The sequence below is a fragment of the Aeromonas sp. Y318-1 genome, from assembly GCF_027706125.1.
In the GTDB taxonomy this organism is placed as follows: domain Bacteria; phylum Pseudomonadota; class Gammaproteobacteria; order Enterobacterales; family Aeromonadaceae; genus Aeromonas; species Aeromonas hydrophila.
Genome location: NZ_JAPDCM010000018.1, coordinates 1 through 89,095 on the forward strand (window position 1 = coordinate 1; position 89,095 = coordinate 89,095).

General features: G+C 62.1%; 76 protein-coding genes and 2 tRNA genes. 55 read left to right on the forward strand and 23 right to left on the reverse strand.

The window, feature by feature from the left end; genetic code table 11:
* Nucleotide 1: 1 nt before the first annotated feature.
* Nucleotides 2-77, reverse strand: a tRNA-Gly gene (locus OKB87_RS20765).
* Between the two features lie 249 nt (nucleotides 78-326).
* Between OKB87_RS20765 and OKB87_RS20770 the strand changes: the two genes are divergently transcribed.
* The 11 genes from OKB87_RS20770 to OKB87_RS20820 all read left to right on the forward strand — a co-directional run bounded on the left by OKB87_RS20770 (nucleotide 327) and on the right by OKB87_RS20820 (nucleotide 16,792).
* Nucleotides 327-3,764, forward strand: a complete 3,438-nt coding sequence (locus tag OKB87_RS20770; RefSeq protein ID WP_270828428.1) for a hybrid sensor histidine kinase/response regulator — start codon at nucleotides 327-329, stop codon at nucleotides 3,762-3,764.
* A gap of 416 nt (nucleotides 3,765-4,180) precedes the next feature.
* Complete coding sequence (locus tag OKB87_RS20775) at nucleotides 4,181-5,866, forward strand: ABC transporter substrate-binding protein (RefSeq protein ID WP_005303255.1); 1,686 nt, start codon at nucleotides 4,181-4,183, stop codon at nucleotides 5,864-5,866.
* Between the two features lie 119 nt (nucleotides 5,867-5,985).
* Nucleotides 5,986-6,969 (forward strand): ABC transporter permease, encoded by a 984-nt coding sequence (locus OKB87_RS20780; RefSeq protein ID WP_005303257.1) that lies wholly within the window; start codon nucleotides 5,986-5,988, stop codon nucleotides 6,967-6,969.
* 1 nt (nucleotide 6,970) lies between these two features.
* Nucleotides 6,971-7,891 carry an ABC transporter permease gene (locus tag OKB87_RS20785; RefSeq protein ID WP_017778439.1) on the forward strand — a complete coding sequence of 307 codons (921 nt, stop codon included), beginning with the start codon at nucleotides 6,971-6,973 and terminating at the stop codon, nucleotides 7,889-7,891.
* A complete protein-coding gene (locus OKB87_RS20790) occupies nucleotides 7,888-8,910 on the forward strand; it encodes an ABC transporter ATP-binding protein (protein WP_139753096.1) in 1,023 nt (340 codons plus the stop codon). The genes OKB87_RS20785 and OKB87_RS20790 overlap by 4 nt, the downstream gene beginning before the upstream one ends.
* A gap of 11 nt (nucleotides 8,911-8,921) precedes the next feature.
* Nucleotides 8,922-9,914, forward strand: coding sequence for an ABC transporter ATP-binding protein (locus OKB87_RS20795; protein WP_024941853.1), 993 nt, complete (start codon nucleotides 8,922-8,924; stop codon nucleotides 9,912-9,914).
* 114 nt (nucleotides 9,915-10,028) lie between these two features.
* Entirely contained in the window at nucleotides 10,029-11,762 is a 1,734-nt protein-coding gene (locus tag OKB87_RS20800; RefSeq protein WP_270828429.1) for a glycoside hydrolase family 9 protein, read from the forward strand.
* Nucleotides 11,755-12,627, forward strand: a complete 873-nt coding sequence (locus OKB87_RS20805) for a BadF/BadG/BcrA/BcrD ATPase family protein (RefSeq protein ID WP_010633264.1) — start codon at nucleotides 11,755-11,757, stop codon at nucleotides 12,625-12,627. The genes OKB87_RS20800 and OKB87_RS20805 overlap by 8 nt, the downstream gene beginning before the upstream one ends.
* A 103-nt stretch (nucleotides 12,628-12,730) precedes the next feature.
* Nucleotides 12,731-14,599 carry a beta-N-acetylhexosaminidase gene (locus OKB87_RS20810; protein WP_010633263.1) on the forward strand — a complete coding sequence of 623 codons (1,869 nt, stop codon included), beginning with the start codon at nucleotides 12,731-12,733 and terminating at the stop codon, nucleotides 14,597-14,599.
* A 215-nt stretch (nucleotides 14,600-14,814) separates the two neighbouring features.
* Nucleotides 14,815-16,368, forward strand: a complete 1,554-nt coding sequence (locus OKB87_RS20815; protein WP_270828430.1) for a methyl-accepting chemotaxis protein — start codon at nucleotides 14,815-14,817, stop codon at nucleotides 16,366-16,368.
* A 67-nt stretch (nucleotides 16,369-16,435) separates the two neighbouring features.
* The gene (locus OKB87_RS20820) at nucleotides 16,436-16,792 is read left to right on the forward strand and encodes an MGMT family protein (RefSeq protein WP_187267738.1); all 357 of its coding nucleotides are present in this window, start codon (nucleotides 16,436-16,438) and stop codon (nucleotides 16,790-16,792) included.
* A gap of 15 nt (nucleotides 16,793-16,807) precedes the next feature.
* Here the strand turns inward: OKB87_RS20820 and OKB87_RS20825 are convergent, their stop codons facing one another.
* Nucleotides 16,808-16,975, reverse strand: a complete 168-nt coding sequence (locus tag OKB87_RS20825; protein ID WP_005303277.1) for a hypothetical protein — start codon at nucleotides 16,973-16,975, stop codon at nucleotides 16,808-16,810.
* A gap of 114 nt (nucleotides 16,976-17,089) precedes the next feature.
* A complete protein-coding gene (topA, locus tag OKB87_RS20830; RefSeq protein WP_270828431.1) occupies nucleotides 17,090-19,711 on the reverse strand; it encodes a type I DNA topoisomerase in 2,622 nt (873 codons plus the stop codon).
* 361 nt (nucleotides 19,712-20,072) lie between these two features.
* Here topA and astB point away from each other — a divergent pair, with 361 nt between their 5' ends.
* Nucleotides 20,073-21,410 carry an N-succinylarginine dihydrolase gene (gene astB / locus OKB87_RS20835; RefSeq protein ID WP_139707029.1) on the forward strand — a complete coding sequence of 446 codons (1,338 nt, stop codon included), beginning with the start codon at nucleotides 20,073-20,075 and terminating at the stop codon, nucleotides 21,408-21,410.
* Nucleotides 21,411-21,496: 86 nt separating this feature from the next.
* On the opposite strand, the gene sohB is transcribed toward astB, so the two are convergent.
* Complete coding sequence (gene sohB, locus OKB87_RS20840; RefSeq protein WP_130631927.1) at nucleotides 21,497-22,504, reverse strand: protease SohB; 1,008 nt, start codon at nucleotides 22,502-22,504, stop codon at nucleotides 21,497-21,499.
* Nucleotides 22,505-22,737: 233 nt separating this feature from the next.
* Here sohB and OKB87_RS20845 point away from each other — a divergent pair, with 233 nt between their 5' ends.
* Nucleotides 22,738-23,493 carry a YciK family oxidoreductase gene (locus tag OKB87_RS20845; protein ID WP_016351568.1) on the forward strand — a complete coding sequence of 252 codons (756 nt, stop codon included), beginning with the start codon at nucleotides 22,738-22,740 and terminating at the stop codon, nucleotides 23,491-23,493.
* 99 nt (nucleotides 23,494-23,592) lie between these two features.
* Entirely contained in the window at nucleotides 23,593-24,477 is an 885-nt protein-coding gene (locus tag OKB87_RS20850; RefSeq protein WP_011706897.1) for a LysR family transcriptional regulator, read from the forward strand.
* Nucleotides 24,478-24,541: 64 nt separating this feature from the next.
* On the opposite strand, the gene OKB87_RS20855 is transcribed toward OKB87_RS20850, so the two are convergent.
* Nucleotides 24,542-25,714, reverse strand: a complete 1,173-nt coding sequence (locus OKB87_RS20855; protein WP_039215608.1) for an MFS transporter — start codon at nucleotides 25,712-25,714, stop codon at nucleotides 24,542-24,544.
* Nucleotides 25,715-25,875: 161 nt separating this feature from the next.
* On the opposite strand from OKB87_RS20855, the gene OKB87_RS20860 reads away from it, so the two are divergent.
* Together OKB87_RS20860 and OKB87_RS20865 are read left to right on the forward strand one after the other, a co-directional pair.
* Nucleotides 25,876-27,012, forward strand: a complete 1,137-nt coding sequence (locus tag OKB87_RS20860; RefSeq protein ID WP_039215611.1) for a MalY/PatB family protein — start codon at nucleotides 25,876-25,878, stop codon at nucleotides 27,010-27,012.
* Nucleotides 27,013-27,275: 263 nt separating this feature from the next.
* Nucleotides 27,276-28,670: a TAXI family TRAP transporter solute-binding subunit gene (locus OKB87_RS20865; protein WP_270828432.1), complete on the forward strand. Its 1,395-nt coding sequence runs from the start codon at nucleotides 27,276-27,278 to the stop codon at nucleotides 28,668-28,670.
* 70 nt (nucleotides 28,671-28,740) lie between these two features.
* Here the strand turns inward: OKB87_RS20865 and OKB87_RS20870 are convergent, their stop codons facing one another.
* Nucleotides 28,741-29,649 (reverse strand): LysR family transcriptional regulator, encoded by a 909-nt coding sequence (locus OKB87_RS20870; RefSeq protein WP_011706900.1) that lies wholly within the window; start codon nucleotides 29,647-29,649, stop codon nucleotides 28,741-28,743.
* A gap of 187 nt (nucleotides 29,650-29,836) precedes the next feature.
* Here OKB87_RS20870 and OKB87_RS20875 point away from each other — a divergent pair, with 187 nt between their 5' ends.
* The 4 genes from OKB87_RS20875 to ygjK all read left to right on the forward strand — a co-directional run bounded on the left by OKB87_RS20875 (nucleotide 29,837) and on the right by ygjK (nucleotide 35,342).
* Nucleotides 29,837-31,093: an adenylosuccinate synthetase gene (locus OKB87_RS20875; protein WP_270828433.1), complete on the forward strand. Its 1,257-nt coding sequence runs from the start codon at nucleotides 29,837-29,839 to the stop codon at nucleotides 31,091-31,093.
* Between the two features lie 214 nt (nucleotides 31,094-31,307).
* Entirely contained in the window at nucleotides 31,308-31,844 is a 537-nt protein-coding gene (locus OKB87_RS20880) for a YbhB/YbcL family Raf kinase inhibitor-like protein (RefSeq protein ID WP_270828434.1), read from the forward strand.
* Between the two features lie 11 nt (nucleotides 31,845-31,855).
* Nucleotides 31,856-32,668 carry a helix-turn-helix transcriptional regulator gene (locus OKB87_RS20885; protein WP_270828435.1) on the forward strand — a complete coding sequence of 271 codons (813 nt, stop codon included), beginning with the start codon at nucleotides 31,856-31,858 and terminating at the stop codon, nucleotides 32,666-32,668.
* A 184-nt stretch (nucleotides 32,669-32,852) separates the two neighbouring features.
* On the forward strand, nucleotides 32,853-35,342 hold the full coding sequence (gene ygjK / locus OKB87_RS20890) for an alpha-glucosidase (protein ID WP_270828436.1): 2,490 nt from the start codon (nucleotides 32,853-32,855) through the stop codon (nucleotides 35,340-35,342).
* A 78-nt stretch (nucleotides 35,343-35,420) separates the two neighbouring features.
* Here the strand turns inward: ygjK and tyrS are convergent, their stop codons facing one another.
* Nucleotides 35,421-36,620, reverse strand: a complete 1,200-nt coding sequence (gene tyrS / locus OKB87_RS20895) for a tyrosine--tRNA ligase (RefSeq protein WP_005303305.1) — start codon at nucleotides 36,618-36,620, stop codon at nucleotides 35,421-35,423.
* Between the two features lie 114 nt (nucleotides 36,621-36,734).
* Here tyrS and OKB87_RS20900 point away from each other — a divergent pair, with 114 nt between their 5' ends.
* Nucleotides 36,735-38,045: a peptidoglycan DD-metalloendopeptidase family protein gene (locus OKB87_RS20900; RefSeq protein ID WP_041216401.1), complete on the forward strand. Its 1,311-nt coding sequence runs from the start codon at nucleotides 36,735-36,737 to the stop codon at nucleotides 38,043-38,045.
* Nucleotides 38,046-38,184: 139 nt separating this feature from the next.
* A complete protein-coding gene (locus OKB87_RS20905) occupies nucleotides 38,185-39,288 on the forward strand; it encodes an anhydro-N-acetylmuramic acid kinase (RefSeq protein ID WP_270828437.1) in 1,104 nt (367 codons plus the stop codon).
* Between the two features lie 131 nt (nucleotides 39,289-39,419).
* Here OKB87_RS20905 and hchA read toward each other — a convergent pair whose 3' ends face one another.
* The gene (hchA, locus tag OKB87_RS20910; RefSeq protein ID WP_270828438.1) at nucleotides 39,420-40,283 is read right to left on the reverse strand and encodes a glyoxalase III HchA; all 864 of its coding nucleotides are present in this window, start codon (nucleotides 40,281-40,283) and stop codon (nucleotides 39,420-39,422) included.
* 825 nt (nucleotides 40,284-41,108) lie between these two features.
* On the opposite strand from hchA, the gene OKB87_RS20915 reads away from it, so the two are divergent.
* On the forward strand, nucleotides 41,109-42,374 hold the full coding sequence (locus tag OKB87_RS20915) for a RidA family protein (protein ID WP_270828439.1): 1,266 nt from the start codon (nucleotides 41,109-41,111) through the stop codon (nucleotides 42,372-42,374).
* A 139-nt stretch (nucleotides 42,375-42,513) separates the two neighbouring features.
* Here OKB87_RS20915 and OKB87_RS20920 read toward each other — a convergent pair whose 3' ends face one another.
* Complete coding sequence (locus tag OKB87_RS20920) at nucleotides 42,514-42,915, reverse strand: hypothetical protein (RefSeq protein ID WP_024945982.1); 402 nt, start codon at nucleotides 42,913-42,915, stop codon at nucleotides 42,514-42,516.
* Nucleotides 42,916-43,324: 409 nt separating this feature from the next.
* On the reverse strand, nucleotides 43,325-45,316 hold the full coding sequence (gene tkt / locus OKB87_RS20925) for a transketolase (RefSeq protein ID WP_270828440.1): 1,992 nt from the start codon (nucleotides 45,314-45,316) through the stop codon (nucleotides 43,325-43,327).
* Nucleotides 45,317-45,658: 342 nt separating this feature from the next.
* Here tkt and metK point away from each other — a divergent pair, with 342 nt between their 5' ends.
* The 5 genes from metK (at nucleotide 45,659) to gshB (ending at nucleotide 50,037) form a co-directional block, all read left to right on the forward strand.
* The gene (metK, locus tag OKB87_RS20930) at nucleotides 45,659-46,810 is read left to right on the forward strand and encodes a methionine adenosyltransferase (RefSeq protein ID WP_201903417.1); all 1,152 of its coding nucleotides are present in this window, start codon (nucleotides 45,659-45,661) and stop codon (nucleotides 46,808-46,810) included.
* 69 nt (nucleotides 46,811-46,879) lie between these two features.
* Nucleotides 46,880-47,413, forward strand: a complete 534-nt coding sequence (locus OKB87_RS20935; RefSeq protein ID WP_270828441.1) for a SprT family zinc-dependent metalloprotease — start codon at nucleotides 46,880-46,882, stop codon at nucleotides 47,411-47,413.
* Between the two features lie 77 nt (nucleotides 47,414-47,490).
* The gene (locus OKB87_RS20940) at nucleotides 47,491-48,174 is read left to right on the forward strand and encodes an endonuclease (RefSeq protein ID WP_044800517.1); all 684 of its coding nucleotides are present in this window, start codon (nucleotides 47,491-47,493) and stop codon (nucleotides 48,172-48,174) included.
* A gap of 63 nt (nucleotides 48,175-48,237) precedes the next feature.
* Nucleotides 48,238-48,969, forward strand: coding sequence for a 16S rRNA (uracil(1498)-N(3))-methyltransferase (gene rsmE / locus OKB87_RS20945; protein WP_270828442.1), 732 nt, complete (start codon nucleotides 48,238-48,240; stop codon nucleotides 48,967-48,969).
* A 114-nt stretch (nucleotides 48,970-49,083) separates the two neighbouring features.
* Nucleotides 49,084-50,037: a glutathione synthase gene (gene gshB / locus OKB87_RS20950; RefSeq protein ID WP_016351589.1), complete on the forward strand. Its 954-nt coding sequence runs from the start codon at nucleotides 49,084-49,086 to the stop codon at nucleotides 50,035-50,037.
* Nucleotides 50,038-50,164: 127 nt separating this feature from the next.
* On the opposite strand, the gene OKB87_RS20955 is transcribed toward gshB, so the two are convergent.
* Nucleotides 50,165-51,790, reverse strand: coding sequence for a methyl-accepting chemotaxis protein (locus OKB87_RS20955; RefSeq protein WP_270828443.1), 1,626 nt, complete (start codon nucleotides 51,788-51,790; stop codon nucleotides 50,165-50,167).
* A gap of 118 nt (nucleotides 51,791-51,908) precedes the next feature.
* Between OKB87_RS20955 and OKB87_RS20960 the strand changes: the two genes are divergently transcribed.
* Together OKB87_RS20960 and ruvX are read left to right on the forward strand one after the other, a co-directional pair.
* Nucleotides 51,909-52,463, forward strand: a complete 555-nt coding sequence (locus OKB87_RS20960) for a YqgE/AlgH family protein (RefSeq protein ID WP_016351591.1) — start codon at nucleotides 51,909-51,911, stop codon at nucleotides 52,461-52,463.
* 46 nt (nucleotides 52,464-52,509) lie between these two features.
* On the forward strand, nucleotides 52,510-52,932 hold the full coding sequence (gene ruvX / locus OKB87_RS20965) for a Holliday junction resolvase RuvX (RefSeq protein ID WP_270828444.1): 423 nt from the start codon (nucleotides 52,510-52,512) through the stop codon (nucleotides 52,930-52,932).
* Nucleotides 52,933-52,979: 47 nt separating this feature from the next.
* On the opposite strand, the gene dtpB is transcribed toward ruvX, so the two are convergent.
* Nucleotides 52,980-54,485, reverse strand: a complete 1,506-nt coding sequence (gene dtpB / locus OKB87_RS20970; protein WP_270828445.1) for a dipeptide/tripeptide permease DtpB — start codon at nucleotides 54,483-54,485, stop codon at nucleotides 52,980-52,982.
* Between the two features lie 514 nt (nucleotides 54,486-54,999).
* On the reverse strand, nucleotides 55,000-56,148 hold the full coding sequence (gene ampC / locus OKB87_RS20975) for an FOX/MOX family class C beta-lactamase (protein ID WP_270828446.1): 1,149 nt from the start codon (nucleotides 56,146-56,148) through the stop codon (nucleotides 55,000-55,002).
* Nucleotides 56,149-56,338: 190 nt separating this feature from the next.
* Here ampC and OKB87_RS20980 point away from each other — a divergent pair, with 190 nt between their 5' ends.
* The 3 genes from OKB87_RS20980 to OKB87_RS20990 are packed head-to-tail and all read left to right on the forward strand — an operon-like array spanning nucleotide 56,339 to nucleotide 60,205.
* Nucleotides 56,339-57,259: an AAA family ATPase gene (locus OKB87_RS20980; RefSeq protein WP_270828447.1), complete on the forward strand. Its 921-nt coding sequence runs from the start codon at nucleotides 56,339-56,341 to the stop codon at nucleotides 57,257-57,259.
* Entirely contained in the window at nucleotides 57,259-58,245 is a 987-nt protein-coding gene (locus OKB87_RS20985) for a DUF58 domain-containing protein (protein WP_270828448.1), read from the forward strand. Before OKB87_RS20980 ends, OKB87_RS20985 begins: the two co-directional genes overlap by 1 nt.
* A complete protein-coding gene (locus tag OKB87_RS20990) occupies nucleotides 58,232-60,205 on the forward strand; it encodes a transglutaminase family protein (RefSeq protein WP_270828449.1) in 1,974 nt (657 codons plus the stop codon). Before OKB87_RS20985 ends, OKB87_RS20990 begins: the two co-directional genes overlap by 14 nt.
* Nucleotides 60,206-60,269: 64 nt before the next feature.
* On the opposite strand, the gene OKB87_RS20995 is transcribed toward OKB87_RS20990, so the two are convergent.
* A complete protein-coding gene (locus OKB87_RS20995; RefSeq protein ID WP_011706925.1) occupies nucleotides 60,270-61,712 on the reverse strand; it encodes an alanine/glycine:cation symporter family protein in 1,443 nt (480 codons plus the stop codon).
* A 744-nt stretch (nucleotides 61,713-62,456) separates the two neighbouring features.
* Here OKB87_RS20995 and tal point away from each other — a divergent pair.
* Together tal and OKB87_RS21005 are read left to right on the forward strand one after the other, a co-directional pair.
* Nucleotides 62,457-63,407: a transaldolase gene (gene tal, locus OKB87_RS21000; protein WP_016351598.1), complete on the forward strand. Its 951-nt coding sequence runs from the start codon at nucleotides 62,457-62,459 to the stop codon at nucleotides 63,405-63,407.
* A 160-nt stretch (nucleotides 63,408-63,567) separates the two neighbouring features.
* Nucleotides 63,568-63,750: a DUF3545 family protein gene (locus tag OKB87_RS21005; protein WP_016351599.1), complete on the forward strand. Its 183-nt coding sequence runs from the start codon at nucleotides 63,568-63,570 to the stop codon at nucleotides 63,748-63,750.
* Between the two features lie 51 nt (nucleotides 63,751-63,801).
* Here OKB87_RS21005 and OKB87_RS21010 read toward each other — a convergent pair whose 3' ends face one another.
* The gene (locus OKB87_RS21010; RefSeq protein ID WP_011706927.1) at nucleotides 63,802-64,350 is read right to left on the reverse strand and encodes a hemerythrin domain-containing protein; all 549 of its coding nucleotides are present in this window, start codon (nucleotides 64,348-64,350) and stop codon (nucleotides 63,802-63,804) included.
* A gap of 158 nt (nucleotides 64,351-64,508) precedes the next feature.
* Entirely contained in the window at nucleotides 64,509-65,177 is a 669-nt protein-coding gene (ung, locus tag OKB87_RS21015; RefSeq protein ID WP_016351600.1) for a uracil-DNA glycosylase, read from the reverse strand.
* 830 nt (nucleotides 65,178-66,007) lie between these two features.
* Here ung and grcA point away from each other — a divergent pair.
* Nucleotides 66,008-66,388 carry an autonomous glycyl radical cofactor GrcA gene (gene grcA, locus OKB87_RS21020; RefSeq protein ID WP_011706929.1) on the forward strand — a complete coding sequence of 127 codons (381 nt, stop codon included), beginning with the start codon at nucleotides 66,008-66,010 and terminating at the stop codon, nucleotides 66,386-66,388.
* Between the two features lie 114 nt (nucleotides 66,389-66,502).
* Here the strand turns inward: grcA and OKB87_RS21025 are convergent, their stop codons facing one another.
* The 7 genes from OKB87_RS21025 to hemA all read right to left on the reverse strand — a co-directional run bounded on the left by OKB87_RS21025 (nucleotide 66,503) and on the right by hemA (nucleotide 73,606).
* Complete coding sequence (locus tag OKB87_RS21025) at nucleotides 66,503-67,783, reverse strand: dicarboxylate/amino acid:cation symporter (RefSeq protein ID WP_270828450.1); 1,281 nt, start codon at nucleotides 67,781-67,783, stop codon at nucleotides 66,503-66,505.
* 306 nt (nucleotides 67,784-68,089) lie between these two features.
* Nucleotides 68,090-68,944, reverse strand: coding sequence for a 3-deoxy-8-phosphooctulonate synthase (kdsA, locus tag OKB87_RS21030; RefSeq protein ID WP_270828451.1), 855 nt, complete (start codon nucleotides 68,942-68,944; stop codon nucleotides 68,090-68,092).
* 175 nt (nucleotides 68,945-69,119) lie between these two features.
* Nucleotides 69,120-69,920, reverse strand: coding sequence for a SirB1 family protein (locus tag OKB87_RS21035; RefSeq protein WP_010633228.1), 801 nt, complete (start codon nucleotides 69,918-69,920; stop codon nucleotides 69,120-69,122).
* Nucleotides 69,921-69,931: 11 nt separating this feature from the next.
* Nucleotides 69,932-70,315, reverse strand: coding sequence for a SirB2 family protein (locus OKB87_RS21040; RefSeq protein ID WP_016351602.1), 384 nt, complete (start codon nucleotides 70,313-70,315; stop codon nucleotides 69,932-69,934).
* Nucleotides 70,316-70,358: 43 nt separating this feature from the next.
* On the reverse strand, nucleotides 70,359-71,207 hold the full coding sequence (prmC, locus tag OKB87_RS21045; protein ID WP_270828452.1) for a peptide chain release factor N(5)-glutamine methyltransferase: 849 nt from the start codon (nucleotides 71,205-71,207) through the stop codon (nucleotides 70,359-70,361).
* Complete coding sequence (prfA, locus tag OKB87_RS21050; RefSeq protein ID WP_011706935.1) at nucleotides 71,207-72,295, reverse strand: peptide chain release factor 1; 1,089 nt, start codon at nucleotides 72,293-72,295, stop codon at nucleotides 71,207-71,209. Before prfA ends, prmC begins: the two co-directional genes overlap by 1 nt.
* Before the next feature lie 51 nt (nucleotides 72,296-72,346).
* Nucleotides 72,347-73,606 (reverse strand): glutamyl-tRNA reductase, encoded by a 1,260-nt coding sequence (gene hemA / locus OKB87_RS21055; RefSeq protein WP_016351604.1) that lies wholly within the window; start codon nucleotides 73,604-73,606, stop codon nucleotides 72,347-72,349.
* 121 nt (nucleotides 73,607-73,727) lie between these two features.
* Here hemA and lolB point away from each other — a divergent pair, with 121 nt between their 5' ends.
* From lolB to OKB87_RS21150, 19 genes are all read left to right on the forward strand, one after another.
* The gene (gene lolB / locus OKB87_RS21060) at nucleotides 73,728-74,312 is read left to right on the forward strand and encodes a lipoprotein insertase outer membrane protein LolB (RefSeq protein ID WP_101614113.1); all 585 of its coding nucleotides are present in this window, start codon (nucleotides 73,728-73,730) and stop codon (nucleotides 74,310-74,312) included.
* Nucleotides 74,313-74,338: 26 nt separating this feature from the next.
* On the forward strand, nucleotides 74,339-75,208 hold the full coding sequence (gene ispE, locus OKB87_RS21065; RefSeq protein ID WP_024945933.1) for a 4-(cytidine 5'-diphospho)-2-C-methyl-D-erythritol kinase: 870 nt from the start codon (nucleotides 74,339-74,341) through the stop codon (nucleotides 75,206-75,208).
* Nucleotides 75,188-75,262: transfer RNA gene (locus OKB87_RS21070), tRNA-Gln, on the forward strand. The genes ispE and OKB87_RS21070 overlap by 21 nt, the downstream gene beginning before the upstream one ends.
* Before the next feature lie 309 nt (nucleotides 75,263-75,571).
* On the forward strand, nucleotides 75,572-76,519 hold the full coding sequence (locus OKB87_RS21075; RefSeq protein ID WP_005298464.1) for a ribose-phosphate pyrophosphokinase: 948 nt from the start codon (nucleotides 75,572-75,574) through the stop codon (nucleotides 76,517-76,519).
* 102 nt (nucleotides 76,520-76,621) lie between these two features.
* On the forward strand, nucleotides 76,622-78,613 hold the full coding sequence (locus tag OKB87_RS21080) for a bifunctional metallophosphatase/5'-nucleotidase (RefSeq protein ID WP_118880703.1): 1,992 nt from the start codon (nucleotides 76,622-76,624) through the stop codon (nucleotides 78,611-78,613).
* Between the two features lie 197 nt (nucleotides 78,614-78,810).
* Nucleotides 78,811-79,407: an aminoacyl-tRNA hydrolase gene (gene pth / locus OKB87_RS21085; protein ID WP_103826992.1), complete on the forward strand. Its 597-nt coding sequence runs from the start codon at nucleotides 78,811-78,813 to the stop codon at nucleotides 79,405-79,407.
* Nucleotides 79,408-79,640: 233 nt separating this feature from the next.
* Nucleotides 79,641-80,732, forward strand: coding sequence for a redox-regulated ATPase YchF (gene ychF / locus OKB87_RS21090; protein ID WP_016351608.1), 1,092 nt, complete (start codon nucleotides 79,641-79,643; stop codon nucleotides 80,730-80,732).
* Nucleotides 80,733-81,078: 346 nt separating this feature from the next.
* Complete coding sequence (locus OKB87_RS21095; RefSeq protein WP_123172554.1) at nucleotides 81,079-82,029, forward strand: DUF932 domain-containing protein; 951 nt, start codon at nucleotides 81,079-81,081, stop codon at nucleotides 82,027-82,029.
* 94 nt (nucleotides 82,030-82,123) lie between these two features.
* Entirely contained in the window at nucleotides 82,124-83,113 is a 990-nt protein-coding gene (locus OKB87_RS21100; protein WP_123172553.1) for a YqaJ viral recombinase family nuclease, read from the forward strand.
* Nucleotides 83,110-84,078, forward strand: a complete 969-nt coding sequence (locus OKB87_RS21105) for a recombination directionality factor (protein ID WP_068982363.1) — start codon at nucleotides 83,110-83,112, stop codon at nucleotides 84,076-84,078. The genes OKB87_RS21100 and OKB87_RS21105 overlap by 4 nt, the downstream gene beginning before the upstream one ends.
* A gap of 262 nt (nucleotides 84,079-84,340) precedes the next feature.
* A complete protein-coding gene (locus tag OKB87_RS21110; protein WP_043124758.1) occupies nucleotides 84,341-84,889 on the forward strand; it encodes a recombinase family protein in 549 nt (182 codons plus the stop codon).
* A 75-nt stretch (nucleotides 84,890-84,964) separates the two neighbouring features.
* A complete protein-coding gene (locus OKB87_RS21115; RefSeq protein ID WP_081326110.1) occupies nucleotides 84,965-85,408 on the forward strand; it encodes a hypothetical protein in 444 nt (147 codons plus the stop codon).
* Between the two features lie 40 nt (nucleotides 85,409-85,448).
* A complete protein-coding gene (locus OKB87_RS21120) occupies nucleotides 85,449-85,892 on the forward strand; it encodes an IrmA family protein (RefSeq protein ID WP_068982364.1) in 444 nt (147 codons plus the stop codon).
* An 87-nt stretch (nucleotides 85,893-85,979) separates the two neighbouring features.
* Nucleotides 85,980-86,558, forward strand: a complete 579-nt coding sequence (locus tag OKB87_RS21125) for a lecithin retinol acyltransferase family protein (protein WP_068982365.1) — start codon at nucleotides 85,980-85,982, stop codon at nucleotides 86,556-86,558.
* A 61-nt stretch (nucleotides 86,559-86,619) separates the two neighbouring features.
* Nucleotides 86,620-87,045 (forward strand): DUF2787 domain-containing protein, encoded by a 426-nt coding sequence (locus OKB87_RS21130; protein WP_068982366.1) that lies wholly within the window; start codon nucleotides 86,620-86,622, stop codon nucleotides 87,043-87,045.
* Nucleotides 87,046-87,054: 9 nt separating this feature from the next.
* Entirely contained in the window at nucleotides 87,055-87,465 is a 411-nt protein-coding gene (locus OKB87_RS21135; protein ID WP_068982367.1) for a hypothetical protein, read from the forward strand.
* Nucleotides 87,458-87,763, forward strand: a complete 306-nt coding sequence (locus tag OKB87_RS21140) for a hypothetical protein (RefSeq protein WP_068982368.1) — start codon at nucleotides 87,458-87,460, stop codon at nucleotides 87,761-87,763. The genes OKB87_RS21135 and OKB87_RS21140 overlap by 8 nt, the downstream gene beginning before the upstream one ends.
* Nucleotides 87,764-87,826: 63 nt before the next feature.
* Nucleotides 87,827-88,324, forward strand: coding sequence for a RadC family protein (gene radC, locus OKB87_RS21145; RefSeq protein WP_068982369.1), 498 nt, complete (start codon nucleotides 87,827-87,829; stop codon nucleotides 88,322-88,324).
* A gap of 91 nt (nucleotides 88,325-88,415) precedes the next feature.
* Complete coding sequence (locus OKB87_RS21150; protein WP_123172552.1) at nucleotides 88,416-88,760, forward strand: type IV toxin-antitoxin system YeeU family antitoxin; 345 nt, start codon at nucleotides 88,416-88,418, stop codon at nucleotides 88,758-88,760.
* Nucleotides 88,761-89,095 lie beyond the last annotated feature (335 nt).

Consider the following 89,095-nt stretch of genomic DNA (forward strand, 5'->3'; position numbering starts at 1 on the left):
TTGGAGCGGGAAACGAGACTCGAACTCGCGACCCCGACCTTGGCAAGGTCGTGCTCTACCAACTGAGCTATTCCCGCCTGTACTGCTTGCTGCCAGTTGCCTGACAACGAGGCGCATTATACGTACCCCGAGCGCGGGCACAACCCTTTTTTCGCACTTTGGCCCCTTTCCCGTGCTGTTTGCTCAGGGTTTAGACGGCTTGCCCAAAAAATCCGCACCAGGCTGTGACCCCACAGGCGAATTTGAGATAAAGTCATTGAAATGATTAGCCTTTAGTCAGAGACTTGCTGCGGTTAGTAACCGGATTCTCAATTGAAAATCACCCGATGAAATGGATCTTCAAGCCCCGTGGGCTCAGGCCGCAGCTGATGCTGGCATTTTTCATGCTAGCCATGGTGCCCTTCCTGGTCGTCACCCTGTTTTTCCTCTATAGCCACGGCAAGGATCTCACCACCCAGACTTCCAACCATCTGGTTTCCGTTCGCAACATCAAGAAGAACCAGCTGGAAGACTATTTCGGCAACCTCAAAGAGCAGATCATCAACTTCTCCCAGCAGGATTTTGCCGGCAACAGTATCGGTCGCTTCTACGGCTTCACCGGTGCCTTCGAGAAACTCGGCACCACACCGCAGGAGGCCCGCGCCCGTGCCCAGGCCCGCTATGTGCCGGGCTCCTGGGATCAGTTGCAAAAACCCGACAGCACCAGCGACATCGAACCCTCCATCAGCGCCCTGATCCTGGCGGACGAGATGTACGGCCGGGTGCACCAGCGCTTTCACCGCGGCTACGCCGACATGGTGCGCAAGTCCAACTACAGCGACATCTTTCTCATCGATCTCAACGGTGACGTGGTCTATTCGGTCACCAAGCACGCCAACTTCGCCACCAACCTGCTCTCCGGCCCCTACCAGTCGAGCGGACTTGGCAGCACCTTCGCCAAGATCAAGCGGCGCCTCGACGGTGGCCAGAAACCGCAGCAGATCTTCGAGTTCACCGATTTTGGCCGCAACGAGCTGACCGGCCAGGTGGTCGCCTACATGGCCGCCCCAGTTATGCAGTACGACTATGTACGCGGCGTGGTGATCTTCGAGCTGCTGCCTGACAAGCTCAACCAGATTATGGCGGAGCGGGAAGGGCTCGGCGAGACCGGCGAGACCATCCTCATCGGCCCGGACAAGCGGATGCGCGCCAACGCCTGGCTGGCACCTGAATTCAGCGTGGAGAATAGCTTCAGCCCCAACTTCCGGCCGCTGCAAACCCCGCTGGTGGTCAAGGCGCTTTCCGGCGAGCAGGGGGTCGGGCTGTTTCGCTCCTACCACGAGGACGAGGTGCTGGCCGCCTACACCCAGGTGAAGGTGTTCGACACCGAGTGGGCCTTCATCGCCGAGATCTCCACCAGCGAGGCCTATCGCCCCATCCGCCAGCTGGAAACCCTGGTGATCCTGCTGGGGGCCGGCTCATTGCTGCTGCTGATCCTCTTCTCCCGCTGGCTCTCCCACTCCATCACGGCGCCGCTGCGCTCTCTCACCGCAGCCGCCGAGCAGGTGGCCGACGGTGCCCTGGATCACCCCATCGCCATCGCTCGCACCGATGACGACATCGACCGGCTCGCCCAGGCGTTTCGCCACATGCAGCGCTCGGTGAAGGACAAGATCGAACTCATCGAACGGCAGACCCAGGAGCTGCAGCAGCAGGTCAAGCTGACCCACAAGCAGAACCTCAGCCTGCAGCAGGCGGACAAGCTCAAGGATGAACTGCTGGCCAACACCTCCCACGAGCTGCGCACCCCCATCCACGGCATCAAGGGGATGGCCGAATCCATGCTCGCCAGCCAGCAGGACTTGACCGAAGGGCAGCAGAAACAGCTGGGGCTCATCATCAAGAGTGCCGACGGCCTGGCGCGGCTGGTGGACGATCTGCTCGACTACCACCAGATGCGCTACGGCCAGCTGGAGATCCACCCCCAGCCGGTCTCCTCCAAGGGGGTCATCCGGCTGGTGCTGGATCTTTGCCAGCACCTGGTGCAGGCCAAACCCCTCACCCTGGTGGACAAAACCCCGGCCGAGCTGCCGCCTGTGCTGGCGGACGAGCAGCGGCTCGAACAGGTGCTCTACAACCTGGTGGGCAACGCCATCAAGTACACCCCACAGGGCAAGGTGGTGCTGAGCGCCCTGGTGGAGGGCAACTTCCTGCACATCCGGGTGACCGACACCGGCATCGGCATCGCCAGGGATCACCTGGAGCACATCTTCGAGCCGCTGGTGCAGATGAGCCCGGAGGTGAGCAAGCAGGGGGCCGGCCTCGGCCTCTCCATCACCCGCCAGCTGGTGCACCTGATGGGGGGCGAGCTGTTCGTGGAGAGCGAGCCGAGCGTCGGCTCCACCTTCGCCTTCACCCTGCCGCTCGCCAGCGGCAAGGCGGGCAGCCTGACCCTCGACAGCCGCCAGATAGAGCATCAGCTGGTGCGCCAGCAGCCGCTCGCCCTGCCGGAGTGGGAGAGCGATGACCTCCCCCCACCGCCCGAGGATGCCCCCCTCATCCTGGTGGTGGACGACGAGCCCATCAATTTGCACATACTGCGCCACCTGCTGCAGCCCTGCGGTTATCGCATCCTGCCCAGCAGCGACGGCCACGACGCGCTGGCCAAGCTGGCCCAGGAGCCGGTCGACCTCATCCTGCTGGACGTCATGATGCCCACCCTCTCCGGCTTCGACGTCTGCCGCCGGCTGCGCCAGCAGCACCCCAAGGAGAAGCTGCCGGTGCTGCTGCTCACCGCCCTCAACCAGCCCAAGGATATCGAGGAGGGCTTCAACGCCGGCGCCAACGACTATCTGGTGAAACCCTTCTGCAAGGAGGAGCTGTTCGCCCGGGTCAGGGCCCTGCTGGAGGCGAGCGCCGGGCGCGCCTCTCTGGTGGAGAACCGCTTGCTCAAACAGGAAATAGAGCACCGGCTGGTGCTGCAGGAGCAGTTGCATCAGGATCAGCAGCGGCTGCTGGCCCTGCTCGGCGAGGGGGCCGACCCCATGGTGTTCATCGATGATCAGGGCACGGTGCTGTTCGCCTCCCGGGTGCTGGCCCGCCTGCTGGGCCAGGAGCCGGAAGCCATGGAGGGGCAGCCGCTGGACGACTGGCTGGCCAGCCCGCTGGCCAGCCAGTGGCCCGGGCTGCAGGCCGGCCAGGAGCAGTCGCTGGCGTTTCTGGTGGCGGGTCAGCGGGACGAGCTCAACGCCCGCGCCCTGCCCATCAGTCTGGGGGGCCAGGCCGCCTATGCGCTGGCCCTCAGCACAGAGTCGCGGCCCGACGAAAACCGGGTGATGGCGCTGGAGAACGCCCTCAAGAGCCTGTCACGCCAGGCCATCATCGAGGATGGCCAGCTGCTGGGCGAGCTGAGCCGGCTGGGCGGGGAGTTCCGCTCGCTCGCCGACGATCTCATCCGCCAGCAGGATGACGAGCCATTGCGCCGCGCCCTGGTGGACACCATGCGGCTCACCCTGGATGCCTGGCAGCAGAGCACCGGCAAGGGCAAGATAGTGCTGGCCGAGAAAAGCAAGCTGTGGCGGGTCTACATGGACCGCTCCAGCCCGCAGACCCGCACCCTCGACAAGTACCTGAGCCTGGATACCCTGCCCAAGGCGCCGCGCTGGAAGACGGTGGTCGCCACCGCCGAGTACGTGCTCAGCCACGGCCCGCTCAACGAGGCCCAGCGCCAGCAGCTGCACCACAGCGCCCAGACCCTGCGCCAGCTCGCCAACCGCAAGAGCTAGCGTATCCCCACCCCGCCCCCATCTCCAATCTGGGCCCTGGCTCACACTTGGCGGGGCGGTTTTTTTTTGTGCAGAATTAAGCCCGCTCACCACGTCAAAACGAGAGCCGATCCAATTCACACAATTGTCATGAGGGGTCGATTGACGGGGACTTATTACGTCAAAGCAATTAACATAACTTCATGATTTAAATCGAGTTAAAAGCCATTTTGACGAAATTGACGTGATGGCGCCGATTTTTACGATATCGACGATCTGAACAGTTGTTGTTTTCCTGTTAACTCTGCTTTGCTAGGGACGTTGGATGACACAACTACAAGGGTGAAAAACCTGACCAACATTGAGGGCCGACCTCCCCAGCATGCGATGTCGGTGCTCAAATCCAAACAAGGAATATAAATAAGAAAGGAAATAATATGCTTGCCAAAGTATCCAAAATCTCTACTGCTGTAATGCTGGGCACCATGATGCTTGCCGGCGCTGCCGGCAACGCCATGGCGGCCGACAACAAGACGGTGCTGACCCTGGTCGCACAACAGGAAACCGCGTGGGTCAAGAACTTCAACCCCTTCCTGCAGGCGGGCCTGCTGCACACCACCCGTCACTTCATCTATGAACCTCTGGTGATCTTCAACGATATGCAGGGCGGCAAGCCCGTCTATCGTCTGGCCACCCACTTCGAGTTCAGCAAGGACCTCAAGTCCGTCACCTTCGATCTGCGTGACGGGGTGAAGTGGTCGGACGGTCAGCCCTTTACCGCCGATGACGTCCTCTTCTCCTTCAACCTGGTCAAGGCCAACAAGGCGCTGGACGAGCGCTCAATCTGGACCCAGATCAAGAGCGTCGAGAAGCTGGCTCCCAACAAGATCAAGTTCGACCTGACCGACGTCAACACCAACGTGGTGAACGACCTGGTGCTGGTGCCCATCGTGCCGGAGCATCAGTGGAAATCGGTGAAAGACCCGGTCGCCTTCACCAACGACAAGCCGGTCGGCACCGGTCCCTTCACCGAAGTGGACAACTTCTCCGCCCAGCTCTACACCCAGTGCCGCAACCCGCACTACTGGGACAACGCCAACCTCTCCATCGACTGCCTGCGCATGCCGCAGATGGCCACCAACGACCAGGTATTGGCCGCGGTGATGAAGGGTGACGTGGACTGGTTCGGCTCCTTCGTGCCGGACATCGAGCGCCTCTACGTCGGAAACGATCCCAAGAACAACAAATACTGGTTCCCGGCCTCCGGTACCGTGGCGTTCAACGTCAACTTCCAGGCCAAGAAACCGGGCAACCACGAAGCCTTCAACGACGTCAACTTCCGCCGCGCCTTCTCCATGGCGATGGACCGCCAGTCCATGGTGGACATCGCGGGCTACGGCTACCCGACCGTCAACGAGTACCCGTCAGGTCTGGGCAAGGCGTTCGACTCCTGGAACAACCCGGAAGTGGACAAGAAGTACGGCAAGTACAACAAGTTCGATCTGGAAGGCGCCAAGGCCCTGCTGAAACAGGCCGGCTACAAGGATTGTGACGGCGACAAGTTCCTCGACACCCCCACCTGCCAGAAGATCGAGTTCAAGGTGCTGGTACCGAATGGCTGGACCGACTGGGTCAACACAGCCCAGATCGGCGTGGAAGGGCTGCAGGCACTGGGCCTGAACGCCAAGACCGCCACCCCGGAAGCCACCGTCTGGACCGAAAACCTGATCACCGGTGACTTCGACGTCGCCCTGCAGGGTTACTTTGCCGGTGCCAACCCGCACAAGTACTTCGAGACCGCCTTCCACTCCCGCAACATGGGTGAGCGCGGCAACCGCTTCGCGGCGCCCCGCTACAAGGATCCGGCGCTGGACAAGCTGATCGACGACTTTACCCAGACCGCCGATGCCGCCAAGCAGAAGGAGATCATGTTCGAGATCCAGGACAGGGTCGGTGCCAACCAGACCATCATCCCGGTATTCAACAACCCGACCTGGTACGAATACAGCACCAAGCGTTTCCACGGCTGGTTCAGTGCCGACAACCCGGTCGCCAAGCCGCAGGTTCACCCGGACACCCCGGAGCGTCTGCTGCACGTGTTGTCACTCAAGCCGAACAGCTAATCAATCCCGGCCCCCTGCGGGGGGCCCTCTTCCCCGCCCATTCCCCTTATCTCCCGGCTCTGCCGGGGTTGGGGTAACTATGCCCTGCGCGGGGCGGACCAGCAGTAAAAGGTATCATCATGGGATTCATACTGAGACGCTTTTCCTTCTATCTGGTCGCCTTTCTGGTGGCCGCCACCATCAACTTCCTGCTGCCCAGAGCCATGCCGGGGGACCCCGTCTCCGTCATGTTTGCCCGGGCCGGCGCCATGATGGAACCCGCCGCGCTGGAGGCCCTCAAGGCCACCTTCGGTTTCGTGGACGGCCCCATCGGCACCCAGTTTCTCACCTATGTGAAGAGCGTCTTCACCTGGGATCTCGGCACCTCGGTGCGCTACTACCCCCAACCGGTCGCCGACGTGCTCGGCCGCGCCATCGGCTGGACCCTGTTTCTGGTGGGCACCTCCACCATTCTGAGCTTCTCCATCGGTTCCATCGTCGGCATCTTCGCCGCCTGGCACCGGGGCGGTCGCCTCGACAGCATCCTCTCCCCGCTCACTCTGGTGATGCAGGCCATTCCGCCTGTGGTCATCTCGCTGCTGGCGCTCTTCCTGTTCGGGGTGAGCCTGGAGTGGCTGCCCATCGGCTACGCCTACAGCCCGGAGATCACCCCCGACTGGGGCTGGGAGCACATCAAGAGCATCCTGACCCACGCCATCATGCCGGTGGGCACCCTGGCCATGGTGCAGGTGGGGGGCTTTCTCATCACCATGCGCAACAACATGATCAACCTGCTGGGCGAGGACTACATCACCATGGCCAAGGCCAAGGGGCTCTCCAGCAACCGGGTGATCTTCAACTACGGCGCCCGCAACGCCATCCTGCCGAGTGTCACCGCCCTCTCCATGGCGCTCGGTTTCGTCATCGGCGGATCCCTCATCACCGAGGTGATCTTCAACTATCCCGGCCTGGGCCTGACCCTCTATCAGGGCATTCTGGCCCGCGACTACCCGCTCATTCAGGGGCAGCTGCTCATCATGACCATCACCATGCTCAGCTTCAACTTCCTGGCCGACGTGCTCTACGTCTTCCTGGATCCCCGTCTGCGTACCGGAGGCAAATAAGATGCGCATGCCGACTATTCTGAAAATCCTGCTGGGCAACAAGAAGGCCGCCTGCGGCCTCTTCATCGTGGTCAGCTTCGTGCTGATGGCCCTGTTCGCCCCCATTCTGGCCGGCAACGAACCGACCAAGCGGGTGGCCCGCCCCCACCAGCCCCCCAGCACCGAATTCGTGATGGGCACCACCCGCATGGGCCACGACATCTGGGCCCAGTTCACCAACGGCGCCCGCATCTCTCTGATGGTGGGCTTCAGCGCGGGCCTGCTGGTGTGCGCCCTCGCCGTCGCCATCGGCATCACCGCCGGCTACTTCGGCGGCCTGGTGGACGAGTGCCTCACCTTCCTGATGAACGTGGTACTGGTGATCCCCAACCTCCCTCTATTGCTGGTGCTGGCAAGCTTTATCGGGGAGGCGTCACCGGCGGTGATCGCCCTCATCATAGGCTTTACCTCCTGGGCCTATGGCGCGCGGGTCATCCGTGCCCAGACCCTGGCCCTTCGGGAGAAAGAGTTTGTCATCGCCGCCGAGGTGCTGGGTGAGCCGGCCTGGCGCATCATCCTGGTGGAGATATTGCCGAACCTCATCTCCATCATCGGCGTGAGCTTCATCGGCTCCATCATCTACGCCATCGTCACCGAGGCGACCCTGGAGTTCCTGGGCCTCGGCGACCCCACAGTCGTGAGCTGGGGCATCATGCTCTACAACGCCCAGACCTCGAGCGCCATCCTGGTCGGCGCCTGGTGGGAGATCCTGGCCCCCTGCTTCGCCATCGCAACGCTCGGTGCCGGTCTGGCCCTGCTCAACTTTGCCATCGACGAAATCGCCAACCCGCAGCTGCGCTCCCACAAGGGGCTCAATCGCTGGAAGAAACTCGCCGCCCCCGTCACCACGCCGGTGCCGGCCGTACAGGAGAAGACAGCATGAGATCGCAACAACCCCTGCTGTCGGTACGCAACCTCTGCGTCGACTACATCACCGAGAACGGCGACGTGCGCGCCGTCAACTCGGTCAGCTTCGACATCGCCCCCGGTGAAGTGTTCGGCCTGGCCGGCGAGTCGGGCTGCGGCAAGTCCACCGTCGCCTTCTCGGTGGCGCGGCTGCACAAGCCGCCCGCCTACATCAGCGGCGGCGAGATCCTGTTCAAGGGGGAGAACATCCTCCACTACGGCGATGAGCGGCTGCGCAGCTACCGCTGGCAGCAGGTGTCGGTGGTGTTCCAGTCCGCCATGAATGCGCTCAACCCCGTGCTGCGCATGGAGGAGCAGTTCTGCGACGTGCTGCTGGCCCACAACCCAGGGCTGACCCGCTATGAGGCGATCAAGCGCGCCCAGGAGCTGCTCACCATCGTCGACATCCACCCGAGCCGGCTCAAGGACTACCCGCACCAGTTCTCCGGCGGCATGCGCCAACGGCTGGTGATCGCCATCGCCATGGCGCTCAATCCCGAGCTGCTCATCATGGATGAGCCGACCACGGCGCTCGACGTGGTGGTACAGCGGGAGATCCTGCAGAAGGTCTATGCGCTCAAAGAGAAGTTCAACTTCTCCATCCTCTTCATCACCCACGACCTCTCCTTGATGGTCGAGTTCTGCGATCGCATCGGCATCATGTACGCCGGTGAACTGGTGGAGGTGGCGCCGGCCAAGGCGATCCTGACCGCGCCACTGCACCCCTATACCAAGGGGCTCGGCAACTCCTTCCCGCCCCTGCACGGGCCCAAGAAGGTGCTGGAGGGGATCCCGGGTACCCCGCTCAACCTGCTGGAGGTGCCGGTGGGCTGCCGCTTTCAGGCCCGCTGTGCCAGGGTGCACGAGCGCTGCCGTCAGCAGTACACCAAGCTCGCCGAGATCCGCCCCGGCCAACAAACCGCCTGTCACCTCTATGAGGCGCAGGATGAGCAACAAGATCCCCTGATCTATCTGGACAAGGCCGCTGGCTGTTAAGGATGTCTGTCATGCAAATCGCCAAAACCGACGCCCCCATCATCGAAGTCCAGCACCTCTACAAGGACTTCCCCGTCAACTCCAACGCCATCAAGAGCGGCAAGATGCGGGCCCTCTCGGACATCACCTTCAACCTGCACCGGGGCCGCGCCCTGGCAGTGGTGGGAGAGTCCGGCTCCGGCAAGAGCACCATCGCCAAGATCATCGCCAAGATGTACAAGCTCTCCGGTGGTCGCATCCTCTATCGCGGCCGCGACCTGGAGGAGTTCAACAAGGGCACCGCCCTGCTCGACTACCGTCAGAGCGTGCAGATGGTGTGGCAAGATCCGTTCGGTTCGCTGAACCCGACCCACACCATCTACCACCACATCGCCCGCCCCCTGCTGCTGCACAGCAAGGTGATCGACAAGCGTGACCTGCCCGACATGGTCTATGGCCTGCTGGAGAAGGTGGGGCTCACCCCTGCCAAGGCCACCGCGGCCAAGTACCCGCACCAGCTCTCCGGCGGCCAGCGCCAGCGGGTCAACATCGCCCGCAACCTGGCGGTGGAGGCGGAAGTGGTGCTGGCGGACGAGCCCACCTCCATGCTCGACGTCTCCATTCGCATCGGCATCCTCAACCTGATGGAGCAGATGAAGGACGAGCTCGGCGTCTCCATGCTCTACATCACCCACGATATCGCCACCGCCCGCTACGTGGCCGAGGATCTGGCGGTGATGTACGTGGGGCACATGGTGGAGTGGGGCGAGGTGGACGAGATCCTGCACCACCCCCAGCACCCCTACACCCAGCTGCTCATCTCGGCGGTGCCCGACCCCGAGAAGAGCATCCACGCCGAGCTGGAGGGGGGGCGCAAGGGGGAGATCCCGCTCTGGACGCCGGAGTCCTGCGGTTGCCCCTTTGCCGGGCGCTGCAATCAGGCGATGCCGCGCTGCAAGGAGACCCTGCCCCCTGTCAGCAAGCTTGCCGACAACCACTTCGTGCGCTGCTACCTCTACGAGTGAGGGTGAGCCTTGAACCGGCCGGACAGCAGTGTCCGGCCATGCCTCGATACGGGGCGGCCATAGCCCCGTGATGTGCCTCACCGCCTGTCGGTGAACCACAGGAGTAATACCTCGATGGAACTCTTGATCAATCAGGTGGGTTACCCGTGCGACGGGGAGAAGATCGCCCTGCTGCAAGCCACCCCCGCCCATGATCTCGGCGGCTATGTCAGGCTGCAACGCCAGGATGATGGCCAGATCCTGTTTGAAACCCCGCTGCAAGCGGCCGGCAGCGTCCCCGGCTGGCAGGGCCGCGCTTACTGGCGCGCCGACTTCTCGGCATTCCAAGAGCCCGGCCACTATCGGCTGGAGGCGATCACCGCCCAAGGCATTGTCCGCTCTACCCGCTTTGCCATCGGCCCCGATCTGCTGGCGAGCCGCTGCCTCTCCGACGTCATCCACTACGTCAAGGGACAGCGCGCCAGCGGCGCCTTCGATCGGGCCGACCGCAGCGCCCGTCTGTTTGGCACCGACCAGCACAAAGATGTGCACGGCGGCTGGTTCGATGCCAGCGGCGACATGAGCAAATACCTGAGCCACCTCTCCTACGCCAACTACCTCAACCCCCAGCAGACCCCCATGGTGGTCTGGGCCCTGCTCAAGTGCCGGGAGCTCTTGGCCCCGCGCCGCGACATCGACGGGGTGAACCTCTGCAAGCGGCTCAACGACGAGGCGCTGCACGGCGCGGATTTTCTCTGCCGGATGCAGGATGAGTCGGGCTTCTTCTACATGACCCTGTTCGACAAGTGGAGCAAGGATCCCGAGCAGCGCGAGCTGTGCGCCTACGCCACCCAGCAGGGGCTCAAGTCCGCCAACTGGCAGGCCGGTTTCCGCCAAGGGGGCGGCATGGCCATCGCGGCCCTGGCCCGCGCCGCCCGCGAGAGCATCGGCGGTGACTTCGATACCAACCATTACGCCGAGGCGGCCCGCCGCGGCTACCTGCACCTGCGTGAGCACAACCTGGCCTATCTGGACGACGGGGTCGAGAACATCATCGACGACTACTGCGCCCTGCTGGCGGCGGTCGAGCTGACCCGCACCCTGGGCCCCGAGTGGCTGGCAGAGGCCAGAGTGCGGGCCGGCAAGCTCTGCGCCCGCCAGCACCCTCACCCTGAGCTCGGCCACTACTGGTCAGCCAACGAGGATGGCTCGCGCCCCTACTACCACGCCGCCGAGGCTGGCCTGCCGGTGCTGGCGCTGCTGGAATACGTGGGGATCGAGCCGGATTGGGAGCGCAAGAGCGCGGTGCAGCGGGTGATCGAGCAGGCGCTGGCCGCCGAGCTGGCACTCTGTGCCCGTGCGGGCAATCCCTTCTCCCTCGCCCGCCAGTATGTGAAGGGGGTGGATGAAGCGCCACGCGTCAGCTTCTTTATGCCCCACCACAACGAGTCGGGCTACTGGTGGCAGGGGGAGAACGCTCGCCTCGCCTCGCTGGCGGCCATGGCGTTTGCCGCCGCGGCCCAGCTGCCGCACCAGAGCCACTTGCTGCGCACCTTCGGCCAACAGCAGCTCGACTGGATCCTGGGGAGAAACCCCTTCAACGCCTGCATGCTGGCGGGTCACGGCAGCAACAATCCCGCCTACACCGCCGGTTATCCCAATGCGCTGGGGGGGATCTGCAACGGCATCACCTCAGGGTTTGATGACGAAAACGAGGTGGCCTTTATCCCCGAGGCCTACAAGGATCGACTGGATCAGAACTGGCGCTGGGGGGAACAGTGGATACCCCACGCCGCCTGGTTTGCCCTGGCCATCAGCTGGCAAAATGCCCTGAGTGCTCCAAATGACCAGGGAGGCCGTCATGATTGAGTACTGGGTCGGGGTGGATGGGGGCGGCACCCACACCCGTGCCCGCATTCGGGATCGAGCCGGCAAGCTGCTCGGCGAGGGACGCGCCGCCGGCTCCAACCTGGAGCTTGGCATCGAGATCGCCCACGGCAACGTGCTGGCCGCCATCGAGCAGGCCCGTCTCGAGGCCGGACTGGCTGAGGATGCCCAGCAACGAATGGGGGTCGGGCTGGCGCTCGCCTCAGCCGAGCTGGCCGACTGCTATCACGCCATGCTGACCATGCCTTTCCCCTTTGCGAGCGTGCGGCTCACCTCCGACGCCTTCGGTGCCTGCCTGGGCGCCTTTGGCGGCGAGGAGGGGGCCATTCTCATCGCCGGCACCGGCTCGGCCGGGCTTATCTATCGCCACGGCCAGCTGCACACCTGCTCCGGCCGCGGCTTTCCCATCTCGGATCTGGGCAGTGGCGCCTGGCTGGGGCTGCGCGCCATCCAGCAATCCCTGCTCTGCCACGACGGCATCCTGCCCCCCAGCACCCTGGCCATCCGCTTGCTCGATCACTTCAAGCGGGATCAGGCCGAGGTGGTGCGCTGGGCCGCCCGCGCCATCCCCGCCGACTACGGCCGCTTCGCCCCCTGGGTATTCGATGCCGCCAGAGACGGCGACGAGCTCGCCTGCCAGCTGCTGGAGGAGACCTGCCAGCAGCTGGCCACCCTGCTGGAGGGGATGCGCCAGCTGGGCGCCGACCGGATTGCCCTGCTCGGCGGCATCGGCATGCGCCTCGCCCCCCGTCTGGCGCACCTGCCGCTGGTCAGCCCCGCTGCCGACGCACTGGAGGGGGCCATCCTGTTTGCCAAGACGGAGGCGCTGCCATGCCTGCACTCCTGAACCGGGCGTACCGGGCCAGCACCGGCACGCCCTCCCCTCAACCATCGCCAGCCGCCTTCACCAGGGCGGCCGGCCCCTTGCTCGTGCAACCGAAGGAGTTTTCATGTCCGCACCCCTGATCCACACCCAGGTCGACCGACGCGATGGTGACGACGTCTGGTTTCGTTTCAGCCTGAGCCAGCTGCCAGATGCCCCCTGGAAGCTCCACTTCTGCCTGGCCCGTCACATCGACCCCGGCTCGGTAGAGGGAGGGGAGCTGGAGCGCCAGAGCGGCAGCTACAAGGTCTTGATCCCGCAAACGGGGGCCAGCGAGCTGCGCTTCTGCTGTCGCAGCACCCCCATCAAGCGCCTCTCCGACATGCCGCGCGGCTTCTTCCTGAGCCTGCCCCGGGCCAGCAGCGGCCCCCAGCTGATGCCGGTGGAGCTGACCGGCGAGGAGCTGGGCCTGCCACAATCCGCCACTGCGGCGCCGGATCTCCCCGAGGTGGAGCCCCTCGCCGGCATCGTGCCCCAGCCGGATCGCTTGTTGCTGCTGGAGGGCAACTTCCGGCTGGCGGAGCGCGCCCACGTCAGCGGCCCGAGCCCCCTGCTCGGCCCGCTGCTGGCCCACTTCAACGAGCTGACCGGGCTCGCGCTGGCGCAGGATCACGATGCCGAGATCCGGCTGGTTGAAAGCGGTCTGGGCCAGGAGGCCTACCGGCTCACCATCACCCCGGAGGAGATAGTGATTGCCGCCGGCGGCGAGGCAGGTTGGCGCCATGGCCTCATCAGCCTGGCCCAGTGGTATCTGCAGCACGGCGAGAGCCTGCCCTGCATCGAGCTCAGCGACGCGCCGCGCTTTGGCTTTCGCGGCATCTTTCTCGACTGTGCCCGCCACTTTCACTCCCTCGCCACACTCAAGCGCCTGCTCAGGCTGATGAGCCTCTACAAGTTCAACCGCTTCCACTGGCACCTGACCGATGACGAGGGGTGGCGGCTCGAGATCAAGGCCTTCCCCCAGCTGACCGAACTGGCCGCTTGGCGCGGCCACGGCCTGGCCGTCGGGCCCCAGCTGAGCGGCGGCCCCGAGCCCTATGGCGGCTACTACACCCAGAGCGAGGTGCGCGAACTGGTGGCCTATGCTGCCGGACTTGGCATCACCATCATTCCGGAAATTGACATCCCGGGTCACTGCCACGCCGCCATCAAGGCGCTGCCCGAGCTGCTGGTGGAGGAGGCCGACCGCTCCCGCTACCTGTCGGTGCAATATTTTGACGACAACGTGCTCAACCCGGCGCTGCCCGGCACCTATCAATTCCTGGAAGCCGTGATGGACGAGGTGTGCGAGCTGTTCCCGGGGCCACTGGTGCACATGGGGGGAGACGAGGTGCCCAGCGGGGTCTGGACCGACAGCCCCGCCTGCCAGCAACTGATGAAGCAGCAGGGCTATCAGGATTGCCGCGAGCTGCAGGGCCACCTGCTGCGCCACTGCCAGCAGTACCTGGCCGGCAAGGGCAAGCGGATGCTGGGCTGGGAGGAGATATTGCACGGCGACAAGGTGAGCCGGGACGCCACCATCTTCGCCTGGACCAGCTTCCAGGCCGGGCTCGACGCGGCCGCTGCGGGTTATCCGGTGGTGATGGCGCCGGCCCAGCACCTCTATCTGGACCTTGCCTGGAGTCAGGACATCCAGGAACCCGGCCTCTACTGGGCGGGCACCCTCAATCTGGCGCAGGTCTACGCGTGCGACCCGGCCCCAGCCGATTTCCATGCCAACGATAACATCCTGGGGGTGCTGAGCCCCTTATGGTCGGAACTGATCACCTCTCGCGATCGTCTCGACTATATGTTGTTCCCGCGCATGCTGGCGACCGCCGAGGTGGCCTGGAGTGCTCCCGCCCGCAAGGGGTGGGAGCACTTCGCCGCCCGTCTGCCGGGCCAGCTGCAGATCCTCGACCAGCTCCAGGTGCGTTACCGGGTACCGCAGAGGTAGTGTTATCTTTTTTCCTTGGCGGCCTATGGCCGCCTTTTTTTTACGATTAACCAACAAAACATCAACTTACCCCTACCATTCATCCGCCATTGTTGGCAAAATTCAGCCCCCTATGAAGCCGGTCTGCCGCCTGCTGGCGCGAGCCGGCGGCCATCTCCAGATCTGCCACAATAACAACGACAAAGTTATCAACAAGAACATCGGAGCGTATTCCTATGGCCCGCAGAGACGTCCATACCCTGGACAGCGAAGTGGAGTTTCCTGCCGACGAACAACTGGTCTCCACCACGGATCTGCGCGGGGTGATCACCTACGCCAACCCCGCCTTCTGCCGCATCGCCGGCTACTCGGTCGACGAGCTGGTCGGCCACAACCACAACCTGGTGCGCCACCCAGACATGCCCAAGGCGGCCTTCGCCGATCTCTGGGCCCGCCTCAAGGAGGGCAAGCCCTGGCGTGGCATGGTGAAGAACCGCTGCAAGGATGGCCGCTACTACTGGGTCGATGCCTATGTGACCCCCATCTACGAGGGCAACCGGATCAGCGGCTACCAGTCGGTGCGCTGCAAGCCGGATCCCCAGCTCAAGCGCATCGCCAGCCAGACCTACCAGACCCTGCTCAAGGCGGAGCGCGGCACCAGCCGCCGCCTCCCCTCCCTCGCCCGTGCCCGCCTACCGCTGCTCGCGCTGTTGCTGCTCGGCCTGCTGGGCTGGGCCGCCAGCAGTCAGGGCCCGACGACAGCCCTGCTGATGCTGCTGCCCCTGCTGCTCATCGGCGGCGCCTACTGGCGCGAGCTCTTCGCCCTGCCGCTCTATCTGCAGCAGCTCGGTCGCGAATACGACAGCCTGACCCGGCTGGTCTACTCCGGTGACGGCCCCGGCGCCATCGCCGACTTTCACATCAAGATGCTGCAGGCCCGCATCCGCACCGTGCTGGGCCGGGTCAACGATGCGACCAATCCGTTGCAGACCCTGGCCACCAACCTGAAACAGGCCTCCCATCAGGCCTGTCTCGACATCAACGAGCAGGATGCCCAGACCCAGCAGATGGCCGCCGCCATGACCCAGATGGCCAGCACGGCCCACGAGATTGCCCGCAACATCCAGGACTCCAACGGCCAGGTCAGCGAGGCGCGCAGCCGCTGCCAGCACACGGACAAGCAGCTGGCCCAGACCGAGCAGCGCATCGAGCTGCTCGCCAGACAGGCGGAGCAGGCCTTCAACTCGGCGGTGGAGCTGGCCAGCGAGTCGGAGCGGATCGGCAGCGTGATGGGGGAGATCCAGGGCATCGCCGACCAGACCAACCTGCTGGCGCTGAACGCCGCCATCGAGGCGGCCCGGGCCGGCGAACAGGGGCGCGGCTTTGCGGTGGTGGCCGACGAGGTGCGAACCCTGTCGACCCGCACCCACAAGGCGACCGAGCAGATCCAGGGCAGCATCCAGCAGATCCAGCACACCCTGGGCCGCTGGAAGGGGATGATGCAGGAGAACCTGCAGCAGACCCGCGAATGCGCCGAGATGACCCGCCAGGGCTCCAGCAGCCTGCATACCGTGCTGCAGGAGATCGAGTTGGTCACCGAGTTCTCCACCCAGATCGCCGCCGCCGCCGAGCAGCAGCAGACGGTGGTAGAGGACATCAGCCGCAGCATCAACCAGATCTCCGAGTACTCTCACGCCAACAGCCAGAAGATGCAGGAGGTCGACGACTCCAGTCAGGAGCTGCTGGAGCGGGCCAAGCAGCTCAAGGGGCTCAGCCAGACCTTCGGTTGACCCATTTGCCAGCCACCCGACAGAAGCGCCACAATGGCGCTTCTGTCGTTATTGACGAGTGATCCGGATGAGAATGGAATCGACCCCCACCCCGCTGAACAAGGTTGCCCGCATCGAGGCGATCCTCGCCCTGATCCCGGCCGGTCGTGTAGTGAGTTACGGCCAGGTGGCGGATCTGGCGGGGCTGCCCGGTCGGGCCAGGCTGGTGGGCAAGGTGCTGCGGGAGACCGACAAGGTGCTGCCCTGGCACCGGGTGCTGGGCGCGGCGGGCACCATTTCACTGCCCAAGGGGTCGGCAGGCTTCGATAAACAGGCGGGATTGCTGCAGGAAGAGGGGGTGCCCGTGATTGGCGGGCGGGTCAGGATGCGGGAATGGCAGTGGCAGCCCGACCTCGCCGAGCTGCTGTTTCTCCTGCCCTTTTGACGATGGCGGCCCGCCTCACCGGGTGATGGGGGCCAGGATCTCGTCGCTGCGCACCTGCACCGGGATGGTTTCGTACTCCCGCTGCAGCAGCACCAGCAGACTCTGCTTGTCGACTTCCAGCACATAGGCGGTTCCTTCCCGGGTCAGACAGGTCATTCCCGGCCGGATCTCGTTAATCTCCATCACAACCTCCGTGTCCAGCGCTGCCATCCTTGCAGCGGTTTCAGTATACCGCCATCCGAAAACAAAAAGGCCCCTGCGAGGGGCCTCTTTCATCAGAGTGTGAACTGCGCGCAATCACGCCTTCTTCGACTTCGCCAGGCTCTCCTGCCACTTGCCGTTGTCGTAGTGCGCCGTCCAGCCGGTCGCCTTGCCGTTGACCTCGGTCATCACGTACTGCTCCTTGGTCTTGCGACTGAAGCGCACGATGGCGGCGTTTCCGTCAGGATCTGACGCCGGGGCATCGGCCAGATACTGGTGCTTGGGCGACAGACGCTCCTTGAAGCGCTTGAGCTCTTCCACCAGCGGCGCACGGGTCTCGCGGGATTTAGGGAAGTTGCTGGCGGCCAGGAACAGGCCGGCCGCCCCGTCACGCAGCACGAAGTGGGCGTCGGACTGGGTGCACTTGAGCTCCGGCAGCGGTACCGGGTCTTCCTTCGGCGGTGCGATATCACCGTTTTTCAGGATCTTGCGGGTGTTCTTGCAGGTGTCGTTGGTGCAACCCATGTACTTGCCGAAGCGGCCGTTCTTGAGCTGCATCTCGGAGCCGCAACGGTCACACTCGATGCTCGGCCCTTCGTAACCCTTGAGCTTGAACTGGCCTTTTTCGATTTCGTAGCCATCGCAATCCGGGTTGCGACCACAGACGTGCAGCTTGCGGCTGTCGTCGATGATGTAGGCATCCATGGCGGTGCCGCAAATGGTGCAGCGGTGCTTGGCACGCAGCGCCTCGGTTTCGGCCTCTTCACCATCGGTGGCGGAGACGAACTCGTCGGCGGAGACCAGGTTGATGGTCTTCTTGCAGCGCTCTTTAGGCGGCAAGGCATAGCCGGAACAGCCGAGGAACACCCCGGTGGTGGCGGTACGGATACCCATCTTGCGGCCGCAATCCGGGCAGTCGATGTCGGTCAGCACCATCTGGTTGGCACGCATGCCTCCCTCTTCCGGCGCCTTGTCCGCTTTCTCCAGCTCCTGGGTGAACTCGGCGTAGAAGGCATCCAGCACCTTCTTCCACTCCAGGCTCCCTTCGGCGATGCCATCGAGCTTGTCTTCCATCTTGGCGGTGAACTCGTAGTTCATCAGCTCGACGAAGTTTTCCACCAGCCGGTCGGTGACGATCTCCCCCATCTTCTCGGCGAAGAAACGACGGCTCTCGACCCGCACATAGCCACGATCGACGATGGTGGAGATGATGGAGGCGTAGGTAGACGGACGGCCGATGCCGCGCTTCTCCAGCTCGCGTACCAGCGCCGCTTCGGTGAAGCGGGCGGGCGGCTTGGTGAAGTGCTGGCGCGGATCCAGCTTGACGAGTTTGAGGATCTCGCCGACGGTCACCGCCGGCAGCTGGCTGTCTTCGCCCTTGCGGCCCATCGGCGGCAGCGCCTTGGTCCAACCGGCGAAGCGCAGGGTACGACCGCGCGCCTTGAGCTCGAACTCGCCCGCCTTGACGGTCAGGGTGGAGGAGTCGTACTGGGCCGGCGTCATCTGACAGGCAACAAACTGACGCCAGATGAGGTCATACAGCCGCATGGCGTCCGGCTCCATCCCTTCCAGCATCTCGGCGGTCACCAGCACGCTGGAGGGGCGGATCGCCTCGTGGGCCTCCTGGGCATTGGCCTTGGCGCCGTAGAGATTCGGCTCGGCCGGCAGGTAGGCCGCGCCATACTGCTCGCCGATGTATTCCCGCACCGCCTCGACCGCCTCTTTGCTGAGGTTGGTGGAGTCGGTACGCATATAGGTGATGTAACCCGCTTCATAGAGGCGCTGGGCCATCATCATGGTCTTCTTGACCCCGAAGCTCAGCCGGGTAGAGGCCGCCTGCTGCAGGGTAGAAGTGATGAAGGGGGCGGACGGCTTGGAGCCGGTCGGCTTGTCTTCCCGGTTCACCACCTTGTAGTCGACCCCTTCCAGGGCGGCCACGGCGGCGAAGGTCTCGGCCTGGGTCACCGGCTTGAAGTCGGCGCCGTTGCGGCTGACCACTTCCATCCGCAGATCGCTCTTGTCGGCGGTCAGCAGATCGGCGTTGAGATCCCAGAACTCGACCGGCACGAACGCCTTGATTTCGCGCTCTTTATCGACGATGAGGCGCACCGCGACCGACTGTACCCGGCCGGCGGAGAGGCCGCGGGCCAGCTTCTTCCAGAGCAGCGGGGAGACCATGTAACCCACCACCCGGTCGAGGAAACGACGGGCCTGCTGGGCATTGACGCGGTGAATGTTCAGCTCGGATGGCTGGGCAAACGCCTCCTGGATGGCGGTCTTGGTGATCTCGTTGAACACCACGCGCTTGTAGCGGCTGTCGTCGCCGCCGATGATCTCGCGCAAGTGCCAGGCGATCGCTTCTCCCTCTCTATCCAAGTCGGTTGCGAGATAGATGGTGTCAGCCTTCTCGGCCAGACTCTGCAACTCGCTGACCACTTTTTCCTTGCCGGGCAAAATCTGGTAGTTGGCCTGCCAGCCTGCGGTCGGATTGATCCCCATCCGTGAGAACAGGGCATTGCGATCCTTGGCAGCCTTCTCTGCTTCGCTCAGCTTGATGCCGCGAATGACAGGTTTTTTGGGCTCGTTGCTGGCGCTGCCGCTGGTGGGCAGATCGCGCACGTGACCGACGCTGGATTTCACCACGTAGTCCTTGCCCAAATATTTGTTGATGGTCTTGGCCTTGGCCGGAGACTCCACTATGACCAGTGATTTGCCCATGCTGTAACTATTATCCTCATTGCACCCGACGGGGTTGGTGTGCGGTTTTGTGGGGCTGTATAAGAGATTTGACGGGAAAAAGCAATCTTGTGAGCAAATTTGCCCGGCAGCCCGAACCACTTTGTTTCTTTATTTATTAATGCGAAGCCGAGCCGCGGGAAGCAACCGCTTTTTTATTTTTATGCTATATCCACCCTCTTTTTATATTTGAAACGACATAACCAACCGCTCTTGTAACATAACAAACCAGTTTCGTTATCAGCTTGTTACAAAAGACAAAATCTCCTTATAATGGCTGCATCCCGCAGCATTGTGCGCGGAAGGAACCGCTACCCATATAAAAATCGAAAGGATGTACTCAATGAAGCACTTCGAGGTCAACTTCGACGGCCTGGTCGGCCCGACTCACAACTATGCCGGCTTGTCCTATGGCAACGTCGCCTCCCAGAACAATGCCAAGGAGGCGTCCAATCCGAAGGAGGCGGCCAAGCAGGGTCTGCGCAAGATGAAGGCACTGACCGAGCTCGGCATGACCCAGGGAGTGCTGGCCCCGCAGGAGCGACCGGATCTCGCCACCCTGCGCCGCCTCGGCTTCACCGGCAACGATGCCAGCGTGCTGGCCCAGGCCGCCAAGCAGGCTCCCGCCGTGCTGGCCGCCTGCTATTCGGCCTCCAGCATGTGGACCGCCAACGCCGCCACCGTCTCTCCGAGTGCCGATACCCAGGATGGCCGCATCCACTTCACCCCCGCCAACCTGACCAACAAGTTTCACCGCTCCCTCGAGCCCGAGGTGACCGGCCGCATCCTGCGCGCCGTGTTCAACAACGACCGTCACTTCTACCACCATCAGCACCTGCCGGAGAACGACCACTTCGGTGACGAGGGGGCCGCCAACCACACCCGGCTGTGCCGCGCCTATGGCGAGTCCGGGGTCGAGCTGTTCGTCTATGGCCGCAGCGCCTTCGACGTCTCCCAGCCCGCCCCCAAACGCTACCCGGCCCGCCAGACCCTGGAAGCGAGCCAGGCCATCGCCCGCCTGCACGGCCTGGGGGACGAGAGCTCGGTCTTCATCCAGCAGAACCCGGACGTCATCGATCAGGGAGTGTTCCACAACGACGTGATCGCGGTGGGCAACCAGAACGTGCTGTTCTTCCACCAGCAGGCGTTTCTCAACACCGCCTCGGCGCTGGCCGAGGTGCGCACCAAGTTCGGCGACGGCGAGCTGCACTTTATCGAGGTGCCGACTGCCGAGGTGTCGGTGCAGGATGCGGTGAAGTCCTATCTGTTCAACACCCAGATCCTCACCCTGCCGTCCGGCGAGATGGCGATCATCGCCCCCACCGAATGTCGCGACAACCCGGCAGTGTCCGCCTATCTGGCCAAGCTGGTGACCCTGGGGACCCCGATCAAGGGGGTGCACTACATGGATGTGAAGCAGAGCATGCGCAACGGCGGCGGCCCCGCCTGCCTGCGGCTGCGGGTGGCCATGAACGACACCGAGCTCGCCGCGGTCAACCCGGCCTGCCTCATCACCGACAGCCAGTTTGCTCGCCTCGATGGCTGGGTCGATCGCCACTACCGCGACAGCCTGGCACTGGACGACCTGCGCGATCCGGCGCTGGTCATGGAGTCCCGCACCGCGCTGGACGAGCTGACCCAGATCCTCAAACTCGGCTCCGTCTACCCGTTCCAGCGCTGAGGCGCACCATCGGCCTGCAGCGCCGACCCCATGAAAAAGCCGGGCAAGTGCCCGGCTTTTTTTATTTGGTTTTACGCTGCCCTGACTCAGCGCCAGGGGCCCTGCTGCCACAACCGACCAAGACCGGACTCCAGCGCCACGGCGGCCTGCTGACCGAGCTTCTGGGTCAGGCTTTTTGGCTTGCTGTAGCGAATGCCGACCACCTTGTGCTGGCTGGCCTGGGCCAGCAGATAGTCATCGCTGGTGCAGAGGCTGTCCACCAGCCCGAGCTGCTTGGCCTGGCTCGCCAGCCAGTGTTCGCCGGTGGTGACGCTGTCGATGTCGAGGTTGGGTCTGTGCTCGGCCACGAATGCCTTGAAGCGCTCGTGGATGGCGCCCAGCTCCTCGCGAAACTTCTCGCGCCCCTGATCGTCGTTCTCGCCGAACATGGTGATGGTGCGCTTGTACTGACCGGCGGTGTGCATCTCGAACTCGATGTCGTGCTTCTTGAGCAGCTTGTTGAAATTCGGCAGCTGGGCGATCACCCCGATGGAGCCGACGATGGCAAACGGCGCCGCCAGGATCTGATCGGCCACGCAGGCCATCATGTAGCCGCCGCTCGCCGCCACCTTGTCGATGGCCACGGTCAGCTTGATGTCACGATCCCGCAGCCGCTGCAGCTGGGAAGCAGCCAGGCCGTAGCCGTGCACCACGCCGCCACCGGATTCGAGCCGCAGCAGTACTTCGTCGCCCGGCTGGGCCACCCCTATCACGGCGCTCACCTCTTCACGCAGGGAGGCCACTTCCTTGGCATCCATGCTGCCGTGAAAATCGATGACGAACAACCGGCTGCGCGCATCTTCGCTCTTGCCCCGAGCCTTGTGCTCAGCCTTGCGCGCCTTCTCCAGCTGCTTGCGCTCCGCCTTGCCGGCCAGCGCGGCCTGCAACTGGTGACGTCCCTGCTCCAGCTCGCTGGAGAGATCGGTCACCACCAGCTCCCCCTTGCGGGATTTGGGCTGACGGCTGCTCACCACCATCAGGATGACGGCGCCGATGGCGAGCAGTAGGGTGAGGGTCTTGGCCAGGAACAGGCCGTATTCGGTCAAAAATGCCACTTGATACTCCACTGGTGTGCCCCGGGGGGACGATTTTTTCACATTCTAGGGAGTTTGCCCGGTGTGCGCAAAAACTCTGCGTCAACCCGTCAAAAATGCCAATCGACAATCACAACCCCTCTGATTTATTCACATTTTTGCCATCTCATACTGGTCAAACGCCGTGCGGGATCAGTACACTTGCCCCTCTATTTGCCGCGCTCATCTGCCACGAATTGTTAACAGGAGTTGTCATGTTCAACTATCAGGCCCCCCGGGATCTGCTCAAGGACAAGGTCATTCTGGTCACGGGTGCCGGTGACGGCATCGGCCGCGAAGCGGCGCTCACCTATGCAGCCCACGGCGCCACCGTGATCCTGCTCGGCCGCACCAGCGCCAAGCTGGAGGCGGTCTACGACCAGATCGAGGCCGCCGGCCACCCGCTGCCCGCCATCGTGCCGGTGGATCTGAAAGGGGCGACCAAGAGCCACTACCTTGGCATGGCCGAGACCTTCGCCCAGCAGTTTGGCCGCCTCGACGGCGTGCTGTTCAACGCCGGCCTGCTCGGCACCCTGTCACCGTTCGAACACATCCAGGAGCAGGAGTGGGACGAGGTGATGCAGGTCAACGTCAAATCCGAATTTCTGCTGACCCAGGCGCTGCTGCCGCTCATCCGCCAGACCGCCAAGGAGCAGGGCGATGCCTCCATCGTCTACACCTCCTCCAGTGTGGGCCGCAAGGGCCGCGCCTACTGGGGCACCTATGCCATCTCCAAGTTCGCCATCGAAGGCATGATGGAAGTGCTGGCGGACGAGCTGGAAAATACCGGTGTGCGGGTCAACACCCTCAACCCGGGCGGCACCCGCACCAAGATGCGGGCCAGCGCCTTCCCGGCCGAAGATCCGATGAACCTCAAGACCCCCGCCGACCTGATGCCGCTCTATCTCTATCTGATGGGTGCGGACAGCCGGGGCAAAACCGGCCAGACCTTTGTGGCCCAGCCCAAATAAATCAACAAAATAACCGCAACCCTGCGCCGCATGGGGTTACATTCAATAGGGTGCCGTCGGCACCCTGTTGCAACATCCGCTCCCTTATCAGGTTGAGATATGTTTCGTCCCAAGAGCACGTTTGAGCAATGGCGGATCTTTCAGGCCGTGGTGGACTGTGGCGGCTACGCCCAGGCCGCCGAGGCGCTGAACAAGAGCCAATCCTCTCTCAATCATGCGGTAGCCAAGCTGCAGCAGAGTCTGGGTGTGGCTCTGCTGGAGGTGAGAGGGCGCAAGGCGGTATTGACGCCAGCAGGGGAGATCTTCCTCAAGCGGGCCCGTCAGCTCAGCCAGCAGGTGGAAGAGCTGGAGAACCTGGCCAACAACCTGGAGCGGCAGTGGGAGCCGCAGATCAACCTCTATGTGTCGGTGTTGCAGCCGCGCGAGCGGCTCTATCGGGCGCTGGCCCACTTCTATCCACGCAGCCGGGGCTGCCGGGTCAATCTGCACGAACGCATCCACTGCCACTTCAACGCCCTGCAGGTGGGGGATCTGATGCTCTCCGAACACCTGCCCCACGATCGCACCGGCCTGCCGCTGGACGAGGTGTGCCTGCTGCCGCTCTGCTCGGCCGAGCACCCGCTCGCCACCCAGGGGGGCGCCATCGCCGCCGAGGAGCTGGCCAGCCACAACCAGATCAGCCTGCATCCCCCCATTCACCGCTCGGTTGACTGGAACGACGCGGACGACACCGGCTGGAAGGCAACCCACTACCACGAGGTGATCGCCATGCTCAAGCTCGGCCTCGGCTACGCCTGGCTGCCGCGCCACCTGGTGCAGGAAGAGCTGACAAGCGGCGCCCTGGTGCCGCTGGATCTGGCGAGCGGCAACGAGCGCCACCTCTATACCTATCTGCTGACCCCGTCGGCCGATGCGCTGGGCCCGGCCACCGAGCTGCTGCTGCGCTGCCTGCGCAACGAATACCAGAACGACAACGACCGCTAGAGCGCCTCCCCACAGCCATCAGACATTGAGGCGGGCGCCTCGCTCGCCCCTCCCCCTTTCAGCTTCAGACGTTCGGCACTCGCCAGCAGGCGGCCAATGCCAGCAGCGCCAGGCCCATGGCCACCATGAAGACCCCGTGAAAACTCCAGATCTCCGCCACAGTCCCGGCGATAGCCCCCGCCATGATGGAGCCGGTGCGGATGCTGTTGGCGAACAGGGTGGTCGCCACCCCGGCGCGACCCGGCATCAGATCCTGGAAGTAGGACATGCCGATGCCGGCGACGATGCCGATGAAAATGGCGTTGAGCAGTTGCAGCGCAATCAGGGCATGCTGGCTCGACAAGGTCACCAGCCCCACGTAGAAGCCGACCCCGGCCAGCACCGCCAGCAGCATCATGGGGCGCTTGCCAAAGCGCTGGGTGTAGTGGCCCGCCAACAGCATGAAGGGGATTTCGAGGGCCGCCGCCGTGCCCATCAGCACCCCGGCCAGCTTCTCCTCCAGCCCCAGTTCGCGGGTGATGTAGAGCGGCATGTTGATGAGGTACATGCTGTTGCAGGTCCACATCAGGGTGGAGGCGATAAAGAGCGCCCGCACCGACGGATCCCGCCAGCTGCTGACCCGCTCCACCTCGCTGTCCATCACCGGCAGCGGCAGCGAGGGCAGCCAGCGCCACACCACGAAGGCGCAGAGCAGATAGGCCACCGCGGAGGCGAGGTACATCACCTCGAAGCCGTAACCGATGGCCAGCGCGAAGGCGATGGGCGGCCCGATCACCCAGGCCAGCGAGAACTGGGCCCGCAGCACCGAGCTGAACATGTCGGCCCGCTTGTTGCGGCTGTCGGCGTATTCCCGCGCCAGCGCGAACAGCTGGGGGCTGGCGGTCGCCGCCAGGCTCGCCAGCAGCACCCCCAGGCTCACCAGCAGCCAGTATTGCCGGTTCCAGGCAAACAGCAGTGAGAGCACCACGCCGGCGAAGCAGCAGCGCAGGATCAGCCGCTTGCGATCCCCCTTGTTGTCGGAGCGATGGCCGAGCCACTGGCTGATGAGGATGCCGATCACCGCGTTGACGGTATAGAAGAGCCCCACCAGGAAGGGGCGCACCTGCACCTCCTCGGCCAGGAACAGGCTCAAGGTGGGCACCTGCAGTGCCACCGCCACCCCGGTCATAAAGGTCACGGCCAGAAAAGAGAGGGAGACGGGATCCGTCCTGTTGCGAACGGCGGTCAGCAAACGCATAGAATTACCACTGATTGGAGGGAGGAAAACTGGCCAAAATTCGGCAAGTGCATGAAATGGCGTCGCTTATTTTATGTCATTATCAAGAGCCACCTCAAGGCTTGCGACCCCGTCCCCGACCCCGTACAGTGAAAGCCCACTGGCCAGCATAAGGATTTCACATGTTTGATTTTGACCGGGAAATAGATCGCAGCGGCACCATGAGCCTGAAATGGGACAAGTACAAGGGACAGGATGTGCTGCCCATGTGGGTTGCCGACACCGACTTCGTCTCCCCCCCTGCCGTCATCGAGGCCCTCACCCAGCGTGTCGCCCACGGCATCTTCGGCTACTCGCGCCCCTCTCCCCGGCTGATCGAACTCATCATCGCGCGGCTGGCCAGCCGCTATGGCTGGACCATCCAGCCCGAGTGGATCGTCTTCCTGCCCGGCGTGGTGCCCGGTCTCAACCTCGCCTGCAAGGCCTGGAGCCAGCACGGCCGTGGCATCATCACCCCCAAGCCGGTCTACTACCCCTTCCTGCAGGCGCCGGGCTTCAACGACCGGCCGCTGCTCACCGTGCCCATGGTGGAAGAGGCCGGTCGCTGGGTGCTGGATATCGAGGAGCTGGAACGCCAGGCGCCGGCGGCGGATCTGCTGCTGCTGTGCAACCCGCACAACCCGGGCGGCACCGTGTTCACCCGCGAGGAGCTGCTGGCCATCGACGCCATCGCCGAGCGCCACAACCTGGTGATCTGCTCCGATGAAATTCACTGCGACCTGCTGCTGGACAAGGACGCCCGCCACATCCCCTACGGCGCCATCAGCCCGGCGGCGGCCGAGCGCTCGGCGGTGATGATGGCTCCGAGCAAGACCTTCAACATCGCCGGGCTCTGCTGCTCCTTCGCGGTGGTGCCCAATGCCCGTCTGCGCCTCAAGCTGCAGCAGGCGATGCGCGGCATCAGTGCCGACGTCAACCTGCTGGGCTTCGTGGCGGCAGAGGCGGCCTACGAAGGCGGCGAGCAGTGGCTCAGCGAACAGCTCGACTACCTGGCCGCCAACCTGGCCCTGATCGAGCAGGCGGTCGCCCGCTGGCCCGGCATCAAGCTGGCGCGCCACCAGGCCACCTACCTCGCCTGGATCGACATGAGCGCACTCGGGCTGGACGACCCCATCGCCTTCTTCGAGCAGGCCGGGGTGGGGCTCTCCCCCGGTGCCCAGTTTGGTGACGGCCAGTTCGTGCGGCTCAACTTCGGCTGTACCCGTGCTCGCCTCGTCGAGGCGCTGGCCCGCATGGAGAAGGCCATTCTGGCGCGCTGATCACGCGCGTTCTCTCCCCATGGCCTCACCATATGGGCAGTGACGGGGCCGGCAGCAGCCGGCCCCGCAATATATTGAAGTCAGCCAGATCCGTATCCGATCGCAATAGGGTATATTTTCGCAACATGCCGCCACGGCCCCGCCACCCGGGATGTCGATGGCGCCGAATACGGTGCAGTGCCGCCGCCAGCAGCTGGCGCGGCCGAATGCCAACCGGGATGGGCCAGCCCCATCCCTTTTATCAGCCATTGATCCGGTTCACTATGCCCCAACCAGCCTTGCACCCTCTGCCGACTCTGCTTCGCCGCACCCTGCCCTGGCTGGCAGCGGCCCTGGCGCTGCCCCTGCAGGCAGCCACGCCTGCCTATCTCACCATCGGTACTGGGCCGCTCAACGGCGTCTACTATCCGACCGGTGGCGCCATTTGCCGGCTGCTCAATGAAGAGACGGCCAGCCACGGCCTGCACTGCTCGGTGCAGAGCACCTCCGGCTCCCTTGCCAACCTGAAGGCGCTGCATCAAGGGAAAGTTCAGCTGGCGCTGGTGCAGTCCGATGTGGTGCACCATGCCGCCCACAGCACCGGCCCCTTCATGGGTCAGGCGCCCGACGACCAGCTGCGCAGCCTCTATCGGCTTCATCAGGAGTCGCTGACCCTGCTCGCCAGCGCCAACAGCAACATCAACACCCTGGCCGACATCGAGGGAAAACGGGTCGATCTGGGCAATCCGGGCTCCGGCGAGCACATCACCAGCCAGGCCCTGCTCGATGCCATGGGCTGGCAGGCCAAGAGTTTCGCCCCCGTCATCCCCGCCGCGGCCAACAACCGGTTGGAGGGGCTCTGTGACGGCACCCTGGACGCCGCCTTCGTGGTGGCGGGCCACCCCAATCAGGCCATCGGCGATCTCACCGGCCGCTGCAAGGCGCGCCTCATCCCCATCGAAGGGGAGCAGGTCGACGCGCTGCTCAAACAGCATCCCTACTATCAGCGCAGCCGCATCGGCGCCAACCTCTACCCGGGCCAGCCGAGCGGCATCAGCACCTTCGCCGTCACCGCCGAGCTGGTGGCGCTGGCCAGCCTGCCGGAGGGCGAGGTGCGCACCGTGCGCGACGTGTTGAGCGGGCGACTCAAGCAGTTCACCCGCCTCCATCCGGCCCTCACCGCCCTCACTCTGGAGGGGATGCAGGGCGAGGCGGAAGTACCGCGCCACGCCGGCATGGCGGATGCCCCGCCCGCCCCCGCACTGCTGCCCGAAGCCCTTAACCCGGCTCCGGCCACCTCGGAAGCCCTGGCAACCTCAGCGGCGCAGCCCACCGAAGTGGAGCGACCCGCTGGTGAGGACGCGAAACAGCCTGCCAGCGAAACGGGCGCCCCCTCCCCGGAAGGTACGCCCGCCACCTCATCCGGGCAGGCCCCTCGCGCCCTGCTGCCAACCCCCTCGGCAGCCACAACTACCGAGCCGGGTGCGAGTACCGTGCTCGAAGGGGCCGCCGTGGAGCAGGGCGGCAAGCTGACGGGCTCGACCGCGCCAAGCCCCTCTGCCGTGATGAGCGGGGAACAACCCACCTCGCCGGCCCCCGCCGAACCGGCATCGACAACACCGGCACCGCCCGCACCAAGCGCCGCCTCACCGACCCAGCACAGCGCACCTGCCCAGTAAGGTCGCCAAACAGCCACAACGAAAGAGGCCACCCAAGGGTGGCCTCTTTTTATTTTGATATCGGCCGGGCTCAAGCCCTGGCGTCCGGCAACGGCTGCGGGCGCTGGATCTCCTGCTCCACCCAGTGCAGCAGTTGCTTGATGGCCCGCGACAGCACCTGGTTCTGGCGCACCACATAGCCCAAGCTGGTGCCGGGGAAATCGGTGAGCCGGGTCACCGGGGCGGTCAGCTTGAGCCGCGGATGAATGGAAAAGTCCGGCACTATGGCCACCCCGAAGCCCGCCTCGGCCCAATCGAGCTGGGCATCCACGCTGCCCACCTCCATGATGCGGCAGCTGGGCAGACCGAGCAGCGGCAAAGAGGGGTCGATGAGCGCCCGGGTGCGGGTGTCGTGACCCAGCAGGATCAGGGTCGGCTCGTCGAGGGGATCGCTCTCCCCCGCCTTCGCCCGCGCCTGCCAGCGGGCGAGACCGTGGCCCAGCGCACACCAGGTCACCTGCTGCAGCTCGGTGTAGAACAGCGGCTCGCTGCGCTTTTGCGCCATCACGAAGCCCAGATCCGCCTTGCCCGCCTTGACCAGCTCAGCAGCCTGATCCGAAGTGGTGTTGAACAGGGTGAGATCGATGCCGGGGAACTCCTGCTTGAAGCGCTGAAAGGGCTGAATGAGCAGCAGGCGCGAGATGATGTCGCTGGCGGCGATGGCCAGCGTCCCCTGACTCAGCTGGTTGAGGGCGTTGAGATCGGACTGGCAGAGCTGCAGCTCGGCGATGGCGCGCTCGGCGCTTTGCAGCAGCCGCTCGCCGGCCTGGGTCAGCCGAAACGGGCTGCGCTCGATGAGTTTGACCCGGGTGGCCTGCTCCAGATTCTTGAGGTGCAGGCTCACATTGGGCTGGGTCATGTGCAGTTCGGTGGCGGTCTGGCCGAAGTGCTGCAGCCGGGCCAGGGTGACGAAGGTGTGCAACCAGTGAATATCCAGCATGGGGATCCTCTTGTGCCGCCACGGCCGCACGGGCCCCTGAGGGGGATGTTGGCACGGCAGCGGGGCGGTTTGCCGATAAATTCACCGTAATTATATGACTCTCTTATCGGAATTATAAAGATAATTAATTTTTCTAATCCTCCTGAGCCTCCTAGGATGATCGCCTAACGTCTTAGGAGAAAGAGTCATGTCGTCTATCGTAGTCGTAGGTGCCAACTGGGGTGATGAAGGCAAAGGCCGCATCGTGGATTATCTGGCAGGCCAAGCAGGCGCCAGCATTCGCTTCCAGGGCGGCAACAACGCCGGCCATACCGTCGTCAACGACCTTGGCACCTTCAAGCTGCACCAGGTTCCGAGCGGTGTGTTCAACCCGGATTGCCTGGTCGTGCTCGGCCCTGGCATGGTGATCAGCCCCGAGAAACTGACCGTCGAGCTGGACGAAGTGAAAGCCTCCGGCGTCACTCCCAAGCTGACCATCTCTGATCGCGCTACCCTCTGCCTGCCGCTGCACGCCATGGAAGATACCCTGGAAGAGCAGCGCCTGGGCGACGGCGCCTACGGTTCCACCCGTCAGGGCATCGCTCCCGCCTATGGCGATCGAGTCATGAAGAAAGCGATCCTGGTGGGCTGGCTGAAGCAGCCGGAAGTACTGGTCGAGCGCATTCAATTCTTCCTCGACTGGAAACTGCCGCAGCTCAAGGCCCTCTACCCGACCTTCGAATTCAACCAGACCGCCCAGGAGATGGCCGACTGGCTGCTGGAAGTGTCCGCTCCCTGGATCGACTCCGTCTGCAACGTCAGCATGCCGCTCAAAGCGCTGCAGGCCGAAGGCAAGACCCTGCTGTTCGAAGCCCAGCTGGGCGCCGGCCGTGATCTGATCTACGGAGAATACCCCTGGGTGACCTCCTCCCACGTTTCCGGCGCCTATGCCGGCATCGGTGGCGGCCTGCCGGGTCTGCGTCCCGAGCGCGTCATCGCTGTCGCCAAGGCGTTCAGCACCTCCGTCGGTACCGGCACCCTGCTGACCGCCATGGAGAACCAGGACGAGTTCCGCAAGATCGCCAACGAGTTCGGCGCCACCACCGGCCGTCCCCGCGACGTCGGCTACTTCGACGCCGTCGCCACCAAGAACGGTGTCGAGCTGCAGGCTGCCAACGAAGTGGCACTGACCAAGCTGGACTGCCTGACCGGTCTGCCGGATCTGAAGATCTGCGTCGCCTACGAAGGTGCCCACACCGAGAACCCGATCTGGCCGCAAACTGCCGGTCTGAAGCCGGTTTACGAAGTGATGGAAAGCTGGAGCGAAGACATCACCGGCTGCCGTACCTTCGCCGAGTTGCCCAAAGCGGCTCAGCAGTACGTACTGCGCATCGAAGAGCTGCTGGGCGTACCGGTGCCGATGGTCTCCGTCGGCCCGGGCCGTGACGAGATGATCCTGCGCTAAGTTGCGCGATCAGCTGTCAGCACAGTAAAAAACCGGCATCCTGGATGCCGGTTTTTTTATGCCCGGGCGCGCCACCACTCTTTCGCAACGCTCACCAGCAATCAACATAACGACTCATATCATGGCAGCAAAACGGCCACTTTGAGCGGTTAAGTCACTCACCTTCTCCCCCTCTTCGCTAGACTGATCCCATCATCCACCGAGGAGCCTCACCATGAAGATTGCCAAGCGAACCACCCTGCTCTCCCTGCTGTGCGTGGCGGCCCTGCCCGCCAGTGCCATGACCCTAAAGAGCAGCGACATCCACGAAGGCCAGCTGATGGACAAGGCCTTCAGCTTCAACGGCTTTGGCTGCAGCGGTGACAACCGCTCGCCCCAGCTGAGCTGGCAGGACCTGCCTGCCGGCACCAAGAGCGTCGCCATCACCGCCTATGACCCCGACGCGCCCACCGGCAGCGGCTGGTGGCACTGGCTGGTAGTGAACCTGCCGGCCAGTCAGAGCGAGCTGCCGAGCAACACCTCCGGCAAGCTCAAGCAAGGGCTGGAGCTTAAGACCGACTTCGGCAGCCAGGGTTACGGCGGCCCCTGCCCGCCCGCCGGCCACGGCATGCACCGCTACCAGTTTACCGCCTGGGCCCTGCCCCAGGCCCTGGAGGTGAAGACAGACACCCCGCCCGCCATGGTAGGCTACATGCTCAACAGCATGGCCCTTGGCAAGGCCACCCTGACCGCCACCTTCGTCACCCCCTAGGAGCCAGCCGGATGAGCACGCCGCTGCTGCAACTGCACCACTATCTCGGGATCCGCCAGCAGCCGCTGCACCGGGTGCTCATCTACACTCCCACCATCATCTGGGTGGAGCAGGGTCACAAGCAGTTGTGGTGGCAGGAGAAGCGCCTGACGTTCGATCAGGCGAGCTGGCTGCTGATCCCGGCCGGTCACCAGCTCACCTTCGTCAACCAGCCGGAGCAGGGCAAGTTTCGCTCCCGCGCGCTGACCCTGCTGACCCCGCCCCCCGTCGAATGGCTCAGCGCCGCCCAGGCCGGCCCGCTCAGGGAGCCGCGCCTGACGGTCAGTCCGGCGCTAGCCTTCTGTTTCGAGCTGGTCTGCTCCATGGCGGATCGGCGGCTCAATGAGACCACCCAGGCCCAGCTGCTGCAGGGCTTCTATGCCGAGCTGCAGGCCGCCGGCGGGCTCGACCTGCTGTTTCCCACCCACACCATGACCCTCGGCGAGCGGCTGGCCCGCTACCTCGGGGTGGAGCCGGGCGCCGACCACACTCTGGAGGGGGTAGCACCGCACTTCGCCATGAGCCGCGCCTCCATGGCGCGCAAGCTGGCCGCCGAGGGGCGCAGCTTTCGCCAGCTGCTGACCCAGGTGCGCATGAGCCACGCCCTCACTCTGCTGCAACAGGGGCTGGCGCCGCTGGAGACGGCCCTCGCCTGTGGCTACGACTCCCCCAGCCGCTTTGCCGCCCGCTTCAAGCAGGAGTTCGGCCTGACCCCCTATCAATACCTGCGCACCTGCCCCTCCTCCCTCTCGCTGGCTGCCGCCAAACAAGTAAATAGTTACTAAAATATCAAGCTATGTAACCTCGTGTAACCGGGTGATCCGGCTCACACCAGCCCCTCCGGCACTGTGACGCAGCGCCAATAATCCCCTCAAAATCGCCCTATAATGGCTCTCGCAAACGCTTTCACTAAAACAAGCACTAAAAAACACCTTCCTTAACCTACAAAAACTGCCATTGGAGCGAGAGATGTTTCGTAAAAGTTTACTATCCGTCACCCTGAGCGTCGCCCTGTTCGGCCTCACTGCCTGCAACGGCAATGACTCCAGCAGCCCGGCCGCCCCCAGCGCCACCCTGGCGAACCAGTATCAGAACGTGATCGACCGCAGCGGCACCCCGCTCCAGTTCCGTGACTTTGACAGCTACTCCAACCTCAAATACAACCCGCTGCTCGATCTCGGCGCCTGGCACGGCTTCCTGCTGCCCGCCAGCGACAGCGAATGGGGCGGCTTTACCGGCCCCATGGTCATCGCCGAGGAGTACAGCCTGTTCTTCGCAAGCGAATTGGACAAGCTGACCCTGAGCGACGAGAGCGGCCGCGCCTTCCCGCTCACCAGCGCCAGCAAGCAGGCGCTGTACGCCATCCCGGGGGCGCTGGTGCAGAGCTTCGAATTCGAACCCTTCACCCTGGAGCTGGAGCTGCGCTACGGCGATGCCCGCACTGCGCTGGTTCGCACCCGCCTCATCAACCACACTGACGCCCCACTCACCCTCAAGCTCAACTGGCAGGGGGAGCTGCTCAACCAGTGGGATGCCAACAAGACGGTCGCCGAGCAGTACCCCGCCTGGACCCGCACCATCAGCCAGACCGAGCGCGGCGTAGCATTCCAGTTCGGCAAACTGCGCAGCACCTGGAACATCATGCAAAGCGGCAGCGCCAGCTACCGCATCGATCGCACCCTGCCCAGTCGCACCACCCTCGACGAGCAGGGGCTCGGCTACGTGAGCGAGGCCAGCCTCACCCTGGCCGCCAAGGGCCAGCAGGATATCTACACCCTGCAGAGCTATGTCCACAGCAGTGCTGACGCCGACCGCTTCGAGCAGAGCCGCCAGGCGCTGCTGGCCGACCCCGCCAGCCATTTCGATGACTCCATCCGCCGCTGGGAGGATTACCTGGCGCGCGGCCTCTCCAATCAGGGGATCCAGGAATCGGAGCGGCGCATCGCGGTCAAGGCGATGGAGACCCTCAACGGCAACTGGCGCTCGCCGGCCGGCGCCATCCTGCACGACGGGGTGACCCCCTCCAACACCGCCCGCTGGTTCGACGGGGTCTGGGCCTGGGACAGCTGGAAGCACGCCTACGCCATGGCCCACTTCAACCCCGAGGTGGCCAAGAACAACGTGCGCGCCATGTATGACTACCAGATCCAGGCCGATGACCCGGTCCGGCCGCAGGATGCCGGCATGGTGATCGACGCCGTCTTCTACAACAAGCTCGCCGATCGCGGTGGCGACGGCGGCAACTGGAACGAGCGCGACACCAAGCCGCCTCTCTCCGCCTGGGCCATCTGGGAGATCTACAGCGCCACCAAGGACAAGGCCTTCATCGCCGAGATGTACCCGAAGATCCAGGCCTATCACGACTGGTGGTACCGGGCGCGGGACAACAACCGCAACGGCATCATCGAATATGGCGCCACCCGTCACGTCGAGCACAACGACGAGTTCGGCAACATCACCTTCAAGGTGCAGTACCCGGCGGGGGCACCGGCCGGGCTGGATCTGTCGAGCTGTACCAATGAAGGAGATGGCTGGTATGGCTGGTATGGCTGCGCCGGCATGGCGCTCTATCAGCAGGTATTGAGCGTTGGCGGCTACGCCGACATGGATATCGGCGCCCAGCACGGGGCCGGCTGGGAGTCCGGTATGGACAACGCCGCCCGCTTCGGCTTTATCGAGCCGGATCAGCTCAAGCGCTATGCCGACAAGACCTATGGCGGCGACATGGCCAAGGCGCGCCAGGACTGGAACGTCTTCTTCTTCGAAAACCATCAGGACGATGGCAGCCTCATCGGCTTCTCCATCGATCAGGAGTCGGTGGAACTCAACGCCTTCCTCGCCAAGGAGAAGCGCATCCTGGCCGACATGGCCGAGCTGCTCGGCAAGCCGGACGAGGCGAGCCGCTACCGCGAAGGGGCCAGCCAGCTGGCCGGCTATATCAACAGCTGCCTGTTCGATGAGGCCTCCGGCTTCTATTACGACCGCCAGATAGCCCAGGGGGATCTGCCCGACGCCAACGGCTGTGTCGGCAAGTTGTTGACCGCCCGCGGCCGTGGCCCGGAAGGGTGGAGCCCGCTCTGGGCCGAGGTGGCGGACAAGGAGAAGGCGGCGCGGGTACGCGAGGTGATGCTCAATGCCCAGGAGTTCAACACCAAGGTGCCGCTCGGCACGGCGGCGCTGACCAACCCGGCCTACGACCCCGACATCTACTGGCGCGGCCGGGTCTGGCTGGATCAGTTCTACTTCGGGGTGAAGGGGCTGGAGAACTACGGCTATCGCAGCGATGCCCAACAGCTCGTCAACAAGCTGTTTACCAACGCCGAGGGGCTGGCGGGCAGCGGCCCCATCCGCGAGAACTACAACCCGGAGACCGGTGCCATGCAGGGGGCCAGCAACTTCAGCTGGAGCTCGGCCCACCTCTACATGCTCTATCGCAACTTCCTGAAAACCGAGGGCTGAACCCTATCAGCAGAAATGAGCCAACAAAAAGGCCTCCGCAAGGGAGGCCTTTCTTATGGCGGCGCCAGAGGTGGCGACTTACTTGACGGTCACCCGGGCAAACTTGCGCTTGCCGACCTGGTAGACGGCGGTACCGGCACCGATGAGTGCCTTGCCATCGTCCAGCTTCTCGCCGTCCACCTTGACTGCACCTTGCTTGATCATCCGCAGTGCTTCGGAGGTGGTGGCCACCAGATCGGCATCTTTGAGCAGGTTGGCGATGGCCAGCCCTTCGCCTTCCAGTGCCAGCTCGACTTCCGGCATTTCGTCCGGAATGGCGTTCTTGGAGAAGCGCTGGGTGAAGTCTTCGTGGGCTGCTTCGGCCGCCGCTTCATCGTGATAACGGGCGATGATCTCCTTGGCCAGCCAGATCTTCACGTCACGCGGGTTGAGGGTGCCGGCGGCAATGCCTGCCTTGAACTCTTCGATTTCAGCCAGCGGACGGAAGGAGAGCAGCTCGTAGTAGTTCCACATCAGATCGTCGGTGATGGACATGATCTTGCCGAACATCTCACCCGGGGCATCGTGTACGCCGATGTAGTTGGCCGCGGACTTGGACATCTTCTTGACGCCATCCAGGCCTACCAAGAGCGGCATCATCAGCACGCACTGGGTCGCCATGCCGGCATCTTTTTGCAGCTCGCGACCCATCAGCAGGTTGAACTTCTGATCGGTACCGCCCAGCTCGACGTCCGCCTTCAGCGCGACCGAGTCATAGCCTTGCAGCAGCGGATAGAGGAATTCGTGAATGGCGATGGACTGGCCGTTGCTGTAGCGCTTCTTGAAGTCGTCGCGCTCCATCATGCGGGCCACGGTCTGCTTGGCCGCCAGCTTGATCATGCCGGTCGCGCCCAGCTCGCTCAGCCAGGTCGAGTTGTACTCGATGCGGGTCTTGGCGGGATCGAGGATCTTGAACGCCTGCTCGGCATAGGTGAGGGCGTTGTGCTTGATGGCCTCTTCGGAGAGCGGCGGACGGGTGGCGTTCTTGCCGGAGGGGTCACCCACCATGGCGGTGAAGTCACCGATCAGCAGGATCACTTCATGGCCCAGATCCTGGAAGGTCTTCAGCTTGTTGAGGATCACGGTATGACCCAGATGAATGTCGGGAGCCGTCGGGTCCATCCCCAACTTGATGCGCAGCGGGCGCCCTTCCTTCAACTTGGCGACCAGTTCTTCTTCCACCAGAATTTCTTCCGCTCCGCGCTTGATCTCGGCTAGCGCCACCTCGAGCTGGGACATTTTTTGACTCTCCAATCACGATTCCACAGGGCCAGACATATTACTGGAATGGCGGGCCAATTGGAAAGGCGGTAAACTCCGACATTCTTCCCGGCTCAACTTCGTCTGCTTCTCATGGTCATTTGGCACGCCTTCAACTCTCTCCCTCACTGGCACCGCAAGATGGTGCTGATCCTGAGCATCATGGTGATGATGCTGGCGGCCTGGCCCAGCGAACAGGCGGTCGCCACCCGGGTCGATGACAACGGCAACGAGCTGGCCATCGAGCAGCAGGTCGACGAGGAGGCGCTGCTGGCCGAAGCCAAGCCCGTCGCCCCGCCCAAGCCGAGCTACATCACCAAGCAGGTGAAGGTACGCAGCGGTGACAACATGGGGGTCATCTTCCAGCGCCTCGGCCTCAGCACCACAGATCTGCACCTGATCGATCAGCTCGAGGGCACGGATACCCTGCGCCTGCTCAAGCCGGGCCAGGAGCTCACCTTCAAGCTCACCAAGGGCGGCGAGCTGCACAGCCTCTACTACCCCCACAGCCTGGAGCAGGCGCTGAAAGTGAGCCGCAAGGCCGACAGCTTTGTGGCCAGACCGGTCAAGCTCGAGCTCGACACCCGCGAACAGGTGGCCAAGGGCGAGATCCGCTCCAGCTTCTGGGGCGCCGCCGTCGACGCCGGCATGACCGAGGATCAGATCATGGACTTGGCCGCCATCTTCGGCTGGGACATCGACTTCGCCCAGGACCTGCAACCGGGCGACAGCTTCCGGGTGGTCTACGAAGAGAAGTATCAGGATGACGAGCGGGTTGCCTCCGGCGACATCCTAGCCGCCGAGTTCGTCAACCAGGGCGCCACCTATCGCGCCGTGCTGAACGAGGACGGCAACTACTACACCCCGGATGGCAAGGCGATGCGCAAGAGCTTCCTGCGCGCACCGGTCAACTTCAAATACATCAGCTCCAACTTCAATCCGCGCCGGCTGCACCCGGTCACCGGCAAGGTGCGCCCCCACAACGGCATCGACTACGTGGCGCCGGTGGGCACCCCCATCATGGCGGCGGGCTCAGGCAGCGTGGTGGCCGCCGGCTACAACCAGTTCAACGGCAACTACGTCTTCATCAAGCACGCCGGCAACTACGTGACCAAGTACCTGCACCTCTCCAAGCGCACCGTCAACAAGGGCCAGCGCGTCAAGCAGGGCCAGACCATCGGCAATCTGGGGGGGACCGGACGGGTCACCGGGCCGCACCTGCACTATGAATTCGTGGTGGGCGGCGTGCACAAGAACCCGCGCACCCTCAACCTGCCCCAGGCGGAGACGCTGAGCGGACGGGCGCTGGCCAACTTCAAGGCGCAGGCCATGCCCCAGCTGGCCAAGCTGGACAGCCCGGAGCTGCAGCTGGCCCAGAACAAGCGGGCCAACGGCGGCAGCTGAGCCACCATGCCAGAGACCCACAAGGAGCAGTCATGAGCGAGCGTTATATAGGCTTGATGTCCGGCACCAGAATACGGCATGGGATCGAGGCCGCTCCCTCTCTCACGTACTTTTTCCTGCCTGCAAGTAAGGAAGCTTGATGACTGAACGCTATATAGGCTTGATGTCCGGTACCAGCATGGATGGTATCGACGCCGTGCTGGTACTGATCGAGGGGGATGAACTGCGGGTCGAGGCGGCCCTCAGCCACCCCTGGCCCACAGCGCACGAGCTGCACGCTCTCTGCACCCCGGGCGACAACGAGATCGACCGCATGGGGGTGGCCGACAACCTGGTCGCCCGCGAGTTTGCCGCCGCCACCCACGCCCTGCTGGCCAAGGCGGGACTGACTCCCAAAGATATTCGCGCCCTCGGCAGCCACGGCCAGACCATCCGCCACCGTCCCCAGCTCGGCTTTACCCTGCAGATCGGCAACGCGGCCCTGCTGGCGGCGCTGACCGGCATCGATGTGGTGGCCGATTTTCGCACCATGGACATGGCCCTTGGCGGTCAGGGGGCGCCGCTGGTGCCCGCCTTCCATCAGGCCTTCTTTGCCCGCCCCGGCGCCCTGCGGGTGGTGCTCAACCTCGGCGGCATCGCCAATATCTCGGTGCTGCCGGGCCAGGTGGATGGCGTCTATGGCTTTGATACCGGCCCGGCCAATACTCTGCTCGACGGCTGGTATCGCCGCCATCACCCCCAGGGGGCCGGTTACGATGCCGGCGGCCAGTGGGCGGCCAGCGGCAGGCTTATCCCTGCACTGCTGGAGCAGCTGCTGGCTCACCCCTACTTTGCCGCCCCCCACCCCAAGAGCACCGGGCGGGAGATGTTCACCCTCGACTGGCTCGATGGCGAGCTGGCCGGCCACGCCCATGCCCCGGCGGATGTGCAGCGCACCCTGCAATCCCTCACCTGCCACAGCATAGCCCGCCAGCTGCCCGCCCACAGTGACGCGCCAACCCGGCCCGAGCTGTTTGTCTGCGGCGGCGGCGCCCATAACGCCCCGCTGCTGGCGGAGCTGGCCAGCCTGCTGCCCGGCTGGCGCATCGCCAACACGGCCGAGCTGGGGATAGCTCCCGACTGGATGGAAGGCGCGGCGTTTGCCTGGCTGGCGCAGCGCTTTATTCACCGCCAACCCGGCAACCTGCCAGCCGTCACCGGCGCCAGCCGCCCGGCAATACTGGGAGCCCTTTATCCTGCCTGAGCCATACCTGAAACCAAGCTTGGTCCAGACCCAATAGAGCAGGGCCGTCACTCGACGGCCCTGCGGTTTTATTTCTTGCCTGATTTCCTGCCTGTTCTGCTCTGCCAGCCCCTCTCGCGAGGGGCATGATGCTATTGGCGGCTCACCGCCTCCAGCAGGGTAGTGGCGGCCAGCTTGCCGAGCGGATTGCCGGCCAGCGGGCTGTCACCGGTCAGCAGATTGCGATCCCGACACACCTCCCCCGAAATACCGCTGTTGACGATCTCAAACCCCATCCCCTTGAGCCGTTCGCCAAACTTCCAGGTGAGCCGGCCCGGCATGTAGCCGATCGCCGGCGTCTGCTCATCCAGCGCATCGGGGAAGGCACAGATCCGGTAGCCGGCGAAGGTGTGCGGATTGGCCACCGCCAGCAAGGCCGCCGGCCCGTGGCAGAGGGTGATGATGAAACGCTCGTGGGCCATCGCCCACTCCAGCAGCGCCTTGACCTCGGCACTCTCGGGCAGCCCCATCAGGGCGCCGTGCCCGCCGGGAATGAACACGCCGAGGTAATCCGAGTCGGCAGCCTGCACCTGGGCCAGCAGATCCGCCAGTTTGGCGGGCTGGCGGAACTGCCCCTGGTATTTGCCATAGAGCCCCACCACCGCCTCATCCTCCGTCGGCATGGCCCACCACTCGAACTTGACCGGATTGCCCGACAGGGTGGCCACCTCAAAGGCAAAGCCCGCCTTGTCGAGGTGATACATGGGCAGCAGGGTTTCCACCGGGTGGTTGCCGGTAGAGAACAGGGTGCCGTTGTCGGTGGGCAGATAGCGCTCATCGGCCCCGATCAGCAGGATCTTCCAGCGGCCGCCACGATAGGGGGCGGGATAGTCGGCTCCCGCCAGATCCGACTTGCGCGAAGTGAACTGGCTCAATGAATAGGGGGAAGGGAAAAAGGCATTCTGCTCCGCCGGATCCGGGGTCGGTTGCTTGTCGTCAATCAGCTTCTCAGTCATGGGACTCTCTCCATCATGGGTTGACTCGCTTTCACAATATTGGCTGCCAGGGGCCGGGTAAATGCGCAGCGCCCTTCCCTCTGACAGGGCGCTGACGCATCGCGCCCGCGCAGCCAGGTCCTGTTCGCACCGCTGAAAATATATGGCATATGCAGGGTGGCGTACTGCCCGCCTGGTTGCCGCATCCGGCAGTGAACGGCGCCCCTCATTTCCATCCGCTCCTGCCACCCCTGCTTATTGCCATGCAGATGGGCTGAATGTTATTTCAATGGCCCTCTTGCGGCTCACTTCAGGCATATTTTTGGCCTTATGAAAAGCCCTTCACCAGGCCGAGAAATAAATAGCTATGCAAAACCGGGATAATATCCTGCAAGTTGGTCAGAATCATTAACCTGGGATTTACAGCTGGTAACCTGAATCGACGCGAATAAAGGTGCCATCAGCCACCTGCATGGCAAAAAGTGGGAGCCCCATCACCTTTATTGCTCTTTCTGGTCATGCATTGAATAGCAAAGTGAATATATTTCACTCTGTTGAGCCACCTCATAGAAACCGGATCCCGGTTTGCATCCGCTGGCGAACGCCACCTAGAATCCTCCCGTCTGAATCATCAAGCCGATTTATTTCTCCCTTATCCGTATGCACGCGCCGGCGGCACCGGCACAAGGCTTTACACAGTGATGACCATGGTCCCTTGCCCCGTCGCCCTGCGGCGGGAACGGGCAACTGTTGCCGCCATCATGGGTATCGCCCCGCGTGGCACATTCGGCCAGGGAAGAGCAACGCGGCCTGACCCTACATCAAAAACGAAAAAGGAGTATCGCCATGAGTGGTACCATCATCAAGTCAGCCAGAAATACCGCCAATGCACCGCAGGATCTGAGCCCCAGCACCCAGAGCGTGGCGTTCTCCCACTACAACAATATCTCCGCCCAGCTGCCGGTCGACCCGAAAACGGGCGCACTGGTCGCAGGGGATATCAAGGCGCAGGCCAGACAGTGCCTCACCAATATCAAGGCCATCGTCGAGAGCATCGATCATGTGATGGATGACGTGGTCAAAATCACGGTATTTCTCAAAGAGATTGCCGATCTCGACGCGGTCAACGCCGTCTATGGCGAGTTCTTCCCCCACCTGCTGCCGACCCGCACCGTGCTGGCAGTGGCCGGTCTGCCGCTCGGCGCCGCCGTGCAGATGGACGCGCTCATCTCCAACGGTGAAGGCACCTTTCCGCAGGCTCCCTGCCCGCTGCTGAAGCTCTCCCGCAACAGCGACAAGGCGCCGCAGGATCCGCTCTCGACCCATACCGTCGCCTTCTCCCACTACAACAATATCGGTGCCCAGCTGCCGGTCGATGCCGCGTCGGGCCAGCTGGTCGCCGGTGGTATCCAGCAGCAGGCTGGTCAGTGCCTGCGCAACATCAAGCACGTGCTGGAGAGCATCGATGTGCCGTTTGACGATATCGTCAAGGTCACCGTTTATCTGACCAGCCTGGCCGATCTGGAGGCCGTCAACGAGGTCTACACCACCTTCTTCCCGGACTCTGCCATTGCCCGTGCCGTCGCCTACCTGCCGGCGCGCAGCGTGATCGTCGCCTCCGCCCTGCCGCAGGGCGCCCGAGTGCAGATGGATGCGGTCATCTCCCACGGTGACGGCACCCCGCCACAGCTGGTGGAAGACAGACACAATCTGGTGATCAGCGCCCGCAATACCGACAAGGCACCGCGCAGCCCGCTGCACACCCAGACCGTCGCCTTCTCCCACTACAACCACATCGCCGGCCAGCTGCCGGTTGACCTGGCCACCGGCAAGATCCTGACCGGTTGTGTCAAGGAGCAGACCGCCCAGTGCCTCGGCCATATCAAGACCATCGTCGAGAGCATCGGCCACGTGATGGACGATATCGTCAAGGTCAATATCCAGGTGAAGAACATCGCGGATCTGGCGGACGTGGATGCCATCTACACCAAATACTTCCCGGCCTATCTGCCCGCCCGCACCGTGATTGGCGTGAGCGAGCTGCCTGCCGGCGCCCTGGTGCAGATTGATGCGGTGATGTCCAATGCGGAAAGCACCCCGCCGCAGGCATAATACATGCCCTGAATAATAAAAAGAGACCGGCTATATGCCGGTCTCTTGTTTGGTAACAGGAAGGGATATTATGGCATCGACGCAGATATGCGAACGTTCGATGACGCTTCGCTAATCGAACCTGCGGGCCAATAACACGCTATCGAATATGGTGCTTCAGTTCAGCTTCCCACTGTTTGAACAATGTAAAGTCACCCTCGGCTCGACTCTTGGCAGCCGTGAACCATTGCACTCCTACCTCATCAGAATGCCTGAACTCCAACCGAAACTCATACTTGGTACTTATCACCAGTGCCAGACATGCACCAATCAAAAATGCGATAGCAGGAAGAATCCACGTAATAACCTGACCTTGTGCATCCGTTGGCACAAATATGAACAGTAAACTGGAAGCAATGGCTCCCAACATAATCATATTGAGTATTTTATCTTTCCAGGAAAGGACCCGAACCTGTACGTTCGATATTCTTCCCAGATCGTAGCTGTCCTTATTTACTTGTAGTTTCTGTGCTGACTGATTGATGACAATGGAACAAGACATGGGAAACTCCATTTCAGATATACGTCACATGACATTTTTATAATCAAGAACTCTTCATGAGAAACTGACCACCATCCCGACAACCCTGCTGCATGACACCAAGCAGCCGGCAACCATCAAATAGCCCGAACGTTGCCAACCAGGCTTGTTCAATGGACGCTACCGAATATTGGTTTATGCCTTGTAATGACGGGGGTAAGCCGCCCAGCATGGTATCGTATGACGCCAAACTTGAAAGCAAATTCAAAAGAAAAAGCGAGATTGATCAAGTAATCGATCTGAATACCTCCCGTATCGGCTCACACGCTATTTCGTCATCCTCAAGCAGCCATAAAAAACGCCCTCCATCTTGCGATGGAGGGCGTTTGTTGTTCCGGCTATTGAGTCAGCTTGACCCAATATTCAGCGATTACAGGGATTCAGCGGTCGCAACCACGTTTTCCACGGTAAAGCCGAATTCCTTGAACAGCAGCTCGGCCGGTGCGGACTCACCGAAGGTGGTCATACCGATGATCTTGCCGCCGAAACCGACGTACTTGTACCAGTAGTCGGCGATACCGGCTTCGATGGCCACGCGCTTGGTGACGGAGGCTGGCAGGACGGACTCTTTGTACTCGGCAGATTGAGCGTCGAACACGTCGGTGGCCGGCATGGAGACCACGCGCACGGCACTGCCCTTGGCAGTCAGCTGCTCATAGGCGGCCACGGCCAGTTCCACTTCGGAACCGGTGGCGATCAGGATCAGCTCAGGCTTGCCAGCGCAATCCTTCAGCACGTAACCACCCTTGGCGGTATCGGCCAGTTGCTGAGCAGTACGGTCCATCTGGGCCAGGTTCTGACGAGAGAAGATCAGCGCAGTCGGGCCGTCGGTACGCTCGATGGCGTGCTTCCAGGCGATCGCGGATTCAACCTGGTCACACGGACGCCAGGTGCTCATGTTCGGGGTCAGACGCAGGGAAGCGATCTGCTCGACCGGCTGGTGAGTCGGGCCATCTTCACCCAGACCGATGGAGTCGTGGGTGTAAACGAAGATGGCGCGCTGCTTCATCAGAGCGGCCATGCGCAGGGCGTTGCGGGCGTATTCCATGAACATCAGGAAGGTGGCGCCGTAGGGGATGAAACCACCGTGCAGGGCGATACCGTTCATGATGGCGGACATGCCGAACTCGCGTACACCGTAGTGGATGTAGTTGCCGGAGGCATCGTCGTTGGTCAGGGACTTGGAACCGGACCACATGGTCAGGTTGGACGGCGCCAGGTCGGCAGAACCACCCATGAACTCCGGCAGCAGCTTGCCGAAGGCTTCCAGCGAGTTCTGGGAGGCTTTGCGGGTCGCGATCTTGGCCGGGTTGGCTTGCAGGGTTTCGATGATCTTGGCGGATTCAGCGGCCCAGTTGGCCGGCAGTTCGCCAGCAGTACGGCGCTTGAATTCGGCAGCCAGGGTCGGGTGAGCGGCTTCATAGGCGGCGAACTTGGCAGCCCAGTCGGCTTCCAGTTTGGCGCCCTTCTCCTGACCGTTCCACTCGGCAGCGATGTCGGACGGGATAACGAACGGCGCGTGGTCCCACTTCAGGAAGGCACGGGCGGCGGCGATCTCGTCGTTGCCCAGCGGTGAGCCGTGGCAGTCGTGAGAACCGGATTTGTTCGGGGAGCCGTAACCGATGATGGTGCGGCAGCAGATCAGGGTCGGCTTGCCGGTCTCGGCCTTGGCGGCTTCGATGGCGGCGTTGATCGCTTCCGGGCTGTGGCCGTCAACGGCGGCAATCACGTGCCAGCCGTAAGCTTCGAAGCGCTTGACGGTGTCGTCGGTGAACCAGCCTTCCACGTGACCGTCGATGGAGATGCCGTTGTCATCCCAGAACGCGATCAGTTTGCCCAGTTGCAGGGTACCGGCCAGGGAGCAGGCTTCGTGGGAGATACCTTCCATCAGGCAGCCGTCGCCCATGAAGGCGTAGGTGTAGTGGTCAACGATGTCGTGACCCGGCTGGTTGAACTGCTCGGCCATGGCCTTCTCGGCGATCGCCATGCCGACGGCATTGGTGATGCCCTGACCCAGCGGACCGGTCGTGGTTTCAACGCCCGGCGCGTAACCGTACTCCGGGTGACCCGGGGTGCGAGAGTGCAGTTGGCGGAAGTTTTTCAGATCGTCGATGGAGAGGTCATAACCGGAGAGGTGCAGCAGGGAGTACAGCAGCATGGAGCCGTGGCCGTTGGAGAGAATGAAACGGTCGCGGTCGGCCCACTTGGGGTTGTTCGGGTTATGTTTGAGGTGGCTGCGCCACAACACTTCGGCGATATCCGCCATTCCCATGGGGGCGCCCGGGTGACCGGAGTTGGCTTTTTGAACGGCATCCATACTCAATGCGCGAATGGCATTGGCAAGCTCTTTACGAGAAGGCATCTGTATCTCCTGCGATTGCTTCATTTGATGGCCAAGATTAAGGCGCGTTATTGTCCCAGCAGGGGGCGCGGCGTGCAAATATTATCTGGGCGAATAAAGTGGCTTTGGGAGCTCAATCGCTTTTCTTGACGGGGCAAACGATTGAGCCGTAACCGCTTTACACCCCAAATGGGGTAAAGCGCGGATCTTGTTCGGCCAGGGGGCGGTAAAACCAAAATAGTGCTGGCAATCGAGGGGGGCGCTAACTAAAATGGACGTCCAGATGTAGATACCTCTACAATCATCCTATCATCACCCGGTTATTGCTGCGGCGATAACCCCAGACAAGCTGAGAATCCCATCATGGCAAAGCTGTTTACTTCCGAGTCGGTCTCCGAAGGCCATCCCGACAAGATTGCGGACCAGATCTCCGATGCGGTCCTGGACGCCATCCTCAAGCAAGACACCAAGGCCCGTGTCGCCTGCGAGACCCTGGTCAAGACCGGCATGGTCATGGTGGCCGGTGAAGTAACCACCACCGCCTGGGTAGACATCGAGCAGATCGTGCGCGACACCGTGCGCGACATCGGCTACACCCACTCCGACATGGGCTTCGATGCCGACTCCTGCGCCGTGCTGAACGCCATCGGCAAGCAGTCCCCGGACATCAACCAGGGCGTTGACCGCAGCGATCCGCTGGAACAGGGCGCGGGCGACCAGGGCCTGATGTTCGGCTACGCCACCAACGAAACCGACGTGCTGATGCCGGCCCCCATCACCTACTCTCACCTGCTGGTGAAGCGTCAGGCTGAAGTGCGCAAGAACGGCACCCTGCCGTGGCTGCGTCCGGATGCCAAGAGCCAGCTGACCTTCGCCTACGACGACGCCGGCAAGATCATCGGTGTGGATGCCGTGGTGCTGTCTACCCAGCACGCCGAATCCATCAGCCACAAGGATCTGGTGGAAGCGGTGCGCGAAGAGATCATCAAGCCGGTGCTGCCGGCCGAGTGGGTCAACAAGGACACCAAATACTTCATCAACCCGACCGGCCGTTTCGTCATCGGCGGCCCGATGGGTGACTGCGGTCTGACCGGTCGCAAGATCATCGTCGACACCTACGGCGGCATGGCCCGTCACGGTGGTGGCGCCTTCTCCGGCAAGGATCCGTCCAAGGTTGACCGCTCCGCTGCCTACGCCGCCCGCTACGTGGCCAAGAACATCGTCGCCGCCGGTCTGGCCGATCGCTGCGAAATCCAGATCTCCTACGCCATCGGCGTGGCCGAGCCGACCTCCATCAGCGTCGAAACCTTCGGCACCGGCAAGGTTGCCGAGGATCTGCTGGTCAAGCTGGTACGCGAGCACTTCGAACTGCGTCCGTACGGCCTGATCCAGATGCTGGATCTGAAGCGCCCGATCTACCAGGCCACTGCCGCCTACGGTCACTTCGGTCGCAACGAGTTCCCGTGGGAGCAGACCGACAAGGCCGAACTGCTGCGTTCCGCCGCCGGTCTGTAAGCGTCACGCTTGTGGTATAAAGGGGAGCCTGGCTCCCCTTTTGCTTGTCCGCCATTTGCCGAGAACCCGATGTCCGCCACCGCCACCCGCCTCGATCCCCCCCTGCACCAGCAGTTGCTCGCCCGTGTCGACGCCTGTTTTGTGCAGGCCGAAGCACGCCTTGGCCGCCCCTTTCCCCGCCCGCGAGTCCATTGCAACATGCGCGGTCGGGCGGCAGGGTCGGCGCGGCTGCAAACATGGGAGCTGCGCTTCAACCCGGCCCTCTACCAGGCCAACCAGCAGGCGTTTCTGGCCGAGGTGGTGCCCCACGAGGTGGCCCACCTACTGGTCTATGCCCTGTGGGGGGAAGGGCGTGGCAGATCGCGGGTGCTGCCCCACGGCCGCCAGTGGCAATCGGTGATGCGGGGGGTGTTCGGCCTTGAGCCCAGAACCACCCACAGCTTCGATCTGGCGGTCCTGGCGCAGCGGACCATCCCCTATCGCTGCCTCTGCCAGCAGCATCAGCTGTCGGTGCGCCGCCACAACAAGGTGGTGCGCGGCGAGGCCCGCTACCACTGCCGCCGCTGCAAGCAGCCGCTGGAGCGAGTTGGCTCGTCGCAGTAAGCCAGCCGGTGTCGCGTCCCTGTGCTAGGGTGCCTCTCTGATTTTTCCGCCAACCATCTCATTTGCCAAGGATCACCATGCTTCGTCCCCTGCTCTCTCTCGTCCTGACCCTGCTGGTCAGTCTGCCCCTGCATGCCCAGACCTTTCGCGCCGCCAAACAGGATCTGAACCGCCTCTATCAGGATCACCCGGTCACCTTCTACTGCGGCTGCAAGATTGACTATCAGGGCAAGAAAATGAGCCCGGATCTGGCCAGCTGCGGCTATGAGCCGCGCAAGCAGCCCAAGCGCGCCGCCCGCATCGAGTGGGAGCACGTGGTGCCGGCCTGGGAGTTCGGCCACCAGCTGCAGTGCTGGCAGCAGGGTGGTCGCAAGAATTGTGGCAAGAGCGACGAGTTCAACCAGATGGAGGGGGACATGCACAACCTCTTCCCCGCCATCGGCGAGGTGAACGGCGATCGGGCCAACTTCCGCTTCTCCGACTGGAACGGCACCCCGGATCAGTACGGTCAGTGCCGGATGCTGGTGGACTTCAAAAATCGCCAGGTGCAGCCGCCCAAGGGGCCGGTACGCGGCCAGATCGCCCGCGCCTACCTCTACATGAGCCAGCAGTATGGGCTGCGTCTGGCGGCGCAACAGCGTAAACTGTTCGAAGCCTGGGACAGGCAGTACCCGGCCGACGGCTGGGAGTGCGAGCGCAACCGCCGCATCGGCAAGCTGCAGGGCAATACCAACCCCTTTATTGAAAAGCAGTGCCGATAACCCCATCTATGGACACAAGGGATTTAAAATCCCTCTTCTTGAACCAGAGACTGACACTGAGCCATGCGCATTCCACGTATCTATGAACCGGCCGCCCTGCAGGTGGGCCAGACCCTTGCCCTGTCGGAAGACGGTGCCAACCACATCGGCCGGGTGCTGCGCATGCAGCCGGGTCAGCAGCTCGAGCTGTTCAACGGCGACGGCAACCAGTACCCCGCCACCATCGCCAATGTAGGCAAGAAGTCGGTGGAAGTGACCATCGACAGCTGCGACACCCGCTCGGTAGAGTCCCCGCTGGCCATCCACCTCGGTCAGGTGATCAGCCGCGGCGACAAGATGGACTTCACCATCCAGAAATCGGTGGAGCTGGGCGTCACCTGCATCACCCCGCTCTTCTCCGAGCGCTGCGGCGTCAAGCTGCCGGCAGACCGACTGGAGAAAAAACGCGAACAGTGGCAGAAGGTGGTGATCAGCGCCTGCGAACAGTGCGGCCGCAATACCGTGCCCGAAGTGCGCATGCCGATGGAGCTCGACACCTGGCTGGCAGAAGAGACCCAGGAGCTCAAGCTCAACCTGCACCCGCGCGCCCCTTACAGCATCAACACCCTGCCGATTCCTGAGCACGGCGTGCGCCTGCTGATCGGCCCGGAAGGGGGCTTGTCCGGCGACGAGATCGCCCGTACCGTGCAGGAAGATTTCAAAGAGATGCTGCTGGGGCCGCGGGTGCTGCGCACCGAAACCGCCGCCCTGACGGCGATTACTGCGCTGCAGTGCCGCTTCGGCGATCTCGCTTGATACCATGGGCCGCATCGAGCTGCCCCATGGCAACCTCGATGCAGCCGCAAGCGGCCGATTACGCTGCGCTAATCGACCCTACAACCCCCTCGAGCCATTAAGAAGGAACAGCGGATGACCATTAAACTCGGCATCGTGATGGACCCCATCTCGGCCATCAACATCAAGAAGGACTCCAGCTTCGCCATGCTCGAAGAGGCGCAAAAGCGCGGCTACGAGCTGTTCTATCTGGAGATGAAAGACCTCTACATGGAGGCCGGTCGCGCCTTCGGTACCATGCGTCCGCTCACCGTCAAATATGACTATGCCGACTGGTACAGCCTCGGCGAGGTGGTGGATCAGCCGCTCTCCAGCCTGGACGTGATCCTGATGCGCAAGGATCCGCCGTTTGACACCGAGTTCATCTACGCCACCTACATGCTGGAGCGGGCCGAGGATGAGGGTTGCCTCATCGTCAACAAGCCGCAGAGCCTGCGCGACGCCAACGAGAAGCTCTACACCGCCTGGTTTGCCGAGCATACCCCGACCACGCTCGTCACTCGCAGAGCCGACAAGCTGCGCGCCTTCCACGCGAAGCACAAGGACGTGATCCTCAAGCCGCTGGACGGCATGGGTGGCGCCTCCATCTTCCGCATGAAGGAAGATGACGCCAACGTCGGCGTGATTATCGAGACCCTCACCGAGCACGGCAGCCAGTACTGCATGGCGCAGACCTATCTGCCCGCCATCAAGGATGGCGACAAGCGGGTGCTGGTGGTGGACGGTGAACCGGTACCCTACTGCCTGGCACGCATTCCGGCGCAAGGTGAGACCCGCGGCAATCTGGCGGCCGGCGGCCGTGGCGAGGCGCGCCCCTTGAGCGAAGCCGACTGGGCCATCGCCCGCGCGGTGGGCCCGACGCTGAAAGAGAAGGGGCTCATCTTCGTCGGTCTCGACATCATCGGCGATCGGCTGACCGAGATTAACGTCACCAGCCCGACCTGCATCCGCGAGATTGAAGCCGCCTTCGACGTGCACATCACCGGCATGCTGATGGATGCCATCGAGCGTCGGCTGGCCAAGGCCTGAGCCAGCCACAGTTAAATTGCGGCTCGCTCTAGTGAGCGAGCGGTAATAAAAAGAGGCGGCCCCGGGGCCGCCTCTTTTCTATCCTGTTTTTTCCATCCTGCCTTTGCTCTTTCCTGCCTCTGCCCCATCAACAGCGAAACTGCCCCACCTTCACCTTGAGTTCGCTGGAGAGCTGTTCCAGCTCGTGGCAGCTCTGGTTCAACTGGGAGGCGGCCTGTGTCGATTCGCTGGCGATGTGGGCAATATTGACCACGTTGCGGCTGATGTCCTCGGCCACCTTGCTCTGCTCCTCCGCCGCCGTGGCGATGTGGGTATTCATCTCGTTGATCACGTTGACCGAACTGACAATCTCGCCGAGCGCCTGACCGCAGGCCAGCACGGTGCGGTTGGACTGCTCCACCTGATCCAGCCCCAGCTCCATGCTGGAAGCCGCCTGGGTAGCCCCCTGCTGCAACTTGACGATGGTCTTGCCGATCTCCTCGGTGGAGCGCTGGGTTCGCTGGGCCAGGGTGCGCACCTCGTCGGCCACCACCGCAAAACCCCGTCCCTGATCACCGGCCCGCGCCGCCTCGATGGCGGCGTTGAGCGCCAGCAGGTTGGTCTGCTCGGCGATGCCGCGAATGGCGTCCATCACGCTGCTGATATTGCGGCTGTCATCGGCCAGCTGGGTGATCATGGCCGCCGTATTCTGGATCTGGGACGACAACCCGGACATGCACTGGATGGCGTCCGCCACTATCTGGTGACCGTGCCGGGCACTCCCGTCGGCATGGTGCGCCGCATCGGCAGCGTTGTTGGAGCTGTTGGCCACTTCCGCCACGGTCGCGCTCATCTGGTTCATGGCCGTCGCGGTCTGATCGGTCTCGGCCTGCTGCTGGGCAAAGCGCTGGCGGCTCTCGACACCGATATGGGCCAGCTGGGCCGACTCCTTGGCAAGCTGCTCCGCCATGCCGTTGATCTGGGTGATGAGCTCGCGAAAATGGCAGATCACGTCGTTGAGGGAGTGGGCCAGCCCGCCCATTTCGTCCTTGCGCAGCACCGGTGCCAGCTTGCTCAAATCGAGATCCGTCTGCATGCCGCGCAAGATCCCGCCCATGGCGGCCAGGGGTTGACTGACGCTGCGCCCGGCCCACACCCCGAAGAACAGGATGCAGGCGCCGCCGACCACCAGCAGCAAGACAAACAACCGGTTGAGCTGCACCCTGAGCCCGTTGAGCTCGGTCATGTTCTTCTCGGCCTCCTTCAGCTGATACTCCACCAGGGCGCTGATCCCGTCGCTGACCGGGTCGATCACCCGATAGAGCGGCATGATATGAGCGGCCAGCTGCCCCTGATTGCTCCCCTGCATGTCGGCCAGGATCTGCATCACCGTCTCAATCTCCCGGTCTGCCGCCGCAAACAGCCCCTGCATCTGGTCGGCTTCCCGCTGCTCCGCCTGACTCATCGGCTGGCTGCGGTAATCCTGCCAGATGCGCTTGATCTCCTGCTGGGCGGCGCTCATGTCTGCGCGCGATCTGGCGGGGTCAAAGCCCCCCACATTGGCCTTGTTGGCCGCATCGATCACCTTGACCGCGTAGAGATCGGCGATCTGCTTGAGCTCCTTGAGTTGCACCACCTCCCCCTGATACATGCTGTTCATGCCAGCCATCAGCTGGGACATTGCCTGGACAGCCCCGATCACCAGCAGCACCAGTGCCAGCAGGGGTACCACACAGCCCAGGATCAACTTCTGTCTGATCGAAATACCTTCCATGGTGTTATCTCCATCCTGACTGCGGCGGGGAACCGGCCCGCAAGCGGTAAAAAGCGGTTTTGCCCGCCTCGGCGAACTGCCATAATTGACCCAAATACCTTTGCAATATTTGGCCCATATGCAAACACTGCAAAATCACTTCCTGCTCGCCATGCCGAGCCTCTCCGATCCCTATTTCGAGCGTTCGCTGGTCTACCTGTGCGAACACAGCGAAGAGGGTGCCATGGGGCTGGTGGTCAACATCCCGGTGGACATGTCGCTGGATGCCATGCTGACCCAGCTCAAACTGGCGCCGCCCCCCAGCCCCGAGCTCAAGCAGCCGGTGTTGCAGGGAGGGCCGGTGCACGCCGACCGCGGTTTCGTGCTGCACAGCTTCCGACCCGGCTTCAACTCCACCCTGCAGGTGGGGGATGAGCTCATGGTCACCACTTCCAAGGATATATTGGAAACCCTGGGTACCGAGGAGGCCCCCGCCCACTGGCTCGTGGCGCTCGGGTATGCCGGCTGGAGCGCCGGCCAGCTGGAGCAGGAGCTGGTCGACGGTGCCTGGCTGGTGATACCGCCCAATCCGGATCTGGTATTCAAGACCCCGATCCATCAGCGCTGGCAGCAGGCCGCCGCCAGCATAGGGGTCAACCCCATCCATCTATCCAGCGACATCGGCCACAGCTGATGCCGTTTGCCACGCATTTCGCGAGGCATTTTGAGGAATCAATGCAATGTCATCACGCAGTATCATGGGCTTTGACTACGGCACCAAAAGCATAGGGGTGGCCATCGGTCAGGAGCTTACCGGCACGGCCCAGCCCCTGCGCGCCATCAAGGCCAACGACGGCATCCCCAACTGGGACGACATCGACAAGCTGCTCAAGGAGTGGCAACCGGACCTGCTGGTTGTCGGCCTGCCGCTCAACATGGACGGCACCGAACAGGAGATCACGGTACGGGCCCGCAAATTCGGCAACCGGCTGCACGGCCGCTTCGGCAAGCAGGTGGAGTTCAAGGACGAGCGGCTCACCACCACGGATGCGCGGGCGCGTCTGTTCGAGCGGGGAGGTTATCGGGCGCTGGATAAAGGCAGCGTGGACGGAGTCTCCGCCCAGCTGATCCTGGAAGCCTGGATGGAAGAGCAGTACGGTTGACAGACGGGGGAGAGGCAGGTCAATCCTGCCCCTCCCCCATGCCTGCATCAGGCCTTGGCCTGTTGCGAGAGCAAATCCTCCCCTTCTTCACCCTGACCGGCATGCATCATGCGGTTGAGCCAGGGCACCATCAGCGCCATTACCACCGCCACCAGCAGCGTCACCAGCCCAATCTTGCCAAACACGTCCGTGTAGATGGGCAGGGTCTGCAGCGGATCGGTCACCCCTTGCGGCACGGCGGTAAAGGTCGCCACATAGCCCCCCAGCAAAGAGGCCATCGCCTGGGTCAGGAACCACATCCCGAGGATGAAGCCCATCAGCCGCTGCGGCACCAATGCCGCCACCATGGCCAGCCCCAGGGCGCTGATCATCAGCTCTCCCAGACTCTGGAACAGATAAATGAGCACCATGAACCAGGGTGAAGTGAGCCCCTGTGCATCGGCAAACCAGATGCCGGAGGCCGCCGCGGTGAGAAAGCCGAGGGAGCAGAACAGCATGCCCAGGGTGAACTTAAGCGGCATGGTGAGATCCCGCCCCTTGCTGCCCAACCGGGTATAGATCATCGCCAGCACCGGGCTGCCGACCACCACCCAGAAGGGGTTGAGCGCCTGGAAGCTGATGGGGTTGACGCTCATCCCCAGCATCTCGTGATGCATGTTGTTGATGGCAAAGAAGTTGAGCGAGGTCGGCATCTGGGCGTAGAGCACGTAGAACACCACGGCTTCCAGCATCAGCACGAAGGCCACGTACATCTTGTTGCGAGCCACCGCATCGAGCTTGAAGGCCTCGCGAAAGAAGAAGATCACCACGGCCAGGGTCACCGTCATCAGCACCATGTTGGCGATCACCACGTGGTGCATCAGCCAGGCGCAGAAGAAGACCAGCGCCACCGACCCCAGCAAGACCAGCAGCAGCTTGCCGTAATCGAGCTGCAGATGGTCGGGTTCGGAGCCGATGTCCCTGACCATGTGACGACAGGCGAAGAAGGTCAGCAGCGCGATGACCAGGCCCACCCCGCACAGGTTGTAGGTCACCGTATAGCCGTAGTGATCGGCGATGACCGGCGCCAGCGACAGCGAGATGAGCGAGCCGATGTTGATCGACATGTAGAACAGGGTGAAGGCCCCATCCAGCCGGGGATCGCCACGCTCATAGCACTTGGCGAGCAGGCTGGCGGGGTTGGCCTTGAACAGGCAGTTGCCGACGGCGATGGTGCCCAGTGCATAGAAGATGAGGTCGGGATTGTAGATGGACATGCCGGTCATGAAATAGCCGATGACCAGCACGATGGCCCCCAGCACCATGGTGCGCTTGGTACCCAGCACGTGGTCGCCCACATAACCGCCCACCGAGATGAGGCCATATACCAGTGCCGAGAAGGCACCGAAGGTGATGAACGACTGCTCCTGTGAAAATCCCAGCTGCTGGACGAAGAACACCGCCAGGATCCCCTGGACGCCGTAATAACCGAAGCGCTCCCAGAGTTCGACGAAGAAGATCATGAAAAAGGGTTTGGGCTGTTGCAACAACCCGGTCGGGGCCGATGGACGCATGCTAACCTACCTGTCTTGGTGTTTTTTATTGGTGTGATATGGGGCCGCCGCACGGATAAATGTGCGCGGGCACCTCTGTCTGTGGTGATCACCACTGTGCTCGCAGCGGCGGATGGTCAGCTGGCAGGGCTGGGAATAAGCCGGATGGCTCCTGACACGATAAGGTGGGGGATCGGGCGACTTCATGCCCGGCACAATATTCCGCAGGCGTTTGGCAACGGGCTGGCAGCTGTTTGCCCCCGTCATCGCACACCGGACACTCTCGCGACAATTGTAAAAGCCGAAAAATCGACAGATGGCATGATAAGACACTGCTATTAACGCAAACCAATAGCCGATCACACTTCACTTGTTGCAATAGGTGAAGTTTTCTAATGAAACCACATTAGTTTTATTGGTGCAAACGGATCTGTTTTTCCCGCGACCAACCCCTGTGCATAAAAAAACGCCGGACTGGCCGGCGTTTTTCAACATGGTGTTGGCGACCCGTGGGCCGTCCGCCAAGTGCGGCGGATCAGGGGGCCAGCTGGCTCAAAATGGCATGGGCCGCGCTGACTCTGGCCTCGTTGGGGTAGTTGCGGTTGGCCAGCATGACGATGCCGATCCCTTTGGCGGGCACGAAGGCCACATAGGCACCAAAGCCGTTGGTCGAGCCGGTCTTGTTGTAGAGTCGCGCCACCCCCGTCTCTTGGGACGCGGCAACAGGTTTGACCGGGTTGGCATTGTAAATCACCGCCGAGGAGTTGCCCGCCAGCAGCGTCTGCGCGCTGACGGGATAGGCGTAACTCTCCCAGCCCAGCCCCTGGGTCATCTCGCCGACCGAGTAGCGCCCTTGGTGGGTCAGGGAGATGGCCTGCTGCAACGCCTTGTCATCAACCCCGCTGATATTGGCCTTCACGAAGGCGAGCAGATCCGCCGAGCTGGTCTTGATGCCGTAGGCCTCGTCGGCCAGCATGCCGGGATTGACCCTGATAGGCTTGTCCTCCTTCGAATAGCCATAGGCATAACTCGCCATGGCCTGCTTCGGCACATCGAGATAGGTGTGGTGCATACCCAGTCCGGGTAGCAGGGTCTGCGCCATCAACTGGGCAAACGGCTGCTGCAGGCTGCTCGCCGCCAGATAGCCGAACAGGCCGATGCTGGGGTTGGAGTACTGACGATGGCTGCCCGGCTGATAGGCCGGCGTCCACTGGCGATAGTAAGCCTGCATCTGCTCGACCGATTCCACCTCGTCGGGGAATTGCAGCGGCAGCCCGCCGGCGCTGTAGGTGGCGAGCTCGGCCATGGTGATGCCATCGAAGGCGGAGCCCTTGAGCCAGGGCGCGTGCCGGCTCACCTTGTCATCCAGCCCAATCCCTCCCTTGACCACGGCGTAGGCACCCAGGGTGGCGGTATAGGTCTTGCTGACCGAGCCAATCTCGAACAGGGTCTGCTCGTTGACCTTCTTCCCAGCCGCCATATCGGCCAGCCCGTAGTTGAAGTAGTGGGCCTGCCCCCCCTTCAGCACGGCGACCGCCATGCCCGGGATCCTGTGCTGCTTGAGCATGGGGCGGATGGCGTCATCCACCACAGCATTCAGCGGATCGACGGGGGCCGCCAGGGAGAGCGGGGCAAGCAGCAGGGTGCCGAGGGCTAGCAGTGGCAGGGATCTGGTCTGTTTCATGGCAAAAATCTCAGTATGTTCAGGAGCCGTCAGCCTAACCGGCTAGCGTGTGCCGAGCATGAGCCTGGGTGAAGTCTGTGTGAAGTCGCCCACCAAATCATCCAGATTCAATGGGTTATCCATGACTTGCCCCTCTTGCCCGGCCACGGGCGTATAAGCTGTAGAGGCGGCATCACACAGGGAGGCGCACGTGCAGACACAACCACAGATAACCCGGCTGCTGACGGCACTGGAGCAGGTGATCCTCGGCAAGCCGTTGCAGCTCAAGATAGCGCTGGTGACCCTGCTGGCCCGCGGCCACCTGCTGATCGAGGATCTGCCCGGGATGGGCAAGACCACCCTGGCCCATGCCCTGGCGCAGGTGCTGGGGCTCGACTGCCGGCGGGTGCAGTTCACCGCCGATCTGCTGCCGGCCGATCTGCTGGGGCTGCAGATCTTTGATCCCCACCAGCAGCAGTTTCGCTTTCACCCGGGCCCCGTCTTTGCCCAGGTGTTGCTGGCGGACGAGATCAACCGCGCCAGCCCCAAGGTGCAGAGCGCCCTGCTGGAGGCCATGGCCGAGGGCAAGGTGAGCATAGAGGGAGAGAGCCACCCGCTGCCCTCCCCCTTCTTCGTCATCGCTACCCAGAACCCGGTGGATCAGGCGGGTACCTATCCCCTGCCGGAATCCCAGCTCGATCGCTTCGCGGTGCGCCTCTCCCTCGGTTTTCCCACGCAGGAGGCGGAGCGCCGACTGCTGCGCGGGGCCAGCCAGAGCGCGCCCCTCGAGCGGCAGCTGAGCGCCGCCGAGCTGGCCGCCCTGCAGGCCGAGGCGGCGCAGATCCACCTCTCCGATGCCAGCCTCGACTACCTGCTGGCGCTGGTGCAGCAGAGCCGCTTCGACGCCGACCTGCCGCAACCGCTCTCGCCCCGCGCCGCCCAGACCCTGCTGGCGGTGAGCCGGGCCTGGGCACTGGTGGCGGGCCGCCGCTTCGTCAGCGTGGAGGATGTACAGGCGGTCTTCCCCTATGTGGCCGAGCACAGGCTCAGGGGCAGCTTCGGGGTGCAGCGCGGCGAAGCCTGCCCGCTGAGCCAGCGTCTGCTGGCCCGGGTCGATCCGGATCGCCCCTGATGAACTGGCGCCAGCGCAGGGCCAGGTGGCAACAAGGCTGGCTGGCCCGGCGCATCCCGCCGACCCGCCAGATCACCCTGCAGGGGCGCTGCCTGTTCATCCTGCCCACCCGGCTCGGCCTCTGGTATCTGCTGGTGATGCTGGCCATCTATCTGCTCGGCACCAACTACCAGAACAACCTGGTGTTGCTGGTGGCCTACGGCCTCGGCAGCCTGTTCATGGTGGCCATGTGGCTCACCCACCGCAACCTGCTGGGGCTGTCTCTGCTGGGGGGGCCTGCCGTGCTGGGAGAGGCGGGCAGCCCCCTGCCCATGCTCATCACGGTGCGCAGCGAACGACCGCTGCAGGCACTGCAATTCTCCCTCAATGAAGGGCGACTCTGGCTGGCGCAGGTGGATGCGGTGCCGCAACCCCTGCTCCTGCCGGTGCTGGGCCCACGGCGCGGACGCCTGCCGCTGGAGAGGCTGCGGGTGGAGAGCCGCTACCCCCTCGGCCTGTTTCGCTGCTGGACACTGCTGGACCTGCAGCTGGAGGGCTGGCTCGCCCCGGCCCCCGAGTATGGCCCCCTGCGCGGGGAGGCAACGGCCGATACGGCGGGCAACCAGGGGCAGCCCACCCCGGCCTCGATGGGGGATTTCGACATGCTGCGGGCCCACCAGAGCGGGGAGCCGCTGAGCCGGGTCGCCTGGAAGCAGCTCGCCCAGGGACGCGGCCTGCTGGTGAAGCAGTTCTGCGAGCCGGGGCAGGATGATACCCACCTCAGCCTGCAGCGGGTCGGCGGCCGGGATCTGGAGCAGCGGCTGGCGGTGCTCGCCTGGTGGTGTGACGACTATGCCAAGCGGGGCATTCCCTTCAGCCTGACGCTGGCGGGCCAGACGCTCGGGCCGGACAGCGGCGCCGCCTTTTTGCAGCGCTGCCGGCTGGCGCTGGCCCGCGTCGATACCGTGAAGTCGCCGCAGGAGACCGACCTCGATGCTGCTCGATAACCGGCGCCTGCTGCCGCTGCTCGCCCTGCTGCAACTGCTGCTGATCCCGGCACTCTGGCCCCAGCTGCAACTCTGGGTGGTGGTCGTTTCACTGCTCACCCTGGGCGTGCGGGCCATGATGCTGTGGCGGGGCTGGCGCCCGCCGCCCGCTGCCGCGCTGGCACTGCTGGCCATGCTGGGTGTGGCGCTGCTTGGCTGGCAGTGGCGCCAGCTCGGCACCCTGCCGGCCCTCATCAACCTGCTCTGGCTCGGCTACGGCCTCAAGCTCATCGAGGTACGGCGAGAGCGGGATGTGGAGCAGGTGCTGCTGCTCGCCTTCTTTCTCGTTGCGCTGGCACTGGTGCAGCGGCAAAGCATGGGGTGGGCCCTGGCGATGACGGGGGCGCTCTGGCTGGCAGTCACCACCTTGCTGGCGGCGGTGCAGCCCCTCGGCCAGCGGCTGTGGCGCCGGGCCGGGCTCATCCTGCTGCTGGCCATCCCCCTGCTGCTCACCCTGTTTCTGCTGCTGCCAAGGCTCGCACCGCTGTGGCAGATGCCGAGCAGCAGCCGCGCCCTCTCCGGCCTCTCGGAGGAGGTGGCCCCCGGCGACATCAGCGAGCTGGTCAACTCCTCCGAGCTGGCCTTTCGCATCACCTTCGCCGCCGCGCCGCCCCCGCCGAAGGAGCGCTACTTCCCGCTGATGCGCCAGGAGCTGTTCGATGGCCGGCGCTGGTTGCTCAGCGAGCAGGTGCGCCGCTGGCAACAATCCCAATCCGTGCAGATGCCGCCGGCGGCCAACCCGACGACCCCGCTGCCCGCCGGCAGCTATCAGGTGATCGCCGAGCCCCAGCGCCTGCGCTGGACCCTGGCCCAGGCCAACCCCGAGGTGTTGAGCGGCCCGGTCACCTTGAGCCCCCTCACCACCCTCTATCGTCAGGATCGGGGGGATGGCCGCGTCAGTTACCGGGTCAGCACGGCCGCCATGGCGCCACCAGCCGATGACGCTGCCCGTCACCTCAACCTGCAGTTGCCCGCCAGTGGCAACCCCAAGGCCCGGGCCCACGCCCTGGCGCTCAAGGCCCGCCATCCGGCGCCAGAGGCGCTGGCCGCCGCCCTGCTGGGCGAGTTTCGCCAGGGCGACTTCTACTACACCCTGCAGCCGCCGCGGCTGGGGCAAGACGGGGTGGATGATTTTCTGTTCGAGAGCCGGCGCGGCTTTTGTGGTCACTACGCCACGGCCACAGCCTTCGTGCTGCGGGCGGCCGGCGTCCCGGCCCGGCTGGTGACCGGCTACCTCGGCGGTGAGTGGAATCCGAGGGGCAACTATCTGGAGGTGCATCAGTTTGATGCCCACGCCTGGGTGGAGTATCTGGATGAGCAGAACCGCTGGCAGCGGCTCGATCCCACCGCAGCAGTGGCCCCCCAGCGCATCGAGGGGGGCATGCCGGCGGCCCTTGGTGGCGAGTTCGCCGCCGCGGACCCCCTCTCCCTGCAGCGTTATCGCAACTGGGCCCTGCTCAACCAGTTGCGCTGGTGGGGGGCCAATCTCGATTACCAATGGACCCGCTGGGTGCTCAACTATGATGCCGCCAGCCTGTGGCAGCAGCTGGGACAACGCTGGCCGGTGCTGGCCGGCCATACTCACTGGCTGATCCTGGCCGCCCTGCTGGGGGTAGCCAGCCTGGTAGGCGGCCTGCTGATCTGGCGCGGCCCGGCTCCGCTACCCCTGCGGCTATGGCAGCCTCTGCGCTGGCGCGCCGCGCGCCATGGCTGGCAGCCCTTGGCGGGGGAGAGCCTGGCCAGCTGGTGCGAGCGCCTCGCCGACCTCAGACCCTCTCTCGCGCGGCCGCTGCAACAGGGGGCCTGGCTCTACCGGCGCTGGCGTTATGCCCCCTTGTCGGCGGCTCAGCGCCAACGCACTCTGCGCCAGCTGCGACGACGGCTGCGCCAGATCTGCCGGCGCTGGGATGTCCACCACTGACACGCCCAAACAGAAAGGGGAGCCACTGGCTCCCCTTGTTGTCAGACAACGGCGACTGCGAGGCTTATGCCTGCTTGCTGTTTTGCGCCGGATTGTCCCAGATCCCCTCTTCCAGCTGGCTGCGGATCTCGGGGTACTTGTTGGCATCGAAGGTGGGCACCTTGCCCAACTTGAGCTGGTCGTTGTAGTCCCGCGCCAGCTTGATGGCCACCCCGGAGAGCAGCAGAATCGCCACCAGGTTGACGATGGCCATCAGCCCCATGGAGACGTCCGCCATGGCCCACACGGTCGGCAGCTCGCCCACCGAGCCGAACATCACCATGCCCAGCACGAACATCCGGAACAGCATCAGGCCGCCCTTGTGGTTGTGCTCGAGGAACACCAGGTTGGTCTCGGCGTAGGAGTAGTTCGCCACGATGGAGGTGAAGGCGAAGAAGAAGATGGCCGCGGCGATGAAGATGTTGCCACCGCCACCGATCTGGGAGGAGAGCGCCCGCTGGGTCAGCTCCACCCCGGTGATGCCGGAACCCGGCTCAAACTGGCCGGACATCAGGATGATGGCGGCAGTACAGGTACAGATGACGATGGTGTCGAGGAACACCCCCAGCATCTGCACATAACCCTGAGAGGCCGGGTGCGGCGGATAGGGGGTCGCGGTCGCGGCGGCGTTGGGAGCGGAGCCCATGCCTGCCTCGTTGGAGAAGAGACCGCGCTTGATGCCGTTGATCATCGCCTGGGAGATGGCGTAGCCCAGCGCACCGGAGCCGGCCTGTTCAAGACCGAAGGCGGACTTGATGATGAGGCTGAATACCCCCGGCAGCTCACTGATGTTCATGGCTACCACGAACAGCGCCATCAGGATGTAGGCCAGCGCCATGAAAGGCACGACCAGCTCGGCGAAACGGGCGATGCCGCGAATGCCGCCGAAGATGATGAGACCGGAGAGCACCACCAGTGCCAGACCACTGACCCAGTCGGGAATGCCGAAGGCCACGTTCATCGCCAGGCTGATGGAGTTGGCTTGTACCGCGTTGAACACCAGACCGAACGCCAGGATCAGACAGAGCGAGAACAACACCCCCATCCAGCGCATGCCGAGCCCCTTCTCCATGTAGTAGGCGGGGCCGCCACGGTAGTTGCCGTCCTCATCCTTGACCTTGTAGAGCTGGGCCAGGGTGCTCTCGACGAAGGCAGTCGCCATGCCGATGAAAGCGATCAGCCACATCCAGAAGATGGCCCCCGGGCCACCCAGATAGATGGCCACCGCCACCCCGGCCAGATTACCGGTACCCACGCGGGCGGCAAGGCTGGTACAGAGGGCCTGGAAGGAGGAGATGCCGGCGTTGTCTGATTTGCGGCTGTTGCGCAAGACGGAGAACATGTGGCCGAAGTGGCGGATCTGGATAAAACCCAGGCGGAAGGTGAAGAAGATGCCGACGCCGATGAGCAGGTAGATGAGCACGGCTCCCCACATCAGGTCGTTAATCATTGCGATCAAGGTATCCATATTTCTCTCGTTGTTATCACATCCATGGTCAGTCTGCGCTGACCCCTTGCTGTCTGTTTCTGAATTTGCGGTTCACTAAAGGGGCGGAATCTAGCATAGCGAGGGAGTTCAGAATAGTGATCGGGATCACTGCGGAAACAAAAAACGAGCGATCCAGTGCATTAAAGCTTCATTTAACTCGCAAAATTTCAACAAAACTGAGAATCCAATCAATCAGCCGACAAATTAGACCCAAAAGAGCACTTTTTGGCAATTATCTACATAGAGGTAGAGCAAGCAGAGAAGGGGGCAAACCATTACGCAAGCGTTTACCCGTCCGGCCAGCCAAAACCCCTTTATTTCGCCAAACGTTTTACACGTAATAAAATTTCAAGAGGCTGATCGGACAATTTGTGTGATCGATGCCACAAAACCGATAATCAACCAAAAAAGTTGTTTTTGGCGGCCGCTAAATTCACTCCGGCAAAAAGGATAAAAGTCGTTTTTTATCAAATACTTTTAGCCACTCTTTCCCACCGCAGCCAGGGAGTGGCTGATAAGCATACAGCCCCCCCTATTGCAGGATGAGCCACATCCGTATTAATTAGGCAGGCAATGACGATGGGACACACCCATCGCGCTTTTCTGAGCCTGAGCCGCCGGGATTTTGTAATTTTATTTCAGAACTGTCGTCTCACGCCCGCCACCCCCGAGCCAGCACCCTTTGCAAGAAGAGTGCGCCCTCATAAAGAGATGATATTTGCCATGGCCGATAAATTAACCCAGCTGAAAGCCCTGACCACAGTTGTCGCCGACACCGGTGATATCGAAGCCATCAAGCGCTACCAGCCCATCGATGCCACCACCAACCCCTCTCTGGTGTTGAAGGCATCCGAGATCCCCGAATACGCGGCGCTGATCGAAGACGCCATCAACTGGGCCAAAGCCCAGAGCCAGGACAAGGCACAGCAAATCATCGACGCGGGCGACAAGCTGGCGGTCAACATCGGCCTGGAAGTGCTGAAAATCGTCCCGGGCCGCATCTCCACCGAAGTGGATGCCCGTCTCTCCTTCGATACCCAAGCCAGCATCGCCAAGGCCCGCAAACTGATCCGTCTCTACAACGAAGCCGGTATCAGCAATGATCGCATCCTGATCAAGCTGGCTTCCACCTGGGAAGGCATCCGTGCCGCCGAGGTGCTGGAGAAAGAGGGTATCCAGTGCAACCTGACCCTGCTGTTCTCCTTCGCCCAGGCCCGTGCCTGTGCCGAAGCCGGCGCCTTCCTGATCTCCCCGTTCGTCGGTCGCATCCTCGACTGGTACAAGGCCAAGCACAACCGTGACTACACCGCCAGCGAAGATCCGGGCGTGGTTTCCGTCACCTCCATCTACGACTACTACAAGCAGCACGACTACCCGACCGTGGTCATGGGCGCCAGCTTCCGCAACACCGGCGAGATCCTGGAACTGGCCGGCTGCGACCGTCTGACCATTGGCCCGGCCCTGCTGGAAGAGCTGAGCAAGACCGAAGGCGCCGTGGTTCGCAAGCTGAACTACACCGGCGAGCGCAAAGCCAAACCGGCTCCGATGACCGAAGCCGAATTCCGCTGGGAACTGAACCAGGACGCCATGGCCCACGAGAAGCTCGGCGAAGGCATCCGCATGTTTGCCATCGACCAGGGCAAGCTGGAAACCATGCTGGCCAGCCGCCTCTGATGAGAGCAGTCATGAGCCGATGAAAACCGGGTTCCCGCAAGGGAACCCGGTTTTTTTATGGGCGCCGGACCCTTGTCATGTGTTCGTCACGAAAACGTTTTATTTTCAATGCCGTTATGTTATACGGATGGTGAAAACGAGAATAACCAAGGAGGGAGCCATGGAAATGTTCAACTTCGAATATGACGATGTAGTTGAGCTCGGTTCACGTAGCCGCGGGACAACGGGAAAGAAACGTAAATGGCGTGAGATTGAGGCGTTGAAAGACAAGCACCGCCTGCAGAAGGAGCTGCAATCCATCGACATCGCCTACGAAGGTCTCTCAGACGAGATCGAACTGTAAAAACAAGGCCCCGGTTAACCGGGGCCTTGTTTTTTAAGAGAGTGTTTCCCCTCAGGAAGAGAGCGGCAGCGATAGACGCTTGGCCAGTGCCTGAAAGTGCTGGCTGATCTCGGGCCCGAACAGCGGATCCCCGATGGCGCGGTTCTGCCAGATCTGTTCGAGGTGGCGCCAGTCATCCTCGGTCAGCGAGTCGCGCAGATGGGGGAAGATGACCCCCTCCTCGTAGTTCATGTGCGCCTCCTGCAGCGCCACGAACTGCTCCAGCTTGGCGGTAAACTGATCGAGCGGGATCACCGCATCCATCAGGATCATCTCCACCATCTCCTTGAGTTCGGCACCGGCTTCCAGCAACTTGGCATGCTCGGCCTGCAGCCGGTTGGCGACGTCCCCCTCCACTACCCGGTACTTGAGGTAGTAGTCATAAATGATGTCTTCCTTCGGATGGTGATACTTGTCCGACACTTCCCTCAGGTAATCCACCACATCGCGGATCAGGAAATAGCTGACCCGCTGTTCGTCGCGAATGGCGGCGAGCTTGTGTTTGAGCAGATCCAGCAACCTGGCGATGTTGAGATGGTCCTTGTGCAGACTGGCTAGCATGGGCACTCCTTGCGCTGAAATGAGACGATCCTGTTTCGAGTATACGGTCATTTATCGCGCCAACTTTGCACTCAATCAAGTCATCTGCAGACAAAACAGCGGGTAACGCACAATGCCACCCCCCTGTTCATGCTCCCGCTCGCCAGCCGCCGGGCCCCTCACTCGCAGACCGAGTGCCAGTTGATGGGGCTCATCCCCTGCTGGCTCAGCAGCCGGTTGGTTTCGGAGAAGTGACCGCAGCCGATGAAGCCGCGATGAGCAGAGAGCGGGCTGGGATGCGGCGCGCTCAGCACATGATGACGCTGCCTGTCGATGAAGCGCCCCTTCTTCTGGGCATGGGCGCCCCACAGCAGGAAGACCACCCCCTGACAGCTGGCATTGATCTGCTCGATGACCCGGTCGGTAAAGGTCTCCCAGCCCAGATGGGCATGGGAATGGGCCTGGCCCGCCTGGACCGTCAGCACGGTATTGAGCAGCAGCACTCCCTGTCTGGCCCAGGACTCCAGAAAGCCGTGACTGGGTGTGACAAAACCCGGCAGATCCCGCTGCATCTCCTTGTAGATGTTGACCAGCGAGGGGGGCGTGCGCACCCCGGGCAATACCGAGAAGCAGAGGCCGTGTGCCTGATTGGGGCCGTGATAAGGATCCTGACCCAGGATCACCACCTTGACCTGATCCAGCTCGGTCAGCTTGAAGGCATTGAACACGTCGGTCGCCGGCGGATAGATCACCTTGCCCGCCTCCCGCTCACTCCTGACGGTCGCCAGGGTCGCCTTGAAATAGTCCTGCTCCTTCTCGGAGCCAATTACATCAGTCCAGGTCTGCACCCCAATCTCCTCATTGAATCTGTCCGGATGGACGCCCTGTTACCCTGTGCAGGGTCACACCGCCTGATGCGGGTCGGCGCGCCACCATCCTCGATGAATACGGCGGGTTTTGCGGCATGCGGCTTGGCCCATGCCGGGCCATGCGAGCCAGCACGCCGCCATCCTCGCTGAATGCGGCAGGACATGGTGCTGGGCCCAGTGCTGGCATCACCATGCCCTCATTAATGCGGCAAGGGGCTCAGGATAGGGGGCCAGCCCCCGGGACGCAACCTTGGCACCCTCTTCCGAGTCCCCTCGCCCCCGAATGGCCACTGCATCGCAACGGTATGACAACCTCCCGCGCACCCAGCTCTCCCGGCCACTGCGGGCAGCGGGGTCATGGTGACCGTGGCAATCAGAGGCTCGGCTGAGGCAACCTTATATAGATGTGTGAGCAGCAGAGGGAGGGCAAACCTGGCCCAGCCACCTTCACCGCAGGCTTGGCCCCGATGCCCCCACAGAGGAGATGAGGTCGACTCATGCATGACACAAACCCTAAAACATGTAGTTAAATTACTAGATTTAATTAATAGAAGATGCATAATTCAGATACCTTACATAATCAGAAAAATGACCTCTTTTTGATTAATCTCAATAATTTAATCCCTTCTCTCTCGCGCAAACCGCGTATTTTTTGATTTAGATCAATTTTCGTAATATTACCATCGTGGTATATATGACCCAACAAAGTAAAGGTGTAAGGCAAGGGCCCTTTAAATCATCCCGGTGGTTTAAATACATCAGGGTAATTTCCTTACAGTTGAATCCGCTTTCCTATGAGGAGTCATACCATGATCAAGGGCATCCAAATCACCCAGTCTGCCAACGCCGCTCTGCTGAACTCGTTCTGGCTGCTGGACGAAGAGAAGCAACAGGCTCGTTGCATCTGCGCCAAAGGCGACACCTTCGCCGCCGATCAGGAAGTCAGCGTCTCTGACCTGGGCCAGTTCGAATACCGTGAACTGCCGGTACAAGCCGAGCCTGCCGTCGAAGGTGGCCAGCACCTGAACGTCAACGTCCTGCGTCGCGAGACCCTGGAAGACGCCATCGCCAACCCGGAAAAGTACCCGCAGCTGACCATCCGTGTCTCCGGCTACGCCGTGCGCTTCAACGCACTGACTCCGGAACAGCAGCGTGACGTGGTGACCCGTACCTTCACCCAGAGCCTGTAAGTCGCTCTGCAGCAACCGGTATCATGAAAAACGGCCCAAACGGGCCGTTTTTTTATGGCTTGCATTCACCTACTCGCGTTGGCGGCCCTTGCTCGACAGGCGGGCATCGGCGGCTCAATGCTGATCCAGCTTGACGGCTTGCGGCGGGTTGCTCAGCGCCTCGTGCATCTGCTGCTCATCGAGCTGATCGCAGTAACGGGCCACCACCAGGGTTGCCACCCCGTTGCCGATGAGGTTGGTCAGGGCGCGGGCCTCCGACATGAAGCGATCGATGCCGAGGATCAGCGCCAACCCGGCCAGCGGCAGGTGGCCCACCGCCGAGATGGTGGCCGCCAGCACGATGAAGCCACTGCCGGTCACCCCGGCGGCCCCCTTCGAGGAGATGAGCAGCACCACCAGCAGGGTGATCTGCTGGAACAGATCGAGCGGGGTGTTGGTGGCCTGGGCGATGAAGATGGCCGCCATGGTCAGATAGATGGAGGTGCCATCCAGGTTGAAGGAGTAACCGGTCGGGATCACCAGCCCCACTACCGATTTCTTGCAGCCGAGCGTCTCCATCTTCACCAGCATGCGCGGCAATACGGATTCAGAAGAGGAAGTTCCCAGCACGATCAGCAGCTCTTCCCGGATATAGGAAATAAAGCGCAGGATGCTGAAACCATTCGCTCTGGCAATACTGCCCAGCACCAGGAAAATAAACAGCAGGCAGGTCATGTAGAAGCAGGCAATTAATTGTCCGAGCTGAACCAGTGAGCCGATACCATATTTCCCGATGGTAAAGGCCATCGCACCAAATGCCCCAACCGGTGCCAGCCGCATGATCATGTTGATGATCCCGAAAATAACCTGGGAGAAGCTGTCGATGACATTGAATATCACTTTGCCCTTCTCGCCGATATGGTGCAGGGAGAAGCCGAACAACACCGCAAATAACAGCACCTGCAGAATGTTGCCGCTGGCGAAGGCGCCGATCACGCTGCCCGGGATCACGTCCAGCAGGAAGGGGATGATGCCCTGAGCCTTGGCCTGCTCGGCGTAGGCGGAGATGGCACTGGCGTCCAGCGTGGCGGGGTCGACGTTCATGCCCGCCCCCGGTTGCAGCAGGTTGACCACGCACAGCCCGATGATGAGGGCGATGGTGCTGACCACTTCAAAATAGAGCAGCGCGATGGCGCCGGTTTTACCCACCGCTTTCATGCTCTCCATGCCGGCAATACCGGTCACCACCGTGCAGAATATAACCGGGGCGATGATCATTTTGATTAATTTAACGAAACCATCCCCCAGCGGTTTCATGTCCGCACCGAGGTCGGGATATATATGTCCCAGAATGACCCCGAGGGTGATCGCTAACAACACCTGAAAATACAGGCTGCTGACTATTCTTTTCTGCATTCTTAACGTCCTGTCAATTTAATGAGATGTGTCATGGCAGAAATACGCATGCAGCAATCCGTGACGAAATAGTGTTATTTCGCCCGGTTCGTGCCGTTCCCTCATCACAACAGGGGCTACTTTCCCATGTTAAAAAAAGCAATTAATAGACATCAATCACACAACAGATTTAACAACATTAACACCACGGAAACCTAGGTGTATTTATTCTGTGATTGATTTATGCTGGCCAAAGAAATAAAAACAGGCCGCAAACAAAAATGCCCCGCAGTGCGGGGCATTTTTATTGGGCAAGCAAAGCTTGACTCAGCTGGAAGTATCGAGCGGCTCGAAGCCCTTGATGAGATCGTCGATGGCCTTCATCTGCTTGAGGAAGCCTTCCAGCTTCTCCAGCGGCAGCGCGCTCGGGCCGTCGCAACGAGCAATCTTGGGGTCCGGGTGAGATTCAATGAACAGACCGGCCAGACCGACCGCCATGCCGGCACGGGCCAGCTCGGTCACCTGCTCGCGGCGCCCACCGGAGGCAGCCCCCATGGGATCGCGGCACTGCAGGGAGTGGGTCACGTCGAAGATGACCGGATAGCCGCCGGTGCTCTTCTTCATCACCCCCAGCCCCAGCATGTCCACCACCAGGTTGTCATACCCGAAGTTGGCACCGCGCTCGCACAGGATCAGACGGTCGTTGCCGCACTCCTCGAACTTGTCGGTGATGTTCTTCATCTGGCTTGGGCTCAGGAACTGCGGCTTCTTGATGTTGATGACGTTGCCGGTGCGGGCCATGGCCTCCACCAGATCGGTCTGGCGCGCCAGGAAGGCGGGCAGCTGGATGACGTCGACCACCTCGGCCACCGGCTTGGCCTGATGGGGCTCGTGCAGATCGGAGATGACCGGCATGCCGAAGGTCGCTTTCAGCTCCTGGAAGATCTTCATCCCCTCTTCCAGACCCGGACCGCGATAGGAGTGGATGGAGGAGCGGTTGGCCTTGTCCCAGCTCGCCTTGAACACGAACGGGATACCCAGCTTGGAGGTCACTTCCACGTACTTCTCGCACACCGCCATCGCCATGTCGCGCGACTCCAGCACGTTCATGCCGCCGAACAACACGAACGGTTTGTCGTTGGCGACGTCGATGCCATTGACCTTGATATTCTTCTGTTCCATCTCAGGCTTCCTTAGGTAAAAGGGCTTGCAGGGCTTGAATCCACATCCGGCCGCGCTGCCCAAAGCAGCATGGCCTCGATACTCGTCGGTTGTATCTCCCAGGCCTTGCATGCAACGGCATGGGACTCTTCATTCGGCCAGGACCTCGCCATGCAGCGGGGCCGTTACCCGTTCCTCAGTGGAGGGGCTTGGGGCTCAGATCCAGTGCAGCCAGCTGGGCCTTGAGCACATCGGCCACCGGATCGTCCGGGCACTGTTCAATAAAGTATTCAAAATCGTCGGCGGCAAAACGCGGGCAGTCGAGCTGCTCGTAGATGAAGCCGCGATCCCGCGTCTCCAGCGGGTCGCCGGGCTTCATCCGCAGCAGCAGTTCACTGCAGCGCAGCGCCTCAGTCATCCGGTCTTCCCGCAGCAGGGCGCCCTTGCTGACGTTGAGCAGCCGCTCGATGATCTCCCACTGGCCGGCAGGCTGCAGGTGATCCGAGCTGAGGGTGGCCAGATTGCCGAGGGCCCCGCGCAGCAGCAGCTCGATGTGATGCAGGCTCAGCTCGTCGCCGGTGAAGGGGTCCACATAGACCTCTCCCTCACTGCCGGCAAAGCTCACTAGGAAGTGGCCGGGGAAGCAGATCCCCTCCACATCCAGCCCGAGCTTGCGCCCCAGCTGAATGATGAGGATGCCAAGGCTGACCGGAATGCCCTGCTTGCGGGCCAGGACCTGGGCCAGATCGCAGTTGGCCACCGAGAAGTAGTCCTGCCAGTCGCCGTGAAAGCCTAAGGTCTGGTAGAAGCCCTGCAACAGCTGGCGGCGCACCTGGTCGCAATCCCCTTCCTCGATGGCCTCGTCCAGCCAGGCGTCGAGCCGGGCCAGCTCCGCCGTCCCGCGGCCACTGATGCCATGGATCTCATCGCTCACCGACAGCGCCAGCTCGGCGATGTCATGGGCTTCGAAATCGGTCCATTCGTCTACACGTATCATCGTCATCATCCTTAACCGAACAGGCTGGCCTGCTTGTAGACGGCCAGCTTGGCGATGAAGAAGACCCAGCCGAGGGCTCCCAGAAACGCAAACCAGCGGATGCCGTTACTGCGGGCCAGGCGCAGTGCCATCATGGCCAGAAAGGCCACCACCAGGATGGCGGTCAGCTTTTCGCTGAGCCAGGGGGTGGCGTTGTTGAGCGGGTTGAGATCCAGCACCATGCACAGCAGCACGCCGGAGAGCACCACCAGGCCGTTGAGCCAGCCGCTCAACCTGAGGGTTCGGGCGCTGGCGGCGCGGTTCGAGCCGGTCTGCAGCCAATAGAAGCGCAACATGAACATCAGCACGGCCAAGCCTATCAGCAGCAGGTGCAGATGTTTGATAGCAAAATACATAACGTGTCCTTGAACAAAGGCAGGCCCGGCCTGCCCGTCATCATCACTGAGCCAGCCGCCCCAGGGTCACCCGCTCGTTATCGCCGTAATCGCGCACGGTTTCCACCTGAAGGTAGCCCTGCTGCAGCAGGAGTTGACGCACCGCCTCCCCCTGCTGCCAGCCATGCTCCAGCAACAGCCAGCCGCCCGGCAGCAGATGGGTCGGCGCACCCGCCACGATCAGCCGGATATCCGCCAGCCCCTGCTCGTCCGCCACCAGGGCGGAGCGAGGTTCGAAGCGCACATCCCCCTCATCGAGGTGCGGATCCGCCCCGTCGATGTAGGGCGGGTTGGAGACGATCATGGCAAAGCGCGGCGCCTTGCTTGACGAGGAATCGACCAGCGGCTCAAACCAGCTACCGTCGCGCACCTCGATGGGCAGACCAAGGGCGGCGCTGTTGGCACGCGCCAAGGCTGCCGCTGCCGGCATCCTGTCCACCGCCCATACATCGGCATCCGGTCGCTCCGACTTGAGCGCCAGTGCAATGGCGCCGGTGCCGGTGCCCAGATCCAGCACGGCGCAGGGGCCTGCTGGCAGCCGCGCCAGCGCCTGCTCGACCAGCACCTCGGTGTCGGGGCGCGGGATCAGGGTGGCCGGGCTCACCTTGAGCGGCAGCGACCAGAACTCCCGTTCGCCGATCAGGTGGGCGATGGGTTCGCCATTGAGACGGCGTTCGAGCCAGCCCTGCAGGGTCGCCTGCTGGGCGGCATCGAGCTCGCGCTCCGGCCAGGTCATCAGGTAGCTGCGCCGGCACTCCAGCAGATGGCAGAGCAGCGCATCGGCATCGGCGCGGGGGGACTCCCCCCCTGCCAGGGTCGCCATGATGTGGGCGCGAGCCTGCTGGATCTGCATCAGTTGCTCTCGGCCAGGGAGGCGAGCTGGTCGGCCTGGTACTCCTGGATCATCGGGCTGATGACGCAGTCCAGGTCCCCTTCCATGATCTCGCCGAGACGATAGAGGGTGAGGTTGATGCGGTGCTCGGAGAGGCGCCCCTGCGGGTAGTTGTAGGTGCGGATGCGCTCGGAGCGATCCCCCGACCCCACCAGGTTGCGGCGGGTGCTCTGCTCGGCGGCGCGGTGGCGCTCATCCTCGGCCGCCTGCAGACGGGCGGAAAGCACCGACATCGCCTTGGCGCGGTTCTTGTGCTGGGAGCGCTCATCCTGGCACTCCACCACCAGGCCGGTGGGCAGGTGGGTGATGCGGATGGCGGAGTCGGTCTTGTTGACGTGCTGACCGCCTGCCCCGGAGGCGCGGAAGGTGTCGATCTTCAGCTCCGAGGGGTTGATCTCGATCTGCTCGGCTTCCGGCACTTCCGGCAACACGGCGACGGTACAGGCGGAGGTGTGCACCCGGCCCTGGGATTCGGTTTCCGGCACCCGCTGCACCCGGTGACCACCGGATTCAAACTTGAGGCGACCGTAGACGTGCTCACCCTCTACCTTGGCGATCACCTCCTTGTAGCCGCCGTGCTCGCCGTCGTTGCAGCTGACGATGGAAACCCGCCAGCCCTGGCGCTCGGCGTAGCGCGAATACATGCGAAACAGATCGCCCGCAAAGATCGCCGCCTCGTCGCCGCCGGCACCGGCGCGGATCTCCAGATAGCAGTTGTTGTCATCCTTGGGGTCGCGCGGCAGCAGCATCACCTGCAGCGCCTGCTCCTGCTCCTCGAAGGTCGCCTTGGCCAGCGGCAGCTCCTCCTGCGCCATCTCGCGCAGGTCGGCATCATCCTCTTCCAGCATCTGGCGGGTGGCATCCAGGTTCTCTTCGGCCTGGCGGAATTGCTGGAAAGCGTGAACGATATCTTCCAGCTGGGCATATTCCCGGGTCAGGGCGCGATAGCGATCCTGATCCGCGGCCACGTCCGGCTCGCCGAGCATGGCCTGTACTTCTTCGTGGCGCTCGATGAGGCCTTCCAGCTTTCTGATCAGTGACGGGTTCATAAATCTTGTGTTCTCGATGGAGGACGGGACGACCGGCTGGTCGCCCCAAAACTATGACTCTTGTGACAACCCCAGCACCTGGCGCAACTGGGCCAGCTGGTGGTGATCCCCCTGGGCGGCGGCATGGCGCAGGGCCTGGGTCGGTGCGTGGATCAACTTGTTGGTGAGACGGTGGGCCAGCGCCTTGAGCGCCTGCTCGGCATTCTCGCCCTGCTGCAGGGCCAGCAGGGCGCGCTGCAGCTCTTCGTCGGCCACCTGTTGGGACTGGTGGCGGTAATCGCGGATGAGATCCACCGAGTGCTGGCTGCGATACCAGCCCATGAAGTCGTCGCGCTCTTCCTGCACGATGAGCTCGGCCTCGGCGGCGGCCCGCTTGCGGGTCTCGAGATTCTGCTCGATGATCCCCTGCAGGTCGTCCACCGTGTAGAGATAGGCGTCCGAGAGCTCGTCTACCTCCGCCTCGATGTCGCGGGGCACGGCGATGTCCACCAGGAACATGGGCTTGAAGCGGCGGGCCTTGAGCGCGCGCTCCACCATGCCCTTGCCGATGATGGGCAGCGGGCTAGCAGTGGAGCTGATGACGATGTCCGCCTCGTGCAGGTAGTCCGGGATCTCTTCGAGCGTCATCACCTGGGCGCCGAACTCTTCGGCCAGCAGCTGGGCCCGCTGCAGGGTGCGGTTGGCCACCATCATCTGGGTGACGTTCTGCTCGCGCAGGTGACGGGCCACCAGTTCGATGGTCTCGCCGGCGCCGACCAGCAGCACCTTGGTCTGGGAGAGATCGGAGAAGATCCGCCGCCCCAGGCTCACCGCGGCAAAGGCCACCGACACGGCGCTGGCGCCAATCTCGGTATCGGTACGCACCCGCTTGGCCACCGAGAAGGATTTCTGGAACAAACGCTCCAGCGATCCCTTCACCGCCTCGGACTGCTGGGCATGGGCGTAGGATTGCTTGATCTGCCCCAGGATCTGCGGCTCCCCCAGCACCAGGGAGTCGAGCCCGCAGGCCACCCGCATCAGGTGACGGACCGCCTCCTCGTCCTGATGCTGGTAGATGGCGGAGACCACCTCGGCCGCATCCAGACCGTGGAAACGCTGCAGCCACTGCAACACCTGCTCGCCCTGCCCCTGCGCCAGGCTGCAGTAAAGCTCGGTGCGGTTGCAGGTCGAGACGATCACCGCCTCGCTTACACCGGGTTGGGCGACCAGCTCACGCAAGGCGCGATCGATGCAGTCCGGGCCGAAGGCGACCCGCTCCCGCAAGGCGACACTGGCGGTGTTGTGGTTGATTCCGAGGGCAAGCAAACTCATGAGTGGGCGTGGATCGTATCTGTGCGCTGGGAGTAAAGGCTGCCAATTGTACGAGAAAGGGTAAGTCTTTAAAAGCAATACGGCCGCCCCGTATACTGTGGCAAATCACCTTTTCCGGAGCATGACCTTGTTGTTGCGTCTTTTCACCCTTGGCTGCCTGCTGTTGCTGGCCGGTTGCGCCACTACCCAACCCCAGCGTGATCAGGTCAACTGGCAGCAGGAACGTACCCGTCTCGAGCAGCTCAGCCACTGGCAGCTGTCAGGCAAGATGGCCATCATCACCACCCAGCAGAAGGGCAGCGCCCGGGTCAACTGGCAGCAGGATGGCGACGACTACCGCCTCAACCTCACCAGCCTGATCGGCACTCACATCCTCGAGCTCTCCCGCAGCAAGGGCGAGATCACCCTGATCGACAACGAGGGCAACCCGCACCAGAGCCAGGATGCCGAGGCGCTCATCTATCAGCTCACCGGCTGGAACATTCCGGTGGCCGGGCTGCCGGAGTGGATCAAGGGGCTGCCGGGCCAGGCCGAATTCGAGCTCAACCCCGACCGCAGTCTGGCCAGCGTGCGGGACGGTCAGTGGCAGATCGTCTATGGCGATTACCGGGATCAGGACGGCTACCGCCTGCCGCACCTGCTCACCATGACCGGCCAGGGCAGTCGCCTCAAGCTGCAGATCAACCAGTGGACCATAACCCGCTGATGGCGGCCATCGACAAGGACTCCCCCATGAGCGCCATGCGCTGGCCGGCTCCGGCCAAACTGAATCTCTTTTTGCACGTCAACGGCCGTCGCCCGGATGGCTACCACGAGCTGCAGACCCTGTTCATCTTCCTCAACCACGGCGACTGGCTCGAGTTCGAGCCGCTCACCGATACCGACTTGCTCACCCTGAGCCCCGCCATTCCCGGCGTGCCCGACGAGCAGAACCTGATCATCCGCGCCGCCCGCCTGCTGCAGGCAAAACTGCCAAGCCCGCAGGGAGCCCATATCCGGCTGGAGAAGGTGCTGCCCATGGGCGGCGGCATCGGCGGCGGCTCGTCGGACGCGGCCACTACCCTGGTCGCCCTCAACCACCTGTGGCAGGCCGGCTTGAGTGAAGACGAGCTGGCCGAGCTCGGCGTCCAGCTGGGCGCCGACGTGCCGGTATTCGTGCGCGGCAAGGCCGCCTTTGCCGAGGGGGTCGGTGAGCGGTTGCAGCCGGTCGAGCTGCCGAGTGCCTGGTATCTGGTGCTCAAGCCCGATTGCCATGTGGCGACCGCCGCCGTGTTCCAGGATCCGGACCTGCCCAGAGATACCCCGAAAATGGCATTGCACAATCTGCTGGAAGGGGAGTGGAAAAACGATTGCGAATTGCTGGTGAAAAAGCGCCACCCCGAGGTTGCCAATGCGCTCGGCTGGTTGCTAGAATACGCGCCGTCAAGAATGACGGGCACAGGAGCCTGCGTCTTTGCTCAGTTTGAAGACGAAGTGGCTGCTCGGGAAGTGTTGGCAAAAGTGCCGAAAGGATGGGATGGGTTTGTCGCCAAGGGCGAGAACATATCACCACTCTTCGCTGCATTGCAACAAGTCAGTGATTGGGGTATCGCCAAGCGGTAAGGCAGCGGGTTTTGATCTCGCCATTCCTAGGTTCGAATCCTAGTACCCCAGCCATCTCCTGAACATCGAACAGGGTATATCGATTCACCTGCCGCAGCAGTCTTGCCGGGAGTGCACACTCCCCCTCGCCGGTTGCAGCACCCATCGTTACCCTCTCGTTGTCGGGAGGTCACTGGTCATCATGGATGACGGGGCGTCGACCAGCACGACGCTCAACCGACTTGCCGCATGCAACGTAGGCACCTGGCCTGAAAGCAGCCTATAGTGGTCTGACCCGTCAACTTGATAAATCGTTTGCCCCAAAACGATAAGGGTCTGAATAAGACTCCCCACATACTGGATGCAACCCCGAGGTTTCAAACCGTGCCTGACATGAAGCTGTTTGCTGGTAACGCAACGCCGGAACTAGCCCAGAAGATCGCAGATCGCCTGTTTATCAAACTCGGCAATGCTGCCGTAGGTCGCTTTAGCGACGGCGAGATCAGCGTACAGATCAACGAGAATGTACGTGGTGGCGATATCTTCATCATTCAATCCACCTGTGCCCCGACCAACGACAATTTGATGGAATTGATCGTGATGGTGGATGCTCTGCGTCGTGCTTCAGCTGGCCGTATTACTGCCGTTATCCCCTACTTTGGTTATGCCCGTCAGGACCGCCGCGTCCGCTCCGCCCGTGTTCCCATCACCGCCAAGGTCGTCGCCGACTTCCTCTCCAGCGTCGGTGTGGATCGCGTGCTGACCGTTGACCTGCATGCCGAACAAATCCAGGGCTTCTTCGACGTCCCGGTCGACAACGTGTTCGGCAGCCCGGTGCTGCTGGAAGACATGAAGTCCAAGAACCTCGAATCCCCCGTGGTCGTGTCGCCGGACATCGGCGGCGTGGTACGTGCCCGTGCCATCGCCAAGCTGCTGGACGATACCGACATCGCCATCATCGACAAGCGTCGTCCCCGCCCGAACGTCTCCCAGGTCATGCACCTGATCGGTGACGTGGCCGGCCGCGACTGCATCATCGTCGACGACATGATCGACACCGGCGGCACCCTGTGCAAAGCCGCAGAAGCCCTCAAGGAGCGCGGCGCCAAGCGTGTATTCGCCTACGCCACTCACCCGGTCTTCTCCGGTTCCGCCGTGGAGAACATCAAGAACTCCGTGATCGACGAACTGATCATCACCGACTCCATCCCGCTCACCGCGGAGATGAAGGCGGTCGACAAGGTCAAGCAGCTGACGCTCTCTTCCGTGCTGGCCGAAGCCATTCGCCGCATCAGCAACGAAGAGTCCATCTCTGCCATGTTTGAGCATTGATAGACCCTGTTGTGACAAAAACCGCCAGATGGCGGTTTTTGTCTTTTTAGTCCCAGTTACACCCGGTACTGCCCTGCCCCGTCGCAGGTTAAGGATTGTTCCATGAATCGCTTGCGCCCGCTGCTGCTCCTTGCCTTCTGCAGCTTCCTGTTCGCCTGTCAGCCCGGCAATGAAGGCCAGCCCTTCGTGCTGACCCTGGCTCACATGAACGACACTCACTCCCAGTTTGACCCGGTCAACGCCGAGCTGAAGGGGCCCATCTTTGGCAAGCAGGGGGAGACCGACACCCTCTACACCCGCTTTGGCGGCTATCCGCGCCTGCTCACCATGGCGAAATCCTTCCAGGCCGATGCACTGGCCAAGAACCAGCCGATCCTGCTGCTGCATGGCGGTGATGCCTGGCAGGGCAGCGGCTACTTCAAGCTCAACGAGGGGATGGCCAACGCCGAGCTGCTGAGCCAGTTCGGCCTCGACGCCATGGCCCTTGGCAACCACGAGTTCGATCTCGACAACCAGAAGCTCGCCCGCTTCATCCAGGGGGTCAACTTCCCGGTGCTGGCCGCCAACCTGGATACCCGCGACGATCCGGATCTGCGCCACGCCGCCAATCTCAAGCCGTTCGTCATCTACGCCTTCGACGGCAACCAGAAGAGCCCGGTCAGCGATCTCAACAACCTGCCCCAGGGCAAACAGCTGGTCGCCGTGATGGGGCTGGTGCTGGAGGACATGGCCAACATCTCCCCCAACGTCGGCAAGCTGCGCTTTGGCAACGAAATCACCTCGGCCCAGGCGACGGTGGACCTGCTGCGCCAGCACGGCATCAACCAGATCGTGGCGCTCACCCACATCGGCAACCAGCGGGATCTGGCGCTGGCCGCCAAGGTGAACGGCATCGACGCCATCGTCGGTGGTCACTCCCACAGCCTGCTCGGCGATTTTCGCAACATCGGCTGGGGCAACACCGGCGAGTACGCGGCGCTTGTCACCAACCCGGACGGGGTCGGCATGACCTGCGTGGTGCAGGCCGGCTCCTATGCCCAGGCCATCGGACTGGCCCAGGTGAGCTTCGATGCCCAGGGCCGGGTCATCGCCTGCAAGGGCCAGAACCAGTTGCTGGCCAGCCGTGACTTCTTCGCCGATCCCGCCCGCAAGCAGGCACTGGACGAGCCCCGCAGCAAGCAGGCAGCCAAGTTCATCGACGCCCAGCCCAACCTGGTGACCGTGGATGAAGATCCCCGCCTGCGCGGCATCATCGACAGCCACTACAAGCCCGCCCTCGAGCAGGCCTTCGGCCCCGTCATCGCCACCCTGCCGGCCGCCCTGCAAAATGCCCGTCGCCCCGGTGACAACGGCAGCGACAGCCACGGCTCCGACGTCGCCCCGCTGGTGGCCGAGGGTCAGTACTACTGGGCCAATACCCCGGCGGTGCAGGCGCTGACCGGCGGCCCGGTCCACTTCGCCCTGCTGGCGGTGGGCGGCGTGCGCGCCGATCTGCCGGCCGGCGAGCTGCGCGAAGGGGATGCGGCGCTCACCCTGCTGCCGTTCAAGAACCAGCTTTCGGTGCTCACCCTGACCGGCGCCGACGTGCGCGCCCTCTTGACCGAGACCATCACCGCCACCCTGCCCGCCAGCGCCCACGCCGGCAAGTTCCCCTACGGCGGTCACCTGCGCTACACCTTCACCGAAACTACGCCGGGCAAGCGCGGTACTCTGACCCAGCTGCAGTGGCAGGACGCTGACGGCCAGTGGCAGGATCTGGTGGATGCGACGCGCTACCGGGTGGTGATGAACGCCTACAGCGCCAACGGCAACGACGGCTGGCAGGCGCTGGCCCGCGCCCAGGCACAGCACGCCGAGCGCCAGGATCTCGCCTGGCAGGATGGCAAATTGACGGCGTTCCCGGTCGAGCGGGTGGAGCAGAGCGGCGATCAGCTCAGCGCCCGCTATGCCGCCGGCCATCAGCTTGACTGCAAGGCGAGCGGCATGGATTGCGGCACCGACGCCGCCTCCTTCGTGCAGTATGTGCGCGAACAGCGCCCGACCCTGACGGCACTGGCGGAAGAGACCGTCACCCTGGTGCGGGCCGCCCAGTAAGTCGGCTCTGCCACCGGCAAGCCACACCACGGGCCCCACGCAGGGGCCCGTTTTGCTGCCGTTGGCCACCGGTTCTCCCGCTTTTCCCCGGCACTGGCCGAGCTTTGGTTGAGTGATCGCCAGTCGGCGGCTAGAATATTGCGTCCCATTGCCCTGGGCAGTCGGCCCATTGCAAGCAGCGAGTGAAGAAATCAAGCGTGACAAGCCAAATCAAACTGATCGTGGGTCTGGGCAATCCCGGCCCGGAATATGCCAAGACCCGCCACAACGCCGGGGCCTGGTATGTGGAGCAACTGGCACGCTGGCACAACGTCAGCCTGCGCGAAGAGCCCAAGTTCTTCGGCCACACCGCCCGCATCCAGGTGGATGGCCAGGATGTGCGCCTGCTCATCCCGAACACCTACATGAACCTCTCCGGCAAGGCGGTGGCCGCGCTGGCCCGCTTCTACCAAATCGAGCCGGAAGCCATGCTGGTGGCCCACGATGAGCTGGACCTGCCCCCCGGCATCGCCAAATTCAAGCAGGGCGGCGGCCACGGTGGCCACAACGGCCTCAAGGACATCATTGCCAGGATGGGCAACAACAATAATTTCTTCCGGCTGCGGCTGGGGATAGGTCACCCGGGCGCCAAGGAGCTGGTCGCCGGTTTCGTGCTGACCAAGGCCCCCAGCAGCGAACAGAACCTGATCGACGCCGCACTGGACGAGTCCCTGCGCGCCACCGACATTCTGTTCAAGCAGGACATGACCAAGGCCATGAATCGTTTACATAGCTTCAAGGCCGAGAAAGTCTGAATACAGATGCCTGACACGCGTCAGGATCGAACAATATGACGGGTTCGCCCAAGAACCTGTTCATGCTCTGTAACGAGAGGTTGTCAGCAAGGTAAAGCGCAGCGCAGGAACCGGAGCGTATAGTCATACGTGAGGATTCCGAGCAGCACATGAGCCTTGATCACAGCCTCGCAGCAAGAGCGTGGACAGGTTCTGCGGCCCTCAACAGCATCCATCAAGTAAGGTAACAATCCATGGGTTTTAAATGCGGTATCGTGGGCCTGCCCAATGTAGGCAAATCCACCCTGTTCAACGCGCTGACCAAGGCCGGCATCGAAGCCGCCAACTTCCCGTTCTGCACCATCGAGCCGAACACCGGCGTGGTGCCGATGCCGGATCCTCGCCTCGATCAGCTGGCGGCCATCATCAATCCGCAGCGCGTTGTGCCGACCACCATGGAATTCGTGGACATTGCCGGCCTGGTGGCCGGTGCCTCCAAGGGCGAGGGCCTCGGCAACCAGTTCCTGGCCAACATCCGTGAAACCGAAGCCATCGGTCACGTGGTGCGCTGCTTTGACGACGAGAACATCGTCCACGTCGCCGGCAAGGTCTCCCCGGCCGACGACATCGAGGTGATCAACACCGAGCTGGCCCTCTCCGACCTGGATGCCTGCGAGCGCGCCATCAACCGCCAGTCCAAGCGTGCCAAGGGCGGCGACAAGGATGCCAAGCTGGAAGTGGAAGTGCTGGAGAAGATCAAGGTGGCGCTGGAAAACGGCCAGATGATCCGTGGCATGAAGCTGGACAAGGATGAGCTGGCCGCCGTCAGCCACCTCAACTTCCTGACCCTCAAACCCACCATGTACATCGCCAACGTGGCGGAAGATGGCTTCGAGAACAACCCCTACCTCGACAAGGTGCGCGAAATCGCCGCCGCCGAGAACGCGGTTGTGGTGGTCGTCTGCTGCGCCATCGAGGCTGACATCGCCGAGCTGGACGATGCCGACCGCGCCGAGTTCATGGCTGACCTTGGCATCGAAGAGCCGGGCCTGAACCGGGTGATCCGCTCCGGTTACGAGCTGCTCAAGCTGCAGACCTACTTCACCGCCGGTGTGAAAGAGGTACGTGCCTGGACCATCCCGGTCGGCGCCACCGCTCCGCAGGCGGCCGGCAAGATCCACACCGACTTCGAAAAAGGCTTTATTCGTGCCCAAACCATCGCCTTCGAAGACTTTATCACCTACAAGGGTGAGCAAGGTGCCAAGGAAGCGGGCAAGATGCGCGCCGAAGGGAAAGAGTACATCGTCAAAGATGGCGATATCATGAACTTCCTGTTCAACGTCTAAAATAAAATTATAGATTACTTTCAATGACATGCAATCACAATGCGCAGCCATTATTAGTTTGAGTACACTTTTGCGTACACACTAGGCAACGCTAGGCATGCATAATTGTTATCAAAAGGGCCTATCTAAAATCTGATAGGCCCTTCTCTTTCCCTGATCCCTCCTTACTTCCTTTTGAGTCCCACCTTTCAATTTGTACACCACAGTGCAGCCACAGCGCGCATTCCATAGCTAGAAACCAGAGAAGCCAACAGGTCTCATTTGAATTGATTTCAGATATATATTATCTCCATGAACCTACCCAAGGGACTGCTCTGTGCAGTCCCTTTTTCATTGGAGATTTCTCATGGCTCACCTGATCGACACAATGGCCTACACCGGTCAAACGCCCTGGCATGGCCTTGGCAATGTCTTGCCCCCACAGCAATCTCTCGATATCTGGCTGCAAGCAGCTGGGATGGATTGGACCATCGAGCAGAGCGACGTGATGTTTAACGTCGCCTCCGATGCACTGCATATCCGCCCCTACAGCGACAGCAAGGTGCTGTATCGCTCCGATACCCTCGCCCCCCTATCGGTGGTCTCAAGTCGCTACAACGTGGTACAGCCTCACGAGGTGCTGCATTTCTATCAAGACCTGGTGGAAGCCGGAGGCTTTGAGCTGGAGACCGCAGGCTCGCTCAAAGGCGGCCGCAAGCTGTGGGCACTCGCTAAGACCGGCCAGGATCTAAAACTCAAAGGCAATGACTTGGTAAAGTCCTATCTGCTGCTGGCGACCAGCTGCGACGGCACGCTCTGCACCACGGCGCAGTTCACCTCGCTGCGGGTAGTCTGCAACAACACCCTACAGATGGCACTGCGCGGTGCTACCGGTGCCATCAAGGTGCCCCACTCTACTCAGTTCGATGCCGCTGCCGTCAAAGAGTCGCTCGGGCTGGGGCTCTCTCATTGGGATGAATTTAAGGCGCAGACCAAGGCGCTGGCACAGCGGCCCGTCGCCCCCGAAGAGGCGCTGCGCTTTTTCAGCGACCTGTTGGCGCAACCGCTGGATGAGGAGAACATCATCCTCACCAAGCCGGTACAACGGCTGCATGAGCTCTATCAGGGCGCAGGCATGGGCTCAGAACTTGTCAGCTCCCGCAATACCGCCTGGGGGCTGGTTAATGCTGTCACGGAATATGTCGATCACCACCGCCGTGCTCGCAGTCAGGACCATCGACTCGATTCCGCCTGGTTCGGTCAGGGAGCCCAACTCAAATCCCAAGCCCTGAACCAAGCCCTTACCCTGCTGCAGTAATTCCTCTTCCCTATTCAAACCGCATAACGACCTCACCCGGACTGGCGCAAGCCAATCCGGGCGTAGCCATTTATGCCGTTAACAAGGAGTCGTCATGAAAGCAAAATCCAAATACGGCCAGGCCCTGCGGCTGGCCTCCACTACCCAATTAACCCGCGAGCAGTGGCTCGCTATCCGCAAACTCGGCATTGGCTCCTCCGATGCCGCCGTGGCAGTGGGGCTATCTCCCTACAAATGCCCGCTCAGTCTGTGGCTGGAGAAGACCGGTCGCAAGGAGCCGGAAGATATCTCCCACAAGGAAGCGGTGCTGTGGGGCATTGAGCTGGAACCTGTGTTGGCACAGGTCTACGCCAAACGCACCGGTTACAAGGTGCGCCGAGTCAATGCGGTGCTGCAACACCCCGAGCAACCCTTCATGCTCGCCAACCTCGATCGGGAGGTAGTCGGCCACCCCGATGGGCCTGGCATTCTGGAGATCAAAACTGCCAGCTATCACAGCGCTCCCCAGTGGGAGGAAGGAGTGCCGGTGGCTTACCAGTGTCAGGTACTGCATCAGCTGGCTGTTACCGGCCATGCCTGGGCTGAGGTGGCAGTGCTGATCGGTGGCCAGGATTTCCGGATTTACCGCATCAAGCGCGATGAGGAGAAGATCCAGGATCTCACCGAGCGGGAAGCACAGTTCTGGCAGATGGTGCAACAAGACCAGCAGCCAGAGCCTGACGGATCCAGTGATGCCGCCAATGCCCTGAGCTGGCTCTTCCCCCGCGATGATGGCCAGACGGTGGATCTCTCCGATTCCCCCGAGTTCAACCAGATGTTTGGCGAGCTACTGCGTTTGCGTGAGCAGAAAGAAACGGTCGAACTGCAGGAGTCACAACTCAAACAGCGGCTGCAAGCCACTTTGGGTGAAGCGACAGCCGGGCTGTTTGCCGACGGCAAGATCACCTGGAAGCGCAGCAAAGACCGGCTGGCACCGGATCTGGATAAGCTCGGACGGGATCATCCCGACCTGCTCACCCTCTACGTCAAACCGGTGCCCGGCGTACGCCGTTTCACCATTCAACCCTTGAGGCAAACACCATGATCAAAGGACTGGCGATCACCCCGCCCGTGATCGGGCGGATCTGCATCGGCAAGCTGGTGCAAAAACAGGATAAGTGGGTGCCGGAGAAGGATGACAGCTTCACCCTCACCACCCAGATACAACAAAAGGGGGGATGGTTGCTCCATCCCCTGCATCAACACTACTCAGCGCAAAAGAATAACCAAGGGCAGGAGCAGACCAAGATCCGCGCCATTCCGGTGCGGGTGCTGTTCAACGATAGCGACCTGAATCTGCGGGCGGAATACAGCGCGTTTGACCGGCAAACCGGCAGGCCGCTCTGTGTCGGGAATGGGGAGGTGGCAAGACGCGTCGGGGCGCAAGGCATGGAGGAGGTCAGCTGCCAGGGACCTGAGCGCTGCGCTTTTGCCGGGCAACAGGGCTGCAAGCTGTACGGGCGACTGAACCTGTTTGTGGAGGGGCAAGGGGATGAGCTGGGCAGCTTTATCTTCCGCACCACCGGCTACAACTCGGTACGCACCCTGGCGGCGCGACTGAAGTACCTGGAGGCAGTGAGCGGGGGCCATACCCGCTATCTGCCGCTCACCCTGCGGTTGCGAGCCAAGAGCACTGCCCAGTCCTACCGCACCCCGGTCTACTACGTGGATTTAACCTTGCGGGAGGAAACCAACCTGACCGAGGCAGTCAGGCTCGCACAGGAGGCCGCCCAGCGTGACCAAGAAGCGGGGCTCGCCATTGAGCAGATGGAGCAGGCTGCTCGCGAGCTGCTGCGTAACGGCCAGTTTGAGGATATCGATGAAGAGGTGCCGATGCTGCTGGAGGAGTTTTATCCTGAGCCAGCAATAATAGCGTCATCTTCCACCTCACAGCCTTTGGCAACCGTAACAGCACCAAAACGCCTCAACCCTCGTTCCTCGCCCCTGACCAGTAAACTGGGTAAAAACGCGGCCTCTTCACCACCTACGCCTGAGCCACAAAGCCAATAACTTACGTTGGCATCTTGTTACATCCAATCAAATCAATCAGTAGCACATTATTCTGCTACCCATCACGACGGGACGTTTATCACAAAGCGTCCCGTTATTTCTCTCCATCGCTAGTTTGGAGTCAATAGATCAAGCCCTAGTGACACTCACGAAATCGGCACTCATTTCATCTATTTTCCTCCATTTTCAGGTCAAGAAGGTCTCTTCGAGACTTTTGACCATGGGGGTCAGTGTACCTTGCCCTATTGACCGGGAGGAGACCATGGCACTGGTAGGTTACGCACGTGTTAGTACGGGAGGTCAGAGCCTTGAAGTCCAGCTTCGAGCGCTGGCCGAATGCAATAAGGTTTTCCAAGAGAAGGTTAGCGGTGCCAGTGATGATAGGCCACAACTTGCTCTCCTCTTGGATTATGTGAAGGAGGGGGATGTGGTGATGGTTACCAAGCTGGACCGTCTGGCTCGTAATACTCGTCACCTATTGGAGATATCAGAATTTCTACAACACAAGCAAGTTGCATTGCGGATATTAAATCTGGGGATTGATACCTCAACGCCTACCGGCAAGTTAATGCTCACCATGATCGGTGCTATCGCAACCTTTGAACGAGAATTGATGTTGGAGCGGCAAGCTGAAGGTATTGAGTTAGCCAAGCGCCGAGGTGCCTATAAGGGGCGTAAGCCTACTGCAATGGCAAAAGGTAATGAAGTTCTTGCACTGGTTGCCAAAGGATTACCAAGATCTGAAATTGCCAAGCGCACGGGGATCAGTATCTCCAGCGTACAACGCATACTCAGATCTCAGAGCAACTGAAAAGTAGTGTGGTTTACCGTTCCTAGTGATAGCCATACGCCTCTATTTAATAATAGTTATTCGGTGAGATAAAAAATGAAAAAGCTGACATTCTGCTTACTACTAACGCTTATGTCTGGAAGTCTATCACTACGGGCAGCAGAGCCGTTCACAGGCTTTCTGCCTGCACTAGTGCAGGACAAAACAGGGAAACCATTTTGGTGTAACGCCCATTTGAAGTTAAATAGAAAATGTATCGCAACTGAAATCAGTAATCTTTCAATGGTCATTGTTCGCAGTCAGCCCTTCGGTGAGTGTGAAGCAGGCATGTGGGGCTGGATCGCCACTGCGGGCTCCCCACAGAAAATTGCCATTGGTTACACAGTTACGCCTGATGAAAAATTCAATATTTCACTGAAAGATATGTGTCGACCTGGCACTGTTGTCAAATTTCAACCAAATAAGAAGTATAAGAATGAGGAAGACCTGGTTGGCTTTTACAATGGCAAAGAAATATTCAGATACCTTGGGCGTAAATAACTAAGTGGTTTAAGAGAAAGTAATTGTCACGAGGATTTCTATGAAAGACATACATCGGTATTTATTGGCCTCCACGCTGATATTCTCGGCCATCGCCTGCAGTGCCCAAGAACAACGTTATCTCTCTATCCAGCACACCGACACCGTCTACGCCAACCAGGGCGTCTGCGCGTATCACTTCTCTTTAGATAGTGGGGGAGCCGATGAGTTTGGGCGGTTGTATATCACGCTGCAGTTTAATGACAAAAAGGGCAAAGCGCTGGCCGAGTCAACGCTGGAGGTTGAGCCATTCGGTGGGAGTTCCGCTACTCGTTATGGTGGCGGCTTTACAGAAGTGGATTGCGCCCAGGTAGAGCAGGCCAAGTCCATCGCCATTATTCAGGCGACCGAGGTGCTCGCTCACAACCAAGTCACTCGGCTACCTGTTTCCACCTTCACCCCCCAGTTTCATCAACCACTGAAGATAACCTTGGGCGGCAATTAGCCCGCTCAGGAAAAACAAAGCCAAAGGGCGTCACCGTAATGGTGACGCCCTTTTTCATTTCCAACTCTTGATGAGGATCATCACCCCATGACACGACATTTCATTATCGGCGATCACTTGGTAACACCACAGTCTGAAGGCCACCATCATGGCATCTTTGTTGGCCATGACCAGATCATTCACTGTCTACCATCCGCTTCAGGAAAGCATTCAGGCCAACTGACGCTGACCTCGTTGGCTCAATTCAGTCTGCACTGCGCTATTGAAGTCAAACCCCATACTCAACGCCTGTTCAGTCGAGAGGAAAGCCTGACACGGGCTTACGCCCGACTCAGTGAAGGAGAGCAGGGCCAGCCGTTTGCCAACAGTGAGCTGTTTGTCACTTGGTGTATTGAAGGGATTCAGCATCCCCCCAAGCTGCTGCAGACCGCTGTAGCAACGGTGGTGGCTGCCGAAGTCGCTCGTCACACGTTAAGCAAGGCTGCCACCAGTGCAACGGCTGGACTTGCTGCCAGCACCCTAGCCACAACTGCGGGAGGTAGTGGCGCTGCTGCAACGGTAGTATCGGTGACCGGTATTGCCACCGCCCCGTTGTTAGCCCCCCTTGCCGTGGGCGCCGTCGCAGCCTATGGCGTCAGCAAACTGTGGGATTGGTTAAACGACTGACCCATCACTTCAAAGCAAAACGCAGGGGCGCTCTCCTGCTGGAACTCAATGAGGAAACACCATGACCATTCCTTTTTTCCGGGACGGCTTTGCCCTGCCCGTAGCCCAAGCATTGCTAGTTCTGCTCAACCAGGAAATCGCTAAAACCGAGCTCAATATCGATCGCTTAACCCAACTGACCTTCAACTTTCGCAATCCCGGCTACAGCGCCGAGCAAGGCGGCGTACACCCGGTCGAGATCCGCCTGATCCGTGGGCTTGATGGCTGGCTGTTCGATTACGTCACCGACTTCAGCTACCAGGGGCCGGGCCAAGATGCTGAGCTCTGCAAGGAGCTCGATTTCAACTTCCTCGATGGGGAACACACCATGTTGGGCTGGGGACCGCTGCGGCTGGCTGAGGCGCGGGAGTTGTTCGGCATCTGGCAGAGCAACTTCATTGCCTACTGCCGGTTGGAATGCTTCAGCGTCACCGTCGCAGGAGATTAGGAGGACACGATGAGCCAAGAATTAGCGCTCTCCCACTACTCACGTCAGTGGTTGGGACAAGTTGCCGCCAACGCCAAGATACCCCCCACCCGCAGTAGTCAGCGATGGCTGCTGCACCTGACACCGGATAGTCCACACATCCGCACCGTCACCCTGCAGGTCCGTTGGTCTGGCGTGCAGTGGCAACTGATCTCCCTCACCAATGCTGAGGACTGGCACACCATGAGCCGGCCGAGGGATGAAATCTGCATCGACCCCGAACGTCGCTGTTTCTGGCATTGCCAGGCAGGACCAGTCCCGCTCACCGAGCAACCTCGCGTACTGGCCAACTTTCTGGCCGACCTGCAACGCATCTGCATCCATCGCGGCTATGCCGTGGCGAGTGACCCCATCCCTGACAAGGAGACCGAAGATGATTAACGCCGTGCTCGCCATCGAGCTGGAGGCTTATCTTGAGCATGATGGTCAGATTGAAGCAGTGCATGACCAAAGCCAGCCGGTAGACGGTTACGCCCTCTACCTGCGCTATGAAAACGAACGGGGTGATGCACTGGCGCAATGGCTGTGCGATCACTTGGATCACTACTGGCTAACACAGGTAGGTAACTTGCTCGCCACCAGTTACCACATTCCGCTGCACGACTACACCCCGCACACCCTGGCGGCCAGAACACCGCCAACCAAGTCTGCAGTCACCCCCCATTCAGTAACCCATTAACCAACTACCTCGCCAACCCTGCCGCATCCAACGCGGTGGGACGATGGTGTATGGAGCACAATCATGTTGCATCACAAACTGATCGCCGGGGAAACCCCCGGCACCTACCGGGTGACTGACCTTGTCACCGACGATGACCTGCTCACCATCGCCCAAGCCGTTGCCCGCCAGAAACTCGCCAAGGGCACAGCTCTCACCGATAAATACCTGGCACAACAAGCGCTGCAAGGGCTGCTGCAAACACGAGACCGCGAAGTGTTTGCAGCACTGTTCCTCGATAACCAACACCGGATCCTGGCCTACGAGGAGCTGTTCCTTGGCACTCTGTCCGCTGCGACCGTCTACCCTCGCGATGTCGTCAAGCGGGCACTGCACCACAATGCTGCCGCTCTGATACTGGTGCATAACCACCCGTCGGGATACCCGGAACCCAGCCGGGCAGATATCGAGATCACCCTGCGCCTGCAGAATGCCTTGGCACTAGTGGATATCCGGATTTTGGATCATCTGGTCGTCGGTACTGAGGGTGTGGTGTCGCTGGCAGAACGAGGAAATTTGTAACTGCCACGCCGGTCAGGGGGCCCATGGAGGAAGAAGGCATAGCCAGCAGTGAGCTCTACAACGACTTACCATCATTAGGAGTACACAGAAAATGCGAACCATAGGGAGTTGGGGATTACACACCCAAGTTCAGCCACGTTTTGGCGCACGTGCAATTGTTGAACGAAGCAGGGTTTCCCTGCTTTGGGATCGCTGCGGCGTCTATGGCGATGCTGACGAGCAATGGCTCACCGACATTGATACCGTTATACCGAGTTTTATTGAGCGCCTTAGAAAGCTCTTTCAACAAGGAGAACTACTGAGTGACCAAGATAAATTGGTGACGTTGCAGCAAGGGGAATGGGTGTGTCTGGCTAATCCCAAAGCCAGCTACGGATATCTCTATCTGGATGTCTACCGGCAGGAATGCAGTAGTGTTCAAGCCGCGAAAATATGAATCTGAGGCAGAGGGTGAGCATGTAGCTCACCCTACCTGATACTTCTTTTTTTTTGGCTGACTACTGAACCCCTAATGCCTTGTAGACGGCATCTACCGGATTAGCATAAAAGCTGATTTGAAACTTGGAGAAGATCTCCGCCGGTACGGTTGGAATATCCGAGGCTGACGCCATCGGCAACAATACCCGTTTTCCGCCACTGTCCATTGCCAGTTGCAGACTGCCAGCCAAATCCTCAACCGGATTGACCACACCGCCTAAATAGCTGTTCCGAATAGTAGATCACCGGAGGAAGGGAACTCAGTCCAGTTTGTGCGATCTGATTAGTCGCTAA

What these genes read in the sequence shown, in the direction of transcription:
- OKB87_RS21110 (WP_043124758.1), top strand. Translation starts at nt 84,341, where the DNA reads ATGGCACTGGTAGGTTACGCACGTGTTAGTACGGGAGGTCAGAGCCTT.
- OKB87_RS20855 (WP_039215608.1), bottom strand. Translation starts at nt 25,714, where the DNA reads ATGCGTTTGCTGACCGCCGTTCGCAACAGGACGGATCCCGTCTCCCTC.
- OKB87_RS20860 (WP_039215611.1), top strand. Translation starts at nt 25,876, where the DNA reads ATGTTTGATTTTGACCGGGAAATAGATCGCAGCGGCACCATGAGCCTG.
- ispE (WP_024945933.1), top strand. Translation starts at nt 74,339, where the DNA reads ATGAGCGCCATGCGCTGGCCGGCTCCGGCCAAACTGAATCTCTTTTTG.
- gshB (WP_016351589.1), top strand. Translation starts at nt 49,084, where the DNA reads ATGACCATTAAACTCGGCATCGTGATGGACCCCATCTCGGCCATCAAC.
- tyrS (WP_005303305.1), bottom strand. Translation starts at nt 36,620, where the DNA reads ATGTCCCAGCTCGAGGTGGCGCTAGCCGAGATCAAGCGCGGAGCGGAA.
- OKB87_RS21100 (WP_123172553.1), top strand. Translation starts at nt 82,124, where the DNA reads ATGAAAGCAAAATCCAAATACGGCCAGGCCCTGCGGCTGGCCTCCACT.
- lolB (WP_101614113.1), top strand. Translation starts at nt 73,728, where the DNA reads ATGACCTTGTTGTTGCGTCTTTTCACCCTTGGCTGCCTGCTGTTGCTG.
- ruvX (WP_270828444.1), top strand. Translation starts at nt 52,510, where the DNA reads ATGTCATCACGCAGTATCATGGGCTTTGACTACGGCACCAAAAGCATA.
- hemA (WP_016351604.1), bottom strand. Translation starts at nt 73,606, where the DNA reads ATGAGTTTGCTTGCCCTCGGAATCAACCACAACACCGCCAGTGTCGCC.
- ygjK (WP_270828436.1), top strand. Translation starts at nt 32,853, where the DNA reads ATGTTTCGTAAAAGTTTACTATCCGTCACCCTGAGCGTCGCCCTGTTC.
- OKB87_RS20960 (WP_016351591.1), top strand. Translation starts at nt 51,909, where the DNA reads ATGCAAACACTGCAAAATCACTTCCTGCTCGCCATGCCGAGCCTCTCC.
- OKB87_RS20820 (WP_187267738.1), top strand. Translation starts at nt 16,436, where the DNA reads ATGAGAATGGAATCGACCCCCACCCCGCTGAACAAGGTTGCCCGCATC.
- OKB87_RS20800 (WP_270828429.1), top strand. Translation starts at nt 10,029, where the DNA reads ATGGAACTCTTGATCAATCAGGTGGGTTACCCGTGCGACGGGGAGAAG.
- OKB87_RS21005 (WP_016351599.1), top strand. Translation starts at nt 63,568, where the DNA reads ATGGAAATGTTCAACTTCGAATATGACGATGTAGTTGAGCTCGGTTCA.
- OKB87_RS21035 (WP_010633228.1), bottom strand. Translation starts at nt 69,920, where the DNA reads ATGATACGTGTAGACGAATGGACCGATTTCGAAGCCCATGACATCGCC.
- OKB87_RS21040 (WP_016351602.1), bottom strand. Translation starts at nt 70,315, where the DNA reads ATGTATTTTGCTATCAAACATCTGCACCTGCTGCTGATAGGCTTGGCC.
- ampC (WP_270828446.1), bottom strand. Translation starts at nt 56,148, where the DNA reads ATGAAACAGACCAGATCCCTGCCACTGCTAGCCCTCGGCACCCTGCTG.
- OKB87_RS20985 (WP_270828448.1), top strand. Translation starts at nt 57,259, where the DNA reads ATGAACTGGCGCCAGCGCAGGGCCAGGTGGCAACAAGGCTGGCTGGCC.
- OKB87_RS20865 (WP_270828432.1), top strand. Translation starts at nt 27,276, where the DNA reads ATGCCCCAACCAGCCTTGCACCCTCTGCCGACTCTGCTTCGCCGCACC.
- OKB87_RS21125 (WP_068982365.1), top strand. Translation starts at nt 85,980, where the DNA reads ATGACACGACATTTCATTATCGGCGATCACTTGGTAACACCACAGTCT.
- OKB87_RS20900 (WP_041216401.1), top strand. Translation starts at nt 36,735, where the DNA reads ATGGTCATTTGGCACGCCTTCAACTCTCTCCCTCACTGGCACCGCAAG.
- OKB87_RS20915 (WP_270828439.1), top strand. Translation starts at nt 41,109, where the DNA reads ATGAGTGGTACCATCATCAAGTCAGCCAGAAATACCGCCAATGCACCG.
- ychF (WP_016351608.1), top strand. Translation starts at nt 79,641, where the DNA reads ATGGGTTTTAAATGCGGTATCGTGGGCCTGCCCAATGTAGGCAAATCC.
- OKB87_RS20920 (WP_024945982.1), bottom strand. Translation starts at nt 42,915, where the DNA reads ATGTCTTGTTCCATTGTCATCAATCAGTCAGCACAGAAACTACAAGTA.
- OKB87_RS20875 (WP_270828433.1), top strand. Translation starts at nt 29,837, where the DNA reads ATGTCGTCTATCGTAGTCGTAGGTGCCAACTGGGGTGATGAAGGCAAA.
- OKB87_RS21120 (WP_068982364.1), top strand. Translation starts at nt 85,449, where the DNA reads ATGAAAGACATACATCGGTATTTATTGGCCTCCACGCTGATATTCTCG.
- kdsA (WP_270828451.1), bottom strand. Translation starts at nt 68,944, where the DNA reads ATGGAACAGAAGAATATCAAGGTCAATGGCATCGACGTCGCCAACGAC.
- OKB87_RS20780 (WP_005303257.1), top strand. Translation starts at nt 5,986, where the DNA reads ATGGGATTCATACTGAGACGCTTTTCCTTCTATCTGGTCGCCTTTCTG.
- OKB87_RS20785 (WP_017778439.1), top strand. Translation starts at nt 6,971, where the DNA reads ATGCGCATGCCGACTATTCTGAAAATCCTGCTGGGCAACAAGAAGGCC.
- OKB87_RS21135 (WP_068982367.1), top strand. Translation starts at nt 87,055, where the DNA reads ATGAGCCAAGAATTAGCGCTCTCCCACTACTCACGTCAGTGGTTGGGA.
- grcA (WP_011706929.1), top strand. Translation starts at nt 66,008, where the DNA reads ATGATCAAGGGCATCCAAATCACCCAGTCTGCCAACGCCGCTCTGCTG.
- OKB87_RS20805 (WP_010633264.1), top strand. Translation starts at nt 11,755, where the DNA reads ATGATTGAGTACTGGGTCGGGGTGGATGGGGGCGGCACCCACACCCGT.
- hchA (WP_270828438.1), bottom strand. Translation starts at nt 40,283, where the DNA reads ATGACTGAGAAGCTGATTGACGACAAGCAACCGACCCCGGATCCGGCG.
- OKB87_RS20770 (WP_270828428.1), top strand. Translation starts at nt 327, where the DNA reads ATGAAATGGATCTTCAAGCCCCGTGGGCTCAGGCCGCAGCTGATGCTG.
- OKB87_RS21025 (WP_270828450.1), bottom strand. Translation starts at nt 67,783, where the DNA reads ATGCAGAAAAGAATAGTCAGCAGCCTGTATTTTCAGGTGTTGTTAGCG.
- dtpB (WP_270828445.1), bottom strand. Translation starts at nt 54,485, where the DNA reads ATGCGTCCATCGGCCCCGACCGGGTTGTTGCAACAGCCCAAACCCTTT.
- OKB87_RS20790 (WP_139753096.1), top strand. Translation starts at nt 7,888, where the DNA reads ATGAGATCGCAACAACCCCTGCTGTCGGTACGCAACCTCTGCGTCGAC.
- OKB87_RS20995 (WP_011706925.1), bottom strand. Translation starts at nt 61,712, where the DNA reads ATGGATACCTTGATCGCAATGATTAACGACCTGATGTGGGGAGCCGTG.
- OKB87_RS20810 (WP_010633263.1), top strand. Translation starts at nt 12,731, where the DNA reads ATGTCCGCACCCCTGATCCACACCCAGGTCGACCGACGCGATGGTGAC.
- astB (WP_139707029.1), top strand. Translation starts at nt 20,073, where the DNA reads ATGAAGCACTTCGAGGTCAACTTCGACGGCCTGGTCGGCCCGACTCAC.
- tal (WP_016351598.1), top strand. Translation starts at nt 62,457, where the DNA reads ATGGCCGATAAATTAACCCAGCTGAAAGCCCTGACCACAGTTGTCGCC.
- OKB87_RS21095 (WP_123172554.1), top strand. Translation starts at nt 81,079, where the DNA reads ATGGCTCACCTGATCGACACAATGGCCTACACCGGTCAAACGCCCTGG.
- OKB87_RS20935 (WP_270828441.1), top strand. Translation starts at nt 46,880, where the DNA reads ATGTCCGCCACCGCCACCCGCCTCGATCCCCCCCTGCACCAGCAGTTG.
- OKB87_RS20850 (WP_011706897.1), top strand. Translation starts at nt 23,593, where the DNA reads ATGTTTCGTCCCAAGAGCACGTTTGAGCAATGGCGGATCTTTCAGGCC.
- OKB87_RS20825 (WP_005303277.1), bottom strand. Translation starts at nt 16,975, where the DNA reads ATGGAGATTAACGAGATCCGGCCGGGAATGACCTGTCTGACCCGGGAA.
- OKB87_RS21010 (WP_011706927.1), bottom strand. Translation starts at nt 64,350, where the DNA reads ATGCTAGCCAGTCTGCACAAGGACCATCTCAACATCGCCAGGTTGCTG.
- tkt (WP_270828440.1), bottom strand. Translation starts at nt 45,316, where the DNA reads ATGCCTTCTCGTAAAGAGCTTGCCAATGCCATTCGCGCATTGAGTATG.
- OKB87_RS20990 (WP_270828449.1), top strand. Translation starts at nt 58,232, where the DNA reads ATGCTGCTCGATAACCGGCGCCTGCTGCCGCTGCTCGCCCTGCTGCAA.
- OKB87_RS21080 (WP_118880703.1), top strand. Translation starts at nt 76,622, where the DNA reads ATGAATCGCTTGCGCCCGCTGCTGCTCCTTGCCTTCTGCAGCTTCCTG.
- OKB87_RS20775 (WP_005303255.1), top strand. Translation starts at nt 4,181, where the DNA reads ATGCTTGCCAAAGTATCCAAAATCTCTACTGCTGTAATGCTGGGCACC.
- OKB87_RS20885 (WP_270828435.1), top strand. Translation starts at nt 31,856, where the DNA reads ATGAGCACGCCGCTGCTGCAACTGCACCACTATCTCGGGATCCGCCAG.
- OKB87_RS20815 (WP_270828430.1), top strand. Translation starts at nt 14,815, where the DNA reads ATGGCCCGCAGAGACGTCCATACCCTGGACAGCGAAGTGGAGTTTCCT.
- prfA (WP_011706935.1), bottom strand. Translation starts at nt 72,295, where the DNA reads ATGAACCCGTCACTGATCAGAAAGCTGGAAGGCCTCATCGAGCGCCAC.
- topA (WP_270828431.1), bottom strand. Translation starts at nt 19,711, where the DNA reads ATGGGCAAATCACTGGTCATAGTGGAGTCTCCGGCCAAGGCCAAGACC.
- OKB87_RS20905 (WP_270828437.1), top strand. Translation starts at nt 38,185, where the DNA reads ATGACTGAACGCTATATAGGCTTGATGTCCGGTACCAGCATGGATGGT.
- metK (WP_201903417.1), top strand. Translation starts at nt 45,659, where the DNA reads ATGGCAAAGCTGTTTACTTCCGAGTCGGTCTCCGAAGGCCATCCCGAC.
- OKB87_RS20880 (WP_270828434.1), top strand. Translation starts at nt 31,308, where the DNA reads ATGAAGATTGCCAAGCGAACCACCCTGCTCTCCCTGCTGTGCGTGGCG.
- OKB87_RS21105 (WP_068982363.1), top strand. Translation starts at nt 83,110, where the DNA reads ATGATCAAAGGACTGGCGATCACCCCGCCCGTGATCGGGCGGATCTGC.
- OKB87_RS20955 (WP_270828443.1), bottom strand. Translation starts at nt 51,790, where the DNA reads ATGGAAGGTATTTCGATCAGACAGAAGTTGATCCTGGGCTGTGTGGTA.
- rsmE (WP_270828442.1), top strand. Translation starts at nt 48,238, where the DNA reads ATGCGCATTCCACGTATCTATGAACCGGCCGCCCTGCAGGTGGGCCAG.
- OKB87_RS21115 (WP_081326110.1), top strand. Translation starts at nt 84,965, where the DNA reads ATGAAAAAGCTGACATTCTGCTTACTACTAACGCTTATGTCTGGAAGT.
- OKB87_RS21130 (WP_068982366.1), top strand. Translation starts at nt 86,620, where the DNA reads ATGACCATTCCTTTTTTCCGGGACGGCTTTGCCCTGCCCGTAGCCCAA.
- OKB87_RS20940 (WP_044800517.1), top strand. Translation starts at nt 47,491, where the DNA reads ATGCTTCGTCCCCTGCTCTCTCTCGTCCTGACCCTGCTGGTCAGTCTG.
- OKB87_RS20870 (WP_011706900.1), bottom strand. Translation starts at nt 29,649, where the DNA reads ATGCTGGATATTCACTGGTTGCACACCTTCGTCACCCTGGCCCGGCTG.
- prmC (WP_270828452.1), bottom strand. Translation starts at nt 71,207, where the DNA reads ATGCAGATCCAGCAGGCTCGCGCCCACATCATGGCGACCCTGGCAGGG.
- OKB87_RS20795 (WP_024941853.1), top strand. Translation starts at nt 8,922, where the DNA reads ATGCAAATCGCCAAAACCGACGCCCCCATCATCGAAGTCCAGCACCTC.
- OKB87_RS21150 (WP_123172552.1), top strand. Translation starts at nt 88,416, where the DNA reads ATGCGAACCATAGGGAGTTGGGGATTACACACCCAAGTTCAGCCACGT.
- OKB87_RS21140 (WP_068982368.1), top strand. Translation starts at nt 87,458, where the DNA reads ATGATTAACGCCGTGCTCGCCATCGAGCTGGAGGCTTATCTTGAGCAT.
- radC (WP_068982369.1), top strand. Translation starts at nt 87,827, where the DNA reads ATGTTGCATCACAAACTGATCGCCGGGGAAACCCCCGGCACCTACCGG.
- OKB87_RS20845 (WP_016351568.1), top strand. Translation starts at nt 22,738, where the DNA reads ATGTTCAACTATCAGGCCCCCCGGGATCTGCTCAAGGACAAGGTCATT.